At 36.4% G+C, this 115343-nt stretch carries 123 protein-coding genes, 8 tRNA genes, 1 pseudogene and 1 riboswitch (1 of these 133 running past the window's edge); of the genes and pseudogenes, 103 read left to right on the forward strand and 29 right to left on the reverse strand.

From position 1 onward, the window contains the following. Positions 1-203 precede the first annotated feature (203 nt). The 8 genes from K0R93_RS09885 to K0R93_RS09920 all read left to right on the forward strand — a co-directional run bounded on the left by K0R93_RS09885 (position 204) and on the right by K0R93_RS09920 (position 914). Positions 204-277: transfer RNA gene (locus tag K0R93_RS09885), tRNA-Gly, on the forward strand. A 6-nt stretch (positions 278-283) separates the two neighbouring features. Next, a tRNA-Arg gene (locus tag K0R93_RS09890) sits at positions 284-360 on the forward strand. A 9-nt stretch (positions 361-369) separates the two neighbouring features. Beyond that, positions 370-446, forward strand: a tRNA-Gln gene (locus K0R93_RS09895). A gap of 4 nt (positions 447-450) precedes the next feature. Then, a tRNA-Lys gene (locus tag K0R93_RS09900) sits at positions 451-526 on the forward strand. 5 nt (positions 527-531) lie between these two features. After that, positions 532-649 (forward strand) — tRNA-OTHER (locus K0R93_RS09905). Positions 650-658: 9 nt separating this feature from the next. Beyond that, positions 659-735 (forward strand) — tRNA-Ile (locus tag K0R93_RS09910). 7 nt (positions 736-742) lie between these two features. Next, positions 743-818 (forward strand) — tRNA-Trp (locus K0R93_RS09915). 19 nt (positions 819-837) lie between these two features. Continuing rightward, positions 838-914, forward strand: a tRNA-Pro gene (locus tag K0R93_RS09920). Between the two features lie 180 nt (positions 915-1094). Here K0R93_RS09920 and K0R93_RS09925 read toward each other — a convergent pair. Next, entirely contained in the window at positions 1095-2105 is a 1011-nt protein-coding gene (locus tag K0R93_RS09925; protein WP_300300670.1) for a ribonuclease H-like domain-containing protein, read from the reverse strand. Positions 2106-2294: 189 nt separating this feature from the next. Here K0R93_RS09925 and K0R93_RS09930 point away from each other — a divergent pair, with 189 nt between their 5' ends. The 3 genes from K0R93_RS09930 to K0R93_RS09940 all read left to right on the forward strand — a co-directional run bounded on the left by K0R93_RS09930 (position 2295) and on the right by K0R93_RS09940 (position 5385). Continuing rightward, positions 2295-3743, forward strand: a complete 1449-nt coding sequence (locus K0R93_RS09930; RefSeq protein ID WP_300300673.1) for a hypothetical protein — start codon at positions 2295-2297, stop codon at positions 3741-3743. A gap of 122 nt (positions 3744-3865) precedes the next feature. Next, a complete protein-coding gene (locus tag K0R93_RS09935) occupies positions 3866-4225 on the forward strand; it encodes a hypothetical protein (RefSeq protein ID WP_300300676.1) in 360 nt (119 codons plus the stop codon). A gap of 101 nt (positions 4226-4326) precedes the next feature. Further along, on the forward strand, positions 4327-5385 hold the full coding sequence (locus K0R93_RS09940) for an HD-GYP domain-containing protein (RefSeq protein ID WP_300300679.1): 1059 nt from the start codon (positions 4327-4329) through the stop codon (positions 5383-5385). A 42-nt stretch (positions 5386-5427) separates the two neighbouring features. Here the strand turns inward: K0R93_RS09940 and K0R93_RS09945 are convergent, their stop codons facing one another. Further along, positions 5428-6423, reverse strand: coding sequence for an asparaginase (locus K0R93_RS09945; protein WP_300300683.1), 996 nt, complete (start codon positions 6421-6423; stop codon positions 5428-5430). 243 nt (positions 6424-6666) lie between these two features. Between K0R93_RS09945 and K0R93_RS09950 the strand changes: the two genes are divergently transcribed. From K0R93_RS09950 to K0R93_RS10030, 17 genes are all read left to right on the forward strand, one after another. After that, the gene (locus K0R93_RS09950) at positions 6667-7389 is read left to right on the forward strand and encodes a LytR/AlgR family response regulator transcription factor (RefSeq protein ID WP_300300686.1); all 723 of its coding nucleotides are present in this window, start codon (positions 6667-6669) and stop codon (positions 7387-7389) included. A 4-nt stretch (positions 7390-7393) separates the two neighbouring features. Continuing rightward, positions 7394-8245, forward strand: coding sequence for a sensor histidine kinase (locus tag K0R93_RS09955; RefSeq protein WP_300300689.1), 852 nt, complete (start codon positions 7394-7396; stop codon positions 8243-8245). A gap of 287 nt (positions 8246-8532) precedes the next feature. Then, positions 8533-9150: a lactate utilization protein gene (locus K0R93_RS09960; protein WP_300300692.1), complete on the forward strand. Its 618-nt coding sequence runs from the start codon at positions 8533-8535 to the stop codon at positions 9148-9150. A gap of 162 nt (positions 9151-9312) precedes the next feature. Next, positions 9313-10470 carry a cysteine desulfurase family protein gene (locus tag K0R93_RS09965; RefSeq protein WP_300300695.1) on the forward strand — a complete coding sequence of 386 codons (1158 nt, stop codon included), beginning with the start codon at positions 9313-9315 and terminating at the stop codon, positions 10468-10470. 4 nt (positions 10471-10474) lie between these two features. After that, positions 10475-11650 (forward strand): tRNA uracil 4-sulfurtransferase ThiI, encoded by a 1176-nt coding sequence (thiI, locus tag K0R93_RS09970; RefSeq protein WP_300300698.1) that lies wholly within the window; start codon positions 10475-10477, stop codon positions 11648-11650. Positions 11651-11685: 35 nt separating this feature from the next. Then, positions 11686-12036, forward strand: a complete 351-nt coding sequence (locus K0R93_RS09975) for a phage holin family protein (protein ID WP_300300701.1) — start codon at positions 11686-11688, stop codon at positions 12034-12036. 236 nt (positions 12037-12272) lie between these two features. Then, positions 12273-12608, forward strand: coding sequence for an anti-sigma F factor antagonist (spoIIAA, locus tag K0R93_RS09980; protein ID WP_300300704.1), 336 nt, complete (start codon positions 12273-12275; stop codon positions 12606-12608). 31 nt (positions 12609-12639) lie between these two features. After that, on the forward strand, positions 12640-13050 hold the full coding sequence (gene spoIIAB / locus K0R93_RS09985) for an anti-sigma F factor (RefSeq protein WP_425323458.1): 411 nt from the start codon (positions 12640-12642) through the stop codon (positions 13048-13050). An 18-nt stretch (positions 13051-13068) separates the two neighbouring features. Next, positions 13069-13839, forward strand: coding sequence for an RNA polymerase sporulation sigma factor SigF (sigF, locus tag K0R93_RS09990; RefSeq protein WP_300300711.1), 771 nt, complete (start codon positions 13069-13071; stop codon positions 13837-13839). Between the two features lie 106 nt (positions 13840-13945). Further along, positions 13946-14104 carry a hypothetical protein gene (locus K0R93_RS09995; RefSeq protein WP_300300714.1) on the forward strand — a complete coding sequence of 53 codons (159 nt, stop codon included), beginning with the start codon at positions 13946-13948 and terminating at the stop codon, positions 14102-14104. Positions 14105-14108: 4 nt separating this feature from the next. Then, entirely contained in the window at positions 14109-14732 is a 624-nt protein-coding gene (locus K0R93_RS10000; protein WP_300300717.1) for a stage V sporulation protein AA, read from the forward strand. Positions 14733-14751: 19 nt separating this feature from the next. After that, positions 14752-15165, forward strand: a complete 414-nt coding sequence (locus K0R93_RS10005) for a stage V sporulation protein AB (protein WP_300300720.1) — start codon at positions 14752-14754, stop codon at positions 15163-15165. 12 nt (positions 15166-15177) lie between these two features. Further along, positions 15178-15333, forward strand: coding sequence for a hypothetical protein (locus tag K0R93_RS10010; protein ID WP_300300723.1), 156 nt, complete (start codon positions 15178-15180; stop codon positions 15331-15333). A gap of 30 nt (positions 15334-15363) precedes the next feature. Then, positions 15364-15825 carry a stage V sporulation protein AC gene (gene spoVAC, locus K0R93_RS10015; RefSeq protein WP_300300726.1) on the forward strand — a complete coding sequence of 154 codons (462 nt, stop codon included), beginning with the start codon at positions 15364-15366 and terminating at the stop codon, positions 15823-15825. Positions 15826-15838: 13 nt separating this feature from the next. Continuing rightward, entirely contained in the window at positions 15839-16861 is a 1023-nt protein-coding gene (gene spoVAD, locus K0R93_RS10020) for a stage V sporulation protein AD (protein ID WP_300300729.1), read from the forward strand. A gap of 4 nt (positions 16862-16865) precedes the next feature. Then, positions 16866-17228, forward strand: a complete 363-nt coding sequence (spoVAE, locus tag K0R93_RS10025; protein ID WP_442870180.1) for a stage V sporulation protein AE — start codon at positions 16866-16868, stop codon at positions 17226-17228. 21 nt (positions 17229-17249) lie between these two features. After that, positions 17250-17837, forward strand: a complete 588-nt coding sequence (locus K0R93_RS10030; RefSeq protein ID WP_300300735.1) for a stage V sporulation protein AE — start codon at positions 17250-17252, stop codon at positions 17835-17837. A 49-nt stretch (positions 17838-17886) separates the two neighbouring features. Here the strand turns inward: K0R93_RS10030 and K0R93_RS10035 are convergent, their stop codons facing one another. Next, positions 17887-20769, reverse strand: a complete 2883-nt coding sequence (locus K0R93_RS10035; protein WP_300300738.1) for a transglycosylase domain-containing protein — start codon at positions 20767-20769, stop codon at positions 17887-17889. A gap of 344 nt (positions 20770-21113) precedes the next feature. Between K0R93_RS10035 and K0R93_RS10040 the strand changes: the two genes are divergently transcribed. Next, positions 21114-21656 carry a GNAT family N-acetyltransferase gene (locus K0R93_RS10040; protein ID WP_300300741.1) on the forward strand — a complete coding sequence of 181 codons (543 nt, stop codon included), beginning with the start codon at positions 21114-21116 and terminating at the stop codon, positions 21654-21656. 8 nt (positions 21657-21664) lie between these two features. Here the strand turns inward: K0R93_RS10040 and K0R93_RS10045 are convergent, their stop codons facing one another. After that, positions 21665-22048 (reverse strand): hypothetical protein, encoded by a 384-nt coding sequence (locus K0R93_RS10045; protein WP_300300744.1) that lies wholly within the window; start codon positions 22046-22048, stop codon positions 21665-21667. Between the two features lie 241 nt (positions 22049-22289). On the opposite strand from K0R93_RS10045, the gene K0R93_RS10050 reads away from it, so the two are divergent. Then, complete coding sequence (locus K0R93_RS10050) at positions 22290-24287, forward strand: methyl-accepting chemotaxis protein (protein ID WP_300300747.1); 1998 nt, start codon at positions 22290-22292, stop codon at positions 24285-24287. Between the two features lie 76 nt (positions 24288-24363). Then, positions 24364-24513, forward strand: coding sequence for a hypothetical protein (locus K0R93_RS10055; protein ID WP_300300750.1), 150 nt, complete (start codon positions 24364-24366; stop codon positions 24511-24513). A 41-nt stretch (positions 24514-24554) separates the two neighbouring features. Here K0R93_RS10055 and K0R93_RS10060 read toward each other — a convergent pair whose 3' ends face one another. After that, positions 24555-25634 carry a LacI family DNA-binding transcriptional regulator gene (locus tag K0R93_RS10060; RefSeq protein WP_300300753.1) on the reverse strand — a complete coding sequence of 360 codons (1080 nt, stop codon included), beginning with the start codon at positions 25632-25634 and terminating at the stop codon, positions 24555-24557. Between the two features lie 283 nt (positions 25635-25917). Between K0R93_RS10060 and K0R93_RS10065 the strand changes: the two genes are divergently transcribed. From K0R93_RS10065 to K0R93_RS10095, 7 genes are all read left to right on the forward strand, one after another. After that, on the forward strand, positions 25918-26400 hold the full coding sequence (locus K0R93_RS10065) for a TRAP transporter small permease (protein WP_300300756.1): 483 nt from the start codon (positions 25918-25920) through the stop codon (positions 26398-26400). Continuing rightward, positions 26394-27692: a TRAP transporter large permease gene (locus K0R93_RS10070; RefSeq protein WP_300300759.1), complete on the forward strand. Its 1299-nt coding sequence runs from the start codon at positions 26394-26396 to the stop codon at positions 27690-27692. Before K0R93_RS10065 ends, K0R93_RS10070 begins: the two co-directional genes overlap by 7 nt. Positions 27693-27764: 72 nt before the next feature. Then, on the forward strand, positions 27765-28796 hold the full coding sequence (locus K0R93_RS10075) for a TRAP transporter substrate-binding protein (RefSeq protein WP_300300762.1): 1032 nt from the start codon (positions 27765-27767) through the stop codon (positions 28794-28796). 80 nt (positions 28797-28876) lie between these two features. Continuing rightward, positions 28877-29224, forward strand: coding sequence for a cupin domain-containing protein (locus K0R93_RS10080; RefSeq protein WP_300300765.1), 348 nt, complete (start codon positions 28877-28879; stop codon positions 29222-29224). 80 nt (positions 29225-29304) lie between these two features. After that, positions 29305-30147, forward strand: a complete 843-nt coding sequence (gene kduI, locus K0R93_RS10085; protein ID WP_300300768.1) for a 5-dehydro-4-deoxy-D-glucuronate isomerase — start codon at positions 29305-29307, stop codon at positions 30145-30147. A 22-nt stretch (positions 30148-30169) separates the two neighbouring features. Continuing rightward, positions 30170-30958: a gluconate 5-dehydrogenase gene (locus tag K0R93_RS10090; protein WP_300301033.1), complete on the forward strand. Its 789-nt coding sequence runs from the start codon at positions 30170-30172 to the stop codon at positions 30956-30958. Positions 30959-31045: 87 nt separating this feature from the next. After that, entirely contained in the window at positions 31046-31435 is a 390-nt protein-coding gene (locus K0R93_RS10095; protein WP_300300770.1) for a hypothetical protein, read from the forward strand. Here the strand turns inward: K0R93_RS10095 and K0R93_RS10100 are convergent. The 3 genes from K0R93_RS10100 to K0R93_RS10110 all read right to left on the reverse strand — a co-directional run bounded on the left by K0R93_RS10100 (position 31366) and on the right by K0R93_RS10110 (position 34509). Next, positions 31366-32949 (reverse strand): recombinase family protein, encoded by a 1584-nt coding sequence (locus K0R93_RS10100; RefSeq protein WP_300300773.1) that lies wholly within the window; start codon positions 32947-32949, stop codon positions 31366-31368. The two genes, K0R93_RS10095 and K0R93_RS10100, sit on opposite strands and share 70 nt — an antisense overlap. 177 nt (positions 32950-33126) lie before the next feature. Then, positions 33127-33318, reverse strand: a complete 192-nt coding sequence (locus tag K0R93_RS10105; RefSeq protein ID WP_300300776.1) for a hypothetical protein — start codon at positions 33316-33318, stop codon at positions 33127-33129. A gap of 333 nt (positions 33319-33651) precedes the next feature. Beyond that, the gene (locus K0R93_RS10110; RefSeq protein WP_300300779.1) at positions 33652-34509 is read right to left on the reverse strand and encodes an ornithine carbamoyltransferase; all 858 of its coding nucleotides are present in this window, start codon (positions 34507-34509) and stop codon (positions 33652-33654) included. Between the two features lie 386 nt (positions 34510-34895). Here K0R93_RS10110 and K0R93_RS10115 point away from each other — a divergent pair, with 386 nt between their 5' ends. The 5 genes from K0R93_RS10115 to K0R93_RS10135 all read left to right on the forward strand — a co-directional run bounded on the left by K0R93_RS10115 (position 34896) and on the right by K0R93_RS10135 (position 42910). Next, positions 34896-36827 carry a tetratricopeptide repeat protein gene (locus tag K0R93_RS10115; protein ID WP_300300781.1) on the forward strand — a complete coding sequence of 644 codons (1932 nt, stop codon included), beginning with the start codon at positions 34896-34898 and terminating at the stop codon, positions 36825-36827. A 486-nt stretch (positions 36828-37313) separates the two neighbouring features. Further along, a complete protein-coding gene (locus tag K0R93_RS10120) occupies positions 37314-38321 on the forward strand; it encodes a DUF3231 family protein (RefSeq protein WP_300300784.1) in 1008 nt (335 codons plus the stop codon). 1039 nt (positions 38322-39360) lie between these two features. Next, the gene (locus tag K0R93_RS10125) at positions 39361-40038 is read left to right on the forward strand and encodes an endonuclease/exonuclease/phosphatase family protein (RefSeq protein ID WP_300300787.1); all 678 of its coding nucleotides are present in this window, start codon (positions 39361-39363) and stop codon (positions 40036-40038) included. A gap of 269 nt (positions 40039-40307) precedes the next feature. Further along, positions 40308-41165, forward strand: coding sequence for a GNAT family N-acetyltransferase (locus K0R93_RS10130; protein ID WP_300300790.1), 858 nt, complete (start codon positions 40308-40310; stop codon positions 41163-41165). A gap of 350 nt (positions 41166-41515) precedes the next feature. Further along, on the forward strand, positions 41516-42910 hold the full coding sequence (locus K0R93_RS10135; protein WP_300300793.1) for a L,D-transpeptidase family protein: 1395 nt from the start codon (positions 41516-41518) through the stop codon (positions 42908-42910). A 148-nt stretch (positions 42911-43058) separates the two neighbouring features. Here the strand turns inward: K0R93_RS10135 and K0R93_RS19305 are convergent, their stop codons facing one another. Further along, complete coding sequence (locus tag K0R93_RS19305; protein WP_442870181.1) at positions 43059-43265, reverse strand: hypothetical protein; 207 nt, start codon at positions 43263-43265, stop codon at positions 43059-43061. Between the two features lie 149 nt (positions 43266-43414). After that, positions 43415-43912, reverse strand: a complete 498-nt coding sequence (locus K0R93_RS10140; RefSeq protein WP_300300796.1) for a GNAT family N-acetyltransferase — start codon at positions 43910-43912, stop codon at positions 43415-43417. A 434-nt stretch (positions 43913-44346) separates the two neighbouring features. Between K0R93_RS10140 and K0R93_RS10145 the strand changes: the two genes are divergently transcribed. The 19 genes and pseudogenes from K0R93_RS10145 to K0R93_RS10235 all read left to right on the forward strand — a co-directional run bounded on the left by K0R93_RS10145 (position 44347) and on the right by K0R93_RS10235 (position 58709). Beyond that, complete coding sequence (locus tag K0R93_RS10145) at positions 44347-44841, forward strand: NUDIX hydrolase (RefSeq protein WP_300300800.1); 495 nt, start codon at positions 44347-44349, stop codon at positions 44839-44841. A 115-nt stretch (positions 44842-44956) separates the two neighbouring features. Beyond that, positions 44957-45619 carry a DNA alkylation repair protein gene (locus tag K0R93_RS10150; protein WP_300300802.1) on the forward strand — a complete coding sequence of 221 codons (663 nt, stop codon included), beginning with the start codon at positions 44957-44959 and terminating at the stop codon, positions 45617-45619. A gap of 3 nt (positions 45620-45622) precedes the next feature. Beyond that, positions 45623-46057 (forward strand): VOC family protein, encoded by a 435-nt coding sequence (locus K0R93_RS10155; RefSeq protein ID WP_300300805.1) that lies wholly within the window; start codon positions 45623-45625, stop codon positions 46055-46057. 280 nt (positions 46058-46337) lie between these two features. After that, a complete protein-coding gene (locus K0R93_RS10160) occupies positions 46338-46862 on the forward strand; it encodes a GNAT family N-acetyltransferase (protein WP_300300807.1) in 525 nt (174 codons plus the stop codon). Positions 46863-47161: 299 nt separating this feature from the next. Then, positions 47162-47776 (forward strand): nucleotidyltransferase family protein, encoded by a 615-nt coding sequence (locus tag K0R93_RS10165; protein ID WP_300300809.1) that lies wholly within the window; start codon positions 47162-47164, stop codon positions 47774-47776. Between the two features lie 48 nt (positions 47777-47824). After that, positions 47825-48244: a hypothetical protein gene (locus K0R93_RS10170; protein ID WP_300300811.1), complete on the forward strand. Its 420-nt coding sequence runs from the start codon at positions 47825-47827 to the stop codon at positions 48242-48244. A gap of 28 nt (positions 48245-48272) precedes the next feature. Then, positions 48273-48731 carry a DUF5071 domain-containing protein gene (locus K0R93_RS10175; RefSeq protein ID WP_300300813.1) on the forward strand — a complete coding sequence of 153 codons (459 nt, stop codon included), beginning with the start codon at positions 48273-48275 and terminating at the stop codon, positions 48729-48731. Positions 48732-48997: 266 nt separating this feature from the next. Continuing rightward, entirely contained in the window at positions 48998-49714 is a 717-nt protein-coding gene (locus K0R93_RS10180) for a metallophosphoesterase family protein (RefSeq protein WP_300300815.1), read from the forward strand. 111 nt (positions 49715-49825) lie between these two features. Further along, positions 49826-50785 carry a hypothetical protein gene (locus K0R93_RS10185; protein WP_300300817.1) on the forward strand — a complete coding sequence of 320 codons (960 nt, stop codon included), beginning with the start codon at positions 49826-49828 and terminating at the stop codon, positions 50783-50785. A 137-nt stretch (positions 50786-50922) separates the two neighbouring features. Further along, on the forward strand, positions 50923-51966 hold the full coding sequence (locus K0R93_RS10190; RefSeq protein ID WP_300300819.1) for a hypothetical protein: 1044 nt from the start codon (positions 50923-50925) through the stop codon (positions 51964-51966). A gap of 11 nt (positions 51967-51977) precedes the next feature. After that, the gene (locus tag K0R93_RS10195) at positions 51978-52154 is read left to right on the forward strand and encodes a hypothetical protein (protein WP_300300821.1); all 177 of its coding nucleotides are present in this window, start codon (positions 51978-51980) and stop codon (positions 52152-52154) included. 230 nt (positions 52155-52384) lie between these two features. Beyond that, a complete protein-coding gene (locus K0R93_RS10200; protein ID WP_300300823.1) occupies positions 52385-53359 on the forward strand; it encodes an alpha/beta fold hydrolase in 975 nt (324 codons plus the stop codon). Between the two features lie 9 nt (positions 53360-53368). Beyond that, the gene (locus tag K0R93_RS10205) at positions 53369-53935 is read left to right on the forward strand and encodes a TetR/AcrR family transcriptional regulator (protein ID WP_300300825.1); all 567 of its coding nucleotides are present in this window, start codon (positions 53369-53371) and stop codon (positions 53933-53935) included. A gap of 187 nt (positions 53936-54122) precedes the next feature. Then, positions 54123-54956 carry a class I SAM-dependent methyltransferase gene (locus K0R93_RS10210; protein WP_300300827.1) on the forward strand — a complete coding sequence of 278 codons (834 nt, stop codon included), beginning with the start codon at positions 54123-54125 and terminating at the stop codon, positions 54954-54956. Positions 54957-55814: 858 nt separating this feature from the next. Next, positions 55815-56335: pseudogene (locus K0R93_RS10215) on the forward strand (WbqC family protein). Between the two features lie 104 nt (positions 56336-56439). Continuing rightward, positions 56440-57492 (forward strand): ATP-grasp domain-containing protein, encoded by a 1053-nt coding sequence (locus K0R93_RS10220; RefSeq protein ID WP_300300830.1) that lies wholly within the window; start codon positions 56440-56442, stop codon positions 57490-57492. Between the two features lie 436 nt (positions 57493-57928). Continuing rightward, positions 57929-58108 (forward strand): hypothetical protein, encoded by a 180-nt coding sequence (locus K0R93_RS10225; protein ID WP_300300832.1) that lies wholly within the window; start codon positions 57929-57931, stop codon positions 58106-58108. 67 nt (positions 58109-58175) lie between these two features. Then, positions 58176-58346: a hypothetical protein gene (locus K0R93_RS10230; RefSeq protein ID WP_300300834.1), complete on the forward strand. Its 171-nt coding sequence runs from the start codon at positions 58176-58178 to the stop codon at positions 58344-58346. 225 nt (positions 58347-58571) lie between these two features. Beyond that, positions 58572-58709 (forward strand): hypothetical protein, encoded by a 138-nt coding sequence (locus K0R93_RS10235; RefSeq protein WP_300300836.1) that lies wholly within the window; start codon positions 58572-58574, stop codon positions 58707-58709. 28 nt (positions 58710-58737) lie between these two features. Here K0R93_RS10235 and K0R93_RS10240 read toward each other — a convergent pair whose 3' ends face one another. Further along, positions 58738-59175, reverse strand: a complete 438-nt coding sequence (locus K0R93_RS10240) for a CBO0543 family protein (protein ID WP_300300838.1) — start codon at positions 59173-59175, stop codon at positions 58738-58740. Positions 59176-59268: 93 nt separating this feature from the next. Between K0R93_RS10240 and K0R93_RS19135 the strand changes: the two genes are divergently transcribed. The 5 genes from K0R93_RS19135 to yunB all read left to right on the forward strand — a co-directional run bounded on the left by K0R93_RS19135 (position 59269) and on the right by yunB (position 62763). Beyond that, positions 59269-59796: a hypothetical protein gene (locus K0R93_RS19135; RefSeq protein ID WP_330685139.1), complete on the forward strand. Its 528-nt coding sequence runs from the start codon at positions 59269-59271 to the stop codon at positions 59794-59796. 133 nt (positions 59797-59929) lie between these two features. Beyond that, positions 59930-60136 carry a hypothetical protein gene (locus tag K0R93_RS19140; RefSeq protein ID WP_330685140.1) on the forward strand — a complete coding sequence of 69 codons (207 nt, stop codon included), beginning with the start codon at positions 59930-59932 and terminating at the stop codon, positions 60134-60136. A gap of 102 nt (positions 60137-60238) precedes the next feature. Then, positions 60239-61306: an alanine/ornithine racemase family PLP-dependent enzyme gene (locus K0R93_RS10250; protein WP_300300840.1), complete on the forward strand. Its 1068-nt coding sequence runs from the start codon at positions 60239-60241 to the stop codon at positions 61304-61306. 387 nt (positions 61307-61693) lie between these two features. Beyond that, complete coding sequence (locus tag K0R93_RS10255) at positions 61694-62281, forward strand: hypothetical protein (RefSeq protein WP_300300842.1); 588 nt, start codon at positions 61694-61696, stop codon at positions 62279-62281. Between the two features lie 29 nt (positions 62282-62310). Then, positions 62311-62763: a sporulation protein YunB gene (gene yunB, locus K0R93_RS10260; protein WP_300301035.1), complete on the forward strand. Its 453-nt coding sequence runs from the start codon at positions 62311-62313 to the stop codon at positions 62761-62763. A gap of 63 nt (positions 62764-62826) precedes the next feature. Here the strand turns inward: yunB and K0R93_RS10265 are convergent, their stop codons facing one another. Both K0R93_RS10265 and K0R93_RS10270 read right to left on the reverse strand, forming a co-directional pair. Beyond that, positions 62827-63006, reverse strand: a complete 180-nt coding sequence (locus K0R93_RS10265) for a hypothetical protein (RefSeq protein ID WP_300300844.1) — start codon at positions 63004-63006, stop codon at positions 62827-62829. Positions 63007-63227: 221 nt separating this feature from the next. Beyond that, positions 63228-63500, reverse strand: a complete 273-nt coding sequence (locus K0R93_RS10270; protein ID WP_300300846.1) for a hypothetical protein — start codon at positions 63498-63500, stop codon at positions 63228-63230. A 378-nt stretch (positions 63501-63878) separates the two neighbouring features. Between K0R93_RS10270 and K0R93_RS10275 the strand changes: the two genes are divergently transcribed. The 3 genes from K0R93_RS10275 (at position 63879) to pgaD (ending at position 65943) form a co-directional block, all read left to right on the forward strand. Beyond that, positions 63879-64112 (forward strand): hypothetical protein, encoded by a 234-nt coding sequence (locus K0R93_RS10275; RefSeq protein WP_300300848.1) that lies wholly within the window; start codon positions 63879-63881, stop codon positions 64110-64112. 207 nt (positions 64113-64319) lie between these two features. Beyond that, complete coding sequence (pgaC, locus tag K0R93_RS10280; RefSeq protein ID WP_300300850.1) at positions 64320-65540, forward strand: poly-beta-1,6-N-acetyl-D-glucosamine synthase; 1221 nt, start codon at positions 64320-64322, stop codon at positions 65538-65540. Between the two features lies 1 nt (position 65541). After that, on the forward strand, positions 65542-65943 hold the full coding sequence (gene pgaD, locus K0R93_RS10285; RefSeq protein WP_300300853.1) for a poly-beta-1,6-N-acetyl-D-glucosamine biosynthesis protein PgaD: 402 nt from the start codon (positions 65542-65544) through the stop codon (positions 65941-65943). Positions 65944-66009: 66 nt separating this feature from the next. Here the strand turns inward: pgaD and K0R93_RS10290 are convergent, their stop codons facing one another. Together K0R93_RS10290 and dmpI are read right to left on the reverse strand one after the other, a co-directional pair. Next, complete coding sequence (locus K0R93_RS10290) at positions 66010-66165, reverse strand: hypothetical protein (protein ID WP_300300855.1); 156 nt, start codon at positions 66163-66165, stop codon at positions 66010-66012. A gap of 131 nt (positions 66166-66296) precedes the next feature. Next, a complete protein-coding gene (gene dmpI / locus K0R93_RS10295; RefSeq protein ID WP_300300857.1) occupies positions 66297-66497 on the reverse strand; it encodes a 4-oxalocrotonate tautomerase DmpI in 201 nt (66 codons plus the stop codon). A gap of 265 nt (positions 66498-66762) precedes the next feature. On the opposite strand from dmpI, the gene K0R93_RS10300 reads away from it, so the two are divergent. The 3 genes from K0R93_RS10300 to K0R93_RS10310 all read left to right on the forward strand — a co-directional run bounded on the left by K0R93_RS10300 (position 66763) and on the right by K0R93_RS10310 (position 69836). After that, the gene (locus K0R93_RS10300) at positions 66763-67719 is read left to right on the forward strand and encodes a DUF4349 domain-containing protein (RefSeq protein WP_300300859.1); all 957 of its coding nucleotides are present in this window, start codon (positions 66763-66765) and stop codon (positions 67717-67719) included. Between the two features lie 118 nt (positions 67720-67837). Then, positions 67838-69157: a GTPase HflX gene (hflX, locus tag K0R93_RS10305; protein WP_300300861.1), complete on the forward strand. Its 1320-nt coding sequence runs from the start codon at positions 67838-67840 to the stop codon at positions 69155-69157. Positions 69158-69161: 4 nt separating this feature from the next. Further along, the gene (locus K0R93_RS10310) at positions 69162-69836 is read left to right on the forward strand and encodes a HEAT repeat domain-containing protein (protein ID WP_300300863.1); all 675 of its coding nucleotides are present in this window, start codon (positions 69162-69164) and stop codon (positions 69834-69836) included. Here K0R93_RS10310 and K0R93_RS10315 read toward each other — a convergent pair. Beyond that, positions 69823-70311 (reverse strand): DUF3189 family protein, encoded by a 489-nt coding sequence (locus K0R93_RS10315; RefSeq protein WP_300300866.1) that lies wholly within the window; start codon positions 70309-70311, stop codon positions 69823-69825. The genes K0R93_RS10310 and K0R93_RS10315 overlap by 14 nt on opposite strands. Positions 70312-70518: 207 nt before the next feature. On the opposite strand from K0R93_RS10315, the gene K0R93_RS10320 reads away from it, so the two are divergent. The 3 genes from K0R93_RS10320 (at position 70519) to K0R93_RS10330 (ending at position 72124) form a co-directional block, all read left to right on the forward strand. Next, positions 70519-70950, forward strand: coding sequence for an NUDIX hydrolase (locus K0R93_RS10320; protein WP_300300869.1), 432 nt, complete (start codon positions 70519-70521; stop codon positions 70948-70950). A gap of 57 nt (positions 70951-71007) precedes the next feature. Continuing rightward, the gene (locus tag K0R93_RS10325) at positions 71008-71658 is read left to right on the forward strand and encodes a YigZ family protein (RefSeq protein ID WP_300300871.1); all 651 of its coding nucleotides are present in this window, start codon (positions 71008-71010) and stop codon (positions 71656-71658) included. A gap of 76 nt (positions 71659-71734) precedes the next feature. Beyond that, entirely contained in the window at positions 71735-72124 is a 390-nt protein-coding gene (locus tag K0R93_RS10330; RefSeq protein WP_300300874.1) for a CoA-binding protein, read from the forward strand. A 9-nt stretch (positions 72125-72133) separates the two neighbouring features. On the opposite strand, the gene K0R93_RS10335 is transcribed toward K0R93_RS10330, so the two are convergent. Next, positions 72134-72496, reverse strand: coding sequence for a sulfite exporter TauE/SafE family protein (locus tag K0R93_RS10335; protein ID WP_300300876.1), 363 nt, complete (start codon positions 72494-72496; stop codon positions 72134-72136). Continuing rightward, positions 72496-72858 (reverse strand): sulfite exporter TauE/SafE family protein, encoded by a 363-nt coding sequence (locus tag K0R93_RS10340; protein ID WP_300300878.1) that lies wholly within the window; start codon positions 72856-72858, stop codon positions 72496-72498. The genes K0R93_RS10335 and K0R93_RS10340 overlap by 1 nt, the downstream gene beginning before the upstream one ends. Positions 72859-73037: 179 nt before the next feature. On the opposite strand from K0R93_RS10340, the gene cysK reads away from it, so the two are divergent. The 3 genes from cysK (at position 73038) to K0R93_RS10355 (ending at position 76094) form a co-directional block, all read left to right on the forward strand. After that, positions 73038-73961 carry a cysteine synthase A gene (cysK, locus tag K0R93_RS10345; RefSeq protein ID WP_300300880.1) on the forward strand — a complete coding sequence of 308 codons (924 nt, stop codon included), beginning with the start codon at positions 73038-73040 and terminating at the stop codon, positions 73959-73961. A gap of 154 nt (positions 73962-74115) precedes the next feature. Continuing rightward, entirely contained in the window at positions 74116-74871 is a 756-nt protein-coding gene (nadE, locus tag K0R93_RS10350; protein WP_300300882.1) for an NAD(+) synthase, read from the forward strand. Positions 74872-75029: 158 nt separating this feature from the next. Continuing rightward, positions 75030-76094, forward strand: a complete 1065-nt coding sequence (locus K0R93_RS10355; RefSeq protein ID WP_300300884.1) for an HD-GYP domain-containing protein — start codon at positions 75030-75032, stop codon at positions 76092-76094. Between the two features lie 173 nt (positions 76095-76267). Here the strand turns inward: K0R93_RS10355 and K0R93_RS10360 are convergent, their stop codons facing one another. Continuing rightward, on the reverse strand, positions 76268-77281 hold the full coding sequence (locus K0R93_RS10360; protein ID WP_300300886.1) for a hypothetical protein: 1014 nt from the start codon (positions 77279-77281) through the stop codon (positions 76268-76270). Between the two features lie 135 nt (positions 77282-77416). On the opposite strand from K0R93_RS10360, the gene K0R93_RS10365 reads away from it, so the two are divergent. Further along, on the forward strand, positions 77417-77848 hold the full coding sequence (locus K0R93_RS10365; protein WP_300300888.1) for a DUF2935 domain-containing protein: 432 nt from the start codon (positions 77417-77419) through the stop codon (positions 77846-77848). A 39-nt stretch (positions 77849-77887) separates the two neighbouring features. Here the strand turns inward: K0R93_RS10365 and K0R93_RS10370 are convergent, their stop codons facing one another. From K0R93_RS10370 to K0R93_RS10390, 5 genes are read right to left on the reverse strand one after another with little or no spacing between them, the layout of a single operon-like run. Then, entirely contained in the window at positions 77888-78985 is a 1098-nt protein-coding gene (locus K0R93_RS10370) for an NADH:ubiquinone reductase (Na(+)-transporting) subunit F (RefSeq protein WP_300300890.1), read from the reverse strand. A 12-nt stretch (positions 78986-78997) separates the two neighbouring features. Continuing rightward, complete coding sequence (locus K0R93_RS10375; protein WP_300300892.1) at positions 78998-79588, reverse strand: NADH:ubiquinone reductase (Na(+)-transporting) subunit E; 591 nt, start codon at positions 79586-79588, stop codon at positions 78998-79000. Beyond that, complete coding sequence (locus K0R93_RS10380; RefSeq protein WP_300300895.1) at positions 79585-80205, reverse strand: NADH:ubiquinone reductase (Na(+)-transporting) subunit D; 621 nt, start codon at positions 80203-80205, stop codon at positions 79585-79587. The genes K0R93_RS10375 and K0R93_RS10380 overlap by 4 nt, the downstream gene beginning before the upstream one ends. A 3-nt stretch (positions 80206-80208) precedes the next feature. Beyond that, positions 80209-80811, reverse strand: a complete 603-nt coding sequence (locus tag K0R93_RS10385) for an FMN-binding protein (RefSeq protein WP_300300898.1) — start codon at positions 80809-80811, stop codon at positions 80209-80211. Further along, on the reverse strand, positions 80808-81767 hold the full coding sequence (locus K0R93_RS10390; RefSeq protein WP_300300900.1) for an RnfABCDGE type electron transport complex subunit D: 960 nt from the start codon (positions 81765-81767) through the stop codon (positions 80808-80810). The genes K0R93_RS10385 and K0R93_RS10390 overlap by 4 nt, the downstream gene beginning before the upstream one ends. A gap of 239 nt (positions 81768-82006) precedes the next feature. Between K0R93_RS10390 and K0R93_RS10395 the strand changes: the two genes are divergently transcribed. The 4 genes from K0R93_RS10395 (at position 82007) to K0R93_RS10410 (ending at position 85325) form a co-directional block, all read left to right on the forward strand. After that, entirely contained in the window at positions 82007-83125 is a 1119-nt protein-coding gene (locus K0R93_RS10395; protein WP_300300903.1) for a glycosyltransferase family 4 protein, read from the forward strand. Positions 83126-83652: 527 nt separating this feature from the next. Continuing rightward, positions 83653-83913, forward strand: coding sequence for a hypothetical protein (locus K0R93_RS10400; RefSeq protein ID WP_300300905.1), 261 nt, complete (start codon positions 83653-83655; stop codon positions 83911-83913). Between the two features lie 45 nt (positions 83914-83958). Beyond that, a complete protein-coding gene (locus K0R93_RS10405) occupies positions 83959-84219 on the forward strand; it encodes a hypothetical protein (RefSeq protein WP_300300907.1) in 261 nt (86 codons plus the stop codon). An 86-nt stretch (positions 84220-84305) separates the two neighbouring features. Further along, a complete protein-coding gene (locus tag K0R93_RS10410; protein WP_300300909.1) occupies positions 84306-85325 on the forward strand; it encodes a homoserine dehydrogenase in 1020 nt (339 codons plus the stop codon). Positions 85326-85363: 38 nt separating this feature from the next. On the opposite strand, the gene gltS is transcribed toward K0R93_RS10410, so the two are convergent. The 3 genes from gltS to K0R93_RS10425 all read right to left on the reverse strand — a co-directional run bounded on the left by gltS (position 85364) and on the right by K0R93_RS10425 (position 88831). Next, the gene (gene gltS, locus K0R93_RS10415) at positions 85364-86563 is read right to left on the reverse strand and encodes a sodium/glutamate symporter (RefSeq protein WP_300300911.1); all 1200 of its coding nucleotides are present in this window, start codon (positions 86561-86563) and stop codon (positions 85364-85366) included. A gap of 135 nt (positions 86564-86698) precedes the next feature. Further along, a complete protein-coding gene (locus tag K0R93_RS10420) occupies positions 86699-87586 on the reverse strand; it encodes a DNA-binding domain-containing protein (RefSeq protein ID WP_300300913.1) in 888 nt (295 codons plus the stop codon). Between the two features lie 6 nt (positions 87587-87592). Beyond that, positions 87593-88831, reverse strand: coding sequence for an ATP-binding protein (locus tag K0R93_RS10425; protein WP_300300915.1), 1239 nt, complete (start codon positions 88829-88831; stop codon positions 87593-87595). A 240-nt stretch (positions 88832-89071) separates the two neighbouring features. Between K0R93_RS10425 and K0R93_RS10430 the strand changes: the two genes are divergently transcribed. The 3 genes from K0R93_RS10430 to K0R93_RS10440 all read left to right on the forward strand — a co-directional run bounded on the left by K0R93_RS10430 (position 89072) and on the right by K0R93_RS10440 (position 92628). Then, complete coding sequence (locus K0R93_RS10430) at positions 89072-92020, forward strand: ABC transporter substrate binding protein (RefSeq protein WP_300300917.1); 2949 nt, start codon at positions 89072-89074, stop codon at positions 92018-92020. 84 nt (positions 92021-92104) lie between these two features. Then, on the forward strand, positions 92105-92224 hold the full coding sequence (locus K0R93_RS19205) for a PC4/YdbC family ssDNA-binding protein (RefSeq protein WP_334305785.1): 120 nt from the start codon (positions 92105-92107) through the stop codon (positions 92222-92224). A 104-nt stretch (positions 92225-92328) separates the two neighbouring features. After that, a complete protein-coding gene (locus tag K0R93_RS10440) occupies positions 92329-92628 on the forward strand; it encodes an ATPase (protein ID WP_300300920.1) in 300 nt (99 codons plus the stop codon). 157 nt (positions 92629-92785) lie between these two features. Here K0R93_RS10440 and K0R93_RS10445 read toward each other — a convergent pair whose 3' ends face one another. Then, complete coding sequence (locus tag K0R93_RS10445; protein ID WP_300300922.1) at positions 92786-94114, reverse strand: methyl-accepting chemotaxis protein; 1329 nt, start codon at positions 94112-94114, stop codon at positions 92786-92788. A gap of 137 nt (positions 94115-94251) precedes the next feature. Next, positions 94252-94337, reverse strand: a riboswitch (cyclic di-GMP riboswitch). 335 nt (positions 94338-94672) lie between these two features. Here K0R93_RS10445 and K0R93_RS10450 point away from each other — a divergent pair. The 16 genes from K0R93_RS10450 to K0R93_RS10525 all read left to right on the forward strand — a co-directional run bounded on the left by K0R93_RS10450 (position 94673) and on the right by K0R93_RS10525 (position 114775). Continuing rightward, positions 94673-95263, forward strand: coding sequence for a YdaS family helix-turn-helix protein (locus K0R93_RS10450; protein WP_300300924.1), 591 nt, complete (start codon positions 94673-94675; stop codon positions 95261-95263). Continuing rightward, complete coding sequence (locus tag K0R93_RS10455; RefSeq protein WP_300300926.1) at positions 95247-95393, forward strand: hypothetical protein; 147 nt, start codon at positions 95247-95249, stop codon at positions 95391-95393. The genes K0R93_RS10450 and K0R93_RS10455 overlap by 17 nt, the downstream gene beginning before the upstream one ends. A 3-nt stretch (positions 95394-95396) precedes the next feature. Then, complete coding sequence (locus tag K0R93_RS10460) at positions 95397-96899, forward strand: type I restriction enzyme endonuclease domain-containing protein (RefSeq protein ID WP_300300928.1); 1503 nt, start codon at positions 95397-95399, stop codon at positions 96897-96899. Positions 96900-96913: 14 nt separating this feature from the next. After that, positions 96914-97135 carry a YdbC family protein gene (locus K0R93_RS10465; protein ID WP_300300930.1) on the forward strand — a complete coding sequence of 74 codons (222 nt, stop codon included), beginning with the start codon at positions 96914-96916 and terminating at the stop codon, positions 97133-97135. A 129-nt stretch (positions 97136-97264) separates the two neighbouring features. Then, positions 97265-97390, forward strand: coding sequence for a hypothetical protein (locus K0R93_RS10470; protein ID WP_300300934.1), 126 nt, complete (start codon positions 97265-97267; stop codon positions 97388-97390). A gap of 90 nt (positions 97391-97480) precedes the next feature. Beyond that, complete coding sequence (locus tag K0R93_RS10475; RefSeq protein WP_300300936.1) at positions 97481-99046, forward strand: recombinase family protein; 1566 nt, start codon at positions 97481-97483, stop codon at positions 99044-99046. A gap of 205 nt (positions 99047-99251) precedes the next feature. After that, positions 99252-102653: an RNA-directed DNA polymerase gene (locus tag K0R93_RS10480; protein WP_300300938.1), complete on the forward strand. Its 3402-nt coding sequence runs from the start codon at positions 99252-99254 to the stop codon at positions 102651-102653. 50 nt (positions 102654-102703) lie between these two features. Further along, positions 102704-103543, forward strand: a complete 840-nt coding sequence (locus K0R93_RS10485; protein WP_300300941.1) for a hypothetical protein — start codon at positions 102704-102706, stop codon at positions 103541-103543. A 774-nt stretch (positions 103544-104317) separates the two neighbouring features. Then, positions 104318-105325: a TAXI family TRAP transporter solute-binding subunit gene (locus K0R93_RS10490; RefSeq protein ID WP_300300946.1), complete on the forward strand. Its 1008-nt coding sequence runs from the start codon at positions 104318-104320 to the stop codon at positions 105323-105325. A 42-nt stretch (positions 105326-105367) separates the two neighbouring features. Then, positions 105368-105865 (forward strand): DUF1850 domain-containing protein, encoded by a 498-nt coding sequence (locus K0R93_RS10495; RefSeq protein ID WP_300300948.1) that lies wholly within the window; start codon positions 105368-105370, stop codon positions 105863-105865. Between the two features lie 133 nt (positions 105866-105998). Next, positions 105999-107957, forward strand: a complete 1959-nt coding sequence (locus tag K0R93_RS10500; protein WP_300300950.1) for a TRAP transporter permease — start codon at positions 105999-106001, stop codon at positions 107955-107957. A 157-nt stretch (positions 107958-108114) separates the two neighbouring features. Then, positions 108115-109125, forward strand: coding sequence for a LacI family DNA-binding transcriptional regulator (locus K0R93_RS10505; protein WP_300300952.1), 1011 nt, complete (start codon positions 108115-108117; stop codon positions 109123-109125). Positions 109126-109236: 111 nt separating this feature from the next. Further along, positions 109237-110685 (forward strand): tagaturonate reductase, encoded by a 1449-nt coding sequence (locus K0R93_RS10510; protein ID WP_300300954.1) that lies wholly within the window; start codon positions 109237-109239, stop codon positions 110683-110685. A 44-nt stretch (positions 110686-110729) separates the two neighbouring features. Continuing rightward, positions 110730-112136, forward strand: coding sequence for a glucuronate isomerase (uxaC, locus tag K0R93_RS10515; protein WP_300300957.1), 1407 nt, complete (start codon positions 110730-110732; stop codon positions 112134-112136). A gap of 27 nt (positions 112137-112163) precedes the next feature. After that, complete coding sequence (locus K0R93_RS10520; protein ID WP_300300959.1) at positions 112164-113651, forward strand: UxaA family hydrolase; 1488 nt, start codon at positions 112164-112166, stop codon at positions 113649-113651. Positions 113652-113962: 311 nt separating this feature from the next. Further along, positions 113963-114775: a TIGR00266 family protein gene (locus tag K0R93_RS10525; RefSeq protein WP_300300961.1), complete on the forward strand. Its 813-nt coding sequence runs from the start codon at positions 113963-113965 to the stop codon at positions 114773-114775. 46 nt (positions 114776-114821) lie between these two features. On the opposite strand, the gene K0R93_RS10530 is transcribed toward K0R93_RS10525, so the two are convergent. Next, positions 114822-115343 carry the 3' portion of a DUF421 domain-containing protein gene (locus K0R93_RS10530; RefSeq protein WP_300300964.1) on the reverse strand. Its footprint extends 171 nt past the window's final position, so the window shows 522 of its 693 coding nt (coding positions 172-693); its start codon lies off the right edge, out of view; the stop codon is at positions 114822-114824.

A 115343-nucleotide genomic window follows, 5' to 3' on the forward strand; every position in this document is an offset into this window, starting at 1 on the left:
TTCCCGAGTGGCTAAAGGGGGCGGACTGTAAATCCGTTAGCTGAGCTTTCGGTGGTTCGAATCCACCTCCCTCCACCAAAATATCATGCGGATGTAGTTCAATGGTATAAGCAGAGAACCAAAATCTATGATTTTGTGTGAATCGCTTAGTCTGAACAAGTCTGCTGATTGTACAGGTATTAAACCTATGATCACTTTAACATGCGGATGTAGTTCAATGGTAGAACTTCAGCCTTCCAAGCTGATAGCGTGGGTTCGATTCCCATCATCCGCTCCAAAACATGGGTGCATAGCTCAGTTGGATAGAGCAACGGCCTTCTAAGCCGTGTGTCCGGGGTTCGAATCCCTGTGCGCTCACCATTTTTACTTTGGGGTATAGCCAAGTCGGTAAGGCACCAGACTTTGACTCTGGCATTTCGTTGGTTCGAGTCCAGCTACCCCAGCCATTATGACCCATTAGCTCAGCAGGTAGAGCACTTGACTTTTAATCAAGGTGTCCCGCGTTCGAGCCGCGGATGGGTCACCAAATACGGAGGGGTGTCCGAGTGGTTTAAGGAGCTGGTCTTCTCAAGTAGGCTGAAGAGGACGGTTTGCTAAACCGTTAGACCGGGAAACTGGTGCGAGGGTTCGAATCCCTCCTTCTCCGCCATTAATGTGGGGGCTTTTAGCTCAGTTGGTTAGAGCGTCCGGCTCATAACCGGTAGGTCCGGGGTTCGAGTCCCTGAAGGCCCACCATCTTCACAGGGGTATAGTTCAGTTGGTAGAACAGTGGTCTCCAAAACCACGTGTCGTGGGTTCAAGTCCTGCTACCCCTGCCAAAACTTCATTTATTTGTATCGGGGTGTAGCGCAGTTTGGTAGCGCATCTGGTTTGGGACCAGAGGGCCGCGGGTTCAAATCCTGCCACCCCGACCATAACAAGGGCTTATAGCTCATCTTCTGATGTACTATTTTTTTATGTTTCAAATAGACGGGCAGGATGACCCTGCCACTACGTAGCATTATGCTTATTGGTAGGGGCGAGGTCTTCTCGCCTAATTATGATTTATCATTTTAACAGGAGTATAAATCAATAGTATCTTAAAAGATAGTCTTTTATACTTCAGAAAAAAGGTGTTTAAGAAGGGTAGACAGAAAACCAACGATCTCAGTATTTTGCTCTTGTTTTCCGATTTTTAATACTATCAGATGGTTAGGAATATTGAGTTGACTATTATGACGTTCATAGGAGATAGGGAAATCAGTGGTATTAACATATAAACAAGATTCACCTGACGAAAGGGTGCCTTTGCTCATGGGAATCTGAAGCTCGAAGGTATGGTCCCTATGGTGATAAGCAAATTTATAACCCAATTCATAACGCAAATGGTCATTGACAGAATTGGTAGAAGTGTAGAAGCCAAAGCACGTTAATGTAGTACCTTTTATCAACCGTTTATCTATATGGCATAATTGGTCTTCCTTTATATGAATTAGGAAGGGTGCAGAAGCTAAAAATTCATTAAAGTCCACTTTGTCAAGAATGGATAAACATTTGCTAAAAAAATATAGATCATCATAATTGTGCAGCAGGATCTTCTTTTTTATAGTCTCACTTGGCGAAATCTCATAAGCTTGGTAAAGCTCTACACTTTCTTTCCCGCTGATGGTATCTGTTCGAAAGATGTTCAAGCTTTGCTCTACTGACTTTAGTTTGCAGTCTTGCAGCTTCAGTAGTTCTTTCTTTCTACGAACAAATTTCAATATATCAAAGCTTTTGCGGGGATCGATTTCAGCACGAATACGATGTTTTCTACAGCGTTTGTTAAGAAAGGGGATATCAAAACTGTCACCATTATAGCTAATTAAAATATCAAAAGTTTTTATCCTATCTTGGAAAGCTTCTAGTAATGCTTTTTCCTCTCGACGATGATGACAGAAAAATTGTTCAATCACTATATGCTCACCTTGTACATAGAGGATGCCCGCCAAAATTACCTGATTATACTCAGGACTAAGGCCTGTGGTTTCGATATCAAAAACAACGAAGGAAAGATCCTTGAATACGGATAGAAAATTATCTGGCAGAGGGAGCCTTTCTTGAATAGAATAGTTAATAATTTCCAAAAAATCACCTCGATTGTATATAATTGCGTATGTATTCATATTACATTAGAAACAATAAATGGGGAAGGCCCTAAGTGAAAGATATCAACAGGATTAGATTTTTACCTATGGCCTATGATATAATGTTAATGTTATTTTACAATGAGAGAATAGGTTAAGTACTGACTGATGAGGAGGATTTGTGATTTTATGGATAAGGACTTGTTAAGAATCAAAGAGCAACTGAAAAATATAAACGGACAAGATCAGGAACGTTTATTTTTAATTGCGGAAGATATATTTAAGAAGCAAATTATTAATGTAGGGACTATTTCCTATGTAGAGCTTTTTCAAGAGGCAACCCTCAATATGGGGCAGTATTATCATGCACTGCAAAACGGTTTTCCTATTGATGAAAATGTAGCGACCATATACAAAAAACTTATGTCCTATGTAAGTGAATTACCAAGTATTCTAGGAAACTTTCAAGAAAGAATTACGGATATCAAAGAGTGGAGACGGGAAATCATTCAATATATCAGGTTATTGTCTGCCTATTATACGGAATCTGCATACATATATGAGATTGTTTCAGAGAAGTTGGGCGTTAGAGGAATGGAAGAGACTGGGTCAAAGAGCATCCAGCTAACACCCTTTTATCAGGATGTGGCAAAGTACTTATCAATAGATGTTCAGAAGATTCCCCATAAGATGAGTTACATTCTTTCTATTTTGCCCTTTCGTTTAACGAAACAATATTTTCTAGGGCGGGTCGAGGAAATATTGGCGAGGGTCAAGAAGGATTCTCCTGCCAACGGTTGGGAGAATATCCTACAGAGATATAGGGAACTGTTTGATGGCAGTAATTATAAGCTATATGGAAAAGAATTTGTTAAGTTCCATGAGAAAATTGAAGACCTTAAATCCTTGGATTTTAGAAAGTTATCTCAAGAGGATTTAAAATCTGCTCAACAGGAAGTAGAGCTCATGCTGAACAATCTATCTAGATTGATCCAAACATTTCAATCCTATGGATCTATAGCCAATAGAATATTGGTCATGCATATGATGGAATTTAAGGATTTTGAACGCGTGCTAGAAGGTGATGTGGTGATTCCTGATATCTATAAGCGATTTACGGAATTAAAATGGCTTGTAGAGAAAGAAAAGAACGATGCTACAGCTATAGGTTTAGAAGAATTATACGAGATCTGTAGGGAGAGAGGAAAGGAATTATATCAGCAGGCGAATGAATTAGGTGAATTATTCAGCTTATGTATGGATAAAATGCCAGGCGGTCTGAATGGTGAGATGGAAGCATATATTAGCCTGTCTCAGAGGATTGTTGCAGTAACCAATGATTATGAGCATGAAAATTACGATGATATCTTCATGGCGTCTGGAGATGTAATGAACAACGATCGTTCCATTCCATTATTTATTCGACAATTAGAAGAATCGCTAAGGTCGATGTCTACGGATCTAAGAAGGAGCAGAATGAGAAAATTGTTATCAGTGCTACCTATTCCTTTTACATCACCAGAAGAATTTTTTGATTATATGAAGAGCTCTTTGGAATTTAACACTACCGATGCTGAAAAGGCTTGGACAGTGGATCGAATTTATAGGATGATAACAATGAATGGAGAAAAAAATTAAACATAAGAAAAAAGATTTGTGGTAAACTTGGCAGCTTCTTTTAATAGAGGCTGTTTTTATTTTATAGAAAACAAACCTTTGAAAATCATCCGAATATAATGGATAAAAAGGAGGGATGTAAGATGGACTTTATGGAAAAGTTGGTTAGCAAAGTTTCTGAAGGTACAAAGGTGTTGTCTAAAAAAACCGATGAACTGTTAGAGGTCACAGAACTTAGGATGGAGATAAAAAATTTGGAAGATGAAATAGAGGAGGCAAAGCTTTTTATAGGTGAAATGGTGTATAGAAGCTACTTAGGAAAGGAAACAGGTACAGCAGAGATGCGGGAAAAGTGTAGAGAGATTGAGCAAATGTATTATAAAATTCAGCAACTGACCCAAGAAGTGAATCAGATTAGAGGGGTAAGGCTTTGTCCCCATTGCAGCATTGAAATTAGGGAATATATAAATTATTGTCCAAGCTGCGGCAACAAGATAATTTGAATTCCATGAGAAATACAGAGGAATTTAAAGATTTTTGTAGAATATAATAAATGTTATATTTGCTTTTAAATAACTATTTCTTTAGCAGGAAGGTGAATCGCTTGAAATTAGTTCGGACCAGCCAATTAGAAGAAGGCATGATTCTAGCTGAAGATATCATGGGAAAATACGATATCGTGTTTTTAACCAGTGGTACGGTGTTGAATGACCGCCATATCGAAAACTTGACAAAGCTAGACCTGCAGTATGTGTATGTGATGGAGAAGACAAATGAAGCCGTGTCCGATCAAATCCTTCCACCATCAGTTGTTATTGTCGATAGACAGCTTACCAAAGAATATAGTCAATCTATGGATCAATTTAAAAATGTATATCAAACCGTAGGATTAGGGAAAAAAATAGAGCGAGAGGTTGTCGAAAAGTCTGTACTTCCCCTGATGAAAGAAGTGGTCAAGAGCAATAATGTACTAGGAAGATTAAGGCAGATTGAATCAAATGATGCCTATACCTATAGACACTCTATGAATGTAGGAATTTTAGCTGCAATGATTGGAAAATGGCTGAATTATAGCGAAAAGGATCTGGAAAGCCTAACGACAGCTGCCATGCTCCATGATATTGGAAAATCCAAGATTCCTGAAGATATTATCAATAAGCCAGGTTCATTGACGGCAGAAGAGTATGAACTGGTGAAGAAGCACTCAAACTTTGGGTATGAAATATTAAAGAATTCCGAAGGAATGACCTTTGATATTCTTTGCGGCGTGCTGCAGCACCATGAGCGAATGGATGGCAGCGGGTACCCACTAGGAATCAAGGGAAATAGAATCCACGAGTTTGCCAAAATCATTGCCGTGGTAGACGTGTTTGACGCCATGACATCTCAAAAAGTATACCGCTCAAAAGCATCGCCATTTAAAGTAGCTGAGCATATTGTACAAAATAGCTTTGACACGCTTGATCCGTCTATAGCCAACATATTCTTAGAAAACATATCAAAATATTATGCTGGAAATATTGTAAAGTTAAACACTGGGGAAGTAGGGGAAATTGTATTGGTTAACAAACAATCTCCAACAAGGCCTTTGATAAAGATTAACGAGAAATTTGTTGATTTACTAAAGAATCAGGATTATGAAATTATTGACGTTATTGCTTAAATAGAATAAAAGGAGATCACTTATGGGTGATCTCCTTTTATTCTATTTATAGAAGCCTTTTTCAAACATGTCTTTTATCGTGTTGCGATCTGTTGTAATACTTAGGGCTAACATCAATTTGATCCTAGCTTTTTGACCTGGCATATTGCCTCCAAATACTACACCAAGATTTCGCAAGGTTCGCCCCGCACCTTCATAACCATAGGTATCTAAAACTCTTCCCATAGGACAGCGGGAGACCATAACAATAACCACATCTTTAGAGGTAGCATACTCAATGCCTGATACCATGTTAGGCGGAATATTGCCCCTGCCCATTGCTTCAATCACCAAACCCTTGGCACCTGAATCCACACAAAATCGAATCAACCGATCATCCATTCCGACAGCACATTTGATCAAGTCAACCTGATCCTCGATAGCATCAGTAATAATGTGATGATGCTTTGTAATGTCTCGATAAAAGATAACTTCGTCATTGTCTACAACCCCTAAAGGACCAAACTCAAGAGATTTAAAGGTATCTAAGCTTAAAGTATGGGTCTTTGTAACTTCACTGGCAGCATTTACCTCTGTGTTCATGACCACAAGCACACCTTTTCCCTTGGCTTGTTCTGAAACAGCAGTACATATAGCAGCTGATAGATTGCTCGGACCATCGTAGCCAAGCTCTGAGCTGCTCCGCATGGCGCCTACTACCACAATTGGTTTGGGCGTATCAATATTTAGGTCTAATAGGAAAGCGGTTTCCTCGAGGGAATCTGTACCATGGGTAATAACGACACCGGTAATATCCTCCCTGGATACCAGAGCTTTTATGGTTTTCGCTAAATCCATCATACGCACAGGTGTCATATGGGGGCCAGGGATTTTATCAAAATCTACAATTTCAATATCTGCCACTCTGTCAATATTGGTGACCATTGACATGATTTCTTCGCTGGACAATGCAGGGATTGCTGCAGCAATCCGCGGATCTATCTTCATAGAAATGGTACCGCCCGTAAAAACAACAGCTACTTTTTTTTCATTCGCCATAGGGTAACCTCCTAATCTATATATCAGTCTACTTAAAGCATATATGCAAAAAACTTGATTGTCAATCCGTTATTATGATAACAGATTATACCTAGTGATTTGATTGGGTGAAGGAATATCTGTTCAAAATCATTCTTTCGGTATAATTATCTATAGCTTGTTTCATGATGTGTATATAGATTATATTTATTGCAGGTATTTGAAAATAGGTGGTAGAATATATATACCAAAGAGGTGTTAGACATGATTTTGAGAACATTAATTGTAGATGATCAGATGGAAATGCGTAAGATTATGAAGCAAATATTAGATGAAGTGCCTTACGTAAAAGTTGTTGGTGAAGCAAAAAATGGCCTGGAACTCCTAGATTTCTCTTTGGAATTAAGTCCAGATATCATTTTTATTGATATAGAGATCCCAGGAATTAATGGAATTGAAGCTGCCAAAGAAATAAGAAAAAGAGACCCCGATGTACATCTAGTTTTTGCTACGGGATATAGGGATTATGCAGGGGAGGCTTTTGATGTCTATGCAACAGACTACATCCAAAAACCCTATAGTCGAGAAAGAATTATGCAAACACTTGATCGGGTAAAGAGTTTAATGAAGAAGGAAAAAAATGATGAAGAGAAGCTTGTGAGCATTCTAAGCAATCGTACCAAGAGATATATCAAGTTGGGAGATATTCTTTTCATTGAGTCTAGGAATAGAAAAATTTATGTTTTCACTGCCCAAGAGGAGATAGAATGTAATGAAACATTAAATGAAATCTACGACCTGTTGGATCAGCGGTTTATGAGAACTCACAAGTCTTTCATTGTAAATTTGGATAGAATTAGATGTGTAAAGCCAATGACCAGAACTTCCTATAGCGTGTATTTTGATGCCATAGAGCAGACGGCTTGTGTTTCCAAGGATTTGTTGGAGGAAATGGTGGAACGGGCTGAAAATATGAGTAAAAGGTGAAATGATGAAGAATAAGAACCTAATTGCAGTGATTGCCTATGATATCTCCCAGCTCTTGCTGTTAGGAATTTTTATCTATTATAATTTTATTATTGGTAGAGAAAAGTTTACGCCAGATGTGGAATATCAGATGAATATGGCATTGGGCACATTAATTATTGTATTAAGTATCCTCGGCATTTACATGAACCGAAGGATATTTGAAGTGTTCAAGCTTGAAAAGGAATATGAAATACAGCAAATTAACCTGAAGAATATCCATGCATTGAACAATTTACAGCGAAGTCAACGGCATGATTTTTTGAATCACCTTCATGTGATTCATCATTTGGCAGAATCGGAAGAAACGAAAGCATTAAAAAACTATGTAGAAAGAATCTATCAGGAGGTCTACGACGCAAATATCAAAGTGAATACAGGACTGATTGAGGTAGATGCACTGCTTCAATCTAAGCTAAGCATGGCAAAGATTAAAGGAATTGCTATCGAGATGATCAATGAAGCGAACTTAAAGGATATAAAGGTTGAACCCTGGAAGTTGATTAGTATTCTTGGCAATATCATTGATAATGCCATCGATGCATGTATGGAAGGAAATACTGACAACAGAAATATTACCGTTGAGCTGAGGGAAACGAAGTTCAAATATCTTTTTTCTATTAAGAATACAGGACCATTAATTTCTCACGATAATCTAGAGAAAATCTTTTCAACAGGGTTTACGACGAAAGGTGATCGAGGTCAGGGCTTAGGTTTGAGTATTTGTAAGAAATATGTTGAGGAGCATGATGGAAAAATTGAAGTAAAAAGTAATAGGGATGAAACCATATTCACTATTGAGTTTTATAGGTTTTAAAGCCACAATGACAAAATCACCAGTCCTCGGGGACTGGTGATTTTGTTGGTTTACGTTCAAAAGGGGTATTGGGAATAGAGATTATATTATCGAGGTTACCAGGGGGATAACCACTAAACAAATTATAACAAAATCCGACAAAATGCGCAACATTTTTTCGAAAAAATATATTGAATTCTTTTATGGTATGAAAAGGAAACATAAGTTATATTTGGTGATTCTTTCTTGCTTTTGTATTATAATTATAATATATTTTAATTGAGCACGAAAACGGAGGGATGGGGAGTATGAGAGAAAAGATTGAACAAGTGATAGAGAATTTACAACACAACGGAATGAAAGCAAGTTTTTTTGAAACCACGGACCAGGCAAAAAATTATATCCTAGAAACAATTGGAAACGGAAAAGATGTTGGAATTGGAGGGTCCATGACAATTATGGATATGAAGCTCCATGAATCCATAAAGGATGCCGGTAATCAAGTACATTGGCATTGGTTAGTAAGTACCCCTGAGGAGAGAACAGAAGCTGTTAATAAAGCAAATAGGGCGGATGTATATTTAACCAGTGCTAACGCTATAACCTTGCAGGGTGAAGTTGTTAATGTGGATGGAAATGGAAACAGGGTTTCAGCTATGATTTATGGCCCCAAGAAGGTAATCATTATTGGCGGAATCAATAAGATATGTAATGATTCTTTTGAAGCCATGGATCGTCTGAGAAAGGATGCTTCACCTCCTAACGCAAAAAGATTGAATCGAAAAACCCCATGTGTTACAACAGGAGAATGTCGAGACTGTAATTCCCCAGAACGTATTTGTAATGTCACCACCATCATTCATAAGAAGCCAGGATGTATTGGAGAAATGGAAATTATTATTGTAGGAGAAGAATTAGGCTATTAAGATTAACAATGCACGCTAAGCGTGCATTGTTTTATGTTGGCGGTAATTTTTCTGGACAATAGGTAATACTAAGTTTATCTAGAGAACAACTTTACAAAGGATTTATATTCATATACAATATGGAAAGATATAGGGAAATTTGTTATATGGGAGAGATTGACTGTGGAAGTGTATTTAGATAATAGTGCGACAACGAGACCCTCCGAGGAAGTTATTGAGATGGTAACAAAAGCTTTAAGGGATTCTTACGGAAATCCCTCATCTTTGCATCGAAAAGGCATAGAAGTTGAAAAGCTAATTAAGGCTGCTAGAAAGCAAGTTGCAAGGGCGCTAGGTGTAAAAGATGAAGAAATCATTTTTACCTCTGGTGGAACGGAGTCCAATAATATAGCCATTCTTGGAATCATCGAGGGAAACAAGCGGAAGGGAAATCGAATTATAACGAGTAAGATAGAGCATCCCTCTGTATTAAATGTTTTTAAGCGTTTAGAAACGAGAGGGTATGAAGTTATATACTTAGATGTAGATGAATGGGGTAAGATCAAAATAAAGCAGCTGCAAGAGGCATTGACCGATAATACCCTGCTGGTCAGTCTTATGCATGTGAACAATGAAGTGGGAACAGTACAACCCATTGAAGAGATTGGTAAGATGCTGCTGCAGCAAAAATCAAAACCATTTTTTCATGTGGATGCAATACAATCATTTGGTAAGTTAAAGTTAAATTTAGGGAAGCTGGGTATTGATATATTATCTATTAGCGGTCATAAGATTCATGGGCCCAAAGGAGTTGGTGCTGTTTTTGTAAAAAAAGGCGTGAAAGTTTACCCTTTGTTCTTGGGAGGAAATCAAGAAACGGGAATTCGGTCTGGTACAGAAAATGTCCCAGGGATATTGGGTCTTGGTGTTGCAGCAGAGAAGATATGGAATGGTCTAGATAAGCATTATGACCAATTAACTATATTAAGAGATAGGTTTTTGGAACGAGTTAGAAATGAAATACCTAATGTTAAGATAAATAGTTCAGAAGGACCTGATGGAGCACCTCATATTTTAAATATAAGTTTTATAGGTATCCGAGGGGAGGTTTTGCTCCACAGCTTAGAACAGGATGAAATTTATGTTTCAACAGGTTCGGCTTGTTCATCTAAAAAAAGCAGTCAAAGCCATGTGTTAAAGGCGATGAAGTTGAGTGATGATGAGATTGAGGGTGCGATACGGTTCAGTTTCTCCTATAATAATACGAGGGAAGAGATTGATTATGCAGTTGATCATCTAAAGAAGCATGTTGAAGAACTACGAAAGATTATGATGAGGTGATTGTGTGAAAAGAACATTGATTGTAAGATATGGTGAAATTGCGCTGAAGGGATTAAATAAATCTTATTTTGAACAGAAGCTTGTAAAGCATATACAGGCCAATATTCGGGACTTAGGAAATACGAGGGTATACAAATCAAATGGATTGGTTTTTGTAGAATTGAACGGACAAGATGAGGAGGAAGTGGTTGCCAGAGTTGTAAAGGTATTTGGCATTGTATCAGTTAGTCCTGCATGGAAAGTAGAGGCTGATCTAGATGTTATTAAGGAAACGGCGCTCAAGCTTACCATAGAAAGAGTAAAGGATGGACAATTTAAAACCTTCAAGGTAGAAAGCCGGAGGGGAGACAAGAGCTTTCCTCTGAACTCTCCGCAGATATGTAGAGAAGTAGGCGGATATATATTGCAGGGAATAGAAGGATTAAAGGTAGACGTCCATGAACCGGAACTATCTATTCATATTGACGTAAGAGATAAAGCATATATCTACGCTGAAAAAATTCCAGGGTTTGGGGGCTTGCCCTTGGGAACCAATGGGAAAGCGATGCTTCTTTTATCAGGGGGAATCGATAGCCCAGTGGCAGGATGGATGATGGCTAAAAGAGGTGTGGATATACAGGCTGTCCATTACCATAGTTATCCTTTCACCAGCGACCGTGCCAAGGAGAAGGTCATGGATCTAGCTAAGATTCTAGCCACGTACTGCGGCAATATACGTCTCCATGCTGTAAATCTATTACCGATTCAAAAGGAGATTAATGAAAAATGTCCAGAAGAAGAAATGACGATTCTTTCTAGACGATTTATGATGAAAATTGCTGAACAAATTGCTATAAGCAATGGATGCCATGCATTAATCACCGGTGAAAGCATCGGGCAGGTAGCCAGTCAGACAATAGAAGGTTTAACGGTAACCAATGAAGCCGTTACCTTGCCGGTATTTCAACCATTAATTGCCTTGGATAAGGTTGATATTGTTGAATTAGCGAAGAAAATTGGTACTTTTGAAACCTCTATCCTGCCCTATGAGGATTGTTGTACTGTATTTTTACCAAAAAGACCGGTTACGAAGCCAAGAGTGGAAAGAATTAAAGAATCTGAGAATAAACTAGATGTGGAAGGGTTAATTGAGAAAGCTATAGCAGATATGGAGGTAATAAAAATATCAGCAGAGGAATAGCATAAACTATAAATGGCATAAAGGGGGAATTCGCCATGACAAAGTTCTTGTTACGATGGATTGCCAGCGCTGCATCCATATACATCACTGCAGCTTTATTTGAGAATGTCTATATTACAGGTTTTGACGCAGCTATGCTGGCAGCAGTGATTCTAGGAATTGCCAATATGATTGTGAAACCAATCATCGTTTTGTTCACACTACCCATAAATATTGTAACACTAGGGCTTTTCACACTGGTGATCAATGGGTTTGTGCTAAAAATTACAGCAGGGCTTGTCAGCGGGTTTATGATCAATGGATTATTTACGGCCATATTGGCCTCTGTTGTGTTGAGTATCGTTCATGTGGTATTGAGCGGTATTTTAGGTGTAAAAAAAGATTAAAAATAGGGAGACTTATGTCTCTCTTTTTTGTTCCGTAATAGGAATAATATTTACGTATTAGGGAATCATACATTGTTGGATTTTGTTAATCGTCATAAAATTTCATTTTATGATAAAAAAAGTCAGTGTAAATTACAAAACTAGCTATTTTTCACCGAAGGAAAAACTATTGCATTAAAGAATATGTAATAGGTGCTAAAAAATGATACATAAGATTAGGCAAAGGAGGGGTCCAATTGCGTCTTAGTTTTGAGAACATCAACAAAGGTCTAGTAATCAAACTGGATGGGGAGTTAGATCATCATACAGCTGAAGAAATTCGTGATGAGATTGACAGAGAGATAGAGCATTATGGAGCGAAAAATATCATTTTTGACTTATCAGGAATGAATTTTATGGATAGCTCTGGTATAGGTGTTATCATCGGAAGATACAAGAAGGTTAGTAAAATGGGAGGAGAAGTTGCTGTAGTAAATATCAATAGTCGTGTCGAGAGAATTTTCAAAATGTCGGGGTTATTTAATATTGTCAAAAGATTTGAAAGTAAAACGCAAGCTGTAGACAGCTTATAAAGGGGTGAGTCGTTTGTCCATACAGAATCATATGAGATTAGAATTTCTCAGTAAGTCGCAAAATGAAGCTTTTGCAAGAGTTGTTGTAGCTTCCTTTGCTGCACAGTTGGATCCTACTATCGAAGAGTTGGCTGATGTAAAGACAGCGGTTTCAGAGGCTGTGACCAACGCCATCATTCATGGTTATGAAGATAAAATAGGCAATGTCATTATTGAGTGTTCTATTCAAGACAATAAGATTGAGATCATGATTATTGATCATGGAAAAGGAATCGATGATGTGGAAGAGGCAAGACAACCTCTATACACTTCAAAGCCAGAACTAGAGAGGTCTGGTATGGGATTTACAGTCATGGAAACCTTTATGGATGAAGTAGAAATTCAATCACTAAAAGATGTAGGAACAAAAATAAGAATGGTTAAACGTTTTGAAAGTCGTTAGAAATAAGGGGTAGATTATATGACTATGACTGCATTCTCAGAAGACAATAATGAAATATTAAGTCATGAGGAGACCATCATATTAATTCAAAGGGCACAGGCGGGAGATAGAACAGCCCAGAGTATCCTTGTAAATCATAATCTAGGATTGGTAAGAAGTGTCTTGAAAAGATTTGCCAATAGGGGTTATGAAAGAGAGGATTTGTTTCAGCTTGGATGTATCGGCCTCGTTAAGGCTATTGAGAAATTTGATATAAGTTACGAAGTGAGATTTTCTACCTATGCAGTACCGATGATTATCGGAGAAATCAAACGATTTTTACGAGATGATGGGATCATTAAAGTGAGTAGATCTCTAAAACAGGCTGCAGGGAAGATAAAAGGCGCAAAAGAGATTTTATTTCAAAGATTAGGTAGGGAACCAACATTACAAGAGTTAGAAGACGAAACCGAAATTTCAAAAGAAGATATTGTCATGGCATTGGATTCAAATATCCAGCCTGACTATCTATACGATGTTATACATCAAGATGATGGTTCACCGGTTCATTTGATCGATAAAATCAGCGAAACGAACACAGAGGATGATACTGAAGTTGTAGACCGCTTAGCGCTGCAGGAGGTACTGTCTAAGTTAAAGCCTAGGGAAAGGCAGATTATAATACTGCGTTATTTCAAGGATAAGACTCAGACGGAAATCGCAGAAGTTATCGGGATATCTCAGGTTCAGGTTTCGAGAATTGAAAAAAAGGTACTACAACAATTAAAGGAGTTATTGATAAAGGCATAATCATTATGTCTTTATTTTTTTGTTGAAATACTCTACATAAAAATCAAAGAATTATCCCACAGATTATAGTAAATACTATGTTTATAGACAGAATGGAGTGATGATCATGGAAGTCAAATATCGTAGACTACTGTGGGTTATGATGCTTGTAATAGTCATTTCTTTCGCAACAGTATTCATTTTAAACAATAAATCTGGAACCAATAAGTATACAAGGGCTAAGTTGATTTACATTCAAGAGAATGCTATGAAGCAAAGGTTGTGAAAAAGTGGATTATCAGGACGCGGTCTATGTTCAGTTAAAGGATAGCTTGGTCGCTGTGAACCCTTCCTGCTTAAAGGTGAGGGATGTGGCGATTATTTTAGCGGGTAAAGAAATCAAGGAATCACTCCTAAACCTTGAAATCTTGAGCAAGAAAGATATGAAAAAAATGTATATAGTAGTTTCTATTCTGACAGTGATAGAGAAGATGAAGGAACTTTATCCAGACCTAGCCATTATCCCAGTAGGTGAGTCAGAATTACTGGTAACAATAGAAAAAGCTTCCAAAGAAGATAAGAATATTTCATCGTACTTAAAGATTGCTGTGGTTGCTTCTATTCTCTTTGTAGGAACTGGATTGGCTATCATGAATTTTCATGCGGATGTAAATATGGGTGAGGCCCATAAGGTCTTATATAAGCTAATTACAGGAAATGATGAGAATAGGCCATTAATTCTTCAAATCCCTTACTCAATAGGTATTGGCTTAGGGATGACGCTATTTTTTAATCATTTTCTTCCTAAACACAGTAATGAACCTAGTCCCATGGAGGTTGAAATGTATCTATATAAACAGAATATGGATGAATATCTTTTGAACAATGAAAAAAACACGGAGGAAAGTGAATGATTAGCTGGAGATGATAGGGATGCTCAAATATGTAGCTGCCTTTGTAGGACTAGCTGAAGGTATTGTGGTGGGAAGTGCTGTAGTGGCCTTTATCACATTGTTAGATATCGTGCCCAGACTGGCCCAAGTTACTGAAACTGAAAATTATATTGGATTCTACGAGATTGTTATCATTTCATCAGGTACAATCGTTTCATGGGCATGGTTTTCAAATGTATCATTAAATGCGGGGAAAGTAATTTTAGCGCTGGTAGGTCTTCTCATGGGGGTATTTGTGGGGCTATTAGCATCGGCTTTGACTGAAGTTACCAATGTCATTCCAGTAATCATCAATAGATTTCAACTGCATGATTATATACGGTATGTCCTTGGATCACTGGTAACAGGAAAAGTAGTAGGATCCTTGATTTACTGGATACTAATTAATAAATAGGAGATGAAGTCAATGGACAGAAACTATCAAGATATCATCAACAAAGTAGATTTGACTTGGAATGTAGTGAATGAAATGAAGAAACGACATGATTTTGAATCTATACAAATTAGTAGAAATATCTTAGATGGCAATGGAAAAGCCTCTATCGAACAACTGAGACTATAGGTCATCATAGCAAGGGAAAGAGGTATAGCGATGGAAAATAAGAAGCTTCAAAGTATCAACAAACAGCAAGAATATAATGAATATGTACAACAAAAGATACCAAAGCCAACTTACTTTAAAAATTGCATTTGGGCTTTTATTGTAGGAGGGTTGATCTGCGTTTTTGGGCAGTTTCTAGCAAATATATTTAAGGGAATGGGATTAAATAAAGAAGATGTTGCCTCGGCCGTACCTATGACCTTGGTATTTCTAGGTGCTTTTTTTACAGGATTAGGTGTGTACGATCAGCTTGGTAAGCGGGCAGGTGCTGGTTCTATTGTACCGATAACTGGATTCGCCAATTCTATCGTATCACCAGCCATGGAGTTTAAGAGAGAGGGCTATGTTTTTGGTGTCGCAGCCAAAATGTTTGTATTGGCTGGCCCTGTACTTGTTTATGGATATGGATCATCCATTATTGTTGGATTGTTATATTATTTTTTAGGTAGATAGGAGGTTGTGCAAATTGGCATCAAAAAAACTAGGCAAGCAAACGGTAAAGTTTGACCATCCTCCGGTGATTATAGGAACAGCAGCCACTGTAGGACCAAAGGAAGGTCAAGGTCCGCTAAGTAGTTACTTTGATACTGTCTTATCAGATGATCTCTATGGAGAAAACAGCTGGGAGCTGGCTGAGAGTAAAATGCTCAGAGAAACGGTTAAATTAGCAGTGCAAAAATCAGATAAGAATATTACTGACATGGAGTATATGCTCTCGGGAGATTTATTAAATCAGCTTATGTCTGCTACCTTTGCAGCAAGAGACTTAGGAATACCGTTTTTTGGATTATATGGAGCGTGTTCGACCATGACTGAATCACTAAGCCTTGGTTCCATGCTGATAGATGGGGGATATGCTAAGCATCTAGTGGCAGTAACATCCAGTCATTTTAGTGCTGCAGAGCGGCAGTTTAGATTCCCTTTAGAATTAGGAAATCAGAGACCGTTAACGGCCCAGTGGACAGTCACAGGGTCAGGAGCAGCTATATTGGCATCCTATGGACAAGGGCCAAGAATAACCCATGTAACAACAGGTAAAGTTATTGATTTAGGGATCAAAGATGCTAACAATATGGGAGCAGCCATGGCTCCAGCGGCTGCAGATACGATTGCTACCCATTTTGAAGATACAGGCTTCGCTCCTGAGAGTTACGATTTAATTGTTACTGGTGATCTGGGAGCCATTGGGAAAGAGATTACGCAAGAAATGGTATATGATCGAGGCTACAATATTGCAAAGGTATACAATGATTGTGGATTAATGATTTTTGACAATAAAGCACAAGATACCCATGCAGGTGGAAGTGGGTGTGGATGCTCTGCATCGGTATTTTGTGGCTATATTTATCAACAGCTGCAAAAAAACAAATTAAATCGTGTGCTGCTGATATCGACTGGGGCGTTGCTGTCTACGACCAGTGCCCAGCAGGGGCAGTCGATACCAGGAATCGCTCACGCTGTAACGATTACGAATAATGTTAAGGGTTAGGAGGATGCATATGGATTATGTTCGTGCTTTCATTGTTGGAGGTGCTATTTGTGTAATTGGACAGCTCTTAATGGATGGAACGAAGCTGACACCTGCCCATGTATTGGTATTATTTGTGACTTCAGGTGTTGTGTTAACTGCTTTAGGAATATATGAACCCATTGTGGACTTTGGTGGTGCAGGTGCGACAGTGCCATTACCTGGTTTTGGCTATGCTTTAGCAAAAGGTGCTATCAAAGCTACGAAGGCAAACGGAATCTTAGGCGCTTTTACAGGAGGTGTGACGGCAACCGCAGGGGGCGTAGCAGCAGCGATTTTCTTTGGATACTTGATGTCAGTACTGTTTACACCAAAGTCGAAAAAATAAATGACAGAGAGGAACTGAGGAATGACAAAAAAAAGAAGAGTAATTTTGGTTACAGACGGCGATTCAGTAGCGCAAAGAGCAGTAGAAAAAGCTGTAAGCAATATTGGTGGAAGGTGCATTTCCCGTTCAGGTGGAAATCCTACCCCTGTAACTGGCATCGAAATTGTTGATCTCATAAAGACCGCAAAACATGATCCCGTTGTTGTAATGGTTGATGACAAAGGGTCTTCGCGGACGGGTCAAGGAGAATGGGCTCTATATGAAGTTGCAAATCATCCTGATATCGATATTATAGGAGTGATCGCTGTAGCTTCTAACACCCAAGGTGTAAATGGAATTGAAGTGGACTTCTCTATCAGTCGAGATGGCAAGATTGTTAAGGGTGCCGTAGATAAAGATGGATTTCCTAAACGGGGAAATGTATTATATGGGGATACCGTAGATATCATAGAAAAATGTCAAGTGCCTTTGATAATCGGTATTGGGGATATTGGTAAGATGGCAGGAAAGGATGATTGTGAGATTGGGGCGCCCATCCTTACAAAAGCCATGGAAGAATTAATTAGAAAGAGCAGCAAAAAGGAAGAAGCAAATGATAAGCAGATATAATAACCAATAATAAAAAGATTACCACTCTTTTGGAGTGGTAATCTTTTTATTATTGGTTATCTGAATTGCTATCAATGATATCCGGTTGTGGATCTTCTGACATATCATTATTGCCATTCATATCATCAGGTATGAATGGAGGCGCTGTAGGATTTAGAGGATCAATGATTGTTCCATCACTTCCAGGATAGTGAACATCACATTCCCCTGGCACTTCATAAATATAGTCATTTGGTAAAACACCTGAAGCAGGATTAATAGGAATTTTTCTCTGTACAAAAACACGCTTTTCAATCAGTGTAGGTGGACAGTATGGAGTAGCCAATTTATTGGTACTTGTATCGATTTCAACTTCGACATGAACATCGTCATAATCTCCAGGTACAGTTCCTTTAATGAAGTATTCAGAGCGCACTGTATTTCTAGGATCAAGATAGCTTAGCTGGGTTGGAAGCTTACCTGATTTGGTATCAACCTGAGCAGAAACTACGTTTTCAGGCCTCTGGAAGCTTCTAGGCGGAAGTCCTGCATGAACCTTGGACATTACGGTTTTCCAGAGCTGGGCACTAACTGTACTTCCACTGGCCAGCTGCATCTGCACATCATTTCCAATCCATACACCGCCTACATAATAAGGGGTATAACCAACAAACCAAGCATCATAGTTATCAGAAGTAGTACCTGTCTTACCAGCTACAGGAATACTGTCATTACCATTATCCAATTTTGCTCTGTTACCTGTACCGCCGCTTACAACACTTTTTAGCATATCTGTCACAATAAAGGCAACCTCAGGCTTTACAACGAGATTCTTAAAGCTTGTGTGCTCTAGAATCACATTTCCGTCACGATCGGTTATTTTTACAAAGGATTTTGGACTTGTATAAACACCGCCGTTGGCTAATGCTCCGTAAGCAGCAGTAATCTCTAAAGGTGATATACCGTTGGTCATACCTCCCAGTGACATGGCAGCAAGGTTTAAGTCACTGGTACCACCTTGATCATCTACGGTTGTAATACCAAACTTCTTCAAATAATCTAAAGAGGTATTCACGCCAATTTGTTCAGTGATCTTTACAGCCAGAACATTGATAGACCACTGGAGGCCTTCTCTTAAAGTTGAAAGACCATGGAAGCCTTTATAGGAGTTCTTAGGCCAAAGGTTACCCTTTTCGTCGTAATTTGGCGCATCATCCACCACATCGGCCGCAGTCCAACCATTATCGATGGCTGGTGTATATACGGATAAAGGCTTGATGGCAGAACCAGGCTGTCTAGGGTTAATGGCACGGTTGTACAATCTCCGGCCTTTAATATCACGACCGCCTACCAATGCCTTGATCTCACCTGATTGATGATCCATGATCACCATGGCTGATTGGGGTTGGACTACACCCTGATCGCTTATATAAAAGTGTTCTTTGTTTACAAGTAAAGTGCCATTATCTGTTTTCCCGAAGAAATCAGGATTACTATCCAAGAATTCTTTGCTGATGACTAGATTTTTCTTATCATCATAGGATTTATATTGATGAGGGATATTCATAGGACCGCCTTTGTACATAAGGTATTCTTTATCCGTACTAAGGCTATAGACATCCCTTACATTTGATTGAACTCCTATAATATTACCATTTTCATATAATGGATCAAAGCTTAGTTGGTGTCCTTTTAAGAGAATTAAGTTTCCTGCAGGGTCAAATTGATAGCCGTTTTTCGAAATCATCAACTGACCATTGGCGTTGATCAAGTTTTCATATTTAAATAATAAAACAGATCCTGTTTTGTTAAGTATATTGCCTGCCTTGTCTTTCTTTGCTACAAGTTGTGGAAAGTTCTTGCTGTCTTCATATGCTTTTTCTAATTCTTTTTGTATATTTAAATCCATTGTACTGTAGATACGAAGCCCTTGGTTATATAGCATATCCTTTGCTTCTTCTTCTGTTTTATCTAATTCTTTCATTAGGGCTTGTATGACATCGTGTTTCACTTGATCAACGAAATAGGAAGTGATACCAGTAGAAACTTGACGCCCGCCTGGTTTTAAGCGGCTCTTAATATCGACACTTAATGCTGACTGATATTCTTCCTCAGTAATCATGTTTTCGTCTTTCATCAGCTTTAAAACCAAAGATTGTCTCTCTTTAAATCTTTCGTCATATACAATTGTATAAATAGCATCAGAGTCATCAATGATAAAATGTTTACTTGGATCGATATCCTCTTTGCGCAATGTTTTCAGTGGTGAAAACTTCGATGGATTCTTGGTAATCCCTGCAATTAGCGCTGATTCGGCCAAATCTAATTCACTAACGTCCTTTGAAAAATATGCATGGGAGGCTGCTTGGACACCCCTGGCACCTGCCCCAAAATAAGAAGAGTTAAGGTATGCTGTAAGAATTTGATTCTTACTTAACTGACTTTCAATCTGCATAGCATAATAGGCTTCAATAATCTTTCTACTATATGCCTTTTCATTAGACAGGTAGAGATTTTTGGCCAATTGCTGGGTGATGGTGCTGGCACCCTGAACCTTAGCACCGGCTTTCAAGTTTTCTAATGCAGCACGAACTATACCTTTAATACTTACTCCGTTATGCTTTTCGAAATTTCTATCCTCGATAGCAATAATAGCATTTTTTAAGTGGACAGGTATTTGATCATATTCCACAGGAATTCTAAGTTCATTGCTTTCGACTTTTTCGATCAGATTGCCCTCTTTATCAAAGATAAAGGAGTTTTCTGACAATACAGAATCAAGCTTTGCCACATCGATAGGTTTTGCCGATTTGACAAGGGCAAATACCAATCCGCCCAATGCGCCTGAACCAATGAAACCAACCAATAGGATAAACACAAGGATGATTCTCAATATGCTATATTTTTTCTTCTTTTTTTTCTTTTTCGTATTTCGCTCATTATTCTCTGACAAAGTAATCCCTCCTAATACACTAAGGAAAAGCAAAGTGCAAGTACACAACTTGAAATCATTATATCATATTCGCCAAAGTATGTTAATAAGATTCAGTTTTCAATTCGGTTACATTGAAAAGACTACAGCATAGCGTGAGGTTCATCTAAGATTCCTTTTGATCCTGAAAGCATTTTTATGAGCGGATATAGACTTCGTAAATATGGAGCTCATAGCATAGGGAAAAACTGAAAATCATTATTGAAAACAATAAACAATATGATAAAATATCTATAAATAAACAAATATTTGTAGAATTGTTTAATGCGATGAAATGGTTTCACTTGATAGATAGGGGGATTCTTATGGACGTGAGGAGCGTGTTTTATGTAGGTGATGCTTGGACATCTATACTAAACAGGAAGGACACGAAAGCGTTACAAGAACTTTGTGAAAGTTGTATAGATTATTATCAACTCCATGGAGAAATGGATGTACCAATGAATGCAGCAGAGGAATTATTTGACGAGTTACCTCCTGGAAAGACGGGGGAGGATAAGATTGTTATCGGTTTATTCAAAGCTGAGGAAGAAATCATTGGTATTATTGAAACCATAAAAGGCTATCCCGACCATGACTGTTGGTTTATTGGACAAATGATGATAGACCCAAAGTATAGGGGACAAGGGGTTGGGCATGATTTTTATAAGGGCCATGAAGCTTGGACATATAGTCAAGGTGCAGAAAGACTAAGATTAGGCGTACTGCAAGAGAACAAGAGGGCCTACCAGTTTTGGCAAGGATTAGGATTTGAAAAAATTGATACGAGGGAGAACTACAGAATTAAAGATAAGGTGACTGTGGTTTATGTCATGGAGAAAAAAATCAAACGTAATATAGGTAAGTAGTTGTCAATTCAACAGTTTTTACTGTACAAACCAGCATAAAAAGCAGTTTCACAGATACGAAGCTTCACGTTGGTCCTAGAGAGCAATGTTTCCGCTGATAATAGAATATCTATAAAGTTGATAAGCTCCTTATTCTGAATCTTGGAATGGAGCTTTATTTTTTTAAAAAACATAAGGATTCGATTTGATAAAGTTTGAATATCTGCTGGAATATAAGGATTTGTAAGATAATTAAATTCATTTCTATATTGATCAATACCGCCTAACTCTGCGAATACAGATTTTAATACATATCCTAGGGCAAAATAATATACCTCAGGTTCGTTGAATAGGGTCGAGGTATCAATTCTGAAAATCACCTCAAACTTTTCTTGTAATACATTTGAATCCATTATGGTTCCTCCTAGCTTCGTCAACTTACCTATAGGATACCATAGGAGCTACCCCATGGAAAGGGATATATTCATTAGAGCATGTGTGGAGAAAAGTCGGAAAAAAGGCTAGGGATTTAAATGCTTAAGGAAAATATTGTTATAAAAGGGATGATTAGAGAACAAGATTAGACAACAAAATGAGACAAAAATATGTTAAAATATCAATGGTACATAGAAAATACATAATTAGGGGGTAAAAATGAAAAGCATTCGAACCAAAATAATCATACTTGTGTGCTGTATTAGTATTTTAGGACTTGCTATTTCAGGCGTTGTAGGCTATTATCTTGCCTCAAAAAGCATAACAAAGGAATCCCTTGGAAAGCTTCAGATGGCTTCTGACAAATATGGAGAAACTATAAATAGCTGGCTTCTTACCCAGGGAAAAGGTATTGAAGAAATTGGAGACAGCATCATGCTCCATGATCAATATGATACAGAAACACTATTAGGTTATTTAACCAATCGGACGGAGTCCAATGAGTATAGCATTGCGGTTTATTTAGGTTTTTTTGATAATCGTTTCGTTTCAGGAGATGGATGGATTGCGCCTGATGATTATAAATGCACTGAGCGGGATTGGTATAAGGAAGCAGTGGATAGAAAAGAACTCATTTACACTGCCCCTTACGTTGATGCAACCACAGGAAAAATGATTATTACTATTGCAAAGCCAATCATGGAGAATGGACAAGTAATGGGCGTCTTAGGCTCTGATATTGAAATACAAAGAATTGTTGAACTCATCCAAGGAGCGAAGCCTTTTGAAAATAGTTATGGTTTCTTGATGGATCAAGACCAGAACATTATGGTTCACCCTCATAAAGATTTTACGCCTACGGCTGATCGTGTCGTAAACATTTCGGCTGTTATGGAAGGGAAACTGATGAATGTTTTGAGTAATAAGGAGAATAGCACGACGCCTTTAGCAGACTATGATGATAATGAACGATATTTTTCAAGTGCAGTGATTCCTTCTGCAAAATGGACAGTTGGATTCGCCATACCTGTTTCGGAGGCAGAAAAATCTATGAATGGATTGATTCAGGGTTTTGTTTTGGCACTAATCATTTCCCAGGCAATTGCCCTAATCTTGACGTTCCTCTTAGGACACTCTATCACAAAACCAATTATCGGGTTAACGAGGTATGCAGAGAACATCGCAAATTTAGATTTAAGAAATAATATAGACCAAAGATTCCTTTCAATGAAGGATGAGACTGGTCGGCTGGCTTCGGCATTTCAGTCAATTGTTGAGAGCTTGAGAAAGATATCCGTTCAAATTCTTGATTCTGCTGAGCATGTTGCGTCTGCATCTGAACAGCTAATAGCAACATCAGAACAGTCAGCTCAGGCATCTGAGCACATTGCTTCATCAGCTGAGGAAGTAACCCAAAGTGCAGAATTACAGGTAAAAGAGATTATGAATACAGCTGCTGCCATAGAAAATATTTCGTTACAAATTGAGGGGGTATCTAAGAATACCCAGCACATTAATGAACTAGGTGAGCAGGTTGCCCAGCAATCAAACACTGGAAAAGAAGAAATACAAAAGGTTATCCAGCAGATGAATCATATTCGTCAAAGTGCTCAACAGGTAGGTAAATCTTTAAGGGGAATTACAGGCAGTTCTGATAAAATGAATGAAATTACCGATGTGATCAAAGGGATCGCAGATCAAACAAGCTTATTGGCTCTTAATGCATCTATTGAAGCTGCTAGGGCTGGAGAACAAGGTAAAGGATTTGCAGTGGTTGCTGGAGAAGTAAGGAAGCTTGCTGAAGAATCCCAAAAGGCTGCACAAGAGATCAGTGATTTGATCCATGAAAACCAGGCAAGTATCAAAGATGCCAACATAGCGATGGACACCAGTACAGAAGAAGTAAAAAAAGGAATTGCAATTGTCCAAGTAGCTGAGAAAACCTTTGTAGATATATCTTTATGGATTGAACAAATCAGCCAACAAATAGAAAGAGCAGCCAAGGCTGTGGAAGAAATATCTCAAAGTACAAATGCTGTTGTGACTGCTGCAGGTAAAATTGAGACAATCAGTACAAATGTATCAAGTCAGATTCAAAATGTTTCAGCAGCCACAGAGGAACAAACTGCTTCAATGGAAGAAATTGCTTCATCCAGTTGTAGTTTAGGAGAGTTGGCTCAAAATTTAAAGGATACAGTCAAGGCATTTAAACTATAAAATTATATGATTTTTTGTTTAAGCATCTAGGACTTGGGTATAAGACTATAAATAACTATGCCCAGGAGGAAGTCAAATGACCGTATGCGATAAGAAATTTTGTTCTTGCCCGGATGAAAATTGTGAGATTCATGGACAATGCTGCGTATGCATTCAGTTTCATTTAGAGGATGGTTCTTTGGTCCATTGTATGAAAGAATTTGCTGGCAAAAGCAGTCAAAGCTGAGGAAATTTCCTCAGCTTTGACTGCTTTTTGGTATAAAAATGTCACAAAATATAACTTTGAGCATGGAATTCGATGTTACTTTTTAACACGATTGTAGGTTGTATTTGAGTTAAATTACTAGAAGGATATTCTCCTTTTACCAAAAAATCAAAGAGCATTTTTGTGGCAACATAACTTTGAGTAGATATTTTCTTATCAATAAGTGCGGTTAAGATGTTTTTCTCCAGGTAGCTGATGCTATCAGAAAAACAGTCATTTCCTACTAGCTTGATTTTTCCTTGTAAATTCATTTCTTCAATCAATTCGCAGATCAAAACAGTATGTCGTGCACTTTGAGCGTAAATGGCATAAATATCTTTGGTGTTTAAAATTGTGTTCCGTAATTGCTCTTTAACAAGATTTACATCGTGTCCGTAGGTGTAGATCAAATTGCTCCCAGGGAAATTAGTCTCTATATAGTTTTTAAAACCTAAGAAATTGTAATATTGGTCCAACATGGACAAATCACCAATCGGATTACCTGTCAAAATAATATTGGGGGAAAAGTCTGTAGGATGAAATGAAGTTAGTAATTCGGCAGCAAGATTACCAACCATCTCGTCATAGCATTTTACGCAGCAAAATCTTAAGTCTTTATATAGATCAGACCCTAATAATGCGATAGGAATATTTTTTTGTGAAAATTTTTCTAGAAAGTATGAAGAGTTACTGTCGTCCACAGCGATGGTTAATAATCCGTCTATCTCATCGGCGTATAGATCATATACTTCTTTTAGCTTATCCCCGTGGCTGTTCTTTTGTAAAGGATAGTAAAAGTCTAGTGACTTGATATTAAATTCTGAAACCTGATCCAGAAAACGCCTGGCACCAATCCAAAGGTTCATATAGTAATACTTGTTGTTCATTGTTGGTTCTGGGAGAACAATTGCAATTTTAAAATCCTTTCGTTTTAACGAGGAGGCCATGTAGTTGGTTTTATACCCCATCTGTGATGCTAACTGTTTGATTTTTAGCACCATTTCTTCACTGACACCGTCTTTTCCTTGCAGGGCGCGGTGTACGGTAGTAACACTAATGCCCAAGTCTTTGGCAATATCTTTCATTGTCACCTTTTCGTACATGTTATATAGCTCCTTTTAAAAGCATACAAATTGTAAAATATATTACAATGATATAGTAAATACCAAGTTGTGTCAATGAAACAAAGCAAACGATTACGTAAACGTTTAACTAGAAAAAATACCAAAATAATTGGATTATATTAACAAATACTTCTTAAATATGGCAAAAAACCGTAAAAATTAGTGTTAATTATGTAAAAACATAACAAAATAACATTAGATAATTGACAATTCTAAAAGATAAACTTATAATTAAGTAAACGTTTTCTAAGGAGGTGTGATATTGAAACTCTATAAAAAAATTATTGATGGCATCAGTAAGGCTTTGGAAGCAATCGCAGCTATAATGCTGGTTTCCATGGTTACGATTATTTTTTATCATGTAGTGATGCGATATTTTTTCAACCAAGCACCAAGATGGAGTGAAGAAGTGTCTTTGCAGCTAATGATATGGTTCTGTTTTATTGCTATGCTCTTAGGGGTCAAAGATGAGGTGCATATCAGCATAGACCTATTTGTAAAAAGGTTGCCACCTAAAATTCTATTTTATATCGAGATTTTTGATAAGATTATGATTTTGCTGTTTGGAGGACTTATGGCATATTTCATACAACCGTACATATTCAAACTGATGCGAAATAAGCTGCCAGCAACAGGAATGTCAGTAGCTGTGCAATACGTTGTTCCTGCAATTGTTGGTCTGGTTATAGTTTTTGTAGAAATTGAAAAGATTATATTGCAAGTCAAGGGGGAAAACAAATGGTAACAACAAATACAATTGCAATAGCAATCTTAATAGGACTTTTTATCACGCTTATGATTTTGAAAGTGCCCATTGCCTTTTCTTTATCTCTTTCTGCTTTTGCATCAGCTGCTTATATGGGAATATCGCTCGGTGCCATTGCACAGCAAATGGTTAAAGGAATCAACTCATTTTCATTATTGGCAATACCATTTTTTATTTTATCTGGCGAATTGATGAGTGCGGGGGGGATATCGGACCGGCTTATTAAACTGGCAGATGTGATGATAGGCCGAATGCGTGGCGGTCTTGCAATGGTAAATATTTTAGCAAGTATGTTTTTTGGAGGAATATCGGGCTCGCCTGTTGCAGACACATCTTCCATCGGTGCAATGATGATTCCTATGATGGAAAAGCAGGGTTACGATAAAGATTATTCGATTAATGTGACGATTGCAAGTGCATGTCAAGGTGTATTGATTCCACCAAGCCATAATATGATTATTTATGCCTCCGCAGTCGGAGGATTATCCGTAGGGAAGATGTTCATGGCGGGGTTGGTACCGGGTGTTTTGCTCGGCCTAGCATTGATGGTTTTGAGTTATATTATTGCAGTAAAAAGAAATTACCCGAGAGGGAAAAAGTATTCCACTAAAGAGGCAGTCAAAATAGGTTTGGATAGTTTCTTTGGTCTATTGACAGCAGTAATTATTATTTTAGGTGTGTTTACAGGAATATTTACTGCTATTGAATCGGCAGCGGTTGCTTGTGTATGGGCATTTATTGTTACATTTTTTATTTATAGAGAGATACCGTTTTCCCATTTTGGGGTCATATTAAAGAAAAGTCTGAGAACACTGGCTATGGTTATGTCCGTAATCGCTGCTTCTCAGGGTTTTGGCTATATGATGACAACACTGAAAATTCCTACCATTATTTCAAATGCATTATTGGGATTTACAAGCGACAAGATAATGTTGCTCTTGCTCATTAATGCCAGTTTGCTCGTGTTGGGTTGTATTATGGATATGGCACCATTGATTTTGATAACAGCACCGATCTTGTTGCCTGTTGTTACTGCAATGGGTATGGATCCTGTTCAGTTTGGTATCGTAATGATGCTTAATCTGAGTATCGGACTATTGACTCCACCAGTTGGCACAGTGCTCTTTGTTGGCTGCTCAATCGGCGGAGCAAAAATAGAACATATTGCAAAGACGATGATGCCTTTCTACATAACGATGATAGTGGTGTTATTATTGTTGACGTTTGTTCCGGCATTTTCCATGACAATTCCTAATCTGATGTTTAATTAATTTGGCTTTTACCGGGTTTCCGGTTAAGTAATATTTTAAATATCCAATAGGATAAATAAAAGGGGGATTAAAATGAAAAAAGTAGTATCCGTTTTATTAACACTAGCATTGCTCTTTACACTATCGGCATGTGGAGGGCCTAAACCAACAGACTCTTCTACTGCCCCGGCAGCATCAGAACCTGCCAAGGCGCCTAGAGTTTACAAGCTGGCTGATAATCATCCGGATGGATATCCGACAGTTTTGGGTGATCTGAAATTTGCTGAAATTGTTAAGGAAAAAACCAACGGAGAGATTGTTATTGAAGTATACAACAATGCTGTTCTGGGTGATGAAAAAGTGGCAATTGAGCAAACACAGATGGGAGACATTCACTTCATCCGTGTAGGTACAAATCCTCTTGCTTCTATTAATCCAATCATGAATGCTCTTTCAATGCCATACCTTTATCGCGACAGAGATCACTGCTTCAAAGTTTTGGATGGCGAAATTGGTGAAGAATTTCTAACATCTATGGTGGATGATGGATTACTTGGTCTTTCCTGGTTTGATTCAGGTGCAAGAAACTTCTATAACTCTAAGAGAGAAGTTAAGACTGTTGCAGATCTGAAAGGTTTAAAAATAAGAGTTCAGGAAACAAAGCTGATGATGGACCTGGTAAGCAGCCTTGGTGGTGCACCAACTCCAATGGCTTACAACGAAATCTATTCCGGTATACAAAACGGTGTTATCGAAGGTGCTGAAAACAACTGGCCAAGTTATATGTCACAGTCTCATAATGAGGTTGCACCATACTTTACCGTTGACCAGCATACCCGTGCGCCTGAAATGATTTTGGTGAATACAGATGTTTGGAACAGCTTTTCTACTGATGAGCAGAAAATTATCAAAGAGGCTGCCTTGGAAGCTGCAAAATTCCAGCGTGATGAGTGGGTTCGCCAGGAAAAAGAATACGAGAAACAAGCTGTTGAGAAAGGTGTAACAGTGACTTACTTATCACCTGAAATATTCCAACAATTTGTAGATGCAGTGCAGCCAATATACAGTGATAGTGAGTACACAAAATACAGCGACATCATCAATAGAATTAAAAATGTAAAATAGTAAAAAATAAAATGAATACATAGTATATTGTACAATGCTTATCATTAAGATGATAAGCATTGTACAATAAAGGAGAAAATATGAATCAGAATTTAAAAAATAAAGTGTGGGTTTTTAATGACGAAGTTATAGGGGAACAAATTGATGGGGGTGTACAAAGAAAGGTACTGGCATATTGTGATAATGTCATGTGCGTTGAGCACTATTTTGAAGAAGGAGATGTAGGTGCCCTTCATAGTCATCCAAATACACAAATCACCTATGTGGTAGATGGAGAGTTTGAGTTTACGATTTCAGGTGAGACCAAAGTTGTTAAAAAAGGCGATACAATGCTGAAACAAGATGAAGTTATACATGGATGTAAATGTACCAAAAAAGGAATATTGCTGGATATTTTTACACCAATGCGTACAGATTTTGTAAAATAATATAAGCAAAATCATGATGACAAAAAGAGTATTAAATAATAGTAATTTTGAAAAGGATAAATTTTGATAGGAGAGATTATATGGAAATCAGATATTCAGCAAATCAAAAAGATTTTAAGCGATATACCACACAAGAGGTAAGAGATGAGTTTTTGATTACAGATTTGTATAAAGCAGATGAAGTAGTGGCGGTATACAGTCATGTGGACAGAATGGTAACTTTGGGATGTATGCCTGTCAATGAGGAAGTTGCATTGGACAAAGGGATGGATGTTTGGGCAAACTTTGGTACCAGTTACTTTCTCGAAAGACGTGAAGTGGGGATATTTAACATTGGAAGCAACGGCAAGATTATCGTCGATGGAACAGAATATTCATTAGGATATAAGGATTGCCTTTACATAACAAGAGGAGCAAAAGAAGTTTATTTTTCTTCAGATGAGGGAAGCGCACCCGCGAAGTTTTACATGGTAAGTGCACCCGCTCATTGTAGTTATGAAACAAAGCTGATCAAAATAGATGACGCAGCAAAAAAACCATTGGGGGCACTGGAAACATCAAACAAGCGTATCATTAATCAGTTTATCCACCCCGATGTCTTGAAAACCTGCCAGCTTTTAATGGGCTTGACGGTATTGGAACCGGGCTGTGTGTGGAATACCATGCCAGCACATACCCATGAGCGTCGTATGGAAGTTTATATGTATTTTGAGATACCAGAGAATAATGTGGTATTCCACATGATGGGTGAAGGAAATGAAACGCGTCATATTGTGATGAATAATGAGCAGGCGGTAATTAGTCCAAGTTGGAGCATCCATTCAGGTGCAGGAACATCAAACTATACATTTATCTGGGCCATGGGAGGAGAAAACCAAGCCTTTGATGATATGGATACAATACCGGTAACGGAGCTTCGATAGGAGAGTGGATTAAGTGGGAGAAATGTTTTCTTTGAAAGGAAAGATTGCACTGGTAACAGGCGCATCCTATGGAATAGGTTTTGCAATTGCCAGTGGCCTTGCAAAGGCAGGCGCAAGAATTGTGTTTAACGATATTAGCAAAGAGTTTGTAGACAAGGGTGTTGCAGCATACAAAGCAGCGGGCATAGATGCCCAAGGGTATGTTTGCGATGTTACCGATGAAGATGCTGTAAATACAATGGTTGCACAAATAGAAAATGAAGTAGGAATCATTGATATTTTGGTAAATAATGCAGGGATTATTAAGAGGGTACCAATGTGCGAAATGAGTGCAGCAGAATTTAGACAGGTAATTGATGTAGACCTAAATGCACCGTTCATATGTGCAAAGGCGGTCATTCCATCCATGATCAAAAAGGGACATGGAAAGATTATTAATATTTGTTCTATGATGAGTGAGCTAGGCAGGGAAACAGTATCTGCTTATGCAGCAGCTAAGGGTGGACTTAAAATGCTTACAAAAAATATTGCAAGTGAATATGGTGAGCAAAATATACAATGTAATGGTTTGGGGCCTGGGTACATAGCAACCCCACAGACAGCTCCTTTGAGAGAGAAACAGCCTGATGGAAGTCGTCATCCTTTTGATAACTTTATCATTGCAAAAACACCGGCAGCACGCTGGGGTGAACCAGATGATTTAACAGGTCCGGCTGTGTTCTTGGCATCCGATGCTTCTAATTTTGTAAATGGACATATTCTGTATGTTGACGGGGGCATATTGGCATATATCGGCAAGCAGCCACAATGATTTTTCTAGCAAAATAAAAGAATTGAATTTAAATATATCACTAAATCACCCCAATCCATCATATGATGATAAGAAGGGGGTGATTTTTTGGTTAATCGGAGTAAGTATCAACGAAGAAGGAGCAACTTTAAAGGTTTTATGGCTCTGATACTTTTGTTCTTATTTATCATCTACAGTTTTTTGTTTGTTGACCAAAAAATCAAACCAGCTGTACTCGCCATTGCCCAGGTGAAGGCGAGAGAAATTGCTACTCGAGCCATTAATGAAGCAGTCAATGATAGGGTTTCTGGTGACATTAAATATCAGGATCTTATTTTCATAAGGACCGATGATGATGGGAATGTAACGATGATGCAAGCCAATGCATGCATTACAAAAGTGCTACATAATAAGCCCCTAAATAGGGGCTATTTTATTTCTAAGAGTTTGACGTCCAAGTTTTCCCCATCCCACACAATCTTATCTACGATGGTATGAATTAACCTTCTTTTCTCGTTAAAATCAGCGGTATCGATTTTCTTAGCAAATTCAATACAGGCCTGCTCCAGTAACTCGAGACTAAAAAGTTCCATATCTGAGTTGGAGTTGATCTTGTTCTCTAGTCCCTGATTCTCCTTAGCCAGTTTTTCTAACTCACTTACAATATAAGTTGCAGCAAGGCTGTTTTCATTATTGGCCAATGATTTGACCAGGTTTTCTATTGCTTTATAATTCTTATCAATTTGCTCTTTGATTGATTTATTCCTTTGATCCATATCTCTATACTTTTTCTTAGTATCCTGTATTTTCTTAAATACTGTATTTGGTATGGCATATTTCAGATAATCAATAACAATACTCTCCGTCTTATCACCGGATAACCTAATAGCGTTACATTTCTCTCCTTTAGAGAGGACCTTTAGATTGCACCCATAATAATGGTATCTTTCATTACTATTAGGTTTAAATTGTCCATAATGAACACGCATAAAGCTGCCACATGAGCATCGCATTAAACCTGAAAGAATAGCAGCCGCTGAAGTACCACGCCTAGGAGCATCTTTTCTATTGCGTTTAAATGTCCGTTGTACTTCCACCCAGTCTTTCCCTGGAATGATCCCTTTGTGTTTGCCTATAGCTACAGTCCATTCCGAAAAAGCATTGATCTTCTGCAGTATGTTATTTTTCAACACTCTCTTATTGTATGCAGTAACGCCATTTTTTCCGTTAAACTCAGTTTTGTCATTGCATATATCGGCGCCATTTGATGAGAAAAAATTATATATGCTTTCATCGGCTATGGCATATACGGGATTAGTGAGGATCATTTTCAAAGTATTTTTTTGATAATCATTACCTTGGGGTGTCTTTATATTGTTTTGAAGGCAGTAGGTCTCTACTTTTGATAAAGATTGAAGTTCCAGATACTTATCGTATATAAGTTTTACAATAGACAATTGCTCAGGAATAGGTATCAGCTGGTACATCTTTTTCTCTTTCATATTTGAATCAATATATACAATCGGTTCAGAATTAAATCCGGTGGGATAGGTACCGCCTAACCATCTTCCTGATCTAGCTAACTGATGCATGTTGTCCTTAATACGCTCAGCAATTGTCTCGCGCTCTAACTGGGCAAAGACAGAGGCTATATACATCATTGCACGGCCCATAGGGGTAGTGGTGTCAAACTGTTCCCTTACAGAAACAAAGTTTATGCTTTTATCGTTGATGATCTCGATGAGGTTTGAGAAGTCAGATATGTTTCTGCTGATACGATCTAGGCGATAGCAAATCAGTATATCAAACTTTTTAAATTTAGCATCTTTAATCATTTTTTGAAATTCAGGTCTAGCTGTATTTCCACCTGAAAATCCTTCATCTTCATAGATAGCATACTCGTCAATGTCAAAATGAGTACTCAGGTAATCTTTACATATTTCTATCTGGTTTTGTGTAGATTCGCCTTTGCCAGTGAATTTTGATTTTCTAGAGTAAATAGCAGCTTTCATGCAATCACCTCAGAATCATTATAGCAAAAAAAATACCAAAAGGGCTATGTAGGTCAATATAATAAAAACAGGTGTTCCCTGAATTAAATAACTAAATGTTTATTTAGTGCAATGAAATAAAAAGAAGATTCTTTATAGCATCGATTTTTTTCTTATCTCGAATAGGTTCTACCGTATTCATTTTCTTTGTTTCCTCCCCTTTGGAGAAATTGTTGCCTTCTGACGAAGTTTTCTTAATCTTGGGAGCTGAAATATTGCGGCAAGGGAAATACTAATGAAAACTTCAAGTAAGCCACCAGGCCGTCCTAATTGAACTGAGAAGATAATATAAGAACCAATAGCACTAATAACAAATAAGATCCAACTCATCTTTGATTCCTCCTTAAAATTAAATGCAACATATTATGCATATATCTTATAATATGATTCATTCAAAAACAAGAAAATAAAAAGGTGATTGGTAAAATCACCTTCTGTTCTAGTCATATCGATGGTTATATGAATTTTGGCGAATGTAACACAGTTACTATTATGTTGTATTGAACTTGTATTAAGATACCTGTATTGGCAACGTCTTTGAAAAGAACTTTCTCAAGATTTTATGATCTGCTCGAAGCAAAAGAATTTAGGGCACGAAGTTTTATCTAGAAATGCATTATAGGCATCCGCGCATAAAAATTTTTATACAGCAAGTTTCTATATCTAATCATCATCCTCATGTTCTAAACAGTATAATATTATAGCTTGCTGTACACAAAGTAAGTTTTCCTTAAATTTATAACCTACAAAATAGGTAGACTCAATAACATCTGTAGAAACTTCCTCACTACGAAAAAAGGGAGGACACGGGTTTAGTAGCGAATTTTTTTTTGTTTTTTTCATTCGGTCCAATGTTATCTGGTATTTTTGTATGTATTCTTTTGTTCTCAATTCACTGGATAGAGGATCAGTAAGAATAATATCACTTTGAGACAGTATATCTTCAAGTTCTACATGGAATGAATAGTTATCATCGTTTTCCTTAATTTCATTCCCACATATGCATACATGATTAAACTTCAAATTCATTACCTTTGCTATCTCAGCCCATGACCTTGATATATTTCCCTTCTCCCCAACAAATGTGTATGTCAAATCACGATAGTTATTCCTGATCTTGCTCAATGAGTATAAATCAGAGAGTATTTCACATGGATGATTTTCTGATGTCATTGCATTAATTATTGGAATTTCTGAATACTTGGCTAGTTGACTCACTTTACTGAAATCAGAATGTCTTATAATAACAAAATTAGCCCAGTTGCCAATATACTTTATGACATCCTTGAGTTCTTCCCTTTTATCTATGGTTGAGGGCTGAAAAAGAATACTTCTTCCACCAAGATCAGCTACTGCTTTTTCAAATGTAATTCGTGTCCTTATACTTGATTCAGGAAAAAACAATACTGCTGTCTTTCCTGATAATTCTGTTCCTTTAACATTGTTTTTCAAATCATCAGCTTTGTCAAATATCTCCATGACTTGCTTTACATTTAAATCTTCTATCTTCAACAAATTCATTCTTCTACACTCCTCTCAAGAATATTATATAACTAGCTTTCTGCCATGATATCAGAAAGCCCTCTGTATAAGACTATTATACATTAAATGGTATTATTTTACATGTTGATTTTTATCTGCGAAATCATCCCTTAAAGAACAATTTAAGAATTAGTTTCAACTAACATATAAAATCAAACTTTGGAATTATCTAACAGAAAGTAGGAGAGTCATTAAATATATATTTAGCGACATATTAGAACCTTCGCCATGTCGTAAAAATACAATCTTACAACAAAAGACAAATTGCTTATACTTACGTATTTAAAAATGTATGTAGAATATATCCAAAAATGTAATTTACTAATAAATCATTAGTGGATTTATTTAAGGAGGAAATAAAGGATATGAAAAAAATAACAGAGACTGGTAAGCTTATACTAATAATTACACTAATACTGACTTTAACCGCTTGTGTAGCTGATGGGCCAGTAAACAAAATTGTCTTAGAACCAAGCAAGGAGAGTATGGATATATTTAATGAGCTTATAACGCTTACAGCTTCTCTTAAATATGATGAAGCAAGGAAGCTGCTCCAGGACAATTACGACATTATAAAGGACAATGATACGGTACTAAACAATTATGGATTTATGGAGTTTCATATTTTCAGAAACTATGAAAAGGCTGAAGACTTATTCGAGAGAGGCATAAAAGTGAACCCTGAAAACCCTGAGCATTATAGGGGAATGGGATGTATTTATAAAGCAAAGGGACAATACAAAAAAGCTATAAAATACTATGAAAAAGCAGCAAAAAATTCTTCTAGCTATGAGAATGTGCCTATCGACCCTAAATTAGCTGATTTGTACACTGATATCGGGGATTGCTATCTAAAGCTAAGTGATAGTAAAAAAGCCATTGAAGTATTAGAGATTGCTTCAGAGAAGAATCCCTTTAGCATAAAAACAAATGCTGAATTGCACAAGCTTTATGTTGAAACAGGACAATACGACAAGGCATACAAAGTATGGAAAAACGATAACCTCATAGACGAAAGCCAAGACTATGTATATAAAGGAGTTCTAGAGTGGAATAAGCTATACAAAGATGCAGTTGGGGATAAGAATAGCATGACTCATCTTCAAATGGCCAATCTTTATGCTACCCTTGTTCTCTATGATGAAGCGGCAATAGAATATAGAAAAGCCTTGGATCAGGACCAAGCAAATGAAAATATTAGGAATAAACTTAATGAAATAGAGGTGTTTTTAACTTTCAGAGATGAATTAGGTGCTTTACTAGATGACTATTACCGAGAAAGATGCATAAATGGCAAGAGTGAAGAACTGACTTTTTACAGCAGAATCAAGCCCACCTATGAGGGTATAGCCAAGTTATTTCCGCAAGTAAAGGAAAAACTAGGGGGAACCACGGTATGGATAAATACGATAAATGGTGAGATAGAAAAGAAATTCCATGCAAGAATTGAGAATATAAAAGCAAACGGAAGCATGATGGGAGCACATTTTGGCAGAATTATAGATAGCGCTGTGATACATTCTTCTCTATGGGGAGCAGAAGCAGATTTGAAGGTAATCACACTAAAAAACATGATCAGCAATGGGCTGGATTATTGGAGATCAATGGAAGGCGGGGGAGTAGGAGGCTGGAGCATAAGCCCGACAGAAATTGTCATGGTGATTCAGGATAATGGATATGATAGTGGGCTCAAGTTGGCTTCCTTTTATAATAAAGATGCAAAAGAAGATTTCATAAAGGGATATGGAGGTATTCAGTCAGACAAAGAGGCAAGAGAACCCTTGCAGATATATTTTTCCCCAGATATTTCACTTCAGTTTATCACGAAGCAGATAGATATTGAGATAGAAAATGCAAAGATCAAGGGTATACTAGAGAATGAATTACAAGTCTACCTTTTTGAAAAGCTGCAGAAGGATTTTACTATAAAATCAAATATTATTCATGAGAGCCAACACTCCATTGATAACAAAACCAGATTCAGCTCAAAATGGTTAGGTGAAACTGAATATAGAGCTAAACTTTCTCAGCTAGCCTATGGAGAAATGCCTTTCATGTGTTTGAATCAGTTTTATTCATCTGATATAGGCCTGGAACTTTATAATACACATACTAGGGCAAATACACAGGTTTTTAAGGATATCGTTCAATATATATATGATAATCGTAGTGAATTCCCACAAATAGATAGGAAAAAGAATATCTTGGAGCAACTGAATAAACTAAGTGAAGACGATTTAAGAGATATAGCCATTGATGTGTTTCAGAAGAATTATCCTAATGAGAAGTATCAATAGAGGCAGTGGTAGATTTAGCTAGATGAAATTTGATAGGCATAGATTAAAAGCCGCTGATACAAAGGAACGGTGAACTGTATCATAAGAAATTTCAAACTTGTATTTACTTGAAAGCGAGAAGAAACCCTATCAAGAGATGGTGGTTCATTGTAGCTTGTGAGACAATACTTACAGCTGCGCAATAAATATATTCGTATATTTTGACAGGAGGATGAAAAGTGCGAAGATTGAAATGGGCATGTACAAGGATATCGGCCAAAGCTTTCTTGATGGTGAATCTCAACGTCGTTTATATATAAACAGCGTGGGTGTGTATTATTTTTTGTAGATAGCGAATATAAAAGTGGAAGTAATATTATGGCTCTATATTTATAAAATGTTGTTTTAGATGAAAAAATCAATTTTAACCAAGTATTATATTTTCTGAAATTAACAAATAATACCCATGAGAAGATTTGTTTACGAAAATAAGGAGGAAATAAAATTATGCAGGACAAGACTAAAATTCACCTTACTGCACCAGAAGTAGCAGGGTTTTGGAATGCTTATACTGAGGATACTTTGGCAGTATGCGTGCTGAAGCACTTTCTAAATACGGTTGAAGATGAAGAAGTGCGACCACTTATTCAACAAGCGCTTGATACATCTAAAGGACATTTGCAAGTAATTGCAAATATTTTTAATCAAGAGGGGCTCCCGCTTCCACAAGGCTTTTCAGACAATGATATCAATATGGATGCCCCCAGGCTATTTACAGACACCTTTTATTTAAAGTATCTAATTAATATGGCGGAGATTGGAATGGGCGCTTATACTTTGGTATTAAGCCACGTTATCCGTTCTGATGTTCGTGATTTCTTTTCAAAATCTGTATCCGAATCTGTAGAACTTTACAATAAAGTAGCAGATATGCTAGTACAACAGGGTACTTTTATTAGAGGTCCAAGAGTTGAATTTACTAAAAAAACAGATTTCATAGATAAGCAAAGCTTTTTTTCAGGAGGATGGCTTAGTCAGAGTAGACCTCTAATTGCAAGGGAGATCACCTCTATTTTTGCCAGTCTGCGATTTAATATTATTGGGGGAGCATTAATAACTGGTTTTGGGCAAGTGGCTGAATCTAAAAAGGTAAGTGAGTATTTCTTTAGAGGAAGAGAGCTTGCAGACAAAAAAATAAATGCTCTAACTGCCATCTATAATAAGGAAAATATACCTGCTCCTACCTCCTCAGACTCATTCGTTACCGACTCTACTATTGCACCTTTTTCAGATAAACTTATGCTATATCATATAGTAATACTACATGGCGCCAGCATGGGCCAGGATGGTCTAGCGCTATCGACTGCTATGAGACATGACTTACAAGCACATTATTCTAGCTCAATAGCAGAGACAGGTAAGTATGCTGAGGATGGTCTAGATATCTTGATAAAAAACCAGTGGATGGAGCAACCACCACAGTTAATAGATCACAAAGAGTTAGTGAAGTCTTAACTTTTTATGGATATAGATAGGGAAGCCCGCGTTGAAAGGGTTCTATGGAGTATTGCCCTACCAGGTTTCGGACAGATACTAAATGGAAACTATTCAAAGGCTTTCTATTTATTGTGCTGGAGATCATTATTATTATAAAATCCAAACTAAATGAGATTATCCTGTTGAGTTTTCAAGGTAACACCCTTGATGCAGTTGAACATACGAACTATTTATGGTTACTGTTTTATCCGAGTATCTATATGTTCTCTATATGGGACGCTTTCAGGGATTCTGGTGGATGCAGAACTCCTTATGCTTTTTTCCCCTTTGTATTTCCTGTATACTTAGGAACAATTGGGATCATTTATTCTTCAGTATTTAGAGTTGGTAGTATATTGCTAGGGCCTGTATGGCTTCCTATAATATGTTTGATCCTTGGCGTATTAGTTGGAACTGCAGTTCAACATCTCTTTATCAGATTCAATAATAAAAAGTGATTTTTTGTCAGCTATAAACCCCTTAATTCCCTTTATAGTTAAAAAGGGAATTAAGGGGTTTATTCTAATATAAGAATCATTTCTACTATTTAACCTAATATAGTTTTTCATAGTCAAACAATCGCGGTATAATTCTGTTAAGAAATAGCCCCATAATGGCTATATGTATGTATTAATGGTCATTACATTATGGTAATAGTATTGACACTGGCTGAATAATAGTTTCGCTATGTTCAATAGCCATAAATTATTCTTGCCATAAACGAGCGTTTTGGTGCAATAAAAATAAATAAAAAGCAAAGTAGACTTACATAAATTGGAATCCACTTTGACCCTGGATACATGAATGCTCCCCCTCCCCCCAATACCTCCTATATCTTAGGAGTGGCTTTTATTGTTATCATTTATCTACATGTTTCTCACTCTATTCGAATAATATAACTATAGATAATGCTGTTCGAAGGCACTGAAAAAAGTCAAACAATATAGTAAATAGCCAAGGCTGTGATTCTGGAATTTTCAGTGATCTCATATTGTTTAAATATCTGTGGGGTGAAACTATGAAATATGTGAATAACAAAATCAAAATAATGTCCTATAATATTCACAGTGGAAAAGATCTTTTTATGCTCCCAAGCTTGGATAAAATCATTCACTTTATAAAAGAGGAAGACTGCCAAATTATTGGAATTCAAGAAATCAATGAAAACAATCAGCGTGGTTACCAGGTCAGTAAAATGATGCGGCATCTGGGTATGAACAGCGCTTTTGCTCCCAATGTAAAAATTGGAGATGGTTATTACGGAGTAGGTATTTTTACACCCTATAAGATCCTCCAAACAAAGCATATTCTACTGCCCAGTACAAAAGAACAAAGAGGATTATTGGATGTGACACTGTTGATAAACCATCAAAGACTCCATGTCATGAATACCCATTTGGGATTAAGCAGAGCGGAAAGGGAAAAGCAGATCGAAAAAATCCAAAAATACATATCCTTCATAGAAGAACCGTTTCTTTTCATGGGGGATCTCAATACCGCGGTGACAGAATGGAGCAGCCATCAAATGATTGATACCGGTAAGGCTTGTTTGCAAGAACATCTATCCACCCTCATAAGCTATAACAAAAGAATCGATTATATCTTTGTATCCAAGTCTATAAAGGTACTCAATTATCAAGTGGTCCCTGTAAAGCTATCTGATCACTATCCCATCATCGCAGAGATTACTATTTAAAAGGTTAGTCGTATTCGGGTCATGCTTTCGAACCGTACCGTCCCAGATGACTACTTTATGCATTGAATTTAGAAGAAGATATAAAGAAGCTATTTGAAAAAGCTCAAAGAATGGTAAAATAAGGTTAATAAGACCTTAATTTTAACAACAATTGAGGTTTTATAGCAGGTGTACCACTCAAATGTAGAATTTGGTTTAGTAATTATGGGACAATCTAAATGATTTACTTGATAGACATGTTATGAAAAAAATTGAAAAGGTGGGGGAAAATGATCACATATAAAAAATGTACTGAAGTAGACTTGGATATTATTTATAAAGCCTTTCAAGTTGGATTTTCTGATTATATGATCAAACTTGATATGTCACAAGAGGTGTTCATCAAACGTTTCTTTGGACCAGAGGGTAATGAGCTAAAGCACTCCTTTATCGCATTAGACGAGGAGAGGCCCATTGGAGTGATTTTAGGAGGAATAAAGGTATATGAAGGCGTAAAAACCCTTAGATGTGGCACCTTGTGTATCCATCCAGACTATCGGGGCCACGGAATCAGTAAGTCTCTCTTTGCACTTCATAAAGAAACTGGGGTAGAGAATGGATGTAAACAACTATTCTTAGAAGTAATTGTAGGAAATGACCGAGCCATTCAGTTATACAAAGGACTCGGCTATGAAAAAATCTACGATCTCAGTTATTTTTCCCACAGCGAGCCTTCCTCTATATCCACGAACCTAGGAACTGCCTATACGATCAAAGAAATGGATACGGAGACTATAGGACTCTTACAGCCATATATAGAGGATATACATATCAATTGGCAAAATGATTTTGATTATATCAAGAAGCTTGAAGGGGTAAACCATTATGGAGTTTATGGTGATACAGGTCTGATTGGGACGATGAGTGCCCATACAAATGGTAAAATATATTTTCTATGGATTCATCCTGCACACCGTAGCAAGGGCATAGGAAAAACATTGTTGAGTCATGTTGCGAACTTATCAAATCCTGCTGAGCTGAACATTAGCTTTCCTAACAATGCTAGTCTAGAAGGATTTCTAAAGCATTTAGGATTTAAGCGGGATAAGATTTCACAATATGAGATGTATCTCACTCCTATAAAATAGATGGGGTTATAAAAGTGTGGAAATTCTGTTGTAAGCATAAATAAATATGGCACAAAGACAGAATTATTCACAGGATGAAACGGAACGGTTGATGCTGAGACCCTTTGAGATTGAATGGGATATAAGGATGAGGGGGGAAGACTTGAAGAAGAACTTTAAATTATCTAGAAACATACTTTTTGTGGATTTAGTTTTCTACTGACTACTTTTATGCAATTAGCAGTCAGCAAATTTTAAAGACCTTCAATATAGCTATCTATGGTTTAAGTATTAGGACTAGTAACATAATCATATTATTAATTAGTTGTTATGCTTAATAAAATGTATTTGTATGAAGGGTATAGATAGCTATGAAAAATATTAACACAAAAAAGCTTTTTCAAAGTCTGTTTAGAAAAAATCTTATTATCTTAATAGCTTTAATTATGCTAATATATGCGCTTATCTCATTATACTTTATCAATCATTACTTTTTTAATACAGTAATAAATGGAGTAGATGTCTCATTAAAAGCACATGATGATGTGGATGATCTATTTAAAAATTTTATTGAAGATTATAATTTACAACTGATTGAAAGAAATGGAGAAATTGAAGAAATAATAGGACAGGAAATTGAAATGCATTACAATGAAAGAAATAAAATCTATATAGTTTATCGACGACAAAGCCCATTTAAATGGATAAGCTCATTATTCAAGCAGCAAAAATATTATGTCAATAATTTATTTATGTATAATAACGAGCAATTAGCTAATAAAATTAATGCATTAAATTGTTTACATAAAGAGATTGTAGAACCTAAAAATGTTAGTTTTCGGTATTCAAATGGTTCATATGAAGCGATTGGTGAAGTGTACGGAAATAAAATCAATAGAGATAAATTAATTAATGCGATAGAAAAGAGTATATTACGGGGGGAAACAGAGTTAGATTTAAATGAAAACCTTTGTTACGATAATCCAAAGTACACTTTAAGCTCTGATAAGACGCTTAAAACTAAGAATTTACTAGATAAGTATATATCAACAAAAATCACTTATTTGTTTGAAAATGAAAGTGAAATATTGGATGCAAATACAATAAATCAATGGCTTAGTGTTGATGAAGATTTAGAAGTAGAAATAGAGAAAAGGGCAGTTTATAAATATGTGCAGAAATTGAGTGAAAAATATGATACCGTTGGCGTAGCAAGAAAAATTAAAACGTCTACAAACAAGATCGTAGAAGTTAAAGGCGGATTTTATGGATGGAAAATCGATCAAGTTGCTGAAACGAAAGCATTAATAGAGAATATAAAACGTGGTGACGTGCTTAGAAAAGAACCTAAATATCTTCAGAGGGCTCTATATAGGGGTTCAGATGACATTGGCAATACATATGTAGAAATTAATATAACAAGACAATACTTATGGTTTTATAAAGATGGAAAGCTTATAACCCAAGGTCCCGTAGTAACAGGTAATCCCAATAAAGGGTATTCTACTAAGGTTGGAGTCTATATGCTTAATTATAAAGAAGAAGGAGCAACTTTAAGAGGACCACATTATGAAGCTGAAGTAACTTATTGGATGCCTTTCAACGGAAATATAGGATTACATGATGCAAGCTGGAGATATTCATTTGGAAGAGATATATATAAAAGAAGAGGAAGCCATGGATGTGTAAATGCCCCAAAATATCTAGCTAAAAAAATTTTTGATAATATAGAAGATGGAACGCCTATTATTTGTTATGAAGAATAAATATTTGCTTCGATGCCTGACACTGAAGATATCCAGTTGCCTAGGGCGAACAAAATGCAAAAACTGCTGCTAAAACGATACGGGGGAACCGTTTCACCCGTAAATGAGCAAACAGCCCAGAGACAATATATATTGTTTCTGGGCTGTTTTAAACATAAATGGCTGACAAGCTCTTGACACGTCGAGTTATCTCTGCCCGAACATTTTCAGGCTCTAAGCATTCGCATTTATCACCAAGTCTAAGCAAAAAACTATATCCAAAATCGTTCTCATAAAAAGGATAATAGGCAATATTCGGTATATGGGATTTTTTTACATGTTTTTTTATCCAGGCAAGAGTTCCCCAAAGAACAATTTAAGGATTAGTTTCATACTAACATATAAAATCAAACTATGGAATTATTTAACAGAGAATAAGTGGGTTATTAAATACATATTTAGCGTGACAGAACAAAACTGTCTCGCACTCGGTTAAGTGACATAAATAAATACTAGAGATTTAAGCTAATTTTTAATTTCCTTTTCCATGAAGTAACTTTCATTGTATTTGTCACCAGGATTATCAATTCTTATAATTCTAAAACCACACTTATTCACATAGAAGTTGTGATTTCGTTTTGAAAAACCAGGAGTTTCTGTTCTCCAAATGGTTGTTTCTGGATACTCAGATTCAATAAACTTCCAAACTATTGTTCCTAATCCTTTATCCTGTAAGTCTGGATCAATGAACATATTTCCTAAAAAGTTTTCATGATTATCATTAATCCAGACTATTGCGACTCCAATAGGCTTGTCATCTTTACAGATTTTATATGCCTTACTATCTTTGTGAAGTGCCCACTTTCTTAAAAAATTACCATTATCATATCCATCAGGACCACCATTATTTTCATTTAGATGCCTTTTCGTATCTTCATCAAAAGCTCGTTTCATAATAGGTGTTAATAATTCGATGTCTTTCTCGCATAAATGATCAAATTGTAAACCATTAAATACTTTCATTTTCTTCCTCCCGTATTATTAATCTAGAATATTTGTTCTAGGATTATTTCTTCACAATAAGATTGGATAATACAAATTTTACACTATTATTTCTATAAACTTCCAGAATTTCCTTTGAGATACAAAAAAAGAATTTTTAACCGATGGATAACACGACTTGGCGTTTAGGTGGAGTTACCTGTGCCCGTGGGTATAAACTCCATCTGAACTGAGTCTTAGTTGATTGTATATACGAAATACGAATTATTTGAAAGTGAAGCGCGTAGTTGCTTTTGATCAATTAAACGCCTATTTAGTACGTATATTTGCATGAGATACACTTTTCATAAAGATATAAGAAAGGTTATTTCTTTAGAGGAAATTTATGGATAATAGAGAAATAGTAACTTACATCATAGTTGTAGATTATTATGTCATACGAAAGGAAAGATAAAATGGCAGAATTTTGGGATTTATATGATATAAATAGAAATAAGTTAGGACGATTACATGAACGAGGTCTACCACTTAATAGCGGAGAATATCACCTTGCAGTTGAAATTTGGGTAAAAAATAGTAACAATCAAATTCTTTTAACACAGAGGCATCCTGATAAACCATGGGGAAGCTATTGGGAATCTACAGTAGGCTCTGTTATCTCAGGAGAAGATAGCCTTTCTGGTGCTAAACGTGAATTAATTGAAGAAACTGGTATCAAAGTTATAGATAAACAAATTGCATTTTTAGGAACAATGACAACCGAAGATTGGATTATTGATACATATATTGTTAATTTGAATACACCTACATACAATTTAAAATTACAAGACCGAGAAGTAATAAATGCAAAATGGGTAGATATTTATGAATTTGAAGACATGTGTTCTAAAAAAGTGATTGTACCTGCTACTATTAATCGCTTCAATTTATATAGGGATAAATTAATTTAAGTTAATGTGAATCTGAGATGAGAAAGTTCGCATTGTTTATATTGTACGAATTAAAAGTAAAAGGATAATATCTGCAAATGGAAGAATTCTCTTGAGATAGAAGGAAGGTGTGGATTTGAACAATATTATATCAGAGGCCAAGAATTATTTTGAAAACTCATCAAAAGAAAATGGTTTAACAACTGGTAAAATTAGATCTATTTCTGCCTCACTATATAGAGCGTTAGATGATAAAAGTATTGATAATGTACTTACAGCTTGTGAGCACTTACTAGATGAACGACAATGGGCATTGAGTGTTATCGCGTATGATTGGGCGTATAGAATTAGAAAACAGTATAATAATAAAACTTTTTCTGTTTTTGAGAGCTGGCTCAAGAAATACGTTACTGGTTGGGGTGATTGTGATGACTTCTGTACACATGCATTTGGTGAGTTATTGAGTCAAAATAACGAACTATTCACTCATGTTCTTAAATGGACAGAGCACTCAGATTTTTTTGTAAGGCGTGCTTCGGCCGTTATTTTGATTTATCCTATAAAACATGACAAGTATAAAAATATTAATCCGTTTTTAATTTCTGATGCATTAATGAATGATAATCACCATCTGGTATTAAAAGGTTATGGATGGATGTTAAAAATTTTATCACAAGTTGAACCTAATAATGTCTATGAGTATTTATTGGAAAATAAAAGTACAATGCCTAGAATATCTTTTAGGTATGCATTAGAGAAATTTGATAAAGAGTTAAAATCTCGCTTGATGGAGGGATAATAGATGCTTAATTTAGGTTCTACTTACCTTATCGTAAAAGATATTCAAAAATCCATCGCATTCTATGAAGCATTGTTGGGAATGAAAGTATCTGTACTAAGATTCGACCGATGGGCTCAGTTTAATTTTAATGGGAGCTGTATTGCTTTACTTAATCCCAAGCATGATGAAGCGTTAATAGAGCTTGGAAATGATTTAGAAGTACACTACAGTAGTGAATACCGTGAACATCTCAAAAATAGACAGATTCAATATGGAAATAATATGGTTCTAAATTTTTACATAGACGACCTCAATAAAGAATATGAACGTATTAAAGAGCTTAACATAGGTAGATTGACTAAAATTATGTATTTGAACATTTCTTCACCTTATCATCATTTTTTATTGGAAGATCCAGATGGAAATACGATTGAAATAACAGGAAACTACAAATAAATTTTTCAATAAACTGTAGTTATGGCGTAAATTCACTTAAAAGCTTGATAAATAAACAAATACAATATGCTAAATTGATAAAAAAGAATATTGAAACATTTACATATCCCGAAAATAAGATAAATAATTTTAAATAAGAATAGTAACATAATCCGTGTACACAAGAGCAAAGTAGATTTAAGCCTACTTTGCCCAGAGTGTCGACACTCTTTTCTTCGAGGTTTCTTATTAGAGCTATAATGTGAGAATGAAGAAATTTTATATTTCTAGAGGTGAGATAGTGGCAAATGAATTGATTATCATAAGACCTTCTTCTGAATTTAAAGAAGCCATTTGGGAATATAGACAGGAATATTTTGACTTTGGGGAAACTCAGATTAATGGAAGTTGTGGCATAGGCCGCGCTAATAATTTTGATGAATGGCTCGAACTTGTTCTTTCAATTGAAAAAGATAAACTGAGAAATAATGTCCATGCAAGTACATTTTTTTCTCTCAGAAAAACTGATAATAAAATCATTGGAAGTATACAGCTACGCCATTCTTTAACTCCTGAATTAGAGAAGCATGGTGGGCATATAGGTTATGGAATTCGTCCATCAGAACGAAGAAAAGGTTATGGGAAACAGCAACTTTTACTCGCTTTAGATGAAGCATATCATTTGAAAATCCCAAAAGTTATGATTATATGTGATAAAGATAATGTTCCTTCCATGAAAACTGCAATTAGTTGTGGTGGTATATTAACTTGTGAAAATATTTATGAAGGTAAAGCTCAGCAAATCTATTGGATGGACCTCTGCTAATAAGCATTTCTTTCATTGTAGTTTTATTGAAGACAAACTGGCTTATGAAGATGAGCCAGATTCTCAAGATGGAACGTACATACCTGGTATATTTTATATTAAGAATAAGTTCTGGAAATATGGATTATATAATGATACTGCAAGTCAAATAAATGTAGAAGGTGTATATTCAAGAGTTTTCAAGGATATTTCAGAAATTAAAAATAATAAATTACCGTAAACTAAGGCATATTTTCTTATGTCAAGAAATTATTAAATTTTGAAGTTGGAAACAGATAAGATGAAGGGAGTGAGTTAGCTTGATTCATCAGATATTAAATGCGTATAACCTAGATGCTAAAACACAAATAGAAATATTAGAGAAGATTATTATGTCCAGTAATGTTTTACATGAAGCATTACATAGAACAAAGACATCGGACATCAAAGAATACTATATTGGGGCTGGGTGCATTGCACAAACAGTATGGAACTATCTTTCCAATAATCATTTAGACTATGGAATTGATGATATTGATTTTGTATATTTCGATAAAGATAACTTAGAAGATTCAGCAGAAGATGAAGTTATTAAAAGAGTAGGTGAACTTTATTCTGACTTGCAGGTAAGGATTGATGTGAAAAATCAAGCAAGAGTTCATCTATGGTATGAAAGTAGTTTTGGATATACGATACCCCCATATAAGTCTCTTGAACAGGCAATTGATAGATTTCCGACAACAGCAACAGCCATTGGTATTAGGCTAGGGAAAGATGATAAATTTCAAATATATGCTCCATTTGGACTAAACGATGTATTTGGTAAAATAGTCAGGCCAAACAAGGGACAGATAACGGAAGAGATTTATAATAGGAAAGTAGAAAAATGGCTTGGAAAATGGCCTGATTTGAAAATAATTTCTTGGAATAATTGATTGATATGAGTTTTGAAGCGTTATAGGGGAACCATAAGGGGGAGCTTTATGAAAATTAATGCATCAGCAAATGCAATAATAATTTCGTTCGTATGGATATTGGCAGCAATAATAAATCTTGCACTACTTATAATGGTATCATCAATTCCGTCTTTCTTTATAGTGATTGCTCTTCCGATTCTACTTTCATTCATACTATCTATTATAAATAGTATAAAATTTTACAGTATCTATAAGGATTTCTTAACGATTACAGATGATCGTATCGTTGTTAATTACGGATTGAAAACTAATAAGAAAATGATAAGTTTCTCTGAAGTAAAAAGTGTTAAATACAATAAGAATAATATGATCTTTTGTATGAATGATGGAAAGAAAAGGCGTATATGGCTAGGTTTTGTAAATAAAGGAGATGAAATAGCACTATATAGTTTCCTTAAAGAACATTCGATCCGTTTTACTATGTAGATTTTCTAAAGCATTGGAGAGATAGAACATGAATGATATTGAAAAATATATTTTAGATTTAAATTGGAGCAAACCTGAATCCGTTCAGAAAAATGCTATAAAAGAATTATCTAAGATAGATGAAAATCAAGTAATATTATTGGCTCAACAGTCGGATCTATGCCATAAGGCGTGTTGGCATAATGCATCAATTGTCTTGAAAAGCATTGGGTATCCAAGGAATAAATTAGCTCTTCCTTATTTAATGAACTGGTTTCAAGATGCCAACTGGCCAGGTGTACAGAATATCGTCCAATTATTTAAAGAAATTGATGTGATTGTACTATTACCTCATATTAAGAATGCAATGAAACAAGCGTTAAGAGAGAATGATGAGACATGGGCGTATGGAATAGTGTATCTTATACAAGAATTAGGTTTTCAAAGCCTAGGATTGGATGAAGGAGAGATATACAAAAGTTTAAAGAAGATAGCTGATATAGAATAGATTTTGCAAAACATAATTTCGAGAAGGCTTAAAGCATTGAAAGGAGTCTAGCATTATGAGTTCATTTTTGGATTTATTGTTTGATGCCTTATCTAGTTTATTAATTTCTTGGGACAAAATGAATACCAAAATAAAATTTATAATTTCAATCTTATGTTTAGGTACTTTTTCAGCTATAGTTCTCTTATTCAAAAATTGATAAACCCATAAGCTGTTTCAGACTAGCTAATATAACCTAGTTCAATGCTACTAAAGGGGGAAGGGTTATGCGAATTGCAGTAATTTCAGATGTCCATGCAAATGTTGAAGCATTAAACACTGTCATAGAACATTTGAAAGAACAAGAGGTTGATGAGATTGTCTTTTTAGGTGACGTGGTGATGAATGGCCCATATCCAAAAGAGGTTTTAGAAATAGTGAATGAGCTAGCTCCGATTGCATGGGTTAAAGGGAATACGGATAATTGGTTTGAAGAAATAGATGATGATTTCAAGCCAGTGAATGAAAGAGAAGAATATATCTACTCGCTTTATCAATATGCCAAGGAACGGTTAAGCGAAGATGAGATTGAGATGCTATTATCTAAGCATGACAAACAATTAGTTGAAATTGAAGGAATAAAAATTCTATGTGTTCATGGCTCGCATAGGTCAATATCTGAACCTATAGGCATTATGACACCTCAAGAAAGCATTCAACAAATTATACAGGAAATCGAGGCAGATATTTTGCTTAGTGGTCACACCCACTGCCCCTATTATGTGTCTTTTAATGGAAAGAAAATAATAAATGTAGGGGCTGTAAGCTTAGCATTAGACGGGGAAGCCAAAGCTTCTTACGGAATTCTAGAAATCGGCCAGAATAGCACTTCCTATACAAATTTTAGGCTGGACTATGACATTGAAAAAGTAGTAGATTCAGCAAAATTTAATAGATTTCCATATATAGATGTGTATAGCAAAAGACTGAAAGAGGCTAAATAAAGTGTTTGGCTTCTTTTTTGTTTACCATTAAAACAGATTGGTTGTTGCTGAAAAGCGTAGTATAATGAAAATAAATGTAAAAATTTGGTTTGGTAGCTAAGGGGAGATTTCATGACGGTTATTTTATATGGATCATTAAGTATAATAATTGGAATTATGCTATATTTATCATTTTTAAATCGTATTAGGGTTTTTCTTGATAATGGAGAAGCATACATAGCAAAGGCATTCAAAGTTTTTAAAAAACATTTTTCTGAGTATAGTGTAAACAATCTATATTTGAGATTTGCGACTATTAAAAAGTTTCCATTTAGAAAACTAGGTCTTTCGGTACTAGATTTTACAAAAACGGTAATTGAAGAACAGCTTCTGGGATTGTTTATTGTCTTTCTGATAGTGACTATGCCACTTTTCCCCGAATTATCACAGCGTGTTCCTGAACCAATTGTTGGAGTGTATAGTATGCTAGTCATATTTCTCTGGATTTATGGATTGATTACCTATGCGAAGACAACCGTGAAAGGTACATCAAAGTTTGGAAGATACGGGAAACAGATATTAGCTTTTATTATTCAGATTCTTGTAGGCTGGTTATACATAGCTACGACTCTATCAAACTTTGAATTTGGAGCGGTAAGTTTTTCAGTTGTTATTATGTGTATACTATTATTCTTAATTCCATTATTAACCTTTATGAAAGTAGCGATAGATTCCGAAAATAATTTTTATGTAACAATGTTCATAGCGATAAGTACCTTTATCATTGTAGAATGTTATATTTTCTTAAACTTCGGAGTATACAATCTTTCGCATAATGGATGGGTAGTAGAGTCAGTTGAAAACATATCCCAGTCAGAGCTCTTATTAAAAATATTGTTATTAGGAACGAAATATGTATTCCAAGCCCCAGATCCTTTTGAAGTTAGTAATATTACATATTTTATACAATTTTTCATAGGTTTCATCATAAATGTGATAATAGTTGGATTCTTTATTTCATACTTGTCATCTGCATTCAGTAAAGATTTAAAATATCAGCAAAGTGAGGAATTAAATAACCATAGGGAATAAAAATAAGAACTTGAATGGTTATTATATATTTGTTGATATATCTAATTGTCTTAGACTTGCTGAAGTCCCAAGTAAATATGATCCAAGGGGATGGTTCCGATGACCCACAATTTTTGTACCGTAATGGAGGTTTAAACATGAAGCTATTAAGAGCTGCGGAAATATTGATTGAGAAAATCAAAAAAGACTACAAAGATGATATTGCTGTTGTGGTTGTGATGGGTTCATATATTTATAATGAAACCCACAGCAGGTCTGATCTTGACATGTATTATGTTCCGAAGTCAGAACGTGGAAAAAATCTCGGCAAAGTATTTATTATTGATGGGATAGGATTTGATTTCTGGCCGATATCTTGGGAAAGACTAGAGGGAATTGCAAATCATGATGAAAAAATTACCTCGATTGTTACCGAAGGTAGGGTGATTTATTGTAGTAGTGAAGAGGATTTAGCAAGATTTAATCAACTGAAAGAGAAGGGCTTAGATACAAGTGATAGAGGAAAATTTATTCGTAAAGCACAGGAAAAGTTTAATGAAACCTATAAAGCCTATTTTAAGATGGTTAATGCTGAAAATCTTTCTGAAGTTCGGATATATGCAATGGAAATCATTTTTTCAGTAACCTATGCTATTGCACTTTTGAACAGAACAACAGTAAAACGCGGACGGGGTAAACTGAAAAAAGAGATTATGGATATGAGCCTAGTACCAAAGGACTTTTCAGCATTGTATGATACAGTTTTTGTCAGCGGTGATATAATAGAAATTAAAAATGCTTACAGACAGCTAATGTGCAATACGGAAGATTTGATTTCAAATGAACAAAATAGAATAAAGGAACATGTTTCCTTTGCAGATAAATTAGATGGGTTCTATGAAGAACTGATTAATTTTTACAATAAGATAATTCATGCCTGTGAAATTGGCGATACATACACTGCACTGTTTGCAGCTGTGGAAATAACTCATGAAGTAGAAGCTGTTTTTTCGGGAACAGGAGTATCATCAAAGCAGCTGCCTGACATTGTAGGTGCCTTTGACCTAGTAAACATGAAAGGGTTTTTGGAGGCGGTGCATGAACATCAGAAGCAATTGGTGGAGCTTCTCCAAAATAATAGTGTTAAGCTCAGAGTGCTTCAGGACTTTGAAGAGTTAGAGCAATACATGCAATCTCTTTAAAGCAGGTATTTATGATTCACTTGAAAAAGCATGAGGAATATAATAGAGAACAAAATGATCAGAGGGATGAGGGAATAGATCCATTGTCCCTATCCTTTTTTATAGGTAATATTACTGATGAATACATGTTAGAAAACAGCAGTTACAGCGATACGGTGAACCGTACCACAAATGACTACGGACTTTAGGATAAGGCTTCGGTGTGGTTCTCCTTAACCATTCAATCCTACAAAAAGTCACACAATGTGTGACTTTTTTGTGTATGTAAGTTTTGCAGAATGAGATTTAGAACGTGTTGAACAGGTGGCTATATTGTAGTCTTTTCAATGGATTCGATTTGAACTAACTTTGATTGATTTTATTCATTTTCCAAGCTATACTTATAGCAATTGAACATGTTCAAGAAAGGAGAATGAAGATGAGTGTAATAAATAAGAGTACCATTAAAAAAATAGCAGTGGTGGTCATTTGTGTATTAATAAGCATAGCGGTTGTTTTTCTAGGGATTCAGCACAAGCGATTTTCAAAAGTCAAATCGGAACAAATCGAGAGAGCGAATGCCAAAAGTATCGTAGTTGAAACTGATCAGGGAACCATTGAATATGCAATCTCTGGTAAAGGGGATCCAGTTCTAATGATTCATGGTGCTGGAGGGGGATATGATCAAGGCTTGCTGCTTGCAGACAGATTCCTGCCAAAGGATTGCATGGTAATTGCAGTGTCCAGATTCGGATATCTAAATACTCCATTGCCAGAAGAGCCTACCCCGGATCATCAGGCGGCACTGTACATGAGTTTACTAGATAAATTGGGAATAGACAAAGTTCATGTGGTTGCTGTCTCTGATGGGGGCCCATCTGGTTTAAAATTTAGCATAAATTATCCTGAACGTGTGAAATCACTTACGATGATGTGTGCAAAAAGTAAAACCCCTCCAAAGTTAACAACTGTTCAGTCAGTAGTTTTTGGAACGATATTTAATAATGATTTTCTATTCTGGATGATTACAGAGTATATCCAGTCAGATCTTTTGAATGTATTGGGGGTATCTAAAGAAGTTCAGGAAAAAATGACCCTAGATGAAATAGAAATGGCTAGAGAGTTTTTTGAAATTATGACTCCTATTTCGCTGAGAAAAAAAGGGATTTTCAATGCAAATGTTCAATTTAAAGAATTGTCACCTGAAGACTATCCGATTTGGGAGATAAAAGCGCCAACATTGGTGGTTCATGCTGAAGATGATACATTACAGCCCTTCTATTATGCTGAATACACCCATGAAAAAATTCCCAATTCCACTTTGCTCTCTTTTAAGGAAGGTGGACATATGTTTTTCAGCCATCATGCTGAAATTGCCGAAGCTATAAAGCGTTTTTTCAGCAACATGCTTTAAGGAGGTTATATGTCAGAAATAAAAGAATTAATGATTAAATCGGTCATAGCCCTGCTTGATGATGGCTTTGATGTTGAAGCGTTAACTATTAGACAGATCGCATATGAAGCCCATGTAGCTACTGGACTGATTAATTATCACTTTGGTAGTAAATGGAATTTAATCGTGTCAGCGATTTCATCTATAATCGATGATGCCACGATTGAAGCCTTTCAGACACTGTCTAATCTTAATGACTCTCCAAAGCAGCAGTTGAGAACATTTTTGAAGGCTATGGCTATGGTGGTATTAAAGTATCAAAAGTATACGAGTGTACTTATTAGCGATGAGTTGAGCAGTGATCGTTTTAGCACACCGGAAACAATTGTGGGTCTGCTAAAGGAAATAAAGCCAGGTCTATCTGAAAAAGAGATTAAATGTCTTGCTATTCAAGTTGTTGCACCAATTCAATATGTCTTTTTGAAAGAACGTGGATTAAGAAGCTACTTAGGTGAGGAACAAGATATTCCTCATACTATTACATTAGATGATTACGAGGAGATAATGGAAGTTTTTCTGAAGACATTAGGTATCTAGAGGTTTCCACACAGCTAGTCCAACCGACCTTACAAGACCATATGCGGTTTTTGTTTCTCTAGTTATTTTGGAACAAGTGTTCTTAGGAGTATGATTAGGTAAATAGTAGGCTTGAAAAGGGAAGGAAATCATATACGATAGGGGTATAAACTGTGGAGGCATAATTTTGTAGAAGGGAATGATTATTATGGATTTAAAGGAGATATTTAGGTATGTAAAGCAGCCGAGAGTATTTGAAGAAGGAACATCAAATTTCTGGGATGATGCATATATTTCAAAAAATATGTTAGCTGCTCATTTAAATCCTGATTGGGATGCAGCCAGTAGAAAACCGAAGACGATAGATAAGACTGTAGCATGGATAAATCAGCATTTTTTACAAGAAAATTCTACAATCCTAGATTTGGGATGTGGACCTGGATTATATGCTGAGAGACTAGCTAGATTGGGGCATAAAGTTACAGGGATTGATTTTTCCAAACGATCTATTGAGTACGCTAAAGAATCTAGTAATAAGCAAGGATTAAATATTGAATATAACTATCAAAACTATCTAGAAATTGATTATCACGAAAAGTTTGATGCAATTATGCTGATATATTGCGATTTTGGGACTTTTAGTAATGAAAATAGGGCAGTGCTGCTACAAAAGATACACAAAGCACTTAAGCCGGGAGGATTCTTTGTCTTTGATGTGTTTACAGAGGCTTTTAAAGAGGATAAAGAGGTTAATAAAGACTGGTATGCGAGCAGGGAAGGATTTTGGGCCTATGAAGATCATGTCGTGTTATCAGAAGTATTTCATTACCCAGAAGAAAAAGTATATTTAAATCAAGATATTGTTCTAGTAGATTCGAATAAGTTTGAGGTGTATAGATCCTATGATCATTATTACTCAGAAAAGGATTTAATTCATTTGCTAGATGAAAATGAATATAGAAACCACCGTTTTTGTTATGAAATGATAGTTGATAATGATTTTGCATCGAAAAATGTAGTCTTTGTAGCTACACAGAAATAGTTAGATAAATATTATGAAATCTGAAGTTACAGCAATTCTGTAAACTATAGAAGGAGTCAATGGGATGGTTCGAAACCACTAAAAACACACCCTGAATAGTGGAAAAATTGTTCAAAGCAAGCTAAGACCATTGAGAAAAAGACCTGGTTTAATATGATAGAGTTGTCGAGAAAATATCATAAATACTGGGGTTTTACCATGTTTAAAGATAAAGATATGCAGTAAAACATTTATTCCATATTATACTATAAAAGTTCAGAAATCATTTCCTAAAGATTACAAATCATGCTGTAGACTTTAGCTTTATCAATAAGCTGTTAGAGAAGGTATACTGTAAATACTATGGACGTCCAGCTAAAGAACCTGAGCTACTGATTAAGACAAGATGTAAAAAGAAAAATGCGAGGACGTTTCGGTTGTTTGGACAGTACTCCTATGGCATTCTGAAATAGGAGTGATATCATGGCAAGGGTAGTAAGAGAAAGAAGTAAAACATGAACCTACCATATCATACTTCGGGGAATAGAAAAAAATACCTTCAACTACATTGAAAACGAACGAAACGTCCCTGTGTCTTCTGTAATCCTTTTATGAGTGGTGAATATTCTAATACAGGGTGCTCCGACATATAATCTAGTATGTAACTGATGAGGAATTGCAATGATCAAGCTTTGAAAGCTTCATTCATACCGAAAAAACCAGAAAAATTACACGGGTCGCATCGAAAACAAAATTAGTATTTGATGATGCACAGGCCACCGATAGAAAAATCAAACATAAATCGTTAAGTGGGGTAGAGCAATGAAAATAGCAGGTCATCAACCGAATTATATTCCCTGGCCGGGATACTTTGTTAAGATGGCACAGTGTGATATTTTCTTTATTTTAGATACTGCTCAGTTTCAAACAGGCAGTCGGGTTGGAAAAGGAATCATCTTATGGCATTTCAAGTAAACTACGCAAAGGCACCTTATTTCGAAGAAGTTTTCCCGATGCTGGAGCAGATACTACAAGATACCGGATATCTTATAGATACCAACATAGCTTTTATCAGGCTTGTACACGACCTGCTCGGATTGAAAACCAAGCTTGTTTTTTTATCAGATTTGCCTCAATTTGCTGATCTTCGAAAAAATGACCTGATAGCTGCGATCTGTTGCCACTTTTCTGCTGACTGTTACCTGTCCGGGATTGGAGGGAGGGCATATAATCAGCCCGAGATTTTTGATAAACAAGGCATTAAGTTGGAATATCTGGACTATCAGCCTATAATATATCCTCAGCTTTGGGGTAACTTTATCCCCAATCTGTCTATCGTTGATATGTTATTTAACTGTGGAGTGGAGGGTACACGCAAGCTTTTGTTGAGAGAGATGTAAGTATGATCAGGCTGCTGTTTTCTTTCACAAATGCCGACAAGCTTCGGAAAGGATAGTTTCAATACCCGTTCACCCGGGATTAACAGAACAGGAGGTTGATTACATTGTCAGCAGCTTACGAAAATATGCATGAAATCAATGGGCCTCTGAGTGTATTGGTTACAGGTTCAGGTTCGGTATACGGTCTGGGTATTATCAGGGCACTTAAAGCATCGGTACTGCCTGTTGAAATAACAGCAATTGACAGTAACCCATATTCACTAGGTCTATTTTTTGCCGACAAAGGCTTTATCGCTCCCCGAGCAGCAGATGAAGAAAGCTATTATAAGTTTATTGAAAACCTCTGTAAAGATCATCAGATTAAAGCGATATTTATCGGCTCTACAGCAGAGCTTTCATTTTATGCAAGAAATAGAGAATCCCTTGAAAGGTCTACAGGAACAAAGGTATTTGTAAATTCTCCTACAGTGATAGAGCTTTGTACTGATAAGTGGCTGACCATGGGCCATTTATCACGCTCAGGTTTTCAGATTCCTGCAAGTATCAGGTATCCTGAAGATGCTGATATGCTTTCCAGATTTATTGAAAGTTCGGGTTTTCCCTTGATCGTCAAACCCCGTGGGGGACGTGGCTCAGAAGGTGTCGTTCTGGTTAAGGATAACCAGCAGCTGCTTGAAAATGTAAAGGATAAGAAAGACTTAATTATACAGGAATACCTCACAGATGAGGAGCAAGAGTTTACCGTGGGGATTTGTATGAATCAAAAGGGAGAGGTTATTTCCAAAATCGCTTTAAGGCGGTATTTGCAGGAAGGAGTTTCTATTGCTGCAGTGTCTGATGGTTATCACGACATTGCAGATTATTGTGCCAGAGTTGCAAGTACACTAGGAGCATATGGGGCTATAAATATCCAATTGCGCCTCAAAGATGGAATGCCGGTAATTTTCGAAATAAATCCCAGATTTAGCAGTTCCACAGGCATGCGGTTATTATTTGGAACAAATGAGCCGGAAAGCTTAATACGCTCAGAAGTGCTTTGCCAGGAGGTAATACCCAGTTGCGCAGCAACTGGCCTTGTATTGAGGCAATACAGCGATTATTACTTCCCACTAGATAAGCTTAACTCCCTTTCTACAGCCAGGCTTCACCATATATAAATTGAAAAGGCTCCATACCATTTTTGTTTGGTGTGTCCATTGCGACTGAGTTATCCAGTTATTAGTAATGATATAAAAACCGCAGTTACAGCGATATGGTGAACCACATCATAAGTAGTTGTAAATTATTATTTGTTTGAAAGCGATAAGAACCTCTATCTAGTGATGGAGGTTCTTTATTACTTGTGAAGTAATGCTTGCAACTTACACTAAATATATTTTTAAACTACAAAAGAGTGCTAGAAATAGTACTTTTTTTCTTTTTGGCAGATGATAGCGTATATTTATTGTAGCTAAACATAACTTTAGCAGGGTGTGAGAAATGAGTGTGTGAAATCTATTTGAAACGAACGGGTTTATATTTTTAAGAATTATAAGTTAATAAGTTCATAGTACAACCTAGACATTTCATAGCATGTAGTAGGGGGGATAGCTTATGAAAGTAAGGTTATGGGTAGGTGATACACTTTGGGAAGATTTAACGGAAGAACAGCAGGCTGAATGGAGCAGAAAAGCAGGTGAAATCTATGGTGACATAGTTCTTGATCGTGTTGTTGAGATGATGAACCAAGGAAAATCAAAAGCGGAGATCATGAGCTACTTAGGATTAAATTAGCCTTTATGGCTTTTCTATAAAGTAATACAAGCATTATATAGATTTTTTATGAAAGTGAGGTGAAAGGATGGATAAATACGTTGTTCAGAGATTGCACGAAGCATTAGCTAGATGCAAAAACATGATTCAAGAAGTCGTAAAGGAGAGTGATGATCCCACTCTTGCACTAGGAAAAGAACTTGGTGCCAGCATGGTTATTGAAGAGATAGAGAACATCATCAATACATATATGGAATAAGATAGGCTATTTGGTAAGAAGAAAGAAGAGGATGCTCCTGGTGAGGTAGAAGCATCAAAAGTAGGATAAATGTAATTGAAATTATGTATAAGCTGAACAGAAGACAACGGAAGATAGAAAGAAAATCGAAGTTCCCATCGACCCCAAGGCAAAGCCAATGGTTGGTAAGCAGATTTCCTTGATGAGTTTCTAAGCAGCATGATGGTGGGTTAGGAGGTATGCGGTTTGAAGAAGGATTGGGATTTTATCAGGCACATGAAAAAGTGCAGCAAGCTCCAGAAGAAAGGTGATAAGTACTTCTGCAGCTTCACCAAGGGAAAATGCAGTAAAGAAGTATGTCATTTTTATATCGGGAGCAATTAGGGAGGAAAATTGTATTCAAAGTAGTTATTTAACTTTCATAGTATGTAGAATGCCATGCAACTAGGCTAAATGGAATTAGATAGCTTAAGAATGTCCATCCATAATTCCAACCGTTTGTATAAACTAGTTCGCCTAACAAGTGCAAAATATATTCTCCAGCAGTGTTAAAGCAGGACAAACCTATAATCCAATACGGCCATTTGCGTTTATTATCAGGTAGAAATTGAACCAAAAGCATAGCTTGTACCGGATATAGACCAAGGTCTGCAGATAGTTCTATGTCTAATCTAGGGATAATATCATCTTCTAGTGTCCACCATCGAAAACTGTGTTGAAAGATGTCTACGATAAGTGCAATCATTGATCCAAAGGTACCTGTAATAAATAATCTTCTTAGTCGTGATTTATCAGAAACAATCCAAAATAATGCCCATGGAAAGATAGAAACTAACGCGTGTATCCACATGATTATCACTCCTTTATCTGTTTTAGTTTGATGTAATCGAAAGGGAGATATTCATTCAGAAATAAATTGTGCTGACGTAGAGGGGGAGACAAATTGAGAGAGATCATAGTAGATAACTTTGCTGGAGGGGGTGGAGCATCTACGGAAATAGAGCTGGCAACAGGTAGGAGTGCAGATATAGCTATTAATCATGATCCTGCTGCTATCGCAATGCATAAGGAGAACCATCCCACAACTGAGCATTACTGTGAATCAGTTTGGGAAGTTGGTCCTAGGGGAGCGGTAAGGGGTAGACCTGTGTTTGTCATAGATAATCCAAAGCCCTTTATAGTACGAATAGGACAAACTGGTTTTGGTGGAGATAGGCTTCAATATGAGATAGATAAGCCGTTAACAACAATTACTACAAAAGCAGAACATTATCTTGTAGCTCCTTTCCTAACAAGTTATCATTCAGAAACTACAAAGAACGAAGTAAGAGGATTAAGTGTAGATGAACCAATACATTCACTGGATACATCGAATAGGTTCGGACTCGATGGTGCTTTTATAGAGAAATTTTATAAGACTGGTATAGGCCAACAACTAACAAAGCCACTCAACTGCAAAGTTCGAAATTGATAAAGGTCTTGGACATTGGAATAAGATCAGATCTTTACTGAACAAATATTGTGGTTACAACATAGCTAAAGATGAAATATTACTTTTATGTATCGATGGAGTGTATTATTACATCTATGATCTTGGAATGAGGATGCTAGAACCACATGAGTTATTCCCAGCAAACGGATTTCTAAAGGATTATATCATTGATAGAGATTACAAAGGAAATAAGTATCCTAAAACAGCACAAGTAGCACGTTGTGGAAATGAGGTGCCTCCACAGCTGGCAGAAGCTCTGGTAAGGGTCAATCTTCTTGAACTTTGTGAAGATGAGCAAGACGAAAGAATGATTGTATAGTGTGAAAGTTGTATTTAGCGAAGGTATTTAGGGACATCCACTAAATATAGATATGACCAAAATACAGGAGAAATGTAATCTAATAATTTGGAGGGTACACACATGCAAACGCCTTATATTACAATTGATACTTGTAAAATCGAGCAAAATACTAGAACGATTGTTGATCAATGCAAGAAATATGGTATACAAGTAGCTGGAGTTACAAAAGGAACACTTGGAATGGTTGAAGTAGCTCAGGCAATGATTCGTGGAGGTATTGATTGGATTGGTGAATCTCGTTTAGATAACATCGAGCGGTTAAGAAGAAGTAACATCGATACACCTATACTCCTAATGAGATCACCGCATATGTCAGAAATCGAAAGAGTTGTTTCACTTGCTGATGTTAGCTTGAATTCTGAATACGAGATTATTAAGGCTTTATCTGATAAGAGTTTATCGAAAGGATTTGTACATAAAATAATAATCATGGTTGACCTTGGGGATTTACGTGAAGGTGTTTGGCCTAACGAACTGCTACCTTTAGTTAAAGAAGTAGTTTCCATGAAAGGAATCGAAATTATTGGTCTAGGAACAAATTTAACTGATTTAAACGGAACAATACCAACCTACGAAAACAATAAGCAACTAGTTGATTTGGCTAAAGAAATTGAAGAAAAATGTAAAATAAAGCTTCAATATTTATCTGCTGGAAACTCTAGTTCTCTTAAATTGTTAGCATCAGGAAAGATACCTGAGCGAATTAACCATTTTAGAATCGGAGAAGGGATTCTCTTAGGGAGAGAAACTATAAATAGGGAAACATGGGGTAATACGCTCCAAGATGCTTTTACACTATACGCAGAAATAATTGAGAAAAAATTGAAACCCTCTCTACCGATCGGGGAAATAGGACAGGATGCCTTTGGCAATATACCGCAGTTAGAAGATAGAGGAATGATGACAAGAGCTATTCTAAATGTTGGGCGTCAGGATACAAATGTTGACGGACTGACACCAAAACAATCAAATATTGAAATACTGGGTGCTACAAGTGATCACCTGATAATTGATTTAACACAAGAGGCGGCGATGAATGTAGGAGATACTGTAGCATTTGACCTGAATTATGCGGCTTTACTATCAGCCATGACCTCTCCTTTTGTGAACAAAGTTGTGCAAAGATAATTTTTTAGGATCAATTTCTTAATTTAAATGAATAGGATTAGTGATTGATAAGCTGAGAACTACTGAAGAGGCAGCTATTCTATGAGTTGATGTCTTTTTATTTACTTATGAATCTTTGTAAGCCTTGCAAGTTGTGTGAAATGTATCTTCTATTAAGTAGGATAACCTCCACTTTATGAAAGGAAATTTATAAATAACAGCGAAGTAATAGCTTAAGGTCGCTGTTGTAGAACAATGCGACACAGATTGATGTTGCGCTTGGTAGGGGCGATTCACGAATCGCCCCTACAATTTTATTGATCTCAACCTGCGACATTTATGTCGTATTCTTCTTATATGCTGTCGTAACAGTTTTAAAATATGAACTACTTATTGAGGGGGTAGTATATGAAAAAGAAAGTAAGCCTAATTGTTTTATCAATAATAATTGTTTTGACATTCTTAGTGCTTAAACTAAATGAAGATGCAAAAACAATTGAAGAAGCAATAACCTCACTAGGCTCGATGCCAGTAAGCATTATCCATGAAGAAAAAACTGACAAAGGAAGTATAGTATTCTGTAATATTGTAGGCAAGGATGGTTTATATGTTGCCATCGTAAGAAAGAATATATTCGGATATAAAACCGTTTATAGTGGTGTTCATGGAGATATAAAATTAGCAGCAAAAAAATTTGGATTAACCCACAGTTATTATCCGAATATAGAGAAAACTTCGCTACCGATATATTTTGGCGTGATTGGAAATCCAGATATTCATAAGGTGGAGATTATTGAGAAGAAAAGAAATATTGAAGGTGAAGCAAAAATTCTTAATATTGATGATATGAGACTATGGCTTGTTTATATGAAAAAATTTCAAGGTTCAGACTTTAGTATTATTGGAACTTCAGCTGATGGCAAGGAATTAACGAAAATAAATGGAAATATATCACCCTACTATGCAGAGCAAGGGCCATTCAGAGGTTATGAATAATTAATACGCTTTATTTCGTAATATCCTTAATCAGGGTACTTAACAATAAACTATGTCGTAGTTTAGTCATACAAGATAATACAATGATGATGAATATGCTTGCATCAGAAGTGGCTCTTGCTGTGCAGGATAAGATTAAGAACATCAAAACATCTGCTGTAAAGGTGCCGCTGGGAAATGTGTTTGGTAGTCAGTTACTGGCGCAGCATGGGCCAAATATCAATATAGACGTAACCCCCATAGGCATGGTAAATGTCGATTTTAAGACCGAATTTGAAGAATCTGGGATAAATCAGACGAGACATAAAATCTATCTGATCGTAAAAACACAAGTTAGAATTATCGTACCATTTTCATCTGAGAGTACTGAAGTTGTCACATCGGTACCTATTGCTGAGACCATTATCGTGGGTAAGGTACCACAGAATTACATCTTTGTACCTAAAGATGAGATGCTGAATATAGTACCTAATGGCAATTAAAGAAATAAAAGAAATAAAAGAAACAAAGCCAGTATAGGATTTATATACAGGCTTTGTTTCTTTTCAGGATTTCTCATCTGAAAGCTCTGTTTTTATTGGATTGTCTGTGGGATGCTGTTTATGTATATGCTTTTCAATAGTTCTTAATGCATCATTGCTCCAATACAGATTGACCCCAGTGTCTGAGGAACCAAAACCAAAGGCTATAAATGAATTGATCTTAGATTTATTGTCCTTTTCCATAGAAAAAACCTCCCCAAATACGATAATTAGAGTATTACCTATCCGTGGGTATTCGATACGCAGGGTTGATCTTAATGGTTCAAAAAAGAAAAAGGAGAATGGGGTTGGTATCGATTCTCAATAAAATAATTGATACATCTGATTACCACCCTTCTCCTACAATATACTATTCATAATAAGACAAAATGATACTAGGTTATTCGTCTACTATACAAGCTTTTCTACATTTCTTTTACAATCGTTAATGTTTTTAAATCAGATGAACTGCTAACCTTTAATACGATCATATCAGAGCCATTAAATTCGATAATTTCTAGGCCGTTTAAAAGTAATGGATCTTCGTAATTATCAAACAAAATATGGGGATGGATTACCAGCCGGTTATCTTCAATGGTTAACGAACAGCCATGTATAGGGGCATGAGGGGAATCGCTGAGAATCTGTATGGAACAAGTACCCTCTAAGAAGGGTTGAATATCATGATTTAAGGACATATTGGGAGCTCCTTCCTAAATTTTTTTTAATTATATCAAATCAAATTAGCGATGCATAGAGTCTAACTTATTGTGTTTGTACCAAATAAAAACAGATTCCTACCAGCAGCTGAGGAATCTGTTTTGAAGGGGTGTGCATTGAAACCTGCACATACTAATAGTATATCATAGATTTGTTAAATATTTATTAAAAAATGTAGGTTTTTCAAAAAAAATATTTGTTAAATATATGATAATATTGGTAAACGAAGCGATTGTGTAGAAACTTAAAATCAAAATTTTAACAATAAATACATTTATACATGAAATGAGTGCTTGTCACCTTTTTTTTTCTTGGACATAGTATGAATCGAGTAAAGAGAAAAGGAGGTGAGCTGAATGTCTATGGGAACAAATAACATTGGAGGATGCCCCCAACTTCCAGGAACAATTTTAAGAATCAATATACCAGCAGGTGCAGTGATCAATTTGCTTAATCTTATAGAAATTACTTCCCCAAGTGGTATATGCTTAATCGTTAGGATTCCAGCCCTTGGTGGAGGCTTAGGTTTAAATAGCTTGGTCGATGCAATCAAACAAGCTGGTGGGACTGTAGAATTTCAACAGTATTAATCAAATAAATGAAGAAGCTAGGTATTTCCAATACCTAGCTTCTTCATTTATTCAAAGATAGAGTAGAAAAATGGAAGAAATGACAAAATTCGACTTGTTATGACAGGAATCATCAAAAATGATATCATATTGGTATGCCTGAGTCATCATATTAATTATCAGAATCAGATATAGTAAAGGTCTGTAGAGGGGAGGCAATCCACAGCGATGCAGTTAATTGTACAGTTTGTATTTTGGTACCCTCTGCTTATGAGTATGGTGTGGATGATCGGGGGCATCATTTTTTATTTTAGAAGGGAACGAAAGGGACAGCCCTCCTTAAATGAGACTCCATTTGTTTCGATTTTGGTCCCTTGTTATAACGAGGAAGCGACGATTGCTGAAACCATTCGGCACTTAGATCAACTAAATTATCCAAACTATGAAATAATCGCAGTAAATGATGGCAGTAAAGATCAAACGGTTACAAAGCTTAGAGAATTGTGTGAACGCTATGATCGGCTTCGTGTGATTCACTTACAAGAAAATGCTGGCAAGGCCAATGCATTATATCTAGCATTGATCGCTTCCAAGGGTGAGATTCTTGTTGGTATTGATGCAGATGCAGTGCTCGATAAAGATGCGCTAAAATATATGGTGCCTCATTTTACTACACCGCACTTCGGAGAGCGAGTTGGTGCGGTTACGGGGAACCCTAGAATCCGAAATAGAAGTTCTCTTTTGGCTAGGGTACAGGTATGCGAATTTTCTAGTATCATTGGACTGATCAAGAGAACTCAAAGAATCTTGGGAAAAGTAATGACCGTATCAGGCGTAATCGTAGCTTATAGGAAAAGTGCTTTGCTGGATTGTGAATTATGGGATCGAGATACCATAACGGAAGATATAGGTGTAACTTGGAAGCTGCAAAAAAGGTTTTGGGATGTGCGGTATGAGCCAAATGCCATATGTTGGATGCTAGTACCGGAAACCATTAAAGGATTTTGGAATCAAAGAGTACGTTGGGCCCAAGGCGGCATTGAAGCACTACTAAAGCACTGGGATGTTTTTTTAGATTGGAGATATCGCAGGCTTATGCCGATTTATATTGAACAAGCGTGCAGTATATTGTGGGCTGCTGCATGGATTCTATCAACGATAGTCTTGATGATTCAAATTCTTTCAAGTGGAGAATTATATTATCCCGTGTTTTGGTCTGGAACGTATTTGTCATTTGTGTGCATCATTCAATTTTTTGTCGCTATGTTTATTGATAGGAGATACGATCCCAAAATACTCAAGTATTATTTATGGGCAATATGGTATCCAACTTTTTATTGGTATTTCAATGCGCTGGTTGTGCTGCGGGCGATACCGAAGGCACTGCTGCGTAAGAAAAATGGAAAGTTTGCAGTTTGGGATAGTCCTGATAGGGGGTTGGATATTTAGGATGTTAATTGACGGCAGGCAAAAGAGAAGAATAAAAGTGGTCGAGGCAATCATCACTTTACTGGGATGGATATATATATTGGGTTTCTTCATATATACAGCCTTGACCTTGATACTTTGGTATTTTAACTTAAATTATATCTATAATGAACTATTCTACATGCAGAATATTTTTGATACACTCAAGATTATTTCTGTTACGATTACTGCGGCAATGGTTGCTTTTGTCATCATGCTTGGATGGGGGCGGTACAACTATCAGAAATTTGGACACTTAGATAGGAGGCAATTCCCTAAAAAGGTCTCTTCAGAGGATATCGCTAAATATTTTAATCTTTCTATCCAGCAAGTGGATGAGCTCCAAAGCGATAAGTGGATAAACCTAGAGAAAACCATCGTCTAATCATTTGCAAACAGAAGAAGCCCACAGGGATATATCACTGTGGGCTTCTTCTGTTTATAGGGATGTTTACTCGGTTTCAATCATTTCCCATTCTACGGCTTTTCCTTCTCGTGGACAGGAAGGAAAAGCCTCACCTGCATCAAGTTTTATTTTTTTGCCAAATTCGTTCCTATAGGTGCCAGTAACGATGACTCTATCTCCAGTTATGCCATTAATACGCATATCATACTTCCTTTCAAAAATATTTATTGCAGTAATAACATTCTCCGATTTACTGACATTTATTCAGATAGAGGAAGTAAGAATGATATTAGCTAAGCCTTTAAAATAAAGAAACGAAGTCTAGCCATCTATTATTTGTCGGATGGATTATACCTATCAGCTAAAAGTTCATCACCTACACCAATATTTTCAAGTTCGTTCTCTTTCACATATGTAACGAAAGCTTGCACTGGAATATTGTAGATTTCACTTAATCGAGGGATGATTTCTTTAACAATCCTATTTTTCTGGTCTTTCGTTATTTTCGGACCTTCAATTTTTACTACTGGCATAAAAGCACCTCCGTTAGTTTATTTAACTGTATTATAAATGGTATTTCCAATTGTTTCAATATTTATGTTGGACAAATGATTAAGGGTGTATGATGAGATGTATTAAAATTTAAAGTTAAACATGAACTATAACTTTAACAAGTGTGAGCGGTCCTTATATAATAAGTGGGTTTTAATTCCATATAAAACAGGAAATTGGAATATTACATGGAATATACTGTATAAGTGCATGATTGATTCATGAGTATTTAAGGGGGGAATTACATTGTATAACAAAACACGGAGAATCATTGCTGTGGTTGTTTGCATCATCATTGGAGTTGTGATGCTATCAGCTTGTGGTGCAAAATCATCTGAGCAGGCTATGTCTGTAACTCAAGAACATGCGATGGAGGCAGAGGGAGGATTAAGCAATAGGGTTAATGATAAAAATACAAGCGCAGTGCAGATCGATGAAACCAGTGTCCAAGGAACCCATCGGAAGATTATAAAATCTGCAAATGTTCAGATAGAGACCCAAAGTTTTGATGAGGTGACAAGCGGTATTCTTGACAGAACCAAAAAATTAGATGGATATGTTGAAAACTCCAACATATCAGGAAGGCGGGGCAACGAAAAAACTGACATTCAAAATAGAAGGGCCTATATTACTATACGAATTCCAGAACATGCATTTGAATCATTTTTATTGACAGTGGAGAAAATGGGGAATGTTATAGGAAGCCAAACAAGAGGTGAAGATATATCAGGCCAGTATTTTGATACGGAGGCTAGATTGAAGGCTCTTCAGATACAAGAGGAGAGACTGCTAGAAATATTAAAAAAAGCCCAAGCGGTGAAGGATATCATAGAATTAGAAAGAGAACTCTCTGAACTAAGATATCAGATTGAGAACTTAACCGGTACTATTCGAAAATGGGATAGTCTTGTGAATTATGCTACTATTGAAATTGAAGTCATTGAGGTTCAGAAGATGACAGAAGGTGATAGTGATGTATTTATGGTCAGCATAAAAAGAGGGTTTAATGATTCTGTTGAAATGGTTGGGCGAATGATTAAAGGTCTAATTATCCTCCTGACAATGCTGCTGCCATTCATTTTAGTAATGATACCCCTAGTCTTCTTGTATGTATTTCTGAAAAGAAAATTGAAAGCAAAATGGACAGCTATCTATTTGAGAAAGAAGAAAGAGCACAAAGATTTTAATGGTGATGAAAAGTAAATACATTATTTTACAGGCTATCATTGAAAGGATGAACGATTACAATAAAGTTTTAGCTGTGTTTTTGCTATTTTCGAGTATAATAATGTGTATAAAGAAAAATAAGGTTGGTGACTATATGCAGTTTAATGAAAATAATGAAATCATAAATGAGATAGAACAAAGGGCAATACTGGTGGGTTTGAGTACTGGAAGCAAGAACGAGATAACCACGATTGAAAGTTCTATGGAAGAATTGAAGGAGTTGGCCAAGGCAGCTGGAGCAAAGGTTCTGGATGTGACGATTCAAAATAAACAAAGAATTGATGTAACCTATTACATAGGAAAAGGAAAAGCAGAGGAAGTCCAGATTTTATGTAGAGCTTTAGATGCAAATCTGGTTATTTTTAATGATGAACTATCGGGAGCCCAGATCAGAAACCTTGAGGAGCTGATAGGGGTAACCGTTATAGATCGTACCACATTAATTCTTGATATCTTTGCCCATCGTGCCCGATCGAAAGAGGGAAAATTACAAGTAGAATTGGCGCAGTTGAGGTATAGACTGCCAAGATTGGTAGGGTTGGGGGCCTCTCTATCCCGAACTGGAGCTGGTATCGGAACGAAGGGACCAGGTGAAAAGAAACTAGAGCTAGATCGAAGGCACATTCTGGATCGTATTACCGATATACGGCATCAATTAGAGGAAACTCGAAAAAATCGAGAAACACAGCGTACCAAGCGCAGAAAGAGCGAACTGCCTATTGTTGCCCTTGTAGGATATACAAATGCAGGAAAGTCTACATTGATGAACAAGTTCATGAGTATTTCGGGTGTTCAGCAGGAAGAGAAGGAGGTCTACGTAGAGGATATGCTCTTTGCAACCTTGGATACTGCCCATCGAAAGATGATATTGCCCACCAAAGAAGAATTTATTCTTATCGATACCGTAGGATTTGTTAGCAAGCTTCCCCATTCTTTGGTAGAAGCATTTAAGGCTACATTGGAAGAGGTTAAGGAAGCAAATTTACTATTGCATGTAGTAGATGCAACCAATGAGGACTTTGAAATGCAAATGAAAGTAACGGAGAAGGTACTCCATGACTTAGGTGTAAATGACAAACCAACAATTTTAATTTTTAATAAGATAGATAAACTTGAGGCACGACCAAATGTAATACCTAGAGGAGAAAATATACTCCATATATCAGCACGAAATGATATTGGTTTGGATTCCCTAATTGGAATGATTAAAGAGAAAATCTTTAGCAATATGAAAAAAGTTGAACTCCTTTTACCCTATGACAAGGGAGATATAGTATCCTATTTATGCGACAAAACCAAAGTATTGAAAACAGAGTACAGAGAAGATGGAGTGCTCGTGGAGACTACCCTAGGACCTGCCGATTTCAGCAAGTACAAGATGTATACACTAAATGCAGATGAGGTTATGGAGTGAGAATATGATTCCAAAGAATAATCAAGTATTAAATTGGGAGCATATAGAAGAAATAGAGGACTATATGCTTACCTACCTCCTCTATCGAGAAGGGAAAAGTGTACCCCTTCTGGCTAGGATAAGAAGGAAAAGTATCGAGGAGATCAATGAAGATCTAATATTGGCGAAGTCTAAGCTTTTTGCAAAAAAACAAAGAAGCAAATCACTGCTAGACAAGATGGTAGAAATCACAAAGACAGAGCGATTATCCTTGATCCAAGGTCTAAGTAAAGAGGAAAGATTAGAAATCATAAAAGAAGTCAAAGAAAGATATGATGGGTTTAAGAATCCTGAGGATAAGATGATGTTAATTTGGATTATTGGTGAATTGAATGCAAAGGAATTGTTGGAATACGTCTATAGAGATATGAGACATCATCATGGAAATGTGAGAAGATTGGCTTGTTCTGCCCTCAAAAAAATTGGAGATGATACAAGTTTAGAATATCTTCATAAAGCGTTGATAGATCCAAAACCCCAAGTACGTCAATATGCAGCAAAGGCATTAAGCCTATTAGGCAATGAAAAAACCTTGAATAGGATTAAAAAGCTAGTAAATAATCCAAATGAAAAAGAATATGTAAAGATGGCTTTTATGGAAGCCATCCGAAACATGGAAACAAGATTTAATAGTAATTAATTTTTTCCTTTGTATGTTGAACGATCTTTACAATATTCATATAAGTTGATCGGGTACCCTTAATGACTATAGGTCGACCAAAACCCACCCATTGTAATCTTCTAGATGAAAAGCCGCCTATTCGCATAAGGGTGTTTACTGTGGGCAGTGTATTTACAATCATAAGATCATCTTGTGATTGCCCCAGTGCTCTCCACATATCCTGTATAGCTGGAATGACAAGATGGGGTGAGAATTGACGGCCTAAGGTATAGATATTATGGCCTTTTTCGTCGCGGCCTCGTAAGATAATTTTTCCTCGATCACATTTTTCCAAGGTATCGTAAAAAGAGATCCCAAGAAAATCATGCTTATCAGGAATATATTCCATAGGCAATAAACCTAAGTGAATGGCCGCTGCCGTCGTTGAAGAATGGGCACCGCCTACACAATGATAGATAATATGCAGAAAAACACCTCCCTTAACATTGGGCAAATAAAAGCTATATCAGTTTCTCATATATTTATTATGTGTAAAAACATAATAAATATATAAAAGGTGTATGAATTATGAAAAAAATGGAATAATAGGAATAGCAGGATCAGGGAGCATGAATTTTACACAAAAAATTCAGAATAGTCTTGCGAATGGCTGCTATTTATTATATGATAGTAGTAACAAATCGGAGGGAGGAATTAGCCTATGCTCTTTAGAAATTGTGCAGGTGGAGTGGTGTTCTTCGAAGATAAGGTGTTGCTTTTAAAAAATGAAAAAGGTGAATGGGTATTACCGAAAGGTGTAATTCGTAATGGGAATCTCTCAAGAGATACTGCATTAAACCGTGTGAAAGAAGAAGCGGGTATTCATGCAGAAATTATCTCGCCAATTGGAGAAACTTGTTACGAATTTTATTCTATTTCAAGACAAAAACCTGTGTGTAATGAAATTACCTGGTACATGATGACTGCAACCAGTGATCTTTGTAGTGTGAATGAAGCGTTAGGGTTTAAAGAAGCTGTTTTTTACCCGATTCATGAAGCTATTGAGAGAATCACCTACAGTCAAGATAAATCGCTAGTTAGCCTCTCCTATAGAAAATATAAAGACTTAATTGGAAATGAATTAGTGGTATAATATAAAAGAGAGTAGTTTTTACTACTCTCTTAGCATTTCTATAGGAGCGTGAATTCTATGCAGAAGAGATATAGAACAATTCTTGATTATGGTGAAATTGAACATATCATTGAAAAATCAAGGTTTATTGGTTATGCCAAGCCAATACAAAACGAGGAAGAGGCTTTAGCATTCATTGAGATGATTCGAACAAAACATAAAAATGCTACCCACAATGTACCCGTGTACATACTTGGAGAGAATAATGAAATTCAACGGTATTCTGAGGATGGAGAGCCTGCAGGAACAGCAGGGACACCTATCCTGGATATGCTGAAGAGAGAGGAAATCAAGAATACAGTCATTGTTGTAACACGATATTTTGGTGGTATTAAACTAGGAACTGGGGGCCTTGTGAGGGCATATACCTCTACAGCAAAGCTGGCATTACAAAAAGCTAGGGTGGTTGATAAGGTATTGTATCATGTAATCAGGGTAAGAATAGACTATTCACTTTTAGGCAAAGTACAAAATGTACTATTAAATGGGAACTATGTAATCAAAGATACTGTTTTTGATGATGGGGTAAGTCTGTTTGTATATGGGAGAATTGATGAATCAGATCAACTAATCAAGCAAATTATAGATTTAACCAATGCCCATGCAAAAATTGACGTTGTAGATACCTTATATTTAAATGAGGAAGAGGGCCTTTTGATCAATAAATAAATTCTTTTGAGATCAGAATAAAGCTGATGACAATGGGTAAGTATGTCCATAGGACATTAAAAAGGAGGTATTTTAAATGAATATGGAACAACTGAAACTAGAAATGTTAGGCAAAAGCGTGTGGGCAGTAGTTGGTGCTACACCAAATCAAGAAAAATTTGGAAACAAGATTTATAAAAAACTTAAAAGTAAAGGTTATGAAGTATATGCTGTCAATCCAAATTATGATGAAGTTGAAGGCGATCGCTGCTACCATAGCATCGAAGAACTGCCTGTAAAGCCAGACTGCGTAGATATGGTCGTTGCTCCCCCGGTGAGTAAAAAATTCATCCCAAGTATTGCAGAAGCAGGGGTTAAGTATTTGTGGTTTCAACCCGGCTCATTCGATGATGAAGCCATTTCCCTAGCAGAAGATCAAGGGATTCAGACTGTATATCATCATTGTGTATTGGTAGCATTAGGCTAAAGAGTCGTACTATTTTGTACGACTTTTGTCTTTCCAGAAGAACTCGTATACTCCCATGAAAAAAAGAAAAACACCAAAAAGTTTTCGTAATAAGCCTGAAGGAAGATTAACCGCTAGGTAGGAACCAGCCAAAGCACCCATCATACCCGTGATAATAAGGGGAAGGCAAAGCTTTATTTCAATACTTTTATTTCTAAAGTGGGTTATGAGGGCCACAATGGCTACTGGGACAAAGGATAACAGATTAACACTTTGGGCTTGCTGCTGTGAAAGGCTTGTAAACATAATCAATGCGGGAATCAAGATTGTGCCTCCACCAATCCCCATACCTCCAATAATGCCTGAAAGTAAGCCGATAAGTATGAGATTCATTAAAACACCATCCTTAATGCAGCAAGAATCATGAAAATGGCAAATCCTTTTCTGAGTAAATGACTTGGAATTCGGTTAAGCAGTCTAGCACCGATATACCCGCCTAGAATTCCTCCTAGGGCCACTTTAAAGGTTACATCCCATACAATGATCCCATGCCTAAAATAAATAAACATGCTAACGATCGTTAATGGTAATATGATTGATATAGCAGTAGCATGGGCCTTGTGTTCTTCAACACCTAGAAAGAAAAACATGCCTGGTACAATCACAGTCCCGCCACCTGAACCAAACAGGCCATTGACCAAACCAGTAATAAGCCCTAATAATATGATTTTAAAAGAAAATGACCTTTTTTCCATGAAATCACCTATATAGTCACATATTCATCTATTGGAAATCGTATAATAATTCCATGAGATGCTGACATATATAGTGTGGACTTTATGAAATTTTTTATGAGTCTATTGACTTTGATGGATAAATATAGTAAAATAAAACCAATAAATCCGATATGAATAGTAAGAATTGGAGGGATATCATGAAAGTTGTAAATAGTATCACGGAATTAATAGGCAATACCCCTATGGTAAAGTTAAATAAATTGATTGGTAAGGATGATGCTCAAGTATATGTAAAATTAGAATTTTTCAATCCAGGAAGCAGTGTTAAGGATCGAATTGCGTTAAGCATGATTGAAACTGCTGAAAAGGCCGGCTTATTGAAGGCGGGTTCTGTTATTGTTGAACCTACCAGCGGGAATACAGGGATTGGGTTGGCCATGGTGGCTGCGGCCAAGGGATATAAATGCATCTTAGTTATGCCTGAAACCATGAGTATTGAGAGAAGAAAGCTTCTAAAAGCCTTTGGTGCTGAGCTTATTCTTACTGATGGTGCAAAAGGAATGAAAGGTGCCATCGAAAAGGCGACAGAAATTTCAAAAGAGAATCCGTTATACTTTATGCCTCAGCAGTTTGAGAACGAGTCAAATCCAGAAATTCATAGAAATACTACTGCCCTTGAGATTATAGAGCAAATGGATAGTAACTTTGACATGTTTATTGCGGGTGTAGGAACAGGTGGTACAATTACAGGTGTTGGTGAGATCATAAAAGAAAAAGTGAAAGATGTAAAAATTGTTGCGATAGAACCTAAGGATTCCCCAGTATTATCGGGTGGTCAGCCTGGACCTCATAAAATTCAAGGTATTGGGGCTGGATTCGTACCAAAAATTCTAAATACCAAGGTAATAGATGAGATTATTCAAGTTGACAACGAGGATGCAATGGAAATGGCAAGGAGAATGGCAAAGGAAGAAGGTATCCTTGTGGGTATTTCTTCAGGTGCTGCCGTATGGGGTGCTTTGCAAAAGGCCAAGGAGCTAGGAAAAGATAAGAAGATCGTAGTTGTAATTCCAAGCTACGGGGAAAGATATCTGAGTACACCACTCTTCAATTTTGAATAAAAGTATAAAAGCATAGCTGATTAGGCTATGCTTTTATAGTATAATATGGAAATTTTTTTGCATACAGTATTATATAAATTTATTTTTGTGTTATAATGATGAAAAGAAAAATCTGTATCCTTGTGTACGGAGTTTAGTGAAGGGAGTTTGAGAAATGGATAGAACAATTGAGGAAAAAGTTAATCTTACAGTCGATTGGTTGAGGGAGAAAGTAAAAGACTCCCATACAAATGGAATTGTTGTAGGGGTTTCTGGAGGAATCGATTCAGCATTAGTAGCTTTTCTAATCAAAAGAGCTTTTCCAAATAATTCTTTAGGAATTATTTTACCTTGCAAAAGTAATCCTAAGGATCGAGAGGATGCCTTAAAGGTTATAGAAGCATGTGGAATACAGCACATGGAAGTTGAACTCAGTGATACCCATGATCTATTATTAGGAAACGTGGTTGCTGAAATGAGAAAGAACGGACTCATTGATAATGATACAAATCTAAGGTTGAGCGATGCAAACCTTCGTGCCAGGCTGCGAATGAGTACCATTTATGCTGTAGCCAATTCTTTAAACTATATCGTCGCAGGTACTGATAATGCAGCTGAAATACATACAGGATATTTCACCAAATATGGAGATGGCGGCGTAGATATTATTCCTATAGCTAATCTGCTAAAACGTGAGGTTTACCAATGGGCTCAGCATTTAGGGGTTCCGCAAAGTGTGATCGATCGACCTCCGTCAGCTGGATTATGGGAGGGGCAAACGGATGAATTAGAAATGGGCACCACATATGGTATGGTCGATGATGTAGTTGCTGGAAAAGAGATCCCTGAAAAGGATCGGGTCATTATTGAAAAATTACATCAACGTTCGGAACACAAGCGTAGAATGCCAGATAAACCACCGATATTCTAATAGACAGAACACCCGAAAGGGTGTTGTGTTTTTTTGAAAAATAAGACTTAAGGCGGATTTTGTATAGGTTTGGTAAATAATGCAGGAAAAACAGTTTTTTTATCGTATCTTAAATGTTAAGTTGATTTTTGTTTTTATCACGCCTATTGGAGGAAACCATGAGACTAGTACGGATAGAGAATGTTACTTCAGGTATGATTTTAGGTAAAGATATTTATTCTTGTGAAGGTAAAATTTTACTTGCCAAAGGCGTTACCTTGACGAGTCACTTTATAAAAAGATTGCAGAGTTTAACAATGAATGAGATTTACATAGAGGATGAGATATCAAGAGATATCGAAATTTATGATATTATCGATGAAAGAACTCGTGTCATTGCAAAGCAAACAATTTATCAAGTCATGCAGGATTTGAAAGTGAAGAAAGCCTTAGATTTTCATGGTATACAAGTTGCGATCAACAGGATCGTCGACGAATTGTTAAGCAATCGGGACATTATGATCAATTTGACAGATTTAAGAAGTGTGGATGAATATACCTTTGCCCACTCTGTAAATGTTGCTGTATTGTCGATTGTGATAGGGAAAGCATTGGGATATAATGAGCTTCGTCTTAGGGATCTAGGAATTGCTGCGATTCTTCACGATATTGGAAAAACACAAATTCCTAATGAGATTCTAAATAAGCCAGAAAAGCTGGCTGAAAAGGAAATTGAGATCATGAAAAATCATACACAGTTCGGGTATGACATATTGAAGGACTACGACGAAATTAGTGGGCTATCCAGGGTAGGCGCATTGTTACATCATGAGCGTATAGATGGTAGTGGTTACCCTTTTGGAAAAAGGGGCGATGAGATATCCGAATTTGCCCGAATTATAGCCATCACAGATACTTACGATGCTATGACTTCTAACCGAGTCTATAAAAAAAGAATCACACCAGATAAGGCGATTGAATACTTAATTTCTATGGGTCAGCACTATTATGATTATGATATGGTAAGAGTATTTTTAAATCATCTGACGGTCTACCCTGTGGGAACGATCGTAAAGTTAAATACAAAGGAGCATGCCATCGTTATAGATAATAACTGCTATACGCCTACACGGCCAATCGTAAGACTGATCCGAGATACGGAAGGAAACTATGTTTCTAGATTCGAAGAGATTGATCTTCAGAAAAAATTAAATATTAATATTGAAGAAATTGTTGATGAATAAAAAATTTCTAATGACAGATAATAATCCTAGAACAGGATAGTAAAGAAAGCGAAATTCCAGGATTAGTTCGAGTTTGATACCGGCAAGAATCTGAAAGACCTTTCTTAGCTACTCCTGTTTTTTAAATGTAAAATAAGGGCACTGAAACCGTTTCAGTGCTCTTATTTTACGTTTTACATGGAGGCAGATAAATCCTCTTCCATAAGCAGAATATTCTTTAGGACGATGCTGCTGTTAATTTTAATAAGCTGTAGGTCTTTTTTCGCAAGAGATTTTTCTAGATTATTTACTGATGCGTCATATTTATCCGTTGTGGCTTTGGCTTTTTTTTCAATTAGCTGAGGCTTTAGGGTCTGTCCATGGTCTTTTAGTTTGCTTAAGCTTTCCTGGGCTACATCATAATCACCTACGGCTGCGTTTAATACAAGGTTTCTCACTTGATACTTCAAAGTATATATGGATGGGGGAACCTCCCTTTTGAAGTATGCTCGAAAATCTGGCAGATATGCTGTAAGATTATTGGCAACGGAAAGTGTTTCAAAGTATTTTTTCTCGAAACCAAACTTGGTCAGGTTATCAAGGGCGTTTTCGAAACTATTCATTGATTCTGGGGAAACACCCTGTTGAATAAGCTGCGGTTCTAAAACATTCCACTTGTTGTGGAGACCCAAAATGGTCGCGTTCACTGATGTCCATACTTCATCTAAGCTTTTAGGTGTCTTTTGGCCTTCCTTCTCAGCTTCATCAGATTTTTCCCGTTTCATGAGTTCAGTAAGAATACCCTCCTCGATGGTCATAGGTGCAGGTTTTTCTTCTTCACTGCTACTCGGGGCTTGCCCTTGACCACTCTCTTGTTGACCTCCTTGTTCACCGCCTTGCTCACCACCCTGTTTCTGTTCCTCTGAGCCTCCGCCTCCTCCTTCTGCGGCTTTCATCTGAGCTTCTTCAGCTTTTTTCTTTTGCTCGATCATTTCCTTTTCTATAATGACACGCTGGAGGAAGGGAAGCTTATCCACTTGCTCCATAATTTTAAGTGCATCCTGCTCGATTTCCTCTACTACTTTTGGAAGGGGTTTTGGTTCATTCTCAGATTTAGGACTTGGTTTTTGCGGCTTTTTTGCACAAGCAACGGATGTTATAAGAATACAAAAAATCATGGCCAAAATGCCCCATTTTTTTATTTTCACCATAGAATCACCTCAAAACTAGTATTTCCACTGGCAAATGAAACAATACTGAAAACATCTTTCGTAACAGAAATCAAAAAAAATTCATAACATGATATATGACTTGAATTTAAATTGAAAAAAGGTGGTGAAAGCGTGTATTGTTATACAATGGCCTATAGTTTACAGTGTGTGCTTGGAGAATTAATTATGTGGACAGACATTTCTAGCGAACATCCTATATTTGTAAAAACAGTGGCAAAACTCAGCAGAAAAGATTTGCCAAAGGATATCAGCGAAGAACTAAAGAAACTAAGCAAATCCTTCGAAGCATTGAATTTGAAAGCGAAGGAACAATTGGTCGATGCGCAAAGCATGGCAGTACAACCAATGATGTATGTATACATGAATCGAGCAAAGGTATTGCTAAATGAGTTCGGAAGATTAAATAGAATCTGGATTGGATTGATAAAGGAAATTATGAAATATGGAAAAGAGGATAAGGTATGGCAAACCTTATTATCCCATATAGAAGAAGAACAGACCTACATGGATCGTCTGTTTCATACACTATATATGCAGATCTGAATAAACAGGTGGTTCTATCATGAACCACCTGTTTATACATTAATCAAACTTATCATAATAGATTAAATTTTCAGGGATACCTTTTTTCTTCAGGGCTTCAATGGTAGACTCGATCATAGATTTACTGCCGCATAGATAAGCTTCCTTGTTTTCCCCATCTACTATATATTTGTCTATCAGATCCGTAACGCGGCCTACTTCACCGGTCCATCCATCTGCAGGTGTTGGGCGAGATAGGCACGGGGAGAAGGTGAAGTCTGAAAGCTTTTCTTCAAAGGATTTCATTTCTTCTGTCAATATCAGATCTTCCAGGGTACGAGCGCCAAAAAAGTAGGTTGCTTTTCTTGTAGTTCCCTGGGATAGCATTTGATAAAGAATAGCCCGCATCGGTGCCATACCTGTTCCTACTGCAATCAAAATCATTTCTCTATCATTATCCTGAAGATAGAAATCTCCGTAAGGTCCGTTAAAAAGAACTTCATCACCTTCTTTTAGAAACTCATGAATATAGGTTGTACAGATGCCGTTAGGAACATATCCGATGATCAAATCGATATGGTCAGATTCATTGGTATTGGATGCAACAGAATAGGCTCTATACACTTCCTCATTATTCCCTTGGTAGATTGGAGCCTTGAGTTGAATGTATTGACCTGGTTTGAAAGTGATCTGAAGGGGTTCAATCAGTTTTAACCGAAGGAATTTAATCGTTGGTGATAAATCTACAAGTTTTTCGACAAGGCCTCGGAATTCCTTCACATTGAATAACTCTTCAGGAATTTGAATTTTCATGTTTTCTTTTACTTTGCATTGACAGGATAATCGCACATTATTTTTCATTTCCTGAGCTGATAAATAGGGCAATTCCGTTGAAAGAACAGGGCCGCCTCCTTCGATAACAGATACTTTACAATAGGCACAGCTTCCTTTCCCGCCACAGGCTGAAGGGATAAAAATTTGACTGTCCCTTAAAGACGTGAGAAGAGAATTTCCACCTTCTACAGAGACTTCTTTTTCATCATTGATGATAATTTTACACTCCCCATAATTGGCGATATAGGAATTGGCCAAAGCAAGGAGCAGCGCCAAGATGCCTGCAATGGCAGTGATGACGATTACTGTGATACCAATTGTCATGGCAAACACCTCCTACTGTATTTGTACAATTCCTGAAAAACCAGTAAAAGCAAGGGCCATCAAGCCAATGATAATGAGTGTAATTCCTGGACCTTCAAGCCCTTTTGGTATCCTATTCTTTTTAATCTTCTGCCGGATACCAGCTAGAGCGAGAATGGCTAATGTCCAGCCTAACCCAGAACCTAAACCAAAAGCCACCGATTGCAAGAAACTATACTCTCGAATAACCATAAAAAGTGATACCCCTAGAATGGCACAATTCACAGTGATTAATGGAAGGAATATACCCAATGCATAATATAAATTCGGCATATATCGTTCTAAGACCATCTCGACTAGCTGAACAAAGGCAGCAATGACAATGATAAAGACGATAAACCTCATGTATTCTAGGTGTAATGGAATCAGTACATAATGATATACCAAATAATTGAGTATCGTAGTAGCTGTAATGACGAAGGTTACTGCCTGGCCAAGGCCTAAAGAGGTATTGATTTCCTTGGATACCGCAATGAAAGAGCACATACCTAGAAAGTTTGAAAAAATCATGTTGTTTGTAAATATTGCAGCAAACAGTATAACAATAGGATTGATTTCTATCATGATGTTGCACCTTCTTTCTGTTTCTCATCATCAGGAGATAGGTTACGGGCCACCCAAATGACTATAGCCAACATAAAGAAAGCTCCTGGCGGCATAATCATAAGGGTCCATTTCGTCCACCAGCTGCCAAGAAGTGGGTAACCGAATAATGTACCAAACCCCATAAGCTCTCTGAAAAATGCGATTACGAGAAGAATAAACGAATAGCCAATACCAGATGCTATACCATCAAGAAAGGAAACCAGTGGTTTATTATTTTGAGCAAAGGCTTCACACCTGCCCATAATAATACAGTTTGTGATAATCAATCCCACATATGGGCCTAAGGCTTCACTCATGGAGGGATAATAGGCTTTTAGGACGATATCCACGATAATTACATAGGAGGAGATGATTAGGGTCTGAACCATCATACGGATATGCTTTGGTGTATATTGACGAATAAGAGAAACGGTTAAGCTAGAGAAAGAAGTCACAAATATAAGACCTATGCCCATGACCAGAGAATTCAGCATTAAATTGGTAACGGCAAGGGCAGAGCAAATACCTAAAATCTGGCGAAAAATTGGATTGTCCTTCCAAAATCCTTCTAAAAATATTTTTTTTGTATTGCCCATGGATTATTTGCCCCCTTTCTTAAGCTCTAAAAATTCAATCAGACTGTCGTTCACAATATTCAATACTGCTTTTGAGGTGAGGGTAGCCCCTGCAATGGCATCGACAGTACCATTAGGTGATGGTCTATACAGGACATAGGGTGATGAATTATTTAACTCAATATTTCGGAACTGCTCTTTAAACCAGTTCTCATCTATTCGGCCGCCTAGACCGGGGGTTTCAGAATGGGCTAGAAAATCAATGCCTAGAATATTATTTAGATCCTTATTCACAGCAACAATACCTTGTATGTTACCCCATAGACCTGGACCTTCCATTTCTGTAGCATATCCTATCAGCTGGTTGTTGATATGCCCTTCGTAGATAAGCATAGATCCTTGCTTTGATTCTTTGATGTGGGTGTCGTAAAGGGCATTGATCTCATCTGTTTTCATAGTATCGTCAAAAGGTATATTAAAAGCATACAGCAGCTTCTTTTGATGTTTGATGATTTGATTTCCTTGAACAGCAGCGATCGTACTTTGATTTAAAGCAGACAAAGCCAAAGTAAAGATAGCTGTGACAATCATCATAAAGAAAACCGAATATAGGCTGCCTTTTTTCATGCAGTCACCTTCTTTCGATTGCTTTTATAAAGCTTGACACCTTCATCAATAAGGGGGGCAAAGGTATTCCCGATAAGTATGGCGAACATAATACCGCCGGCAAATAGGGCATAACCCCTGATAATAACGGTAACGATACCGATGAGGATGCCATAAATCCATCGACCTTCCTTGGTCATAGGAGATGAAATAGGATCGGTTGCCATGAAAACCGCACCAAACAGTAAACCCCCAGAAAGCAAACCAAACAATGGGTTAGGTACAGTGGGTGCACCGAATATGTAGAGGCTAGAACTCATAAAAAGATACCCCATAAAAACACCAGCCATTGTCTGCCATGCTGCTGACTTGGTATAGATAAGGTAGATGGCAGCGAAAATAATCAGCAAGGCACTGGTTTCACCAAGGGAGCCAGGGGTATTTCCTAAAAATAAACGGGTAAATGATTCCATTGTGGTTGTTTCTCTAAAGATTAACATAGGTGTAGATTGGGATATGGCATCTATACTTTCTGTGAGCCATACGGTAAATCCACCTGGAAAGCCAGCGGCTGATTTTACCCAATGAATTGTTAAAGGCTCTGGAAAACATATATAGACAAAAGACCTAGCCACAAGGGCAGGATTAAATACATTTCTACCGAATCCGCCAAAGACCTCTTTGCCAAAAATAACGCCAAAAACAATACCCACTCCAGCAATCCAAAACGGGGTAGATGGTGGTAATGTAAGGGTGTATAACATACATGTTACAATTACTGCTTCAGAAATAGGTTTGTTGTAGCGTTTCTCAAAGAACCATTCTGCAGCAATGCCGATAGCAGTAACCCAAGCCATTAAAACCAACGCTCTGAGGCCAAAAAAATAAACAGATGCAATCACTATGGGAATGAGACTATAAATTACTTTTCGCATAAGTTTTTGTTTCATGAACAGTGTTTTTTTAATATCGCTCATCTAGACACTCCCCTCTTAAGATATATCTATCAAATACCCAGTAAAACGAATATTAAAAACATTACTTTATAAAAATTGATGTGGATGTGACATCATACTACTCATAATATGCTAAATGGTAGTCATTATTGCATAAAAGGAATGAAGAATGATAATGTTCACACTATGGGTTCCTATTACATAAAATGTTGGTAAGTGGCAAATTACATAAAAGATATTATGGAAAGGGAGCCGATAGCATGAAGATTGGAATAGATGCTAGAGTAGCAAGCTGGCACATAGGGTCTGGTTTAGGAAATTATACAAGTCAAATTATTTCAAATTTAAAGTATATAGATTCATTGAATACCTACATGCTTTTCTATCCAGAAAAAAAAGATCACTCTTTAGTAAATCTATACAGATCTACCCACGAAGATGAAAAAGAGAGAAGAGGAGATTTTTGGAAGCAAATGTATGGAACAGAATGGGATAAAGACCCGAAGGTTGATGTTTTCCATAATACAGTCAATGGCATAGGTATACCGAGTAAGGGAAGTCATAGGCTGGTCATCACACTCCATGACTTGATCCCTTATATTATGCCAGAAACAGTTGACAAACCTCATCTAGATTATGTGCTTCGGCATACTCCTGAAGCAATTTCAAGAGCCGATAAGATCATTACCGTATCCCAGCACTCAAAGAAGGATATCATGCGATACTTTAACGTACCAAAAGAAAAGGTTGAGGTGATTTATCATGCAGCAGACAAGATCTTTCAGCCTATAGATAAGGGAGAAGCGAAGAAAAAAATTACGGAAACTTATGGAATCGCGAGTCCATATATACTGTACTTAGGTGGATTCAGTCCAAGAAAAAATATTGCACGATTGATTCGGGCATTTCATATGATTTGTCATGAATTTGATGAGGACTTTAAGCTTGTGATTTTGGGAGAACCTTCCAGAACCTACGTAAATCTCAAAAAATTGACTCAAAAACTAGGCGTTGAAGATAAGGTGATCTTTACTGGATTTGTACCAACCAATGATTTGCCTTTATTTTATAATGGATGTGCATGTTTTGTATATCCATCTTTATATGAAGGATTTGGTTTACCACCCCTTGAAGCTGCTGCTTGTGGAGTACCAGTGGTAACTTCAAAGGTTTCCTCTATACCAGAAATCATGGGGCAGAGCTGTACCTATATTGATCCCTTCGAAATCGTGGATATAGCGCAAGGAATGTATGATACCATCATGGATCAGGAATTAAGGAGTCGATTGATTGGAAAAGGATTAGATCAAACGAAAAAGTTCTCATGGGAAAAAGCATCCTTGGAAACCCTAAGGGTTTATGATAGTCTATCCACCTAGTGAATAAAAACGGATATGTTTGGTCATAATAATACGAAACAGGTGTGAATATTACACTTATATTACAAATACAGAAAATAGTTGTAATTTTTACCAGATAGGCATATAATAATCACAGGTAAAAAGAAAATTTTGGAAAAAGGAGGTCGTGTTTAAATGATTAGAACTGTAAGCTATGCCGTTGAAGTCGTCACCGCATGTTCCTGTAGAAAAACTGAATCAATTTCAAAAATTGCACGACCCATATATAGAGGTATTGTTCTGTAATTATGTACTTTAACATAGAACTTTTTAATGCCATGGGTAGTGTGATACTATCTATGGCTTTTTGATTTCCGATTCTCATAGACTGTCAGTTAAGGAAATATGGATTGTATTTGTTCATGTTTCGTTGAATGCATTGGAAAGCCATAGGTAGCGTTATGCCCTATGGCTTTTATTTTGCGCAGAAAGGGGAGGATCATATTGTTTAAGGTGATTACGATTTAGGTTTCAATTGGAGAAGTTGTTTATAGGGGGGTAGTAATATGGGTAGAGGAAACATAATCAAAGTAAATCCAGAAAAGATAGCTTTAACAGATATTGTAAGAACAGGGAGGAAGAAAGCCATGTCATTTTTAAATGTAAACTTAGATATTCGTCATTTTCATATAGATATTTCTGTGAAAAAAGATGAGCAAAAAAGAAAAGAGAGAGTAAGAAGAGTCATTGAACAAGAACAGAGAATAAATCAGATCGTGGAAGAACGAAATAAACTTAACTGGCAGGTTATGAGAATCACTATGTAAGAAAGATTCGAGTTATAAGAACAGGATACTGTAGGAGGAAAGAAAATGAATAGAGAAAATATGATACTAAATAATTCAAAAGAAATAGAAATTCGAGAAATAATTGAAGCAGGGAGGAATAAGCTTATGTCAGTACTAAATCTAAACTTAAACATTAGCCATTTTCATATAGATATTCGTGTAAAACGAGATGATGAAAAAAGAAAAGAAAAGGTACGCAAATTAATTGAACATGATAAAAGGATTAAGGAAGTAATGGAAGAAAGAAATAGGATTGATGCACAATTTATGAGAATCAATATGTAAGAAACAGATGGGGAGACCCATCTGTTTTTGCAGGAAAAGATAAGAGAAAGACGAATATAAATAGAGGAAACGGAGGAGATATTCTAATGAAGAAAGTGAAGATAGCCATTGTAGGTTATGGTAATATAGGGAATCAATTCGTTAAGATTATAAAGGAAAAGGGACCAGAGATTCTTAAAAACTATGGCTTGGATTTTCAGCTTACCGCTGTGATCGGTAGAAAAAATATGATCTATGAAGAACGGGGGGTAGATGTAGATAAGTTGTTAGCCATAGGGAAAGACCTAAGTAAGTACGAAGGAAATGTGCTCAAAATAACCAGCAGTACCGATGCTCTTGAGACCATTGAAGCAGATGTTCTTATTGAAGCAACACCAACAAATATCGAAACCGGAGAGCCTGGATATTCCCATATAAAGAAAGCTTTTTCATTAGGTATGGATGTGGTAACCTTGAGTAAAGGTGCCCTTGTTTGTCATTATGAAGATGTAGTCAATACCATGAATCAATACGGGCGTAATATGAAGATGAGCGGTGCAACTGCTGCTGCCCTGCCTACTATAGATATGGGTCAATATAATCTAGCAGGAAATGAAATCCTAAAGATGCAAGGCATATTAAACGGCACTTCTAATTATATTCTATCAAGAATGCATGAAGAAGAGATTTCTTACGAAGATGCTTTGACTGAAGCACAAGAAAAAGGAATTGCCGAGAAAAATCCAAAATTGGATGTGGGTGGTTATGATACAGCATCGAAACTGGTAATTCTGGCAAACAGCTTAATGGGAACAAATTTTAGTTTAAAAGACGTGCAGATTCAAGGAATTGAAGAGGTCAGTCTAAAAGATATTAAGATGGCTAAAGCTGAAAACTGTACAATTAAATTGGTGGGGGAAGTTGTTCGAAACGACGGACAGGCAGGGATATGGGTTGCTCCAATGAAACTAGACCACACAAATCTATTGAGTAGGACACAGTATAAGGATAAGGGAATTGTATTTTATACCGATTTGATGGGTGCTATAGCAGTTATAGGCGGCGCATCAGACCCAAGGGCCGCGGCCGCCGCGGCACTGAAGGATATCATAAATTTATATAAATAAAAAGATGGGTGTTCCATTAAACTGGAACACCCATCTTTTTATTTGAAGAAATTCATGAAAGTTGTGATTACGCCTGCATTAAAGAAGTCGATGAATAAGCTTCCTACAAGCGGTAGGATGAAAAATGCAGCTGGGGCAGGACCGAACTTACCAGAGATCGTTTCCATATTTGCAATGGCATTTGGTGTAGCGCCCATACCAAAGCCACAGTGGCCACTTGCAAGCACAGCCGCTTCATAATCTTTACCCATAACTCTAAAGGTTACAAAGTAAGCGAATAATCCCATTAAAGTTGTTTGAGCAACTAGCATTACAATCATTGGTACTGCAAGTTCAGCTAGTTCCCAAAGCTTTAATCCCATCAATGCCATGGATAAGAATAATGATAATGCAATGTTACCTAAAAGATCAATCTCCTCTGAAGCTACCTTAAAGGAACCTGTGCCATCAGAAAGGTTACGCATGATGGCAGCAGCAAACATTGCGCCAATGTACGGCGGGAATGTCATACCAGTCTTTTGAAGAACAATAGAAATCACAGTTCCAATACCCATTGCCAATATAATCTGAGAAGCAGCCGTTGCAAAATTGTTAGGAATTAAAGGTTTTACTGATTCCTCAAGGGTAGCAGCAGCTTCATTCATACCCATAGACTGTAGCTTTTTTTGCTCAAGATTATTTTTTTCAATTAAACGTTTTCCGATAGGACCGCCAATCATACTTCCCATGATCAATCCAAAGGTTGCAGCAGCCATAGCTACTGTTGTTGCTCCTGTAGCTCCAGCATTTTCAAACAATGGAGCGAATGCACCAGATGTACCGTGACCACCTGTCATAGGAACAGATCCTGTAGCAAGTCCGATCAGAGGATTTAACTGGAAAACCTTTGCTAAACTTACGCCAACAACGTTTTGAAGTACAACTAAAACAGTAGCAAGTCCTAAAAATATAAATACTTGAATGCCACCTTTTTTAAGTAACTTTAAGCTTGCTGTAAAACCAACTGTTGTAAAGAATGCAGTCATCAGAACTTTTTGGAGTGTTGTGTCCATTTCAAAGGTTAATACACCCGACTGCTTTAACACCAAGGAAAGAATTGCGAAAATAAGCCCCCCAATTACTGGAGCAGGAATACAGTACTTTTCTAGGAAATTAACTCTTTTTCTTAAAGTTTGTCCTAAAAACAATACTACCACAGCGAGTGCAATGGTTTGAATCATATCTAGTTGTAAAGCCATAAAAAATACCTCCTTAAATATAATGAATTATTGCTTTAAATTCATTATATGGAGGTACTACACCAAACTACAAATTTCTACAGTAGACCACGATAAGATTTATATAATTCAACTTTCAGCAACTTCTGAAATATATCAATCCTTTTTCTGATTATTCACTCTGTTTATAATGCCTTCAACAAATTTTCGAATATTGATTTTACCCCGTTCTTCTAGACCATTTTCCATGTAGCGCATTTCTTGCTTTACTTGTTTGAAGTCGAATAAGCTGGTGCTATATTCAACAAACTTACTATTATAGTAATCATCATGTCCGAGGGCTGCAATATTTTCCAAGGCCTTTAAGATTGTTCTTCGAATTCGTTGTTCTATTGTCTTCGTATTGGTCCTTGAATTTTCTAATCGTTTTTCTTCTACAGCTATCTGATGATAAAAGTCTTGAAGCTGATAGGGGGAAAATGGAGATTGTTTCTTAAAATCCAGTATTTTATTGATAAGCTTCATTAAATCATTACTGCCAGACTCTCCAACAATCCCAATATCGGTAAATATGTGTGTAATAGTATCATTGGCACTGACCTTGTTCTGTACTTGTCCTTCTCTGGCAATTCCTAATACAGCGCTCTTGATGAGCTGTACAGAACGTTCTAATTCGATATTATGACATACGCCTTGTATCACATTTATTGCTTCTATCATATTGATAGGCTTACTAATAAAAAAAACGATGCCGTTTTCGTAGGCTCTTGCAATCATATGTTGATCTTCTACTTGGGAAATCATAATGAATTTTCCATGAAAGCCTTCTTTTTTGACAGCTTCTATAATTTGCACACCATCTTTAAAAGGAAGCAGTAGGTCTATTAATACGATATCAGGATTATAGAAAAGAATTTCTTCCACTGCATGTTCACCGCTATTCAATTCTGCAACCACTCTGCCTAAATCGTTCTTAGATATGAGGTTAGAAAGCATTTTTCTGATATTGATATCATCATCGATAATAAAAAAAGTATTTGACATTCATCATCACCCTATTAGAGATTGTTTTGGTATGGAAAGAACAAAGGATACCCCTTTCTCAGTATTTGGTGTAACGGTAATATTCCCTCCTAATGTTTCGAGGATATTCTTCACATGAGATAATCCAATCCCCGTAGAAGACTTTCCAGTATGGACATCGTATTTTGTGGTGAAGCCTGGATTGAAAATGTAAGGCATGATATCTTCATCAATGCCCTCACCATGATCTTTCACAGCGAAAAAAATATGATCGTGATTACTGTGCTCAGTGACTTCTATGAAACCACTATCACTAGAAGCATCAATAGCATTAATAATGAGATTGTTTAACACTGTAAATAGATTATAGTATTTTATCAGCCGAAAGTCATCATCAAAATAAAATTGAATCGTAATGTCTTTTTGATGGGTAGATAAATAACGATGGGTATTTTCTTTGATAATATTTTGCATGTCTTTAAGGGTCATTGTGCCACCATCTTCAAAGTTTTTTAAGAAACTCTCAAAGCCACCCAATACACGATGATAATCTTTCTTGATTTCATGAACTTCCCGGGCAATATCTAAAGTATCTTCCTGTAGATCTGCATGATCTTTATATTTTTCGTATAGTTTGTAGCTTTTACTCATAACTTGCTCTATATCATCCATTGATTTTCTCAAATAGAACATCTCCGCTTGAATGTCAGCGATCAAAACATTTAGCTGACCGTATCTGTTCTGATGTTCACGATTTAAGATAAACAATTCTTGATTTTTATAGAGTGAATAAATGAAGTATGCTGCAATGCTTCTAGCCAATCCAACCAAAACTATGACTTGAAGCATTTGGTAATTAATAAGCTTGTCGCGAATGAGAGCTTCTGTAATATTGCTCAAGGAGTCAACAGAGGTCATTAAAACGATAGTAGGGAGGAGTTGATCTCGATGTTTTCGAACACCAAGGAAGAATGTAAGAAATCCATATACCAAGTAATAAACTGCCGAAGGAAGATTATAACTGGCCGCAGCTATTAATGATAAGTTAGAAAAATACATGCCGGTAGAGTTTCTTAACAGGAAAACAGCCACTGCTGCAAGAATTGCTATGGAAAATTCAGAGACATCATCAACCAATAAAATAATTAGATTTAAAGCAATAATCCCTGCAGAGATTCGCAGTGAACTATGCAAAGGATAAAAATAGATTTCTCCAAATAACGCGATGGTAATCATAAGCAGCAAATATTTTTTAGCTTTTTCCATAGAATCCTCCACATAAAATAAGTCAGTATTTATTATATCAATTTTGACGAAAAAAACAAAAATAATCCGTCTCATTGGTAAAAAACTAAATTCTAACTGAAAACATGAGATTCAAAGGAATGATTGTTCATAGATATTGATTGTTGCAAAGGAGGAAGGTATACTAAGGATATGGTGAAAAATGTATCATTCTATCAAAAATTGTAACTCAAAAAAGAAAGCCGACAGGTGGATGGGTGTATGAATAGGCAATATAAAAAAGTTTTAAGTATAAAGCTCATAACGATAGTTCTTTTTATAAGCAGCCTGTCTGCATTTATGGGTGTAATATTCTACAAGCCTGTGTCAGTCCAAGCTCATGATCACGGGAAAACAGTATTGCTTATTAACTCCTATCACCAAGGTTTTACATGGACCGATAGCATCACAGATGCAATCATAAAAAGATTTAAGGAAGATGAAATGGAAATAAATTTGATGGTCGAATACATAGACTGGAAGAAATATCCTAAGCCAGAGAATCTAGATAGTTTTTATCAAAGGATTCGATATAAGTATGCGAATAAAAAAATAGATTTGGTGATGGTCAGTGATGATGCGGCACTAAATTTTACCTTAAACTATCGCGAAAAAATTTTTACAGATATTCCAGTTGTATTCTGTGGGATTTATCCAGATACAGCGAAAATATATATGGACCAGACAGAGAATCTTACAGGGGTAGCAGAAAAAATTGACCCAAAGAATACAGTCCGCTTTGCTTTGTCTATCAATCCAGAAATCAAAAGAATCTATGTGTTTCATGACAATACTGAAACAGGAATACAAGCATTTCATGATATTATAAAAGGTGTCAGTAAAGTAGATCCAAGTTTAAATGTAACCTCATTGAGTACAGTAAGTTTTAATGACTTGATGAGTAAAGGCTTAGAGCTTCCTGCGGATAGTATTATTCTTATGACGAGCTTTACAAGGGACATCGAAGGAAAAACAATGGATATCGAAGAATGGGCGGAGGTCCTGGGGAGTAAGACAAATACGCCTATTTATGGTTTGTATGAAATGGGTTTAGGGAATGGCGTCATAGGTGGCAGCCTTTTAAGTGGAGATATAGAGGGGAAGGAAGCTGCCAATATAGGTATTAGAATTCTCAAAGGCGCAGATGTGGCCACAATACCTCTGCAAGAGAAAGTAACAACCTCATTCATATTTGATTATAAGCAGCTTAAAGCATTTGGCATCTCAAGCAAGAAGCTACCAGCGGGCAGTATTCTGATCAATAAGCCCTTTTCTTTCTATGAAGTATATAGACATCTTGTTTGGGCTGTTACAGCAATTTTTACATGCATGGTTGTTTTCATTTTTATTTTGTATAGGAACATCAATAAACGGAAAAAAGTCGAGAGAGACCTGCTGTATAGTCATGATGAGCTAAGTAGTTTGTATGAAGAACTCGCTGCATCAGAAGAGGAATTAAGAGCACAGAACCAAGAATTAGAAGAAAATAGGAACTACATACAAAAAAGTGCAGAACGGTATCAGCTTGTTTTTGAAGCAAGTAATGAAGGTTTATGGGAGTTGGATTTACATACCAATGAGAGCTTCTTCTCTGAGCGTTGGTATGAAATATTTGACTGCTATAAAAATAGGGAAATAAGCAAATTTGATGCATGGGTCGACCTCGTGCACCCTGATGATCGAGAGGATGTTTCTGCAGTTTTGGACACATTTAAAAGTGGGCGAATCGATCAGTTTGTCAGTGAGTATAGGATTCAACGGAAAAATGGAGGGTATCAATGGGTTCTTGCAAAGGGAATAGCCTTGAAAGATTATGATGGAAGCATCAAACGATTGGCTGGTTCCCACGCCAATATCCATGAGAAAAAGATTCAAGAGGAAAAAATTAAACAGCTGGCGTATCATGATACGCTAACTAACTTACCAAACAGAGCATCACTACACCACAAACTCCGTGCAATTGTTAAGGAATCAAAGGATAAGAAGACAAAAAGTGCTGTAATTTTTATAGACATCGACAATTTTAAGATTATAAATGATGCTTTTGGGCATACATTTGGTGATATTTTATTAATGAGATTAGGTGAACGCCTTCTTGAGAAGGTTGGACAGAATGTTCATATCGGGCGATTAGGCGGAGATGAATTTTTGATACTGTATGAAAACTTAAGCAGCAGAGAGCAGGTAGATTGCTTCATCAAGGATATTATCAAATGTCTTGAAAAGGAATTTGTCATCGATCAGAAGAGCTTTCATATAACTGCAAGTATTGGTATTGCAATTCATCCAGATGACGGTATTTCCCTCGATGATCTGCTTAAAAACGCAGACACTGCTATGTATCGAGCAAAGCAGGACGGAAAAAATTGTTATCGTTTCTTTGAGCGTTCTATGAATGAACATCTTGAGGAAAAATTACTTTTGCAAAATGGATTGAGATACGGGTTAGAACGAAATGAGTTTGTGCTATACTATCAGCCTGAGATTGAACCACACAGCGGAAATATCTATGGCTTCGAAGCCTTAATCAGATGGTTTAGTCCAGACCATGGATGGATTTCTCCTCTGCAATTTATTGGGATATTAGAAGAAACAGGGTTGATTGCAGAGGTTGGAAAGTGGGTCATACAGGAAGCGTGTAAATTTGCAAAAGAAATAAATACGGACACAAAACAAGAAATCATTGTATCCGTGAATGTATCCCCTATACAATTGATCCATAATGATTTTGTTGATACTGTGAAGCATATTATTAAAGCTTCAGGTGTATCACCAAGATTGATTGGTTTGGAAATAACTGAAACTGCATTGATGGAGTCATTTACTCAAAATATTGAAAAACTACATGAATTGAAAGAACTAGGGGTTCATATCATCCTTGACGATTTTGGAACAGGGTATTCATCTTTGAATTACTTAAGAGAGCTGCCAATTAGTATATTAAAGATTGATAAGTCATTTGTTGATGACCTAGTGAACGAGGAAGGGAGTCCACTGACTGAATCTATTGTGACATTGGCTCATTCTATAGGTCTTAGGGTTGTAGCAGAAGGTGTTGAGACAGAAGCACAACTAGAAACACTGAAAAGATACAAGTGTGATCTTATACAGGGTTATTTGATTAGCAGGCCTGTACCTAAAGAAGAAGCAAAGAGATTTATGAATATCTAACACAAAAAATCAGCGGGGTATTTTCTAAGCTGATTTTTGTGCCTTATGCACAGAAGCATGGTTTAGTTGTTATGGAATATTCGTGTGCCAAAGTACGATATAAGGGAATGGGCGCCAAATGATGAAAAGATGGGCAAGGGAGTGACTTTATCAAAGGAAGAATTGAAAAATTTAAGGGATATTTTAAATAAGATGGACTTATAATGGGAAGCTAGAACTGATTACTAGTAGGGACATACACACATTTTTATTCCCCACATAGCATAACAATATGGGCAATAATTATTGTGTGAAGGGGGACATTAAAAATGGCAAAGAAAGGTTCTATAAAGAAGGTTTTTCCAGGAGGAAATACTGCTAAAGGTTTTTTTTCATACTACGATAATATTATAGGAACGGATGCAACAAGATTGTTTATTATTAAAGGCGGTCCTGGTGTAGGGAAATCATCATTTATGAAGAAGATCGCACAAGAGATGATAGATAAAGGCTATGATGTTGAGTTTCATCAGTGCTCGTCCGACAATGGCTCTGTAGATGGTATAGTAATCCCTGCATTGAAGATCGCTATGATAGATGGCACAGCACCCCATGCTGGTGTTTCATAAACACAAAAATATAGATTAGAAGATTCATACTGTAAAGAATATCGTAAACAACACACTTGTTTGATTTATTGTAATTCGGATACTGAGAAGAACTAAAAGAAAGGTGAACTTAGAGGACACCTTTCTTTCTATTTATAAACCAATATTTTTATGTTATCTATAATTTAAACTTCATAACAGAGAACTGTAATTCTTCTGCTAGTGTAGCTAAATTATTTGCAGAAGCTGCTATTTCTTCCATAGATGCAGTTTGTTGTTCTGAAGCAGAAGCAGCTGTTTGTGTACCAGCAGATGACGCAGTGGCTATCTTTAATATATCTTGCATATTAGCCACCATGTTCTCACTGTCCTTATTCATCTTTATCATAGATGCTGATACTTCTTGTATCTGACTGGATACACTATTTGTTGCAGATAATATTTTCTCAAACGCAATTCCAGCATTATGTACAACTGAGCTTCCTTCTTTCACCGCATGATTACCATTATTCATAGAATTAACAGCTTCATTTGCATCATTCTGAATTTCAGTGACGATTCTAGTAATATTTTGTGTAGCTTTAGCTGATTCTTCAGCGAGTTTTCTTACTTCTTCTGCAACGACAGCAAAACCTTTACCTGCATCACCAGCTCTAGCAGCCTCGATAGCTGCATTTAAGGCTAGCAGGTTTGTTTGATCGGCAATGCTATTGATGAGGTCAACTACACTTCCAATTTGCTTAATCTTATCACCAAGCTGAGTTACAATACCTGTTGAATGAGATACAATGTTATCAATGGTATTCATTTGTTCAACTGCAACTTTAAGTTCTTTCTCACCCTGATGAGCTGAGGTTGCAGCTTCTTGCGAAGATGCCGATACTAATTGAGCATTTGCAGTTGTCTGTTGAATACGAGCGGATAATTCATTTGTAATAGCATTCGTTTCATATACTTTGTTTGCTTGAGACTCTGCCCCGCTAGCTATTTCTTGTATAGTAAATGCTACTTGTTCTGTAGCTTTTGCATTTTGATCAGCACTTGAAGTTAACTCTTCAGACATGGCAGCAATTTGCTCTGAGTTTTTAGCTATCTGCGTCGTTAGCAATCTTAAATTTTCAGCCATTACATTAAAGTTTTTTCCTAGGATTGTAATAGAATCTGATCGTGTAATTTTTATTCTTGAGGACAGGTCACCATTAGCCCACTCTTTACTTACTGCCATCAATTCGCTTAATCTATTCGTCACTAGACGGTCAAAAATAAACGTAATTGTCCAAGTCATAATACCTATACTTAATATCGTTGAAATAATTAGTCCCATTGCTCCATCTAATAATAGAATAGGAATTCCTAAATCCGATAAGACTTCTTTTGACTGAAGTATAAGGGAATTGACGATATTTCCGATTGTAGAGCTAAGTAATTGTACTACTACGATAACAACAACCAATCTAAATTTTATTTCATGATACCACTTTACTTTTTCTAATTTATTCTCTTCCATAATATTAGCCACCCTTTCTACAATAGTTTTACAAAATAATTGGTATGAAATATAAAGGCATCCATGAAGCTATAGATGCCTGAAAGATACATATGTAATCAGTTGAAAAACAAATTTCCAACAAATAGGATGAACACTACGGTAACCTGGCAGTCATTGAGTTATCTTCCATAGACCCATAATTTTCCGTGCTTATCTTTCGGTAAGGTTGCTATCATCGATATATAAAATTTTATTGTTTCCAAAATACTGGCATAATTATAGAATTTATTATTATATTCTTCGTTTACAGTAAAACTCCTTCAAAATACTCGCTTTGATTTTTGTGTAAAGATTTTCATATACTCGTAGACTCTTCATTTGTATCAAAAAGTAAAGAGCTTGACAATAGATTTAGTAATAGAAGTACTACAATATATTGGACAAATATAAAATAGCTGTCTAGTTTAATGCAGATTTTTTACAATTTAAAATTTAATTGACCGAGACAATAAAATGGAATATAATGTAACTATATTGACTAAGACAATAAGATGAACCTTGGTAGGTGGTGATTGAGTGATAGGTTTAGAGTATATATTAGGACTGTACAATATGCAACATTTAGAACTGGCTGAGTATTTGGGGATCAAGAAGCAGAATATCAATTTGTGGATCAAAGGGAAGCAGAAAGTTCCTAAAAAATATCTGCCAGACCTAGAACAGCTTTTCAATATTGATGCTGGATACTTTGGAAAAGAGATTGATGAAATTGAAAAGCTGGAAATACAAAAAGAGAAGCTGAAGCGTGACTTACAGCCTATCATTAAGAGCCATAAGCAGGTTTTGGGTAGTGGTGGAAGTACGCTAGAAAAAGTCCCTGTATACGATAAGGAAGAAATCAATAGCATAGAAAGAAGTATTGAAAAGGCGAAAATCATTGAGCGATTTCAAAAGTCCTTAGATGTAGTAGACAAGCATCCATATATGGATAGCTATAGAATCATTATTGAGCTTTTGGACCAAGCTGGGGCTGAAATGATTCTGCACAAAACACTGCAAGGACTAGCTCACTACTTAAACGTATTGCCTGGCGATATTACAACTGGATCAGAACAAAAAGAATTTGAATCAGCACTCTTCGAAGTGCTGGATGACCATAACTACTAAGGGAGAGAGACAATGGCAGAGAATACAGCAAATATTGGAATGGTCACGGATTGAAGCCATCGTAGGCTCACCAAACCGCATGAAGAAGCTAGCTGAGGATATCGTAGTCCACTATGAAACAAAGGCATAGGTCATGGACGGCAAAGCAATGATCGTTTGTATGAGCCGTAAAATCTGTGTTGATTTATATGATGCAATCATAACCCTTAGACCAGATTGGCACAGTGATGATGTGGACAAAGGAAAAATAAAGATTGTCATGACAGGCAGTGCAGCCGATGAAGAAAGACTCCAAAAACATGTAGATGGTAAGCAAAGAAGAGATACTCTTGCCAATCGGATGAAGGAGAACAACGATGAGTTAAAGATCGTCATTGTCCGTGATATGTGGCTTACAGGCTTTGATGTACCTTCCATGCATACCATGTATATTGATAAGCCCATGAAGGGACATAACCTGATGCAGGCGATCGCCAGAGTAAATCGTGTGTTCAAGGACAAAGAAGGCGGTGCAGTTGTAGACTATATTGGTATACTGGAAAGCTTAAAACGAGCACTAAAGGAATACACAGATGGTGATAAGGAAAATACCGGCATAGATACATCGAAAGCTATTGCTATTATGCTTGAAAAGCTGGAAGTTCTGAGAGGAATGTTCCACGGATTAGACTACTTAGACTACATGGGACAGTCACAGGTAAAACGTATCCGTAGTATCACTGCAGGAATGGATTTCATATTATCCAAAAGTGAAAAGGAACAGAAGGATTTTAAACAGTTTGCCACAGAACTAGGCAAAGCCCATGGACTATGTGCTGCTACAGATGCAGGAAAAGCTATTGCCCTAGAAGTCAGCTATTTTAAATCTGTAAAAGCAAGCTTAGTGAAGTTAGATACAACAGGTAGAAAGCCCCTATCCAAAGTAGAGATCGAACAAAGAATCAATCAAATGCTGGAGAGATCCATTATTTCTGAAGAAGTTATCGATGTATTCGAAGCCATGGGATTGACAAGACCTGATGTATCAATCCTATCGGAAGAGTTCTTAGAAGAAGTGAAAGCTTTGAAGACAAAGAACCTTGCTTTGGAGATGCTGAAAAAGCTCCTTGAAGGTGCTATACGAACTATGGAGAGAAGTAACCTAGTAAAATCTGAACTCTTTTCTGAAAAGCTGAAAAAAGCCCTAAATAAATACCGAAACCAAGCCATTACCAATGCAGAAGTGATTGAAGAACTAATTCGTATGGCAAAAGAGATCAAGAGAATGCATGAAGAGGAAGAAAAGCTTGGACTCAATAAAGATGAGATTGCATTCTATTATGCTCTTTCAAAGGATGAAGTGGTGAAAGAATTTGTAAGCGATGAAACCCTCAAGAAAATCGCGCAGGAGCTTACGGACGCTATCAGAAGGAATGTAACTATTGATTTTAATGTGAGAACTCAAGCCCAAGCTACCATGCGAACTATTGTAAGAAGATTGCTTAAGAAGTACGATTATCCGCCAGAGCATGCCAAGGAGGCCTTAAATGTAGTAATGAAACAAGTAGAGTTGATGTGCAGTAATGAGGCTGCATCCTATGATGATATGGTGGATTTACCAATGGTAGCAGAGCATAAAGCAAGCTATGGTTTTTAAAGGAGGATGAAGTAATGGCTGAATTAAAATATGAAGTGAAAGAATCCTTTGGAGTTTTATCCGAGTCAGCTAAAGGCTGGACAAAGGAGCTACGAAGCATCAGTTGGAATGACCGTGAGCCAAAGTACGATATCCGCGAATGGTCTCCAAACGATGAAAAGATGGGTAAAGGAGTTACATTATCAAAGGAAGAATTGAAAAAATTAAAAGAAATCTTAAACGACATGGATTTATAGCAGTAGGCCAGTATTTATGAAAAAAATGGGTTTACAAAAGGCGCTCTTTGATTGGAAATCAAAGAGCGCTTCTATTATTTCATACATAGGACAAAATCCCTCTTTCATAGACATTATCAGGGGGATTTTATGGCTAAGAAAACTATTATCGTGGTTGAAGAAATATTTAAGACAGAAGATGAAGAAGAACGGTTAAAGGTGTTGGAAGAGCTGCTTTATAGAGTGATTAAACAATCTGAATTCAGTAGTAATTGACAAGCACTATAACTACCTGCTTTGGAGATAATTTGGTCAAGGCAAAGTAGGCAGTTATACTTCTAGTCCTGGAAAAGGAGGTATAACTACTTGCAAAAGGTTGCTATATACTGTAGATTGAGCGATGAAGATCAAAATAAGATGAATAAGTTTGATGAAAGCGAAAGCATCCAGAATCAGAAAAATCTATTGATGAAGTACGCTCTGGAGAAAGAATGGGACATCTATAAGATATATAGTGATGATGATTATTCTGGATTGGACAAAGATAGACCTGAGTTCAATCAGATGATTAGAGATGCCCAAGCAGGTAAGTTTCAGATTATTCTTTGTAAGCATCAGTCGAGATTTTCAAGAGATATAGAAGTCATTGAACGGTATTTACATAACAAGTTTCCCCAGTGGGGAATTCGATTCATAAGCTTGACAGACAATGTAGATACATCGGAAAAGGGAAACAAGAAGTCAAGGCAGATTAATAGCTTAGTAAATGAATGGTATTGCGAGGATATCAGTGAGGCTATACGTGCGACCTTTAAGGTGAAAAGGGAGCAAGGAGAATTTATTGGTTCATTTGCGCCCTATGGATATGAGAAGGACCCAGAGGATAAAAACAGATTTATTATTGATGAAGAAGCGGCAGAAGTTATTCGAATGATTTTTAGTTGGTATTTACAAGGACATGGTACCCAGCATATTGCCCGCTTACTAAATGAAAAGGGAATACCAAATCCAACACGATACAAGCAGCTTAAAGGACTTAAATTTGAGAATTCCTCACAAACCGATGGATACGGATTCTGGAATAAAACTACTATACGGAGAATTCTTCGAAATGAAGTATATATAGGAAATATGGTACAAGGTAAACGCGAGAAGGCTAACTATAAATCAAAAAAAATGCTTGTCAAGCCAACCGAAGAGTGGCAAATAGTTAAAGAAACCCATGAACCGATTATTGATGAAAAGATATTCAAAATAGTACAAAACAGGCTAAATAGCAAAGTACGCAGTACTGGACAAGGTAAAGCGTATTTATTTGCAGGTAAGCTTCGTTGTTTAAACTGTGGAAGTAATATGAACAAAACAAGGAGCAACCGAGATATATCTTATTTAAGATGTAAACTGTATGTTAGAGATCCGAAAAAAGAATTGTGTACCAGCCACAGTATACGCCTTGATGAGCTCACCAGAGTGGTAGAACAAAAAATAAAGGATCATATTAAACGGGCAGACCAGGATAGGTTGGGATATAGATTTAAGCAAGAGGAAGATCTGTTGAAAAAAGATAAAGTTTTATCAGCAGAGCTCGAAAAAATTGAAAAGGAAATTGAGGATAAGGACATTATTCTTAGAAATCTGTACGTAGACAAGGTAAGAGGGGTTCTGTCTACAGAGCAGTTCAATGAGTTCAATATAAACTTTGGTAAGGAAAAGTCAGCTTTACAAGGGAGAAAGGCTCAGATAGAAGAGGAACTTGAAAAAATTAAGGAAAAGTATGACACGATTGAGAAATGGGTACAGATTGTAAAGAAATATAAGAATTTTAAAGAGCTGAGCCATGAAATGGTTAATCAATTAGTTGAATATATTGAGATCGGAGAAAAAAATAAAGAAACAGATGAGCAGCGAGTCATCGTTCACTGGAATTACTAGGTTTTTAAAATATAATTACACAAGATAGAGATGAAAAACCAAATATGCCTCAAAGATAATAAAATTACGGTATAAACACTATTACTCTATTATCTTTGAGGCATATTTTAATAAAAAGAAATGATAAACACCAAATTTCGACACCAAAATATAAAATAGATGTGTAAAATAATGGTATTAATTCATTTAACTAGGGGGATAAAATATGGATTTAAGAGAGAAGCTTATAGACTATAGAAATATACATTTAGCATATGAGAGAACAAAAAATGGAGCAATGAATAAAGAATTACATTCAACAATAGAGGAAGAGGTATTTAGTGACTGTATACCTACAATATATGACGAGATTCAGAACATTTTATGTGAACCTGATAATTTTCAATTTCAGCCACTTGAGGTGTTAAATAAACCCAAAAAAATATTGGCAGATAAAACTTGGGAAGTACGACCACTAGCAAGAATGAATTTTTATGATTCAGTTATAAGCCAATCTGTCTTAAACGTTATAGCAGAATTAATAAGACCTGTATTAGAGCGACAAAATTTTTCATATACATTACTTAATCAAGAGTCAATTTATTTTTATGAAAATTGGAAGGTCGGTTACTCCAAGTTTCTTGATCATGAACTGAAAGCTTTAGATGAAACATCATCTTATCAGTATGTTGTTGAAATTGATATTAAACAATTTTATCCATCGATTGATTTAGACCGACTAAAACGAGAAATAAGTATTTACATAAAAGATGATAAAAATAAAAATAGTGATATTATTTTAAAGTGGCTTGATAAGATACTATCAATTAAAAGAGTTAACATTATTGGAAAAGAAATAGCAATAGAAGGTCTTCCACAAGGTCCATTGTATTCGCCTCTATTTGCATTATTTTATATTAGAGATTGTTTTAAACAGCTAAAAAAGAAAGATATTTTGCACAGGACAAGCTATTTTGGATATGTTGATGACTTTAGATTTTACTGTGAAACAGAAAAGCAAGCTAAAAGGATCAGTGATGAATTCAAATTATACCTCAAGAACAGAGATCTAGATTTTAGTGATGGAAAAACCGACATTCTCAAAATTGATGATAAAAAAATATATGAGGGAAGAATAATAGGCAAGGGGTCAAATCTAAATAGAGCTATCATGGATAACATAATATTAACAAGCGAGAGCCGGACCAAGATGCAAAATAACCTAAGAGGACTAATTAATGAAACGAGGGAACTATTTGAAGAAAATAGAGTAACAACGGACTTTATTGAACGAATTGATAAGTTCGCCCTATATAGGATTATTAAGTTAATTGATGATTTGAAGGATTGGACCCAATATGTTTCTGAATTAAAATCAGAAAAGTATTTAATTCTTAATTTTGCAGCAATGTTGTATGCATTGCATATAGCTGCATATTCTAATAAGCAAAAAAGAAAGCTCATAATGACTCTTCAAGAAATTATTTGTAGTAGCAACCTTGATGAATTAACTTATATCAGATATCTTTGTCTTCAATATTGTTTTAAGTATTCACCGAAAGAGCTGAAATTACCTAAGAATCAAATAGAATATAATATTAAGCTGTTTAATGATAACATCAATCAAAGCACTGTATATTTAAAAGGAATATTAACAACATGCCATGAAGATTGGTATTCTTATTTAAAGAAAGAAATAGACCTAACAACAATAGACGAAGATAGAGAGTTAAATGTTATTCTATACAAAATATTTAATGTTGTTGAATTACCTTCTCCTTATAAAGGTAAATTAATGGGTAAAAAGTTGGAAGAGTATGATTCAATGCAAAAATATTGTATCAATTGTAGTGGTTTTATTACTGATAATTATTTAGATGATGAATCATTCAAGAATATAGACTATGTTAAAATTAAAAGGATAAGAAGATTAAGCTCTACGGATAAGCATTGCTATGTTATAAGGATAGATAACAACTTAATATCCTTTAAAGAATTTTCAAAGCATGCTTCGGATATAGAAAAAATTGAACTTATAAAAAACCTTTTTTCGTGGGTTAAGTTTCAATTAGAATGTAATGAATTGCTACCCTGTAGTATCTTCGATCCAAATCATATATGGATTAATATGAAAGATAAGAGAATTACTTTGATTGGTAATCCTTACTATGAAAATCAAATTCTTTATCATAAAACTCCATCAATGTTGTGGAAAAAGAATTTAATAGTTTTTTTCAATACTCTTTTTGGAGATAATTCAGATGGTAGATTCGAAGTAGTTGTAAATTGTTTTTGGAAACTGAGAATCTTTAAAATGCTAAAAGTAAAAAGATTTTATATGAAAGATTTTATTAATAATCTGATTCAAATCATTTTAGATTTTGATCAAAGTAAAGAAATTTCCGTTAATAACCTTCATCATGACACAATAAATATTGCTAGTCATTATCTGCAGGACATGAACTTAATTGATAGATTTGTTGAAATTATTAGATATACAGAAGCAAACTGGAAAAATGGTTCTAAAGAGTGCCATCTGTATACGTTACATAATCATGAACATGGAAGATTATTATTAAAAATAATTCATAGTATTATTGAAGAATCTGGATTTAGAATTTATCTCAATAAAAAAGAGGCGTTTAGATTATTTGTAGCATGTTACGTACATGATCTGGGCATGCTGGCTATTCCTAGTGATTCAAATCTATACGATATGAATTCAAAAATATTGCCAAAGTATAAAAAAGAGATAGAAGCTCTTGGTGAAGTGGCTGTAACTAGGTTAGAACAAAGTTCAGAATTGAATAAAATTTATCATATTCATAATATAGTTGATAGACTAAGGGAACAGATTGTCAGAGATAAACATGCGTCTATTAGCGAAAAAGAAATAGTTGGTGATTATCCAGAGCTACCATTGAATATCGCAGAAAGAAGGGATATTGGATTAATTGGTTTATCACACGGTATGTACAAAGATGATATGGGAAAGATACCAGATTATCTACATGATGGTAGACATCCTATAAAACTAAAACTATTATCGCACCTTTTAAGAATAGCTGATTGTTGTGATGTAGAGTGTACCAGAATCAGTAAGGATGTCATAGAAAGAAATATAGAGAGAATGGATAAATTATCAATCTTTCATTGGGTCAAACATATGAGCGTAAATGAGATAAGGATAGTGGAAAGAGGAAAAGACATAGATAATGCTAGGAAAATAGGTATCGAAATTATTCATAACTATCTACCGCAATTTAGTGTTGCAAAAGAAGAAATAGAAAATTCATGTGGTGATCGATGTAAGAATAAATGTGATTATGAAAAGGATTTGGGAAAACTTGTTGATCATAATGATAAGTTAACTGAGGAAAATAGTATAATAAAATATTTAAATAAAGATATATGCAATGTGACTTGCTTATTTATTAACGCTGCTTACAATTGGTTTTATTCTGAAATATTGTTTATAAACCAATACTTTAAAAAGAATGGAATAAAAGTGGTGTTTGATTTATCAATAATATTTGAAAATCATGATATTAATGATTTTCTAGTAGTCAAAAATCGAAACTTTCAAATAAGCGCTCAGGAGTTTATGATGGAGTACTTTTTTGAATAACTTCTTGCAAAGCAGTAAAGCGTATATGAATCGTTAAGCATCTTATGATAATGTGTGTTTATGAGACACCAGCCCATGTAGTCGATCCCAAACATCCGGGTGGCATTGATGAAATCCTTAACTTCGGTGAGTTCTGGAACGAAGAGGGTATGAGAAAGAACAGAGATCAAATTGTAGCGATCTCAGCAAAACTTGGAAAATTATATAAGAGAGTATATCGTTTCATCGCAGCTGCAAAGTCTTTGCGGGATGACATGGAGGTTATCTACAAAGAGGCACTAGATCAAGGAAAGTTTAACTTTGCTGTTACAAAATTTAAGGCAGAAGTTACTGCGGGTGTACCCCACATGCAGAAGGAAGGCAAGACTAGACATTTGTTTGGCAGTGCCTATGCACCCGGTGGTATCGTAGATTACTATGAAACTATTGTTGATACCATGGAGAAAATCATCTATATCAACAGCTCCTATGCAGAGGGGACTTCAAGAGTATTAGAAGAAGTAGTTGATGAAGCAGTGAAGAAAGGATTGTTTGTAGAAGTATACCACGAGCCTATGGTAGAAACCAACATAGAGACCATCCTGATTCCTGAGTTAAAGGTAGCAATCACAGCTAGTAAGAAATACAAGAACAAGAATATGAAGGTATTTGACGTAGATTCCTTTATGGATAAGGATGTCCTAGCAGAAAATGAAGATAAGTTGAAAGAAGATAAAGCTTTGATCGATGAGTTACTTACAAAAGGCTTAGCCAATGTTTTAGTAGGGAAGAAAGAGCATGATATCCTAGAAACTTGCTATATCCCCAATATGGATTTTAAAGCAATTGATAAGTTCAGGGATGAGATGATTGAGCGAATCATGAAATATGCAAAGGAATTAGAAGAATAGGAATTAAGCGAATATAATATGCATTTTGAATGTACAAAAACCCATTATCCATTTGATTGGAATATGGGTTTTATCATTTCGCCATGGGTTAAACTGAATAAAATACGATTTCAGAAAAATCAAATTTGGGTCTAGATTTTTTTATTAGAAGGTGGCTTTATCATAGATCTTACGAGCGTACAAATGGCTCGTTAATAAGATTTAAGAGAAAAAATATATGCAATATAAGTAAATAACAAATTCGACCACTCATAACGGGTGGTCGAATTTGTTATAGTGTCCCCTTTGTATCTGTAATATTAAAAAGTTATAAAATAAGCTTGATAAATTCAGGTTTAGCTTAGAAAGAAAGCGTTTTCAAGAGTCTGCTTGAAGTGCTTGCGCAATAAAAAAATGAATGAAAATTATTGTTTAAATGCAATTGCGCATATTTAATGACGATTGGATTTATAAGAGTGATAGATAGAAAGGATTTTTAAATAATTATAAGCGTTGAAAATACGAAGCTGCAAAGGCAAAACATATGAGTTTAAAGTTTGAAATACACATCTATATATTGAAGTAATATTACAAAAAATTAATAAAATGATGTAAAAAAGATGTTACTATGCTATAATTAAACAAATGAAGAAAATGAATCCATAGTCATTTTAATAACGGTAACAAAATAAAAGTAAATAAAATTTTTAAGCAATACATCCTATGAAAGGAGGCATAATTTTTAGAGGAAGGTAAGTTTATTTAAAAAATGAAAACTTAAGGGGGAAAAAAATAATGAAAAAGACATTTAAAGTAATAGCGGTGTTAATGATACTGACTATGGCAATGGGTCTATTTGCAGGATGTACAAGTAAGCCAGCTGAGCAGGCGGCTACAGCAGAGCCAGAAAAGAAGGTAGAGCAAGTTTTTGTTAATATTGGGACAGGCGGTACAGCGGGTACATATTTCCCATTAGGTGGAGCCTTTGCAGAAATATGGAATGGTAACATTGAAGGTGTAAATGCAACTGCACAAAGTACAGGTGCTTCTGTAGCGAACATCAACCTATTAAAAGATAAAAAAGTTGAAGTAGTTATTGTTCAAAATGACGTTGCATGGTATACAGAGAATGGTTCAGAGATGTTTAAAGATGCGAAGTATGCAGATATTCGTGGTTTGATTACTATGTATGCTGAACCTCTTCAGATCATTACTACAGATCCAAGCATCAAATCAGTAGCAGACCTAAAAGGTAAAAATGTTGCTGTTGGCGCAATCGGTAGTGGTGTTGAGGCAAATGCAAGACAAATTATAGCTGCTGCTGGCATGGATTTTGAAAAAGATATCAATGCTAAGTTCCTTTCATTTGCAGAAGCATCAGCAGGATTAAAAGATAAGCAGGTAGACGTTGCATTCCTTACAGCAGGAATACCTACAGCTGCGATCCAAGATTTAGGTGCTCAAAGAGAAGTTCATGTAGTGCCGGTAGATGGAGCTGTGGCTGATAAGTTACTAGCTGATTATAAATTCTTTACAAAGTTCACGATACCAGCAAATACATATAATGGCCAAACAGAAGATGTTGAGACTTTAACAGTTAAGGCAATGTTGGCAGTAAATGCTGACTTAAGCGAAGATTTGGCTTATCAGTTAGTAAAGACTTTATACGACAATCAGGATCGAGTTGTGGCTGCTCATAACGTAGGTAAAAACATCACAAAAGAAACAGCATTGGAAGGTATGTCTGTAACATTGCATCCAGGTGCTGAAAAGTACTTCAAAGAAGAAGGCTTATTAAAGTAAGGAGCCTGAATTACTTTGAGGAACTTTAGAGGAGAAAACTTCTTGAATAAGAAGATCATCGTTCTATTGATTATGCTTATCCTTATACTATCAACGAAGGTTGTGGTCCATGGAAAAGTATTAATTGTAGAAGATGTAGACAATGATATGAAAAAAGAGTTTTTTCTTCCAGAGGATGTTTTTACTTTGGGATATATTCATTCTGTCTTATTAACACCAGCAGAAGAGTTTTTCCAGGTGAAGCAGGATAATACCCTAATGCTCTATAAAACGGTTTATGAGTCCTTTGGAGTGGGATTGCCTTATTCACAGGAAGAATGGCAATTTGATATGGAGAACAATAAGTTTGTATTAAAAATAGAGCGCCCTTTTCCTTCAATCAAATTAAGGGTCTCTCCGATTCCAGAACATTGGATAAGTATTGGAGAAGATCGTTATGAGATGTTAGATCTGGTTGCAGAGCCAGATGATCTTGTTGAAATATACGCTGAAGATCGATGGGGGCTAAAATTAGGGAAAAAATATCATATGATTTTTTGATGATTCATTATTCTCAAACCGCTTTTGTGGAAAAGCGGTTTGAGAATCATTTTGGTTAACTGCAAAATTTCACATCATCCAAAGGGTAAGCGTTTTACCTTATAAAATAAGATGCTGAGAAAGGGGATAAGACATGGATCAAAATAAACAGCTAGAAATTGAATCCTCAGCGGAAATTAGCTTAAAGGATACTGATGAACTATTAAGAAAATACGATAAGGGTTCAGATTCACGTAATCTCAAGGGTATTTCAGCTAAAGTAGTATCTGCTATTCTGATATGCTTTACATTATTTCAGTTGTATACAGGAGTTTTTGGTGTATTAGACGCCATGCTGCAAAGGGCTGTCCATTTAGCATTCGGATTATGTTTAGTATTCCTGCTGTATCCTTCAAGACAGAAATGGTCTAGAGAAAAAATGCATCCAGTAGATATAGGCTTGGCGATTCTAGCCGCAGCTGTTTGTATGTATGTTGTCGTATTTTATAAAGACTTGGTATTTAGAGCTGGAAGAGTGACGACAATGGATATGATTATTGGTTTAATCGCTGTATTTCTAGTATTGGAAGCAGCTAGAAGGGTGATTGGCTGGCCGATGGTTATCATTGCTATGTTGTTTATCGGATATGCTTTGCTAGGACCTCGTATTCCGGGTCAGTTAGCTCATCGAGGCGTTGCTGTAGAAGATTTAATTCAGCAATTGTTTTTCACGACGGAAGGGATATTTGGAATCCCGATTGGTGTGTCCTCGACCTTCATATTTATGTTTCTTTTATTTGGCGCATACTTGGAAAAAACCGGTATGGGAGAATTCTTTATTGACGCTGCAAATTCTATCGCAGGATTTGCTGCAGGGGGGCCTGCAAAGGTTGCCGTTATTTCCAGTGCCCTTATGGGTACATTGACAGGCAGCTCTGTAGCAAATGTTGTTGGAACGGGGAGTTTTACCATCCCTATGATGAAAAAGCTAGGATATAAAGGGGAGTTTGCAGGGGCAGTAGAGGCCACTGCATCTACAGGAGGACAGTTAATGCCACCTATAATGGGAGCTGCAGCATTCCTAATGGCAGAATTTACGAATACCCCTTATGTAAGAGTAATTACTGCCGCCGCTATTCCTGCTTTGCTTTATTATTTCGGGGTGTGGGCTGGTGTTCATTTTGAAGCAAAAAAATTGGGATTAAAGGGACTTTCAAAAGAAGAGTTGCCTAAGCTAGGTAATATTATGAAAGAAAGAGGCCATCTCCTTATTCCAATCCTCATTGTTCTCTATTTATTGATTGCAGGATATACACCAGTGAGGGCAGCTTTAGGAGCCATTGCTGCTTCAATTTTATGTGCTGCTATTAAAAAGGAGACCAGATTAAGCTTTAAGGATATTGTGGACGGACTTGAAAAAGGTGCAAGAAGCGCAGTGACAGTTATTTCCGCATGTGCTTGTGCTGGTATTATAATCGGTGTAGTTACACAGACTGGATTAGGCTTAAAAATGGGTTCTATTTTAGTTAACATTGCTGACGGTAATCTGTTATTAACATTGTTCTTCACCATGGTTACCTCTTTAATTCTAGGTATTGGTGTGCCTACGACGGCGAACTATGTAATAACTGCAACCATCGCTGCACCTGCTCTGATGATGTTGAATGTTCCTGTATTGGCTGCCCATATGTTTGCTTTCTATTTTGGAATAGTAGCAGACGTTACACCGCCAGTTTGTCTTGCGGCAGTAGCAGCAGCAGGAGTTGCAAAATCAGAACCTATGAGGACGGGTATTCAGGCATCCAGATTAGCCATCGCAGCCTTTATTATACCGTTTATCTTTGTGTATAGTCCTGAAATGCTGCTCATTGACGTAACCGTTACCAATATGGTCGTGATGATTATAACCGCGTTAATCGGTATTGTATGTGTAGCATCGGCATTAACGGGGTATTTCATAGAAAATATGTCGGTCATAGAACGTGGTATATTCTTAGTTGGTGGTGTGCTACTAGTAACGACTGACTTGAAACTTAATTTAATTGGAGCTGTAGTTTTAGCTGTAGCGTTTTTCATGCAAAGAGCAAAGGCTACACGAAAGGCTATAGCATAGGTTGTTTCTATTGAAAAGGTTACGGGATATTCCCGTAACCTTTTTTCGATATTAGGATGTTATGATTATTTAATTACATGGAGAGCATAGAAAAATATTTTAAAAAGACAATTGTTAACGTGTGCACAATATGCTATGATGATATTGAGGTGGTACCATGAGTGTTACGATTAAAGATATAGCAAAGCTGGCAGGTGTCTCCCATACAACGGTTTCTAGGGCATTGAATAATAGTTCATTGATCAGTGAGGAAACGAAGGAGAAAATCAAAACAATCGCGGCTGAATTAAACTATACACCTAACTATAATGCAAGAAGTCTTGTATTAGACCGATCTTACAATATTGGGTTATTCTTTTCAACAATCCATGAAGGTACATCATCCAGCTTTTTTTATGAGGTTGTCCGAGGGGTTAACGATATTGTCCATAAGGAGTTTAAGCTGATTGTAAGCGGCATTGATGATTATGTTGATTTTCATTCAATCAATAGAAAACATTTTGATGGCATAATTGTCATGAGCCAAAGTACCAAAGATGATTCATTTATTTACAATATACTAGAAAAAAATATTCCCCTTGTGGTATTGAATAGGGAAATACAGGATGCGCCTATTATGAACATCTTATCTGATGACCGTAATGGTGCTTATAAAGCTGTTGAATATTTAATTCACAGTGGACATAAAAAACTCGCAATCATTGAAGGGAAAAAAGGATTTAAATCGACCCAAGAGAGAAAAGATGGTTTTTTTCAAGCCCTTATCGACCATAATATAACAATTACGAAAGACTTTATCGTAGAAGGTAAATATGATTCAGAGAGCGGCTATAAGGCGATGAAGGAGTTATTAAGGCATTCTGATACCCCTACAGCAGTTTTTTGCTCTAATGATGATATGGCTGTGGGTGCCATGAAAGCGATTGCAGAACAAGGGTTAAAGATACCTGACGATATTTCACTCATGGGATTCGATGATAATGTGTTCTCCCCTTTTTTATCGCCTGCTTTGACTACGGTAAAAAGACCCGTTGAAGAAATAAGCAAAGAAGGCGCTAAAAAACTACTGGATCTAATTCATGGAGAACAAGTAACCAAGGAAATACTCCATATCAACACTAGGCTTCAAATTAGAGAATCTGTAGGAAGAATGAAAGTGAAGGATTAAAGTAAAATATAGAGATAGTTATTTTTACAAGTCAGCTCATGACAGAATTAGTCCATGAGCTTCACTTTGAAAATTATGCACACGTTAACAATTTGTTAAGGAGGAATTCATATGAAAAAAATCAATGATGTTTATGAGAAAAAGAATCGTGTTGAGAAGGTGCTGCAATTTGGTGAAGGCAACTTTCTTAGGGCATTTGTTGACTGGACAGTTTATGAAATGAACAAGACGACAGATTTCAATGGGAGTGTAGCCGTAGTACAACCATTGAAAAATGGACTTGTAGAAATGTTGAATCAACAGGACTGCTTATATACTCTTTACTTAAATGGCATTAAAAATGGCGAGGTGGTTAGTGAACATAATATTATTGATGTGGTAAGCAGGGGGATTAATCCATACGAGCAATACGACGAATATTTACGAACTGCCAATAATCCAGACTTGAGATTTATTGTTTCCAACACCACAGAAGCAGGCATTGTTTTTGACGAAAATGATAAATTAGAAGATAATCCTCAAAATAGTTTTCCAGGCAAACTAACTGCACTTTTGTATCATAGATATAATACTTTTAATGGGGACAAAGGAAAAGGCTTTATTATTATTCCTTGTGAGCTGATTGATAAAAATGGTGAAAAATTAAAAGAGGTTATTTTGAAGTATGCAGACCTATGGAATTTAGAGGAAAGCTTTATCACATGGATTCATGAAGCAAACACATTCTGTAACAGCTTAGTTGATAGAATAGTACCAGGCTATCCAAAAGAGAAAATTGATGAGATAAGAAAAGAATTAGGCTATGATGATAACTTAGTTGTTGAAGGGGAGCCGTTCCATCTATGGGTGATCGAAGGACCACAATGGGTAAAAAATGAATTTCCAGCTGACCAAGCAGGGTTGAATGTATTGTTCGTAGATGACCTTACACCTTATAGAACAAGAAAAGTTAGAATCCTAAATGGCGCCCATACGTCAATGGTTCCCGTTGCTTATCTATATGGCAAAGATACGGTGAGAGAATCTGTAGAAGATGATATCATGGGACAATTTATTAAGAATACAGTATTTAACGAAATTATCCCTACCCTCGAATTATCAAAGGAAGAATTAATGGATTTTGCCGATGCTGTTATCGATAGATTTAGAAATCCATTTATCAAACACTATTTGATGAGTATATCTTTAAACTCCATGTCCAAGTTCAAAACAAGAGTTTTACCATCCATCTTACAATATAAAGATTTAATGGAGGGGCTGCCGAATCGACTGGTGTTTTCCCTGGCGGCATTAATTGGCTTCTATAAAGGAGAACGAAATGGTGTTGCAATCGATTTGAAAGATGATGAGGATATCATTGAACTGTATAAGAACTTGTGGAGCGCATATGATGGATCTAGGAACGGACTAGAAAAACTTGTGGAAGCTGTATTGGGTTATGAGAAAAATTGGGAAATAGATTTAAATACGGTTGAGGGACTTCATCAAAAAGTTACGGATTATTTAGAACTGATTTTGGAAAAAGGCATGAAAGATGCTGTAGATAATTTTGAGAAATAATGTACAACACCAGTCAAAATCTATAAAATACAGGAGGACATACGATGAAAAAGTTTATGGATGAAAACTTTTTATTAAACAATGAGACGGCTGTAAAACTTTATCATGAATATGCAAAGGATATGCCAATCATTGATTACCATTGTCACTTAAATCCAAGAGAGATCGCGGAAAATAAACGCTATAGGAATATTACTGAGATTTGGCTTGGTGGTGATCACTATAAGTGGAAGGCATTGAGAAGCAATGGTGTTGATGAAAGATATATTACAGGTGATGCAGCGGATAAGGAAAAATTTCTAAAGTGGGCTGAGACAGTACCAAATACCATCGGAAATCCATTATACCATTGGACCCATTTAGAGTTAAGGAGATACTTTGGGATAGATACATTGTTAAGTCCACAGACCGCAGAGCAGATTTGGCAAGAATGCAATGCCTTACTTGAGACGGAAGCGTTTACGGCACAAGAATTAATCAAAAGATCCAATGTAAAAGTCATATGTACTACAGACGATCCAGTAGATAGTCTTGAATACCATAAAGCAATCCTAGACGATGAGACATTTGATGTAAAAGTTCTTCCAACCCTTCGCCCCGATAAAGGAGTAAGTATTGAGAAGAATGGTTTCCAGGATTGGGTTAGTAAGCTAGAGCAAGCAGTCGGAAATGAAATCACATCCTTCAGGGATTTGTTAAATGCTTTAGGTGCGCGAATCCAGTTCTTTCATGACTTAGGCTGCAGGGTATCAGACCATGCCATGGATCCTATTGTATTTGAAGAAGGAACGGAAGTTGAGGTTAATGATATTTTTGTAAAGGGTTTAAAAGGAGAAAAATTAACTGAATCTGAAGTCAGAAAATATAAGACCCAGGTGCTCTTGTTTTTAGGTAGAGAATATGCAAAGCTTGGATGGGTAATGCAAGTGCATATTGGAACCATTCGAAATGTAAATTCAAGAATGATGAATATATTGGGACCGGATACTGGGTTTGATACCATTGGAGATTATACATTCGCTGAAGCTTTGGCCAAATTCCTAGATGCCTTGGATTCAACAGATGAGCTGCCAAAAACAATCCTTTATTGCTTGAATCCTAGGGACAATGAAGTGCTGGCAACGATGATTGGCTCTTTCCAAGGAGGCGGTATTCCTGGAAAGATTCAATTTGGCTCAGGCTGGTGGTTTAATGATCAAAAGGATGGGATGATCCGTCAGATGATTGCTTTATCCAACGTGGGTCTTATCAGTAGATTTGTGGGTATGTTGACGGATTCAAGAAGCTTTTTGTCCTATACACGCCATGAGTATTTTAGAAGAATCCTTTGCAACTTATTGGGTGAATGGGTAGAGAATGGCGAAGCACCAGCAGACATGGACTTATTAGGGAAAATGGTGAAAAATATATGTTACAACAATGCAAATAACTACTTTGGATTTCAAGAATAATTAATCCTTAGATAAGGAGTGGCATAGATGAAAGAGTTTATAAAGATTCATACTGAAGACAATGTTTTCGTTTTGCTAAGAGATTATAGCGCAGGGGAAATCATTGAATTCGGTGATAAAACGATATCAGTAAAAGCAGATATACCAAAAGGTCATAAGATCGCCATTCAGGATATCAAGAAAAATGAGGGAATCATCAAATATGGTCAGCCGATAGGGTTCGCTTTAGAAGATATTGCGTTAGGAGAACATATTCACGTCCACAATGCAAAAACAAAGCTTAGTGGCACAATCGAATACTCATTTGATCAAAAACTAGCGGATAGAGATATTCAAAAAGAAGATCGGGTTTTTATGGGTTACAAAAGGAAAGATGGCAGTGTAGGTATTAGAAATGAGTTATGGATTGTCCCCACTGTTGGCTGTGTGAATGGAACAGGGCAAATGATTGTAGATACCTTCAAGAGAGAAGTAGATGTCCACTCCATTGACCATATCGAAGTATATAAGCATAATTATGGTTGCTCTCAGTTGGGAGATGATCACGAAAATACAAGGAAGATTTTACGGGGGTTAGTGAAGCACCCGAACTGCGGCGGTGTTTTGGTACTTGGCCTTGGTTGTGAAAACAATCAGGTTGCAGAGTTTAAGGAATTTCTTGGTGAAGTGGATGAGCAAAGAATCAAATTTTTAGTGACCCAGGAAGTAGAGGACGAGATCGAAGAAGGCGTAAAGCAAATCAAAGAAATCTTTGATGTCATGAAAAATGACAGAAGAGAAGAAGTGCCTCTATCTGAACTAAAAGTAGGTTTAAAATGTGGCGGATCTGATGGTCTTTCAGGTATTACAGCCAATCCTTTACTTGGGGAGCTTTCAGATTATCTAATTGCCCAAGGCGGCACCAGTGTCCTTACAGAAGTACCAGAAATGTTTGGGGCAGAAACCTTGTTAATGGAGAGAGCTAAGGACGAAGAAACTTTCCACAAGATCGTAGATTTAATCAATGATTTTAAGGAGTATTTCTTAGCAAACAATCAGCCTGTTTATGAAAATCCTTCCCCGGGAAATAAAAAGGGTGGAATTACTACCCTTGAAGACAAATCCCTGGGATGTACCCAAAAGGCTGGGCATTCTAAAGTAGTAGATGTACTGAAATATGGTGAGACAATAAAGGAAAGGGGTCTGAATCTTTTAAGCGCCCCTGGAAATGATCTAGTTGCTGCCACGGCTTTAGCAGCAGCAGGTTGCCACATCGTTCTGTTCACCACTGGAAGAGGAACTCCTTTTGGTTGCTTTGTGCCAACGATGAAGATTGCCTCAAACACTGAACTGTACAATAGAAAGAAAAACTGGATAGACTTTAATGCAGGAGTCCTTGTAGAAGACCAATCCATGGAGGGTGTTTTAGCTGCATTTATTGATTACATTGTAGAGGTTGCAAATGGTGAGCTGGTAAACAACGAGAAAAACCAATTTAGAGAGATTGCTATATTCAAAACAGGTGTGACCCTTTAATACGAGATAAATAAGTATTTATGAAATAAGGAATTAAGTACATGGTGGAGCAGAGAGATAGGTGAAATTTCCTATCTCTCTTATTATATTTTATTGTTGTAATGGTATATATTTCCAATTCTTAATAACTAAGGGTGAGGCTATGGGAAGCAAGAAGGTATCACTAATGGGAAAATAATTGAAATGAAAGCTGCCTATGAAAGTAGGCAGTTTTCTGCACTGTGAGATATAATAGAAGCAAAATTATTCAGACATTTCTCATAAACAAACGTATATGTAAATTGATAGCAAATAGAAAGAGGTGGATTTGTATGCTAAAGGCCCATGAGGTAGATTATCAGATTTATGGAGATGATATGCAGTTTGTGGAAATTGTCCTAGATCAGCATGAAAGTATCATTGCAGAAGCAGGTGCCATGATGTATATGGAGCAAGGAATCCAGATGGAAACGATCTTTGGAGATGGATCAGACAGAGATGGTCAGGGTGGATTAATGGGCAAATTGTTGGGAGCAGGAAAAAGAGTGATTACGGGTGAGAGCCTATTTATGACAGCCTTTACGAATAGAGCAGTGTCTCAACAGAGAGTATCATTTGCAGCACCTTATCCTGGCAAGATTATTCCCCTAGATCTGCAGCAATATAGAGGACAAATGATTTGTCAAAAAGATGCCTTTCTGTGTGCTGCAAAAGGTGTTTCGGTAAGTATTGCATTTCAGCGGAAGATTGGTGCTGGTCTTTTTGGCGGAGAAGGTTTTATTATGCAGAAACTAGAAGGAGACGGCCTTGCTTTTCTCCATGCAGGAGGTACGATTATTGAAAAAGAATTGAAGCATGGTGAGACACTGAGGGTAGATACGGGTTGTCTTGTTGCACTAACAAGTGAAGTGGATTATGATATCCAGTTTGTTGGAGGTGTGAAAAGTGCGTTGTTTGGAGGGGAAGGTCTATTTTTTGCAACACTAACCGGCCCAGGAAAAGTATGGCTTCAGTCCCTGCCATTCAGTAGACTAGCAGATAGAATGTTTTCTGCTTCTCGAAGCAGGATGGGTGGAAAGTCCAAAGGAGAAGGCAGTGTGTTAGATGTATTAGGGGGTCTTGGGAATTTTATTGATGGAGATTAGAAATGAAGAGAATAAGCCCATGTTCATTCAATAATGAGCATGGGCTTTATCTTTTCTTAGAAGAAATCACATGTAATCCCTCGTCTTGCTGCCACTCGGCGAAAAAAACATCCTCCATTCTACTTAAATTGTGCATTTTTATTTGATCCATTAACCACTTTTCATCATGACCTATGGTAGCTAGATTTTCTTTTAAAATCTCTCCATCCGCAATCAATGCAATCGGTAGAAAAACAGGCTTTTGAGATATATTCAAGTCTTCATTGGTTGGTGATGTATACTGCCACTTTTTGAGAACGCTAATTGTACCGCCTGGCTCCAAAATCCCATATTCTACTTGCCGAATGGAGAATACACCGTTATCCCGCAGTAATCGTTGTATTTCATTGATATCCATGTTGTTTTTCTTCAACTCTTCTATGTCTATGTTACCATTACGAATAATAATCGAAGGCTGTCCTTCAAAAAATCCCCGGCTACGTCTGAATTTCTGTGTAATTATCTCGATGATATACATAAGCATTGTCCATAAAGCAATGCTAAACAGGATATACGTGATACTGATTTC

Origin of the sequence: Anaerosolibacter sp. (assembly GCF_029240175.1) — a bacterium.
Taxonomy (GTDB): domain Bacteria; phylum Bacillota; class Clostridia; order Peptostreptococcales; family Thermotaleaceae; genus Anaerosolibacter.

Coding starts and splice junctions, on each gene's coding strand:
- K0R93_RS09930 (WP_300300673.1), top strand. CDS start 2,295: ATGGATAAGGACTTGTTAAGAATCAAAGAGCAACTGAAAAATATAAAC.
- K0R93_RS09935 (WP_300300676.1), top strand. CDS start 3,866: ATGGACTTTATGGAAAAGTTGGTTAGCAAAGTTTCTGAAGGTACAAAG.
- K0R93_RS09945 (WP_300300683.1), bottom strand. CDS start 6,423: ATGGCGAATGAAAAAAAAGTAGCTGTTGTTTTTACGGGCGGTACCATT.
- K0R93_RS09950 (WP_300300686.1), top strand. CDS start 6,667: ATGATTTTGAGAACATTAATTGTAGATGATCAGATGGAAATGCGTAAG.
- K0R93_RS09955 (WP_300300689.1), top strand. CDS start 7,394: ATGAAGAATAAGAACCTAATTGCAGTGATTGCCTATGATATCTCCCAG.
- K0R93_RS09960 (WP_300300692.1), top strand. CDS start 8,533: ATGAGAGAAAAGATTGAACAAGTGATAGAGAATTTACAACACAACGGA.
- K0R93_RS09975 (WP_300300701.1), top strand. CDS start 11,686: ATGACAAAGTTCTTGTTACGATGGATTGCCAGCGCTGCATCCATATAC.
- spoIIAB (WP_425323458.1), top strand. CDS start 12,640: ATGAGATTAGAATTTCTCAGTAAGTCGCAAAATGAAGCTTTTGCAAGA.
- sigF (WP_300300711.1), top strand. CDS start 13,069: ATGACTATGACTGCATTCTCAGAAGACAATAATGAAATATTAAGTCAT.
- K0R93_RS09995 (WP_300300714.1), top strand. CDS start 13,946: ATGGAAGTCAAATATCGTAGACTACTGTGGGTTATGATGCTTGTAATA.
- K0R93_RS10005 (WP_300300720.1), top strand. CDS start 14,752: ATGCTCAAATATGTAGCTGCCTTTGTAGGACTAGCTGAAGGTATTGTG.
- K0R93_RS10010 (WP_300300723.1), top strand. CDS start 15,178: ATGGACAGAAACTATCAAGATATCATCAACAAAGTAGATTTGACTTGG.
- spoVAC (WP_300300726.1), top strand. CDS start 15,364: ATGGAAAATAAGAAGCTTCAAAGTATCAACAAACAGCAAGAATATAAT.
- spoVAE (WP_442870180.1), top strand. CDS start 16,866: ATGCATATGGATTATGTTCGTGCTTTCATTGTTGGAGGTGCTATTTGT.
- K0R93_RS10030 (WP_300300735.1), top strand. CDS start 17,250: ATGACAAAAAAAAGAAGAGTAATTTTGGTTACAGACGGCGATTCAGTA.
- K0R93_RS10040 (WP_300300741.1), top strand. CDS start 21,114: ATGGACGTGAGGAGCGTGTTTTATGTAGGTGATGCTTGGACATCTATA.
- K0R93_RS10045 (WP_300300744.1), bottom strand. CDS start 22,048: ATGGATTCAAATGTATTACAAGAAAAGTTTGAGGTGATTTTCAGAATT.
- K0R93_RS10050 (WP_300300747.1), top strand. CDS start 22,290: ATGAAAAGCATTCGAACCAAAATAATCATACTTGTGTGCTGTATTAGT.
- K0R93_RS10055 (WP_300300750.1), top strand. CDS start 24,364: ATGACCGTATGCGATAAGAAATTTTGTTCTTGCCCGGATGAAAATTGT.
- K0R93_RS10060 (WP_300300753.1), bottom strand. CDS start 25,634: ATGTACGAAAAGGTGACAATGAAAGATATTGCCAAAGACTTGGGCATT.
- K0R93_RS10070 (WP_300300759.1), top strand. CDS start 26,394: ATGGTAACAACAAATACAATTGCAATAGCAATCTTAATAGGACTTTTT.
- K0R93_RS10075 (WP_300300762.1), top strand. CDS start 27,765: ATGAAAAAAGTAGTATCCGTTTTATTAACACTAGCATTGCTCTTTACA.
- K0R93_RS10080 (WP_300300765.1), top strand. CDS start 28,877: ATGAATCAGAATTTAAAAAATAAAGTGTGGGTTTTTAATGACGAAGTT.
- kduI (WP_300300768.1), top strand. CDS start 29,305: ATGGAAATCAGATATTCAGCAAATCAAAAAGATTTTAAGCGATATACC.
- K0R93_RS10090 (WP_300301033.1), top strand. CDS start 30,170: ATGTTTTCTTTGAAAGGAAAGATTGCACTGGTAACAGGCGCATCCTAT.
- K0R93_RS10100 (WP_300300773.1), bottom strand. CDS start 32,949: ATGAAAGCTGCTATTTACTCTAGAAAATCAAAATTCACTGGCAAAGGC.
- K0R93_RS10105 (WP_300300776.1), bottom strand. CDS start 33,318: ATGAGTTGGATCTTATTTGTTATTAGTGCTATTGGTTCTTATATTATC.
- K0R93_RS10110 (WP_300300779.1), bottom strand. CDS start 34,509: ATGAATTTGTTGAAGATAGAAGATTTAAATGTAAAGCAAGTCATGGAG.
- K0R93_RS10115 (WP_300300781.1), top strand. CDS start 34,896: ATGAAAAAAATAACAGAGACTGGTAAGCTTATACTAATAATTACACTA.
- K0R93_RS10120 (WP_300300784.1), top strand. CDS start 37,314: ATGCAGGACAAGACTAAAATTCACCTTACTGCACCAGAAGTAGCAGGG.
- K0R93_RS10125 (WP_300300787.1), top strand. CDS start 39,361: ATGAAATATGTGAATAACAAAATCAAAATAATGTCCTATAATATTCAC.
- K0R93_RS10130 (WP_300300790.1), top strand. CDS start 40,308: ATGATCACATATAAAAAATGTACTGAAGTAGACTTGGATATTATTTAT.
- K0R93_RS10135 (WP_300300793.1), top strand. CDS start 41,516: ATGAAAAATATTAACACAAAAAAGCTTTTTCAAAGTCTGTTTAGAAAA.
- K0R93_RS10140 (WP_300300796.1), bottom strand. CDS start 43,912: ATGAAAGTATTTAATGGTTTACAATTTGATCATTTATGCGAGAAAGAC.
- K0R93_RS10145 (WP_300300800.1), top strand. CDS start 44,347: ATGGCAGAATTTTGGGATTTATATGATATAAATAGAAATAAGTTAGGA.
- K0R93_RS10155 (WP_300300805.1), top strand. CDS start 45,623: ATGCTTAATTTAGGTTCTACTTACCTTATCGTAAAAGATATTCAAAAA.
- K0R93_RS10170 (WP_300300811.1), top strand. CDS start 47,825: ATGAAAATTAATGCATCAGCAAATGCAATAATAATTTCGTTCGTATGG.
- K0R93_RS10175 (WP_300300813.1), top strand. CDS start 48,273: ATGAATGATATTGAAAAATATATTTTAGATTTAAATTGGAGCAAACCT.
- K0R93_RS10180 (WP_300300815.1), top strand. CDS start 48,998: ATGCGAATTGCAGTAATTTCAGATGTCCATGCAAATGTTGAAGCATTA.
- K0R93_RS10185 (WP_300300817.1), top strand. CDS start 49,826: ATGACGGTTATTTTATATGGATCATTAAGTATAATAATTGGAATTATG.
- K0R93_RS10190 (WP_300300819.1), top strand. CDS start 50,923: ATGAAGCTATTAAGAGCTGCGGAAATATTGATTGAGAAAATCAAAAAA.
- K0R93_RS10195 (WP_300300821.1), top strand. CDS start 51,978: ATGATTCACTTGAAAAAGCATGAGGAATATAATAGAGAACAAAATGAT.
- K0R93_RS10200 (WP_300300823.1), top strand. CDS start 52,385: ATGAGTGTAATAAATAAGAGTACCATTAAAAAAATAGCAGTGGTGGTC.
- K0R93_RS10205 (WP_300300825.1), top strand. CDS start 53,369: ATGTCAGAAATAAAAGAATTAATGATTAAATCGGTCATAGCCCTGCTT.
- K0R93_RS10210 (WP_300300827.1), top strand. CDS start 54,123: ATGGATTTAAAGGAGATATTTAGGTATGTAAAGCAGCCGAGAGTATTT.
- K0R93_RS10225 (WP_300300832.1), top strand. CDS start 57,929: ATGAAAGTAAGGTTATGGGTAGGTGATACACTTTGGGAAGATTTAACG.
- K0R93_RS10230 (WP_300300834.1), top strand. CDS start 58,176: ATGGATAAATACGTTGTTCAGAGATTGCACGAAGCATTAGCTAGATGC.
- K0R93_RS10240 (WP_300300838.1), bottom strand. CDS start 59,175: ATGTGGATACACGCGTTAGTTTCTATCTTTCCATGGGCATTATTTTGG.
- K0R93_RS19140 (WP_330685140.1), top strand. CDS start 59,930: ATGCTAGAACCACATGAGTTATTCCCAGCAAACGGATTTCTAAAGGAT.
- K0R93_RS10250 (WP_300300840.1), top strand. CDS start 60,239: ATGCAAACGCCTTATATTACAATTGATACTTGTAAAATCGAGCAAAAT.
- K0R93_RS10255 (WP_300300842.1), top strand. CDS start 61,694: ATGAAAAAGAAAGTAAGCCTAATTGTTTTATCAATAATAATTGTTTTG.
- K0R93_RS10265 (WP_300300844.1), bottom strand. CDS start 63,006: ATGGAAAAGGACAATAAATCTAAGATCAATTCATTTATAGCCTTTGGT.
- K0R93_RS10270 (WP_300300846.1), bottom strand. CDS start 63,500: ATGTCCTTAAATCATGATATTCAACCCTTCTTAGAGGGTACTTGTTCC.
- K0R93_RS10275 (WP_300300848.1), top strand. CDS start 63,879: ATGTCTATGGGAACAAATAACATTGGAGGATGCCCCCAACTTCCAGGA.
- pgaC (WP_300300850.1), top strand. CDS start 64,320: ATGCAGTTAATTGTACAGTTTGTATTTTGGTACCCTCTGCTTATGAGT.
- pgaD (WP_300300853.1), top strand. CDS start 65,542: ATGTTAATTGACGGCAGGCAAAAGAGAAGAATAAAAGTGGTCGAGGCA.
- K0R93_RS10290 (WP_300300855.1), bottom strand. CDS start 66,165: ATGCGTATTAATGGCATAACTGGAGATAGAGTCATCGTTACTGGCACC.
- dmpI (WP_300300857.1), bottom strand. CDS start 66,497: ATGCCAGTAGTAAAAATTGAAGGTCCGAAAATAACGAAAGACCAGAAA.
- hflX (WP_300300861.1), top strand. CDS start 67,838: ATGCAGTTTAATGAAAATAATGAAATCATAAATGAGATAGAACAAAGG.
- K0R93_RS10310 (WP_300300863.1), top strand. CDS start 69,162: ATGATTCCAAAGAATAATCAAGTATTAAATTGGGAGCATATAGAAGAA.
- K0R93_RS10320 (WP_300300869.1), top strand. CDS start 70,519: ATGCTCTTTAGAAATTGTGCAGGTGGAGTGGTGTTCTTCGAAGATAAG.
- K0R93_RS10325 (WP_300300871.1), top strand. CDS start 71,008: ATGCAGAAGAGATATAGAACAATTCTTGATTATGGTGAAATTGAACAT.
- K0R93_RS10330 (WP_300300874.1), top strand. CDS start 71,735: ATGAATATGGAACAACTGAAACTAGAAATGTTAGGCAAAAGCGTGTGG.
- K0R93_RS10335 (WP_300300876.1), bottom strand. CDS start 72,496: ATGAATCTCATACTTATCGGCTTACTTTCAGGCATTATTGGAGGTATG.
- K0R93_RS10340 (WP_300300878.1), bottom strand. CDS start 72,858: ATGGAAAAAAGGTCATTTTCTTTTAAAATCATATTATTAGGGCTTATT.
- cysK (WP_300300880.1), top strand. CDS start 73,038: ATGAAAGTTGTAAATAGTATCACGGAATTAATAGGCAATACCCCTATG.
- nadE (WP_300300882.1), top strand. CDS start 74,116: ATGGATAGAACAATTGAGGAAAAAGTTAATCTTACAGTCGATTGGTTG.
- K0R93_RS10355 (WP_300300884.1), top strand. CDS start 75,030: ATGAGACTAGTACGGATAGAGAATGTTACTTCAGGTATGATTTTAGGT.
- K0R93_RS10370 (WP_300300890.1), bottom strand. CDS start 78,985: ATGACAATTGGTATCACAGTAATCGTCATCACTGCCATTGCAGGCATC.
- K0R93_RS10375 (WP_300300892.1), bottom strand. CDS start 79,588: ATGATAGAAATCAATCCTATTGTTATACTGTTTGCTGCAATATTTACA.
- K0R93_RS10380 (WP_300300895.1), bottom strand. CDS start 80,205: ATGGGCAATACAAAAAAAATATTTTTAGAAGGATTTTGGAAGGACAAT.
- K0R93_RS10385 (WP_300300898.1), bottom strand. CDS start 80,811: ATGAAAAAAGGCAGCCTATATTCGGTTTTCTTTATGATGATTGTCACA.
- K0R93_RS10390 (WP_300300900.1), bottom strand. CDS start 81,767: ATGAGCGATATTAAAAAAACACTGTTCATGAAACAAAAACTTATGCGA.
- K0R93_RS10395 (WP_300300903.1), top strand. CDS start 82,007: ATGAAGATTGGAATAGATGCTAGAGTAGCAAGCTGGCACATAGGGTCT.
- K0R93_RS10400 (WP_300300905.1), top strand. CDS start 83,653: ATGGGTAGAGGAAACATAATCAAAGTAAATCCAGAAAAGATAGCTTTA.
- K0R93_RS10405 (WP_300300907.1), top strand. CDS start 83,959: ATGAATAGAGAAAATATGATACTAAATAATTCAAAAGAAATAGAAATT.
- K0R93_RS10410 (WP_300300909.1), top strand. CDS start 84,306: ATGAAGAAAGTGAAGATAGCCATTGTAGGTTATGGTAATATAGGGAAT.
- gltS (WP_300300911.1), bottom strand. CDS start 86,563: ATGGCTTTACAACTAGATATGATTCAAACCATTGCACTCGCTGTGGTA.
- K0R93_RS10420 (WP_300300913.1), bottom strand. CDS start 87,586: ATGTCAAATACTTTTTTTATTATCGATGATGATATCAATATCAGAAAA.
- K0R93_RS10425 (WP_300300915.1), bottom strand. CDS start 88,831: ATGGAAAAAGCTAAAAAATATTTGCTGCTTATGATTACCATCGCGTTA.
- K0R93_RS10430 (WP_300300917.1), top strand. CDS start 89,072: ATGAATAGGCAATATAAAAAAGTTTTAAGTATAAAGCTCATAACGATA.
- K0R93_RS10440 (WP_300300920.1), top strand. CDS start 92,329: ATGGCAAAGAAAGGTTCTATAAAGAAGGTTTTTCCAGGAGGAAATACT.
- K0R93_RS10445 (WP_300300922.1), bottom strand. CDS start 94,114: ATGGAAGAGAATAAATTAGAAAAAGTAAAGTGGTATCATGAAATAAAA.
- K0R93_RS10455 (WP_300300926.1), top strand. CDS start 95,247: ATGACCATAACTACTAAGGGAGAGAGACAATGGCAGAGAATACAGCAA.
- K0R93_RS10460 (WP_300300928.1), top strand. CDS start 95,397: ATGGACGGCAAAGCAATGATCGTTTGTATGAGCCGTAAAATCTGTGTT.
- K0R93_RS10465 (WP_300300930.1), top strand. CDS start 96,914: ATGGCTGAATTAAAATATGAAGTGAAAGAATCCTTTGGAGTTTTATCC.
- K0R93_RS10470 (WP_300300934.1), top strand. CDS start 97,265: ATGGCTAAGAAAACTATTATCGTGGTTGAAGAAATATTTAAGACAGAA.
- K0R93_RS10480 (WP_300300938.1), top strand. CDS start 99,252: ATGGATTTAAGAGAGAAGCTTATAGACTATAGAAATATACATTTAGCA.
- K0R93_RS10485 (WP_300300941.1), top strand. CDS start 102,704: ATGTGTGTTTATGAGACACCAGCCCATGTAGTCGATCCCAAACATCCG.
- K0R93_RS10490 (WP_300300946.1), top strand. CDS start 104,318: ATGAAAAAGACATTTAAAGTAATAGCGGTGTTAATGATACTGACTATG.
- K0R93_RS10500 (WP_300300950.1), top strand. CDS start 105,999: ATGGATCAAAATAAACAGCTAGAAATTGAATCCTCAGCGGAAATTAGC.
- K0R93_RS10505 (WP_300300952.1), top strand. CDS start 108,115: ATGAGTGTTACGATTAAAGATATAGCAAAGCTGGCAGGTGTCTCCCAT.
- K0R93_RS10510 (WP_300300954.1), top strand. CDS start 109,237: ATGAAAAAAATCAATGATGTTTATGAGAAAAAGAATCGTGTTGAGAAG.
- uxaC (WP_300300957.1), top strand. CDS start 110,730: ATGAAAAAGTTTATGGATGAAAACTTTTTATTAAACAATGAGACGGCT.
- K0R93_RS10520 (WP_300300959.1), top strand. CDS start 112,164: ATGAAAGAGTTTATAAAGATTCATACTGAAGACAATGTTTTCGTTTTG.
- K0R93_RS10525 (WP_300300961.1), top strand. CDS start 113,963: ATGCTAAAGGCCCATGAGGTAGATTATCAGATTTATGGAGATGATATG.